Source organism: Erwinia billingiae Eb661 (assembly GCF_000196615.1).
In the GTDB taxonomy this organism is placed as follows: Bacteria; Pseudomonadota; Gammaproteobacteria; order Enterobacterales; family Enterobacteriaceae; genus Erwinia; species Erwinia billingiae.
Window position 1 is genome coordinate 1,660,578 of the sequence record NC_014306.1, and the last position, 115,343, is coordinate 1,775,920.

100 protein-coding genes, 2 tRNA genes and 1 pseudogene (2 of these 103 cut by a window edge) are annotated in these 115,343 nt (G+C 54.1%); 49 read left to right on the forward strand and 54 right to left on the reverse strand.

Features of this window, described 5'->3' with window-relative positions; translation table 11 throughout:
- From EBC_RS09105 to EBC_RS09130, 6 genes are all read right to left on the reverse strand, one after another.
- Window positions 1-98, reverse strand: the 5' portion of a protein-coding gene (locus EBC_RS09105; RefSeq protein ID WP_013201497.1) for a transporter substrate-binding domain-containing protein. Its footprint begins 640 nt before the window's first position; only the first 98 of its 738 coding nucleotides appear in the window; its start codon is at window positions 96-98; its stop codon lies beyond the left edge, outside the window.
- 125 nt (window positions 99-223) lie between these two features.
- Window positions 224-892, reverse strand: coding sequence for an arginine ABC transporter permease ArtM (gene artM, locus EBC_RS09110; RefSeq protein WP_013201498.1), 669 nt, complete (start codon window positions 890-892; stop codon window positions 224-226).
- The gene (gene artQ, locus EBC_RS09115; protein WP_013201499.1) at window positions 892-1,608 is read right to left on the reverse strand and encodes an arginine ABC transporter permease ArtQ; all 717 of its coding nucleotides are present in this window, start codon (window positions 1,606-1,608) and stop codon (window positions 892-894) included. The genes artM and artQ overlap by 1 nt, the downstream gene beginning before the upstream one ends.
- 7 nt (window positions 1,609-1,615) lie before the next feature.
- Window positions 1,616-2,347, reverse strand: coding sequence for an arginine ABC transporter substrate-binding protein (artJ, locus tag EBC_RS09120; protein ID WP_041691955.1), 732 nt, complete (start codon window positions 2,345-2,347; stop codon window positions 1,616-1,618).
- A gap of 14 nt (window positions 2,348-2,361) precedes the next feature.
- Window positions 2,362-3,090: an arginine ABC transporter ATP-binding protein ArtP gene (artP, locus tag EBC_RS09125; RefSeq protein ID WP_013201501.1), complete on the reverse strand. Its 729-nt coding sequence runs from the start codon at window positions 3,088-3,090 to the stop codon at window positions 2,362-2,364.
- A 205-nt stretch (window positions 3,091-3,295) separates the two neighbouring features.
- Window positions 3,296-3,838 carry a lipoprotein gene (locus EBC_RS09130; protein WP_013201502.1) on the reverse strand — a complete coding sequence of 181 codons (543 nt, stop codon included), beginning with the start codon at window positions 3,836-3,838 and terminating at the stop codon, window positions 3,296-3,298.
- Window positions 3,839-3,945: 107 nt separating this feature from the next.
- On the opposite strand from EBC_RS09130, the gene EBC_RS09135 reads away from it, so the two are divergent.
- Window positions 3,946-4,773 carry an N-acetylmuramoyl-L-alanine amidase gene (locus EBC_RS09135; RefSeq protein WP_013201503.1) on the forward strand — a complete coding sequence of 276 codons (828 nt, stop codon included), beginning with the start codon at window positions 3,946-3,948 and terminating at the stop codon, window positions 4,771-4,773.
- Between the two features lie 54 nt (window positions 4,774-4,827).
- On the opposite strand, the gene ltaE is transcribed toward EBC_RS09135, so the two are convergent.
- The 4 genes from ltaE to cspD all read right to left on the reverse strand — a co-directional run bounded on the left by ltaE (window position 4,828) and on the right by cspD (window position 9,188).
- On the reverse strand, window positions 4,828-5,829 hold the full coding sequence (ltaE, locus tag EBC_RS09140; RefSeq protein WP_013201504.1) for a low-specificity L-threonine aldolase: 1,002 nt from the start codon (window positions 5,827-5,829) through the stop codon (window positions 4,828-4,830).
- 61 nt (window positions 5,830-5,890) lie between these two features.
- A complete protein-coding gene (poxB, locus tag EBC_RS09145) occupies window positions 5,891-7,612 on the reverse strand; it encodes a ubiquinone-dependent pyruvate dehydrogenase (RefSeq protein WP_013201505.1) in 1,722 nt (573 codons plus the stop codon).
- Window positions 7,613-7,735: 123 nt separating this feature from the next.
- Complete coding sequence (locus EBC_RS09150) at window positions 7,736-8,635, reverse strand: lysine exporter LysO family protein (protein ID WP_013201506.1); 900 nt, start codon at window positions 8,633-8,635, stop codon at window positions 7,736-7,738.
- Window positions 8,636-8,960: 325 nt separating this feature from the next.
- A complete protein-coding gene (gene cspD / locus EBC_RS09155) occupies window positions 8,961-9,188 on the reverse strand; it encodes a cold shock-like protein CspD (protein ID WP_013201507.1) in 228 nt (75 codons plus the stop codon).
- A gap of 318 nt (window positions 9,189-9,506) precedes the next feature.
- On the opposite strand from cspD, the gene clpS reads away from it, so the two are divergent.
- Both clpS and clpA read left to right on the forward strand, forming a co-directional pair.
- Window positions 9,507-9,827 carry an ATP-dependent Clp protease adapter ClpS gene (gene clpS / locus EBC_RS09160; RefSeq protein WP_013201508.1) on the forward strand — a complete coding sequence of 107 codons (321 nt, stop codon included), beginning with the start codon at window positions 9,507-9,509 and terminating at the stop codon, window positions 9,825-9,827.
- Between the two features lie 29 nt (window positions 9,828-9,856).
- Window positions 9,857-12,133, forward strand: a complete 2,277-nt coding sequence (gene clpA / locus EBC_RS09165) for an ATP-dependent Clp protease ATP-binding subunit ClpA (protein WP_013201509.1) — start codon at window positions 9,857-9,859, stop codon at window positions 12,131-12,133.
- A 92-nt stretch (window positions 12,134-12,225) separates the two neighbouring features.
- Here the strand turns inward: clpA and infA are convergent, their stop codons facing one another.
- From infA to trxB, 5 genes are all read right to left on the reverse strand, one after another.
- Entirely contained in the window at window positions 12,226-12,444 is a 219-nt protein-coding gene (infA, locus tag EBC_RS09170; RefSeq protein ID WP_002211347.1) for a translation initiation factor IF-1, read from the reverse strand.
- Between the two features lie 363 nt (window positions 12,445-12,807).
- Window positions 12,808-13,500 (reverse strand): leucyl/phenylalanyl-tRNA--protein transferase, encoded by a 693-nt coding sequence (aat, locus tag EBC_RS09175; RefSeq protein WP_013201510.1) that lies wholly within the window; start codon window positions 13,498-13,500, stop codon window positions 12,808-12,810.
- 32 nt (window positions 13,501-13,532) lie between these two features.
- Complete coding sequence (gene cydC, locus EBC_RS09180) at window positions 13,533-15,260, reverse strand: heme ABC transporter ATP-binding protein/permease CydC (RefSeq protein ID WP_013201511.1); 1,728 nt, start codon at window positions 15,258-15,260, stop codon at window positions 13,533-13,535.
- A complete protein-coding gene (cydD, locus tag EBC_RS09185) occupies window positions 15,257-17,026 on the reverse strand; it encodes a heme ABC transporter permease/ATP-binding protein CydD (protein WP_013201512.1) in 1,770 nt (589 codons plus the stop codon). The genes cydC and cydD overlap by 4 nt, the downstream gene beginning before the upstream one ends.
- 145 nt (window positions 17,027-17,171) lie before the next feature.
- Window positions 17,172-18,140 carry a thioredoxin-disulfide reductase gene (gene trxB / locus EBC_RS09190; RefSeq protein ID WP_013201513.1) on the reverse strand — a complete coding sequence of 323 codons (969 nt, stop codon included), beginning with the start codon at window positions 18,138-18,140 and terminating at the stop codon, window positions 17,172-17,174.
- Between the two features lie 528 nt (window positions 18,141-18,668).
- On the opposite strand from trxB, the gene lrp reads away from it, so the two are divergent.
- From lrp to EBC_RS09220, 6 genes are all read left to right on the forward strand, one after another.
- Window positions 18,669-19,163, forward strand: a complete 495-nt coding sequence (gene lrp / locus EBC_RS09195) for a leucine-responsive transcriptional regulator Lrp (RefSeq protein WP_013201514.1) — start codon at window positions 18,669-18,671, stop codon at window positions 19,161-19,163.
- Between the two features lie 119 nt (window positions 19,164-19,282).
- Entirely contained in the window at window positions 19,283-22,837 is a 3,555-nt protein-coding gene (locus tag EBC_RS09200) for a DNA translocase FtsK 4TM domain-containing protein (RefSeq protein WP_013201515.1), read from the forward strand.
- Between the two features lie 201 nt (window positions 22,838-23,038).
- Window positions 23,039-23,650 (forward strand): outer membrane lipoprotein chaperone LolA, encoded by a 612-nt coding sequence (gene lolA / locus EBC_RS09205; protein WP_013201516.1) that lies wholly within the window; start codon window positions 23,039-23,041, stop codon window positions 23,648-23,650.
- Window positions 23,651-23,657: 7 nt separating this feature from the next.
- Entirely contained in the window at window positions 23,658-25,001 is a 1,344-nt protein-coding gene (locus tag EBC_RS09210) for a replication-associated recombination protein A (RefSeq protein WP_013201517.1), read from the forward strand.
- 93 nt (window positions 25,002-25,094) lie between these two features.
- Complete coding sequence (gene serS / locus EBC_RS09215; RefSeq protein ID WP_013201518.1) at window positions 25,095-26,387, forward strand: serine--tRNA ligase; 1,293 nt, start codon at window positions 25,095-25,097, stop codon at window positions 26,385-26,387.
- Between the two features lie 358 nt (window positions 26,388-26,745).
- Complete coding sequence (locus EBC_RS09220; protein ID WP_013201519.1) at window positions 26,746-27,897, forward strand: MFS transporter; 1,152 nt, start codon at window positions 26,746-26,748, stop codon at window positions 27,895-27,897.
- A gap of 63 nt (window positions 27,898-27,960) precedes the next feature.
- On the opposite strand, the gene pflA is transcribed toward EBC_RS09220, so the two are convergent.
- The 4 genes from pflA to ycaO all read right to left on the reverse strand — a co-directional run bounded on the left by pflA (window position 27,961) and on the right by ycaO (window position 34,188).
- Window positions 27,961-28,701 (reverse strand): pyruvate formate lyase 1-activating protein, encoded by a 741-nt coding sequence (gene pflA, locus EBC_RS09225; RefSeq protein WP_013201520.1) that lies wholly within the window; start codon window positions 28,699-28,701, stop codon window positions 27,961-27,963.
- A 157-nt stretch (window positions 28,702-28,858) separates the two neighbouring features.
- The gene (gene pflB, locus EBC_RS09230; RefSeq protein ID WP_013201521.1) at window positions 28,859-31,141 is read right to left on the reverse strand and encodes a formate C-acetyltransferase; all 2,283 of its coding nucleotides are present in this window, start codon (window positions 31,139-31,141) and stop codon (window positions 28,859-28,861) included.
- 84 nt (window positions 31,142-31,225) lie between these two features.
- A complete protein-coding gene (focA, locus tag EBC_RS09235; protein ID WP_013201522.1) occupies window positions 31,226-32,083 on the reverse strand; it encodes a formate transporter FocA in 858 nt (285 codons plus the stop codon).
- Window positions 32,084-32,430: 347 nt separating this feature from the next.
- On the reverse strand, window positions 32,431-34,188 hold the full coding sequence (ycaO, locus tag EBC_RS09240; protein ID WP_013201523.1) for a 30S ribosomal protein S12 methylthiotransferase accessory factor YcaO: 1,758 nt from the start codon (window positions 34,186-34,188) through the stop codon (window positions 32,431-32,433).
- Between the two features lie 211 nt (window positions 34,189-34,399).
- Here ycaO and serC point away from each other — a divergent pair, with 211 nt between their 5' ends.
- The 12 genes from serC (at window position 34,400) to EBC_RS09300 (ending at window position 48,407) form a co-directional block, all read left to right on the forward strand.
- Window positions 34,400-35,485 carry a 3-phosphoserine/phosphohydroxythreonine transaminase gene (gene serC, locus EBC_RS09245; RefSeq protein ID WP_013201524.1) on the forward strand — a complete coding sequence of 362 codons (1,086 nt, stop codon included), beginning with the start codon at window positions 34,400-34,402 and terminating at the stop codon, window positions 35,483-35,485.
- A gap of 85 nt (window positions 35,486-35,570) precedes the next feature.
- Window positions 35,571-36,854 carry a 3-phosphoshikimate 1-carboxyvinyltransferase gene (gene aroA, locus EBC_RS09250; RefSeq protein ID WP_151038745.1) on the forward strand — a complete coding sequence of 428 codons (1,284 nt, stop codon included), beginning with the start codon at window positions 35,571-35,573 and terminating at the stop codon, window positions 36,852-36,854.
- Window positions 36,855-37,059: 205 nt separating this feature from the next.
- Entirely contained in the window at window positions 37,060-37,746 is a 687-nt protein-coding gene (gene cmk, locus EBC_RS09255) for a (d)CMP kinase (RefSeq protein WP_013201526.1), read from the forward strand.
- A gap of 128 nt (window positions 37,747-37,874) precedes the next feature.
- Window positions 37,875-39,548: a 30S ribosomal protein S1 gene (gene rpsA, locus EBC_RS09260; RefSeq protein WP_013201527.1), complete on the forward strand. Its 1,674-nt coding sequence runs from the start codon at window positions 37,875-37,877 to the stop codon at window positions 39,546-39,548.
- Window positions 39,549-39,633: 85 nt separating this feature from the next.
- Window positions 39,634-39,918: an integration host factor subunit beta gene (gene ihfB / locus EBC_RS09265; protein ID WP_013201528.1), complete on the forward strand. Its 285-nt coding sequence runs from the start codon at window positions 39,634-39,636 to the stop codon at window positions 39,916-39,918.
- A gap of 209 nt (window positions 39,919-40,127) precedes the next feature.
- Window positions 40,128-42,392, forward strand: a complete 2,265-nt coding sequence (locus EBC_RS09270; RefSeq protein WP_013201529.1) for a ComEC family protein — start codon at window positions 40,128-40,130, stop codon at window positions 42,390-42,392.
- 36 nt (window positions 42,393-42,428) lie between these two features.
- The gene (gene msbA / locus EBC_RS09275; RefSeq protein WP_013201530.1) at window positions 42,429-44,177 is read left to right on the forward strand and encodes a lipid A ABC transporter ATP-binding protein/permease MsbA; all 1,749 of its coding nucleotides are present in this window, start codon (window positions 42,429-42,431) and stop codon (window positions 44,175-44,177) included.
- On the forward strand, window positions 44,174-45,157 hold the full coding sequence (gene lpxK / locus EBC_RS09280) for a tetraacyldisaccharide 4'-kinase (protein WP_013201531.1): 984 nt from the start codon (window positions 44,174-44,176) through the stop codon (window positions 45,155-45,157). Before msbA ends, lpxK begins: the two co-directional genes overlap by 4 nt.
- A gap of 83 nt (window positions 45,158-45,240) precedes the next feature.
- Window positions 45,241-46,449, forward strand: coding sequence for a winged helix-turn-helix domain-containing protein (locus EBC_RS09285; protein WP_013201532.1), 1,209 nt, complete (start codon window positions 45,241-45,243; stop codon window positions 46,447-46,449).
- Between the two features lie 85 nt (window positions 46,450-46,534).
- On the forward strand, window positions 46,535-46,717 hold the full coding sequence (locus EBC_RS09290) for a Trm112 family protein (RefSeq protein WP_013201533.1): 183 nt from the start codon (window positions 46,535-46,537) through the stop codon (window positions 46,715-46,717).
- Window positions 46,714-47,460, forward strand: a complete 747-nt coding sequence (gene kdsB / locus EBC_RS09295; protein ID WP_013201534.1) for a 3-deoxy-manno-octulosonate cytidylyltransferase — start codon at window positions 46,714-46,716, stop codon at window positions 47,458-47,460. Before EBC_RS09290 ends, kdsB begins: the two co-directional genes overlap by 4 nt.
- Before the next feature lie 53 nt (window positions 47,461-47,513).
- Window positions 47,514-48,407, forward strand: a complete 894-nt coding sequence (locus EBC_RS09300) for a YcbJ family phosphotransferase (protein ID WP_013201535.1) — start codon at window positions 47,514-47,516, stop codon at window positions 48,405-48,407.
- Here the strand turns inward: EBC_RS09300 and elyC are convergent.
- Complete coding sequence (elyC, locus tag EBC_RS09305) at window positions 48,384-49,172, reverse strand: envelope biogenesis factor ElyC (protein ID WP_013201536.1); 789 nt, start codon at window positions 49,170-49,172, stop codon at window positions 48,384-48,386. The genes EBC_RS09300 and elyC overlap by 24 nt on opposite strands.
- Window positions 49,173-49,298: 126 nt before the next feature.
- Here elyC and cmoM point away from each other — a divergent pair, with 126 nt between their 5' ends.
- The 7 genes and pseudogenes from cmoM (at window position 49,299) to EBC_RS09340 (ending at window position 59,995) form a co-directional block, all read left to right on the forward strand.
- Window positions 49,299-50,087 carry a tRNA uridine 5-oxyacetic acid(34) methyltransferase CmoM gene (gene cmoM, locus EBC_RS09310; protein ID WP_013201537.1) on the forward strand — a complete coding sequence of 263 codons (789 nt, stop codon included), beginning with the start codon at window positions 49,299-49,301 and terminating at the stop codon, window positions 50,085-50,087.
- The gene (gene mukF / locus EBC_RS09315) at window positions 50,080-51,402 is read left to right on the forward strand and encodes a chromosome partition protein MukF (protein ID WP_013201538.1); all 1,323 of its coding nucleotides are present in this window, start codon (window positions 50,080-50,082) and stop codon (window positions 51,400-51,402) included. Before cmoM ends, mukF begins: the two co-directional genes overlap by 8 nt.
- Window positions 51,383-52,105, forward strand: coding sequence for a chromosome partition protein MukE (mukE, locus tag EBC_RS09320; protein WP_041691956.1), 723 nt, complete (start codon window positions 51,383-51,385; stop codon window positions 52,103-52,105). The genes mukF and mukE overlap by 20 nt, the downstream gene beginning before the upstream one ends.
- Entirely contained in the window at window positions 52,106-56,569 is a 4,464-nt protein-coding gene (gene mukB, locus EBC_RS09325) for a chromosome partition protein MukB (protein WP_013201540.1), read from the forward strand.
- A gap of 310 nt (window positions 56,570-56,879) precedes the next feature.
- Window positions 56,880-58,586, forward strand: a pseudogene (ldtD, locus tag EBC_RS09330) (L,D-transpeptidase); the annotation flags it as partial.
- A 186-nt stretch (window positions 58,587-58,772) separates the two neighbouring features.
- Window positions 58,773-59,321 (forward strand): YcbK family protein, encoded by a 549-nt coding sequence (locus tag EBC_RS09335; protein ID WP_013201542.1) that lies wholly within the window; start codon window positions 58,773-58,775, stop codon window positions 59,319-59,321.
- Window positions 59,322-59,365: 44 nt separating this feature from the next.
- A complete protein-coding gene (locus EBC_RS09340; protein WP_013201543.1) occupies window positions 59,366-59,995 on the forward strand; it encodes an MBL fold metallo-hydrolase in 630 nt (209 codons plus the stop codon).
- A 68-nt stretch (window positions 59,996-60,063) separates the two neighbouring features.
- Here the strand turns inward: EBC_RS09340 and EBC_RS09345 are convergent, their stop codons facing one another.
- The 4 genes from EBC_RS09345 to pncB all read right to left on the reverse strand — a co-directional run bounded on the left by EBC_RS09345 (window position 60,064) and on the right by pncB (window position 65,659).
- On the reverse strand, window positions 60,064-61,254 hold the full coding sequence (locus EBC_RS09345) for an amino acid aminotransferase (RefSeq protein ID WP_013201544.1): 1,191 nt from the start codon (window positions 61,252-61,254) through the stop codon (window positions 60,064-60,066).
- Between the two features lie 214 nt (window positions 61,255-61,468).
- Window positions 61,469-62,575, reverse strand: coding sequence for a porin OmpF (gene ompF / locus EBC_RS09350; protein WP_013201545.1), 1,107 nt, complete (start codon window positions 62,573-62,575; stop codon window positions 61,469-61,471).
- A gap of 301 nt (window positions 62,576-62,876) precedes the next feature.
- Entirely contained in the window at window positions 62,877-64,277 is a 1,401-nt protein-coding gene (gene asnS / locus EBC_RS09355) for an asparagine--tRNA ligase (RefSeq protein WP_013201546.1), read from the reverse strand.
- A 176-nt stretch (window positions 64,278-64,453) separates the two neighbouring features.
- Window positions 64,454-65,659 carry a nicotinate phosphoribosyltransferase gene (gene pncB / locus EBC_RS09360; protein ID WP_013201547.1) on the reverse strand — a complete coding sequence of 402 codons (1,206 nt, stop codon included), beginning with the start codon at window positions 65,657-65,659 and terminating at the stop codon, window positions 64,454-64,456.
- Between the two features lie 264 nt (window positions 65,660-65,923).
- On the opposite strand from pncB, the gene pepN reads away from it, so the two are divergent.
- Window positions 65,924-68,539 carry an aminopeptidase N gene (pepN, locus tag EBC_RS09365; RefSeq protein ID WP_013201548.1) on the forward strand — a complete coding sequence of 872 codons (2,616 nt, stop codon included), beginning with the start codon at window positions 65,924-65,926 and terminating at the stop codon, window positions 68,537-68,539.
- Between the two features lie 44 nt (window positions 68,540-68,583).
- Here the strand turns inward: pepN and ssuB are convergent, their stop codons facing one another.
- Genes ssuB through ssuE form a run of 5 tightly spaced genes read right to left on the reverse strand, consistent with a single transcriptional unit; the run spans window position 68,584 to window position 72,847 of the window.
- Window positions 68,584-69,372 carry an aliphatic sulfonates ABC transporter ATP-binding protein gene (gene ssuB, locus EBC_RS09370; RefSeq protein ID WP_013201549.1) on the reverse strand — a complete coding sequence of 263 codons (789 nt, stop codon included), beginning with the start codon at window positions 69,370-69,372 and terminating at the stop codon, window positions 68,584-68,586.
- Window positions 69,369-70,160, reverse strand: coding sequence for an aliphatic sulfonate ABC transporter permease SsuC (ssuC, locus tag EBC_RS09375; RefSeq protein WP_013201550.1), 792 nt, complete (start codon window positions 70,158-70,160; stop codon window positions 69,369-69,371). Before ssuC ends, ssuB begins: the two co-directional genes overlap by 4 nt.
- An 8-nt stretch (window positions 70,161-70,168) precedes the next feature.
- Window positions 70,169-71,314, reverse strand: a complete 1,146-nt coding sequence (gene ssuD / locus EBC_RS09380; RefSeq protein ID WP_013201551.1) for an FMNH2-dependent alkanesulfonate monooxygenase — start codon at window positions 71,312-71,314, stop codon at window positions 70,169-70,171.
- Window positions 71,315-71,328: 14 nt separating this feature from the next.
- The gene (locus EBC_RS09385) at window positions 71,329-72,285 is read right to left on the reverse strand and encodes a sulfonate ABC transporter substrate-binding protein (RefSeq protein ID WP_013201552.1); all 957 of its coding nucleotides are present in this window, start codon (window positions 72,283-72,285) and stop codon (window positions 71,329-71,331) included.
- A gap of 10 nt (window positions 72,286-72,295) precedes the next feature.
- The gene (ssuE, locus tag EBC_RS09390) at window positions 72,296-72,847 is read right to left on the reverse strand and encodes an NADPH-dependent FMN reductase (RefSeq protein WP_013201553.1); all 552 of its coding nucleotides are present in this window, start codon (window positions 72,845-72,847) and stop codon (window positions 72,296-72,298) included.
- A gap of 375 nt (window positions 72,848-73,222) precedes the next feature.
- On the opposite strand from ssuE, the gene pyrD reads away from it, so the two are divergent.
- Complete coding sequence (gene pyrD / locus EBC_RS09395) at window positions 73,223-74,233, forward strand: quinone-dependent dihydroorotate dehydrogenase (RefSeq protein ID WP_013201554.1); 1,011 nt, start codon at window positions 73,223-73,225, stop codon at window positions 74,231-74,233.
- A gap of 174 nt (window positions 74,234-74,407) precedes the next feature.
- Window positions 74,408-74,950 carry a cell division protein ZapC gene (locus tag EBC_RS09400; protein ID WP_013201555.1) on the forward strand — a complete coding sequence of 181 codons (543 nt, stop codon included), beginning with the start codon at window positions 74,408-74,410 and terminating at the stop codon, window positions 74,948-74,950.
- 2 nt (window positions 74,951-74,952) lie between these two features.
- Here the strand turns inward: EBC_RS09400 and EBC_RS09405 are convergent, their stop codons facing one another.
- Entirely contained in the window at window positions 74,953-76,065 is a 1,113-nt protein-coding gene (locus tag EBC_RS09405; protein WP_013201556.1) for a YcbX family protein, read from the reverse strand.
- Window positions 76,066-76,211: 146 nt separating this feature from the next.
- Between EBC_RS09405 and rlmKL the strand changes: the two genes are divergently transcribed.
- From rlmKL to rmf, 6 genes are all read left to right on the forward strand, one after another.
- Window positions 76,212-78,329, forward strand: coding sequence for a bifunctional 23S rRNA (guanine(2069)-N(7))-methyltransferase RlmK/23S rRNA (guanine(2445)-N(2))-methyltransferase RlmL (gene rlmKL, locus EBC_RS09410; protein WP_013201557.1), 2,118 nt, complete (start codon window positions 76,212-76,214; stop codon window positions 78,327-78,329).
- A 6-nt stretch (window positions 78,330-78,335) separates the two neighbouring features.
- Complete coding sequence (locus EBC_RS09415) at window positions 78,336-80,243, forward strand: ABC transporter ATP-binding protein (protein WP_013201558.1); 1,908 nt, start codon at window positions 78,336-78,338, stop codon at window positions 80,241-80,243.
- Between the two features lie 21 nt (window positions 80,244-80,264).
- Complete coding sequence (pqiA, locus tag EBC_RS09420; RefSeq protein ID WP_013201559.1) at window positions 80,265-81,539, forward strand: membrane integrity-associated transporter subunit PqiA; 1,275 nt, start codon at window positions 80,265-80,267, stop codon at window positions 81,537-81,539.
- Entirely contained in the window at window positions 81,526-83,166 is a 1,641-nt protein-coding gene (gene pqiB / locus EBC_RS09425; RefSeq protein ID WP_041691957.1) for an intermembrane transport protein PqiB, read from the forward strand. Before pqiA ends, pqiB begins: the two co-directional genes overlap by 14 nt.
- On the forward strand, window positions 83,166-83,732 hold the full coding sequence (gene pqiC, locus EBC_RS09430) for a membrane integrity-associated transporter subunit PqiC (RefSeq protein WP_013201561.1): 567 nt from the start codon (window positions 83,166-83,168) through the stop codon (window positions 83,730-83,732). The genes pqiB and pqiC overlap by 1 nt, the downstream gene beginning before the upstream one ends.
- A gap of 281 nt (window positions 83,733-84,013) precedes the next feature.
- On the forward strand, window positions 84,014-84,181 hold the full coding sequence (gene rmf / locus EBC_RS25075) for a ribosome modulation factor (protein ID WP_071822140.1): 168 nt from the start codon (window positions 84,014-84,016) through the stop codon (window positions 84,179-84,181).
- A gap of 69 nt (window positions 84,182-84,250) precedes the next feature.
- Here the strand turns inward: rmf and fabA are convergent, their stop codons facing one another.
- Together fabA and EBC_RS09440 are read right to left on the reverse strand one after the other, a co-directional pair.
- On the reverse strand, window positions 84,251-84,769 hold the full coding sequence (fabA, locus tag EBC_RS09435; protein ID WP_013201562.1) for a bifunctional 3-hydroxydecanoyl-ACP dehydratase/trans-2-decenoyl-ACP isomerase: 519 nt from the start codon (window positions 84,767-84,769) through the stop codon (window positions 84,251-84,253).
- A gap of 68 nt (window positions 84,770-84,837) precedes the next feature.
- A complete protein-coding gene (locus EBC_RS09440) occupies window positions 84,838-86,592 on the reverse strand; it encodes an AAA family ATPase (RefSeq protein ID WP_013201563.1) in 1,755 nt (584 codons plus the stop codon).
- Between the two features lie 185 nt (window positions 86,593-86,777).
- Between EBC_RS09440 and matP the strand changes: the two genes are divergently transcribed.
- The gene (gene matP / locus EBC_RS09445; RefSeq protein ID WP_013201564.1) at window positions 86,778-87,233 is read left to right on the forward strand and encodes a macrodomain Ter protein MatP; all 456 of its coding nucleotides are present in this window, start codon (window positions 86,778-86,780) and stop codon (window positions 87,231-87,233) included.
- A gap of 93 nt (window positions 87,234-87,326) precedes the next feature.
- On the opposite strand, the gene ompA is transcribed toward matP, so the two are convergent.
- Window positions 87,327-88,400: a porin OmpA gene (gene ompA / locus EBC_RS09450; RefSeq protein ID WP_013201565.1), complete on the reverse strand. Its 1,074-nt coding sequence runs from the start codon at window positions 88,398-88,400 to the stop codon at window positions 87,327-87,329.
- Window positions 88,401-88,747: 347 nt separating this feature from the next.
- Window positions 88,748-89,257 carry an SOS-induced cell division inhibitor SulA gene (gene sulA, locus EBC_RS09455; RefSeq protein WP_013201566.1) on the reverse strand — a complete coding sequence of 170 codons (510 nt, stop codon included), beginning with the start codon at window positions 89,255-89,257 and terminating at the stop codon, window positions 88,748-88,750.
- 211 nt (window positions 89,258-89,468) lie between these two features.
- Here sulA and EBC_RS09460 point away from each other — a divergent pair, with 211 nt between their 5' ends.
- A complete protein-coding gene (locus EBC_RS09460) occupies window positions 89,469-90,098 on the forward strand; it encodes a TfoX/Sxy family DNA transformation protein (protein ID WP_013201567.1) in 630 nt (209 codons plus the stop codon).
- On the opposite strand, the gene yccS is transcribed toward EBC_RS09460, so the two are convergent.
- Window positions 90,095-92,233 carry a YccS family putative transporter gene (yccS, locus tag EBC_RS09465; protein ID WP_013201568.1) on the reverse strand — a complete coding sequence of 713 codons (2,139 nt, stop codon included), beginning with the start codon at window positions 92,231-92,233 and terminating at the stop codon, window positions 90,095-90,097. The genes EBC_RS09460 and yccS overlap by 4 nt on opposite strands.
- A gap of 6 nt (window positions 92,234-92,239) precedes the next feature.
- The gene (locus EBC_RS09470) at window positions 92,240-92,686 is read right to left on the reverse strand and encodes a YccF domain-containing protein (protein ID WP_013201569.1); all 447 of its coding nucleotides are present in this window, start codon (window positions 92,684-92,686) and stop codon (window positions 92,240-92,242) included.
- A 133-nt stretch (window positions 92,687-92,819) separates the two neighbouring features.
- Between EBC_RS09470 and helD the strand changes: the two genes are divergently transcribed.
- Window positions 92,820-94,874, forward strand: a complete 2,055-nt coding sequence (helD, locus tag EBC_RS09475; RefSeq protein ID WP_013201570.1) for a DNA helicase IV — start codon at window positions 92,820-92,822, stop codon at window positions 94,872-94,874.
- A 37-nt stretch (window positions 94,875-94,911) separates the two neighbouring features.
- On the opposite strand, the gene mgsA is transcribed toward helD, so the two are convergent.
- Both mgsA and EBC_RS09485 read right to left on the reverse strand, forming a co-directional pair.
- Window positions 94,912-95,370 (reverse strand): methylglyoxal synthase, encoded by a 459-nt coding sequence (mgsA, locus tag EBC_RS09480; RefSeq protein WP_013201571.1) that lies wholly within the window; start codon window positions 95,368-95,370, stop codon window positions 94,912-94,914.
- An 83-nt stretch (window positions 95,371-95,453) separates the two neighbouring features.
- Window positions 95,454-96,095 carry a YccT family protein gene (locus EBC_RS09485; protein WP_013201572.1) on the reverse strand — a complete coding sequence of 214 codons (642 nt, stop codon included), beginning with the start codon at window positions 96,093-96,095 and terminating at the stop codon, window positions 95,454-95,456.
- A 187-nt stretch (window positions 96,096-96,282) separates the two neighbouring features.
- Between EBC_RS09485 and EBC_RS09490 the strand changes: the two genes are divergently transcribed.
- Window positions 96,283-96,699 (forward strand): CoA-binding protein, encoded by a 417-nt coding sequence (locus EBC_RS09490; protein WP_013201573.1) that lies wholly within the window; start codon window positions 96,283-96,285, stop codon window positions 96,697-96,699.
- A 29-nt stretch (window positions 96,700-96,728) separates the two neighbouring features.
- On the opposite strand, the gene hspQ is transcribed toward EBC_RS09490, so the two are convergent.
- Together hspQ and rlmI are read right to left on the reverse strand one after the other, a co-directional pair.
- Window positions 96,729-97,049: a heat shock protein HspQ gene (gene hspQ, locus EBC_RS09495; RefSeq protein ID WP_013201574.1), complete on the reverse strand. Its 321-nt coding sequence runs from the start codon at window positions 97,047-97,049 to the stop codon at window positions 96,729-96,731.
- A gap of 61 nt (window positions 97,050-97,110) precedes the next feature.
- Entirely contained in the window at window positions 97,111-98,301 is a 1,191-nt protein-coding gene (gene rlmI / locus EBC_RS09500; RefSeq protein ID WP_013201575.1) for a 23S rRNA (cytosine(1962)-C(5))-methyltransferase RlmI, read from the reverse strand.
- 89 nt (window positions 98,302-98,390) lie between these two features.
- Between rlmI and yccX the strand changes: the two genes are divergently transcribed.
- On the forward strand, window positions 98,391-98,669 hold the full coding sequence (gene yccX / locus EBC_RS09505; RefSeq protein WP_013201576.1) for an acylphosphatase: 279 nt from the start codon (window positions 98,391-98,393) through the stop codon (window positions 98,667-98,669).
- A 3-nt stretch (window positions 98,670-98,672) separates the two neighbouring features.
- On the opposite strand, the gene tusE is transcribed toward yccX, so the two are convergent.
- Both tusE and yccA read right to left on the reverse strand, forming a co-directional pair.
- A complete protein-coding gene (gene tusE / locus EBC_RS09510; protein ID WP_013201577.1) occupies window positions 98,673-98,999 on the reverse strand; it encodes a sulfurtransferase TusE in 327 nt (108 codons plus the stop codon).
- A gap of 149 nt (window positions 99,000-99,148) precedes the next feature.
- Window positions 99,149-99,808: an FtsH protease modulator YccA gene (gene yccA / locus EBC_RS09515; RefSeq protein ID WP_013201578.1), complete on the reverse strand. Its 660-nt coding sequence runs from the start codon at window positions 99,806-99,808 to the stop codon at window positions 99,149-99,151.
- A gap of 217 nt (window positions 99,809-100,025) precedes the next feature.
- Between yccA and EBC_RS09520 the strand changes: the two genes are divergently transcribed.
- The 3 genes from EBC_RS09520 to agp all read left to right on the forward strand — a co-directional run bounded on the left by EBC_RS09520 (window position 100,026) and on the right by agp (window position 102,344).
- Window positions 100,026-100,113 (forward strand) — tRNA-Ser (locus EBC_RS09520).
- A 225-nt stretch (window positions 100,114-100,338) separates the two neighbouring features.
- Window positions 100,339-100,426: transfer RNA gene (locus EBC_RS09525), tRNA-Ser, on the forward strand.
- A gap of 304 nt (window positions 100,427-100,730) precedes the next feature.
- Entirely contained in the window at window positions 100,731-102,344 is a 1,614-nt protein-coding gene (gene agp, locus EBC_RS09530) for a bifunctional glucose-1-phosphatase/inositol phosphatase (protein ID WP_013201579.1), read from the forward strand.
- A 73-nt stretch (window positions 102,345-102,417) separates the two neighbouring features.
- Here the strand turns inward: agp and EBC_RS09535 are convergent, their stop codons facing one another.
- The 3 genes from EBC_RS09535 to wrbA form a co-directional block, all read right to left on the reverse strand.
- Window positions 102,418-103,791 carry an NAD-dependent succinate-semialdehyde dehydrogenase gene (locus EBC_RS09535; protein ID WP_013201580.1) on the reverse strand — a complete coding sequence of 458 codons (1,374 nt, stop codon included), beginning with the start codon at window positions 103,789-103,791 and terminating at the stop codon, window positions 102,418-102,420.
- A 172-nt stretch (window positions 103,792-103,963) separates the two neighbouring features.
- On the reverse strand, window positions 103,964-104,194 hold the full coding sequence (locus EBC_RS09540; protein ID WP_013201581.1) for a YccJ family protein: 231 nt from the start codon (window positions 104,192-104,194) through the stop codon (window positions 103,964-103,966).
- A 19-nt stretch (window positions 104,195-104,213) separates the two neighbouring features.
- On the reverse strand, window positions 104,214-104,813 hold the full coding sequence (gene wrbA / locus EBC_RS09545; protein WP_013201582.1) for an NAD(P)H:quinone oxidoreductase: 600 nt from the start codon (window positions 104,811-104,813) through the stop codon (window positions 104,214-104,216).
- Between the two features lie 363 nt (window positions 104,814-105,176).
- Between wrbA and EBC_RS09550 the strand changes: the two genes are divergently transcribed.
- Both EBC_RS09550 and EBC_RS09555 read left to right on the forward strand, forming a co-directional pair.
- Window positions 105,177-105,365, forward strand: a complete 189-nt coding sequence (locus tag EBC_RS09550; RefSeq protein ID WP_071822109.1) for a con-10 family general stress protein — start codon at window positions 105,177-105,179, stop codon at window positions 105,363-105,365.
- A 103-nt stretch (window positions 105,366-105,468) separates the two neighbouring features.
- On the forward strand, window positions 105,469-106,395 hold the full coding sequence (locus EBC_RS09555) for a DMT family transporter (protein WP_013201583.1): 927 nt from the start codon (window positions 105,469-105,471) through the stop codon (window positions 106,393-106,395).
- Here the strand turns inward: EBC_RS09555 and rutG are convergent.
- Genes rutG through rutA form a run of 7 tightly spaced genes read right to left on the reverse strand, consistent with a single transcriptional unit; the run spans window position 106,392 to window position 111,961 of the window.
- Window positions 106,392-107,720 (reverse strand): pyrimidine utilization transport protein G, encoded by a 1,329-nt coding sequence (gene rutG / locus EBC_RS09560; RefSeq protein WP_013201584.1) that lies wholly within the window; start codon window positions 107,718-107,720, stop codon window positions 106,392-106,394. The two genes, EBC_RS09555 and rutG, sit on opposite strands and share 4 nt — an antisense overlap.
- A gap of 47 nt (window positions 107,721-107,767) precedes the next feature.
- Complete coding sequence (gene rutF, locus EBC_RS09565; RefSeq protein ID WP_013201585.1) at window positions 107,768-108,292, reverse strand: NADH-dependent FMN reductase RutF; 525 nt, start codon at window positions 108,290-108,292, stop codon at window positions 107,768-107,770.
- 10 nt (window positions 108,293-108,302) lie between these two features.
- Complete coding sequence (locus tag EBC_RS09570; RefSeq protein WP_013201586.1) at window positions 108,303-108,893, reverse strand: malonic semialdehyde reductase; 591 nt, start codon at window positions 108,891-108,893, stop codon at window positions 108,303-108,305.
- Window positions 108,878-109,699 (reverse strand): pyrimidine utilization protein D, encoded by an 822-nt coding sequence (gene rutD, locus EBC_RS09575; RefSeq protein WP_013201587.1) that lies wholly within the window; start codon window positions 109,697-109,699, stop codon window positions 108,878-108,880. The genes EBC_RS09570 and rutD overlap by 16 nt, the downstream gene beginning before the upstream one ends.
- An 11-nt stretch (window positions 109,700-109,710) precedes the next feature.
- Window positions 109,711-110,097 carry a pyrimidine utilization protein C gene (gene rutC / locus EBC_RS09580; protein WP_013201588.1) on the reverse strand — a complete coding sequence of 129 codons (387 nt, stop codon included), beginning with the start codon at window positions 110,095-110,097 and terminating at the stop codon, window positions 109,711-109,713.
- A 26-nt stretch (window positions 110,098-110,123) separates the two neighbouring features.
- Window positions 110,124-110,870 carry a pyrimidine utilization protein B gene (gene rutB, locus EBC_RS09585; protein WP_013201589.1) on the reverse strand — a complete coding sequence of 249 codons (747 nt, stop codon included), beginning with the start codon at window positions 110,868-110,870 and terminating at the stop codon, window positions 110,124-110,126.
- On the reverse strand, window positions 110,870-111,961 hold the full coding sequence (rutA, locus tag EBC_RS09590) for a pyrimidine utilization protein A (protein ID WP_013201590.1): 1,092 nt from the start codon (window positions 111,959-111,961) through the stop codon (window positions 110,870-110,872). Before rutA ends, rutB begins: the two co-directional genes overlap by 1 nt.
- Before the next feature lie 279 nt (window positions 111,962-112,240).
- Here rutA and rutR point away from each other — a divergent pair, with 279 nt between their 5' ends.
- Window positions 112,241-112,906, forward strand: coding sequence for an HTH-type transcriptional regulator RutR (gene rutR / locus EBC_RS09595; RefSeq protein ID WP_013201591.1), 666 nt, complete (start codon window positions 112,241-112,243; stop codon window positions 112,904-112,906).
- 35 nt (window positions 112,907-112,941) lie between these two features.
- Here the strand turns inward: rutR and cycA are convergent, their stop codons facing one another.
- Entirely contained in the window at window positions 112,942-114,336 is a 1,395-nt protein-coding gene (cycA, locus tag EBC_RS09600) for a D-serine/D-alanine/glycine transporter (protein WP_013201592.1), read from the reverse strand.
- A gap of 206 nt (window positions 114,337-114,542) precedes the next feature.
- On the opposite strand from cycA, the gene EBC_RS09605 reads away from it, so the two are divergent.
- Window positions 114,543-115,241 (forward strand): extensin-like domain-containing protein, encoded by a 699-nt coding sequence (locus EBC_RS09605; protein ID WP_013201593.1) that lies wholly within the window; start codon window positions 114,543-114,545, stop codon window positions 115,239-115,241.
- Here the strand turns inward: EBC_RS09605 and EBC_RS09610 are convergent.
- Window positions 115,238-115,343: the final stretch of a DUF4396 domain-containing protein gene (locus EBC_RS09610; protein ID WP_231853682.1), read on the reverse strand. 461 nt of this gene lie beyond the right edge of the window; the window shows 106 of its 567 coding nt (coding positions 462-567); its start codon lies off the right edge, out of view; its stop codon occupies window positions 115,238-115,240. The two genes, EBC_RS09605 and EBC_RS09610, sit on opposite strands and share 4 nt — an antisense overlap.

A 115,343-nucleotide genomic window follows, 5' to 3' on the forward strand; every position in this document is an offset into this window, starting at 1 on the left:
GGAGGATTGTTAGCGTTAGAAGCAAAACGCAGCGGTTCCGCTGCCTGAGCACAGGCACATATCGAGGTCAGTAGAAGGGTAAAAACAAACTTAAGCATCACGTACCGTCCTTGCGGTCACTTTACCTGACCATTATGCCGTGGGTGATGCCTGGGCTATCCGCGGATTAACCGCTAAAGAAGGGCTGTTTCTGACGGATACCGGTGACCTGCACCGGCATCGATCAGTTTCTGCGTTCAAAGGCCAGCGCGCGACGTTCAATTATCCGCATCATTAAGGTGAGTAAGCCGTTTACGCACAGGTAAATCAGGCCCGCTGCCGCAAATACCGTGACGTCATAAGTGCGGCCATACAGCAATTGACCGTGCCCCATCACTTCCATCAGCGTGATGGTGTAGGCCAGCGAGGTACTTTTGAACACCAGCACCACCTCATTGGAGTAAGAGGAGAGGGCGCGCTTAAAGGCATAGGGCAGCAGGATGCGCAGCGTTTCTTTGCGGTTCATACCCAGTGCGGCACAGGATTCCCACTGACCGGCAGGGATCGCCCGCATCGCGCCATAGAAAAGCTGCGTGGTGTAGGCGGCGCTGTTTAGCGACAATGCCAGCAGCGCGCAGAGCCAGGGCTGCGAGAGTAAATGCCATAACCAGGGAATGGCCTGAATTGACGGAAACTGTCCTGGCCCATAATAGATCAGGAAGATTTGCACCAGCAGCGGTGTCCCGGTAAACAGGGTGATATAGCCCCGGACTACCAGCCGCAGTACCGGCACTTTCAGCGATAAAATTACCGTGAAAATCAGCGCAAACACCAGCGCGAGGATCAGCGATGCCACGGTCAGCGTCAGACTGGTATGCAGCCCTTTCAGCAGTTCGGGTAAATAGCTCAACATCAGGTATTCCCCTGCTCAAAACGGGTCGCACGGGCATCAATACGCTTCAGCACCTGCTGGCTCAATAAGGTGATCACCAGATAGATGGCCGCGGCCATCAGATACCAGGTAAACGGCTCCTGCGTGCGGGCCGCGATGCTTTTGGTTTGCAACATAATATCGTTCACGCTGATCAGCGAGACCAGCGCCGTGTCTTTCAGCAGGACCAGCCACTGATTACCCAAGCCTGGCAGGGCATGACGCCACATCTGCGGCAGGATCAGGCGGAAGAAAATGGCCGGGGTTTTCATGCCCAGCGCCTGTCCCGATTCCCACTGCCCCACAGGGACCGCTTTCAGCGCGCCGCGAAGGGTCTGAGAAGCGTAGGAGGCGTAGAGGATCGACAGGGCGATCACCCCGCAAAGAAACGGGCTGACGTCGAAGTTCTGAATATTCACCTGCACCGGGAAGCTGAACAGCCCCAGATTGACGGTGAAACCATCGGACAGGGTCAGCAGCAGTTGCGAGGCACCAAAATAGACGAACAGCACCACCAGGATCTCCGGCAGGCCACGGAATAGCGTGACCAGACCGGTTCCCAGCCAGGCGACCGGACGCCAGCGGGCCGATTCCCAGGCGGCGAAAATCATCGCCAGAATCAGCCCAACGACCAGTGCAGAAACGGCAAGACCGACGGTCATGCCGGCGGCGCTTGCTAAAGGAGTGAGTTCATTCATTCAGAAATTACTGCTGGAACCATTTGCTGTAGATGGTTTTGTAGGTGCCGTCAGCCTTCACTTTGTCCAGTGCGGTGTTGAACTGGCCCTGCAACTCGGCGTTACCCTGACGAACCGCGATGCCCAAACCGGTGCCGAAGTAAGCCTTATCCGTCACTTTCTCGCCCACTGGTGCCAGGTTTGCGTTCTGCTTCAGCCATTCGTTCACCACTGCGGTGTCACCGAATACCGCATCGATACGGCCATTTTTCAGGTCGAGGATCGCATTCTGATAGCTGTCGTAAGGAACGGCATTCACGCCGGTCATTTTTTCGGTCAGGTATTTCTGATGCGTGGTGCCGTTCTGTACGCCAACACGTTTGCCTTTCAACGCATCAACCGAAGCCACTTTGCCTTTCTGCGCAATAAACAGAGCAGAGTTGTCATAGTAAGCTTTGGAGAACAGAACCTGTTTCTCACGCTCAGGCGTGATGTCCATGCCGGCCATTACCGCGTCAAAACGACGGAATTTCAGGCTTGGGATCAGGCTGTCGAACGCCTGGTTAGTGAAGGTACAGGTTGCGTTCATTTCACGGCACAGCGCGTTAGCCAGATCGACATCAAAGCCCTGAATTTTGTTATCGGAATCGACAAATTCAAACGGAGGATAAGAGGCTTCGGTAGCAAAACGAATGGTCTGCGCGGCGCTCGCGCTCAGGCTTAAACCCGCTAACAGTGCGGCAAGTACGACTTTTTTCATCATTATACCCTGCATTAGTGCGATAGATAATTGGCAAACGCGTCGGTTTGCGGCTGTGTAAAGCGGCTGGCATCACCCTGTTCGACCACGTAACCGTTCTCCATGTACACCACGCGGCTGGCGGTTTTACGCGCCACTTCCACTTCGTGCGTCACGATGACCTGGGTGATGTTGGTCTGCGCCAGTTCCTGAATGATCGACACGATCTGGGCCGTAATTTCCGGATCAAGCGCGGCGGTGGGCTCATCGAACAGCAACACCGCCGGCTCCATCATTAACGCTCTGGCTATCGCCACGCGTTGCTGTTGGCCGCCGGAAAGGTGCAAAGGATAGCGGTCGGCGAATGTGGTCAGGCGCAGGCGATCCAGTAGTTTTCCGGCGCGGGCATGGGCCTGATCTTTGCTCAGCCCCAGCACGCGGCAGGGCGCTTCGATCAGGTTCTGCATCACCGTCAGGTGCGGCCAGAGATTATATTGCTGGAAGACCATACCCACGTTTTGACGCAGCTCGCGGATGGCCGCGTCTGACGGGGTTTTACTGAAGTCGATTTGATGTCCCGCAATGCTCAACGTGCCGGAACGCGGCATCTCAAGCAAATTGAGAACGCGCAGCAGAGAGCTCTTACCGGCACCGCTTGGACCCAGCAGAACCAGCGTTTCGCCCTCAGGGCACGCCAGTTGAATGTCGAACAGTGCCTGATGGGCACCATAAAAGCAGTTAATACCGTTTAGTTGAATACTCATGCGCAAAAAGTGAATAGCAATTGATGCTGCGAATCTTAACGTTGACGGCATACTTATGCAATCATCGTGCGTGAAAATACCTTTATGCCTGCTGTAAACTAAAAGGCTAGCACAAGATCGCGTGCTTTAAGCGGATTTGCCCGGGAAGATGCAAGAACTGCGAGAGCGATCGTGCCATCGGGCGATGGCACGACACTGGGAGACACTACTTCAGCAGCAACTGGCTGAGCGAGCCGCCCTGAAGATGCGGGTTCGGGCTGTTGTAGCGCACGTCGTCAACTGCCCAGCAGGTGCCTTCGCGCACCATCAGCACTTCATCCTGCCACTCTACCGGCTTGCTGCCATCCCGAGTGAGCGTCACGCGCAGCGGAATGTTGCGTGCATCGGTATTCGGAATGGTCGACGCATCCGCCACGCTGGCTGAGGTTGGGCCAACCGATAAACTTGAGAAGATATCACCCTGATTTAACTCAGGTGCGCGAGTGGTGTCGCTGTTGGCTTTCAGCAAGGTGGCATACAGTTTATCGCTGAGATAAGGGCGGTATTTGGCCAGCTGTTGCGCCGTCGGCATTCCCTGAGTCGGCTCTTTCAGGCGCAGATCATAGAACTGCTGCGCGACTGAATCCGGGCCGCCATCGACGCAAGGCCCCATACGCGTACCAATGTCCTTATACGCGGGTTGTACCGTGGTACAGGCACTGAGAAGCAGCGCCATTGGAGCCAGTGCAGCAATCGCTTGGTATTTCATCTTGATTTCCTTATTGTTTCTGGATGACGGTTTTTAGCATAGAGTATAGCCGCTCTGCTTAACCAGAAGGGCTACACTGGGAAAGAACAACAAAAGGAGAGCATTCAATGATGCGTCTGTTGATATTGGCAGTTTTTTCGCTGCTGCTGAGCGCCTGTGGTTCATCAGGCTTCGAGTCGCATTCCGGCTACACCGTTGATACCCGCCATCCCGCGTATGGCGCCCGTCCCCGTATTAAGGTGCTGGTGATCCACTACACCGCGGAAGATTTCCCCAGCTCGCTGGCTACGCTCACCGATCGTGACGTAAGCGCACACTACCTGATTCCGGCGAAACCGGTGGAGAAAGCACATCAGCCGGTGGTGTTTCGTCTGGTACCGGAATCACAGCTTGCCTGGCATGCGGGCCCCAGCTTCTGGCGGGGAGCCTCCCGATTAAATGACACCTCGATCGGCATCGAGCTGGAGAATCAGGGCTACAGGCGAACGTCTGCTGGCCAAATCTGGTACCCGTTTGCGCCGTCACAGATTGCGGCGCTGGCCCCGCTGGCCAGAGATATCGTACAGCGTTACAACATCCTGCCGCAGGATGTTGTTGGGCACAGCGATATCGCCCCGCAGCGTAAGCAGGATCCTGGCCCACTATTCCCCTGGCAATGGCTGGCAGAGCAGGGGATAGGCGCCTGGCCGGATGCCGGACGGGTCAGTTTTTATCTGGCAGGCAGGCCGCCGGAGCAACCGGTCGATCACGCCCATTTGCTGACGCTGCTTTCGCTTTATGGTTATCAGGCCAGTCCGGAGATGACGGCAGACGAACAGCGTAAGGTGATCGCGGCTTTCCAGATGCATTTCCGCCCCGCAAATTATTTAGGGCTGCCGGATGCGGAAACGGAAGCGACGGTGAGAGCGTTGCTGGAAAAGTACGGCGAAGGTTAGGGTGATGGGAAAGTAAAAAGCCCATTCCCCATGGTGGGAGTGGGCTGTGCAGGGTTACGCGGCGAGGAACGCCTTCCACTGCGCCACCAGCGTTTCCAGCGCGTGGCGGTCGATATCCAGATGGGTTACCAGACGCGTGACCGCACCGGTGCTGATCAGGATATTCTGCTGCTTCATCCACGCTTTCAACGGTTCAATCTGCGCGTCTGGCAACCTTACAAACACCATATTGGTGTCCTGACGGGACACATCCACGCCAATCGCTTTTAACTGCTCCGCCAGCCAGGCGGCATTGTCATGGTCGTCTTGCAGACGGGCGACGTTATGTTCAAGGGCATACAGGCCTGCAGCCGCCAGAATGCCCGACTGACGCATCGCGCCGCCGGTCATTTTACGCCAGCGGCGGCCGCGCTGAATGTATTCGGCGCTGCCACACAGCAGTGAACCTACCGGGGTGCCGAGCCCTTTTGACAGACAGATGGTCAGGGTGTCGCAGTAGCGCGTCAGGGCTTCCAGCTCAACCCCGAGTGCCACGCTGGCGTTAAAAATACGCGCACCGTCTACATGCAGCGTTAGCTTGTGCTGACGGGTGAATTCCCAGGCGTCTTTCAGATAGGCAATCGGCAGGACTTTACCGTTATGGGTGTTCTCAAGGCTGAGCAGTTTGGTCATCGCGAAGTGGAAATCATCAGGCTTGATAAACTGCGCCACGACATCCAGCGGAAGCGTGCCGTCAGCGGCCGCCAGAATCGGCTGTGGCTGAATGCTGCCTAACACCGCGGCGCCGCCAGCCTCGTACTTATAGTTATGCGCCAGCTGGCCGACAATGTACTCCTCTCCACGCTGACAATGGCACAGCAGCGCGATCAGGTTAGCCTGGGTGCCCGTGGGTAAAAACAGGGCGGCTTCTTTGCCGGTTAACTGTGCGGCCCTGGCTTCAAGTGCATTGACCGTTGGGTCATCGCCGTAAACATCATCCCCGGTTTCTGCGGCCATCATCGCGGAAAGCATCGCCTGGCTGGGGCGGGTTACCGTATCACTGCGTAAATCAATCACACCTGAGCTCCTCTAATGAAAACGGACGCCGTAGCGTCCGTAAAAAAGACCTGCAAATGTTTTACCGCAGCCAGTTGGTTTTTGCCAGTTCAACCACTTCGTCACCACGGCCATTGATCACCGCCCGCAGCATATACAGGCTGAAGCCTTTCGCCTGCTCCAGCTTGATTTGCGGCGGCATGGCCAGCTCATCTTTGGCGGTCACCACATCAACCAGCACCGGACCATCGTGATTCAGCGCTTCCTGCAGGGCTGCATCAAGGTCTGACGCGCGCTCCACGCGGATCCCTTTCACCCCACAGGCGGTGGCAATCTCCGCAAAATTCGGATTTTCCAGGTCGGTACCGTCAGTCAGATAACCGCCGGCCTTCATCTCCATCGCCACAAAGCCGAGGACGCTGTTGTTGAACACCACCAGTTTTACCGGCAGTTTGAGCTGAGCAACCGAGAGGAAATCGCCCATCAGCATACTGAAACCGCCATCGCCACACATCGCTATCACCTGACGCTGCTTGTCCAGCGACTGCGCCCCCAGCGCCTGCGGCATGGCGTTAGCCATCGAGCCATGGTTAAAGGAGCCAATCAGCCGGCGTTTACCGTTCATCTTCAGATAGCGTGCGGCCCAGACGGTCGGCGTTCCCACGTCACAGGTAAATATGGCGTCGTCGTCGGCAAAGCGACTCAACTGCTGGGCCACATATTGTGGATGAATCGCCTGTTTATCATTGGCGGTTGCCAGATTATCCAGCTCTTTACGCGCATCGACATAATGCTCAAGCGCCTTATCAAGGAAATCGCGATCCTGTTTAACCTCCAGCTGCGGTAACAGCGCGGCGAGCGTGGTTTTGATATCGCCAATTAACGCCATATCGACGTGACTGTGCGATCCAATGCTGCCCGGATTGATATCGATCTGAATGATTTTCGCATCGGCAGGATAGAACGCCCGATAAGGGAACTGCGTACCCAACAATACCAAGGTGTCCGCGTTCATCATCGCATGGAAGCCAGACGAGAAGCCGATCAGCCCGGTCATGCCAACGTCATAAGGATTATCGTATTCCACATGCTCTTTGCCGCGCAGCGCGTGAACGATCGGCGCTTTCAGCGTCTCGGCCAGCTTGACGACTTCCGCATGCGCGCCGGCACAGCCGCTGCCGCACATCAGGGTGATGTTATGTGACTCATTCAGCAGTTCGGCCAGCTTGGCCATCTCAGTGGCTTGCGGTTGCACCACCGGCAACAGAGGCGGATACCAGTTAGCCGTCGCACCTTCCGGCGCCAGCTTCAGCGCGACATCACCTGGCAGCACCACCACGGACACACCGCGATTAAGAATGGCTTTGCGCATGGCGATGCCCAGTACCTGCGGAAGCTGCTCCGGGTTGGAGACCAGCTCGCAGTAGTGGCTGCATTCGCGGAACAGTTCCTGCGGATGGGTTTCCTGGAAATAGCCGCTGCCAATTTCGCTGGATGGAATATGCGCGGCAATCGCCAGTACCGGAACGCGGTTGCGGTGACAGTCAAACAAGCCGTTGATCAGGTGCAGGTTGCCGGGGCCACAGGAACCGGCACACACTGCCAGTTCGCCGCTGATTTGTGCCTCGGCACCGGCGGCAAAGGCGGCCACTTCTTCATGGCGGGTCGGCATCCATTCGATGGTGCCCATTTTGTTCAGGCTGTCGCTCAGCCCGTTCAGGGAATCTCCGGTGACTCCCCAAATGCGTTTTACCCCGGCGCTTTCTAACGTTTTCGCCACAAGGGCGGCTACGGTCTGTTTCATGCCTTTCTCCGTTTGGCTTATCTCAAATTAGTCAGAGTAAAGCATAGACGAAGGCGGGGCGTTGTCAGGGCGAGGGCGGTAGTCAAACGTGCGGTTTACGGCAGCCCGCAGGCTGCCAGAGACTCAGGAGGAGAACAGCGCGATCAGAATGGGCGCAAACAGGCTCAGCACAAAGCCGTGAACAATGGCCGCCGGTACGATCTCCGTTCCGCCGCTGCGTTGCAGCACGGGAAGGGTGAAATCCATGGAGGTTGCGCCACACAGCCCAAGCGCGCTTGAGCGGTGACGTGAGATAAGCGCCGGGATCAGCATTATCGCCAGCAGTTCGCGCATCAGGTCATTAAAGAACGCCGCGCTGCCAATCACCGGCCCGAAGGATTCAGTCATCAGAATGCCCGACAGCGAATACCAGCCGAAGCCTGACGCCATCGCCATGCCGGTTTTTAGCGGCAGGCCAAGCACTAAGGCGGTCAGCACGCCACCGACCATCGCGCTGAGGAACACCACCATCGCCACCATCAGGCCACGACGGTTGAGGATGATCTGGCGCAGCGTCATGCCACTGCCGCGCAGCTGTAATCCGACCAGGAACAGTAAAAACAGCAGCGCGTATTCGCTAGCCAGCGAGGCAAACTTCAGCGGCGCCCAGTGGCTCAGGCCCAGCACAAATCCAATCACCACCACACCGCACAGCTTTAATGAATCCAGCGCCATATGCAGCCGCGAAGGAAGGGCTTCCTGCCGGTGTTTATGTGTCCACGGACGGCGCGATTCCAACAACCGCAGCGCCAGCAAATTACAGATCAAGATGCAGACCGCACTGACCGCGCAGTAATGGAAAATAGACAGCAGATTGCTGCTCAGATCGTCGAGAAAGGCCAGGCTGATGCCCATAAAAAACAGGATAACGTACACCATCCAGCTGAGAAGCTTATTTACCAGTCGCAGCAAAGAGGGGTTTTTAGTCGGCAGAATGTAGCCGAGGATCAAAGGAATAAGAATGATCAGCAATCCTGAATACATGGGGCAGGTCGTCCGTGGGGAGAATTTATGGCGTCAAGCTAGCGAAAATTCTTAGCGGAGTAAAGCAATGTTCCCGTCTTCACCGTGCCGCGTCGGGTTACCCGTACTGGATATGGAGCATTTCCTGCATAAGCTCGGATTTTCAGAGGGTTATGATAACACTGCTTCGTTGCCGGCCAGCGTAACGATGAATTCTGAATTTGCTCCCTTGAAAAGAGGCGTAGCAGCCCAATCTTAAAGGTATTGCCGGATGTCAGTCATAAAAATGCCAGCGTGCATGGCTGGCATTTTACTGTAGGGTTGTTCAGAATGAGGTAAGGAAAGGTCAGGCACTGACTGCCATCGCCATTTCCACAGGGACAATGAGGCTGGCATGATTGCCCTTCGGTCCCTCATGCACATCAAACTGGACTTGTTGCCCGGCTTTCAGCGTTCTGTATCCATCCATCTTGATGGTCGAGTAGTGCGCGAAGATATCCTCGCCGCCACTGACTGGACAGATAAAGCCGAAGCCTTTGGCATTATTGAACCATTTAACAGTACCCGTCTCCATGCTTCTACTTCCCTCGCAAGACATTCGAATGAGTGAGGTGGCGAGGCTTAAAGCCTCTAAGCTGGTTAAAACGCATTCAGCTTATGCCTGTACTGTAGAGATTTAGCATTGAGCGTCAAGCAAATGGGGCGTTCAAACGGGGACGAAATCATCAAAATTTGAAGCAGTTAACGCTATTGCGAATTTTGTGATGGAGGTCGCGTAGCGGCAGTTTGCAGCAAAAAATCACCGGCGTGGGCCAACATTCTGGGCGTGTTAAACTTACCCTTAATAATGTTAGTCTGACCTGAGTAAGTAACGTGTTGAGATTGGGTACGTATGGCAAACACTAACGATTGGCTTAACTTTGAACACCTTGCAGATGACAAGCTCCGTGAAGGGCTTAAGCCACCTTCGATGTATAAAGTTATTCTGAACAATGACGATTATACACCTATGGAATTTGTTATTGACGTACTGCAAAAGTTCTTTTCTTATGATACTGAACGTGCAACGCAACTGATGCTTGCGGTCCACTACCAGGGAAAGGCGATCTGTGGTGTCTATACTGCTGAAGTGGCAGAGACCAAAGTCGCTCATGTAAATAAGTACGCCAGGGAGAACGAGCATCCGTTGCTGTGTACGCTGGAAAAAGCCTGAATAAGGCGATCTATTTGGGGGAGGTGCCTATGCTCAATCAAGAACTGGAACTCAGTTTAAATATGGCTTTCGCCAGAGCGCGCGAGCACCGTCATGAGTTTATGACTGTCGAGCATTTGTTACTGGCATTGCTCAGTAACCCGTCGGCCCGCGAGGCGTTAGAAGCCTGCACGGTCGATATCGTGGCTCTCCGGCAGGAGCTCGAAGCCTTCATCGAACAAACCACCCCGGTCTTGCCGGTCAGCGAAGAAGAGCGCGACACTCAGCCGACGCTCAGTTTCCAACGCGTATTACAACGCGCCGTATTCCACGTGCAGTCATCCGGTCGTAGCGAAGTTGCGGGTGCTAACGTCCTGGTCGCGATTTTCAGCGAGCAGGAGTCGCAAGCCGCTTATCTGCTGCGTAAGCACGAAGTCAGCCGTCTTGATGTGGTTAACTTCATTTCCCACGGGACGCGTAAAGATGAACCGGGTCCGGCGTCAGGTGCGGAAAATCCGGTCAACGAAGAGCAAGCAGGCGGGGAGGATCGTATGGAAAACTTCACCACCAATCTTAATCAGCTTGCTCGCGTAGGTGGGATTGACCCACTGATCGGGCGCGATAAAGAACTGGAGCGTACTGTTCAGGTACTTTGCCGTCGTCGTAAAAATAACCCGTTACTGGTGGGTGAGTCTGGCGTCGGTAAAACCGCCATTGCGGAAGGCCTGGCCTGGCGCATTGTGCAGGGTGACGTGCCGGAAGTGATGAAAGATGCCACGATTTATTCGCTGGATATCGGTTCACTGTTGGCGGGCACCAAATACCGTGGTGATTTTGAAAAACGTTTCAAAGCGCTGTTAAAACAGCTTGAGCAGGATACCAGCAGCATTCTGTTTATCGATGAGATCCACACCATCATCGGTGCCGGTGCTGCATCAGGTGGCCAGGTTGACGCCGCTAATCTGATCAAGCCGCTGCTCTCCAGCGGGAAAATTCGCGTGATGGGTTCCACAACCTATCAGGAATTCAGCAACATCTTTGAAAAAGACCGTGCGCTGGCTCGCCGTTTCCAGAAGATCGACATTACCGAACCTTCTGTCGACGAAACCGTGCAAATCATCAATGGTCTGAAGCCAAAATACGAAGCTCACCACGATGTGCGCTACACCGCGAAAGCGGTCAGAGCCGCCGTGGAGCTGGCGGTGAAATACATCAACGACCGTCATCTGCCTGATAAGGCGATTGACGTGATTGATGAGGCGGGCGCTCGCGCACGTCTGATGCCGGTCAGCAAGCGTAAGAAAACGGTTAACGTGTCGGATATCGAATCTGTGGTGGCCCGCATTGCGCGTATTCCAGAGAAGAGTGTTTCTGCTACCGACCGTGACACGCTGAAAACCCTGAGCGATCGTCTGAAAATGCTGGTATTTGGCCAGGATGATGCGATTGAGGCCTTAACCGAAGCGATCAAAATGAGTCGCGCCGGATTGGGTCAGGATCGAAAACCTGTCGGTTCCTTCCTGTTTGCTGGCCCTACGGGCGTCGGTAAAACTGAAGTGACCGTTCAGCTGGCGAAAGCGCTGGGCATTGAGCTGCTGCGTTTCGATATGTCGGAATACATGGAGCGTCACACCGTCAGCCGTTTGATTGGTGCGCCTCCAGGCTATGTTGGTTTCGATCAGGGCGGCCTGCTGACGGATGCGGTGATTAAGCATCCACACGCGGTAGTACTGCTTGATGAAATCGAGAAGGCACACCCGGATGTCTTTAACCTGCTGTTGCAGGTAATGGACAACGGTATGCTGACCGATAACAACGGCCGTAAAGCCGATTTCCGTAACGTGGTGGTGGTGATGACCACGAACGCTGGCGTGCGGGAAACTGAACGTAAGTCGATCGGCCTGATCCACCAGGATAACAGCACCGATGCGATGGAAGAGATCAAAAAGATCTTTACGCCAGAGTTCCGTAACCGTCTGGACAATATTATTTGGTTCAAACACCTCGATACCGAGGTTATCCATCAGGTTGTCGACAAGTTTATTGTCGAACTGCAGGCGCAGCTGGATGCGAAAGGCGTGTCGCTGGAAGTCAGCGATGATGCCCGGGACTGGCTGGCAGCGAAAGGGTACGATAAAGCGATGGGCGCACGTCCAATGGCACGTACCGTGCAGGAATGCCTGAAGAAACCGCTGGCAAACGAACTGCTGTTTGGTTCGCTGGTGGATGGCGGCTCCGTGTCGGTGGCTCTCGATAAAGAGAAAAACCAGCTGACCTATGACTTCGTTAGCGCTGAGAAGCGTAAAACGGTAGGGTCAGAACACTAAGCTGTTCGATAGATAGAAAAAAGGCCGGATATGATATCCGGCCTTTTTTTATGGGTGCTGCGGCTACGGGCGGCAGCACGGCTGAATGCTAATTAGCGACTACGGAAGACAATGCGGCCTTTGCTCAGGTCGTACGGGGTCAGCTCAACAGTGACTTTGTCGCCCGTCAGGATGCGGATATAGTTTTTACGCATTTTACCGGAGATGTGAGCGGTAACCACGTGTCCATTTTCTAACTCAACGCGGAACATGGTGTTAGGTAACGTATCCAATACGGTACCCTGCATTTCAATATTGTCTTCTTTGGCCATCGAATCCTCTAGGTGTTACAACCTTAGTTTTGAACCGGCAAGATAATGCCGAATTTCAAGTATTATGTAAAGAATTGTTGGTGATTTCACCAGCATCAACCCCTCTGTTACGCGTTTCGCGCAGAGGAGCTCACGATTAAAAATGTGCAGTGTACGACGTCAGCGTGGGGGAAATGCGGGCTAAAAATGGGTCTCGCATTCGCTCCTGTGCGCAATGCAAACCGAAAGACAAAGTGCGTTAATATTCCCAGCCAGGCCAATCCCGGCTCGCCAGTGACAGGAGGCGATGGGCGGACGACATACCAAACGCGCATATTATATCACTGTTATCCACTCTTGCGTGGAAAACATCGTTTAATCCCACTAAAAAAGGGTCTGCGGCTGCCAACAGTTCGCTGAAAGCGGCTGATCTGCCAGCGAGTTGACCTGATGCAGGTAATCCGCACGGCCTATCTCCTCAGCGCCAAGCGAAGCGGTATGCGGGTTCAGCACCTGGCAGTCGATCACTTTTCCGCCTTGCTGCTGAAAATAGCGGCTGAATACCAACAATGCGGTTTTTGAGGCATTTTCTCGCCGGCTGAACATCGATTCGCCACAAAAAATCTGTCCCAGCGCCAGACCGTATATCCCGCCGACCAGTTCATTCTCATGCCAGACCTCAATCGACTGCGCATGTCCTGCCTCAAACAGCTTCAGCCAGGCGCGGCGAACTTCATTGGTTATCCATGTCCCTTCTTCACGATTGCTGGCACAGCCTTCGATAACATCATAAAAGCTCTGATTAAGCGTCACGCGGTAAGGTGACTGCTGATGAAAGCGCTTCATGCTGCGGCTGAGGTGGAAGCTTTCTGGATAAAGCACCGCGCGCGGATCGGGCGACCACCACAGAATTGGATCCCCCGGTGAGAACCAGGGGAAAATGCCACGGTGATAGGCGCTCAGCAGGCGGGCAGGGCTGAGATCGCCCCCCATCGCCAACAGGCCATTAGGTTCACGCAGCGCCATTTCCGGCGGCGGAAAGTTGAGTGACTCCCTTGAGAGTTGGATCAGGCGCATGTTAACAGCCTCTGCGGCACGAGAGGCTATGACTATAGCGCAAACCGCTGGTGGAAATACCAGTAGCGACCGCGTTTTGAGATTAATTCGACATGATTTCCCTGCTCAATGATCCTGCCGCTGTCCATAATGCAAATTTTGTCGAACTGCTGCAGGCCTTGCAGGCGGTGAGTCACCATAATCATCGTTTTGTCTTTGGCGACCTCGTGAAGTAACGCCAGAATTTGCTGCTCTGTTTCAGCATCAAGGCCTTCGGTCGGTTCATCCAGCAGCAATAAATCACCGTTATGCAGTAGTGCACGCGCAAGACCCAGCCTTCTTAACTCGCCACCGGAGAGCTGACGTCCACCTTCTCCCAGCCAGGCATTCAGCCCCAAATCATCCTCCAGCAACCCGCCAAGGCCCACCTGGTTAAGGACTTCAACCAGTTGCGCGTCGCTGCTTTGCGCTGAGGCCAGCAGCAGATTTTCCCGCAGCGTGTTACTGAAAAGATGAACACGTTGCGTGACCACGCTGGTGGCCGCACGCAGAGAAGCTTCATCCCACTGCTGCAGTGGCTGCCCGTTGAGGAGCAGGCTGCCATGCTGTGGATCCCAGGCGCGGGTAAGAAGCTGGAGGAGTGTCGATTTCCCGCAGCCCGTTCTGCCCAACAGCGCGACATGTTCCCCTTGGGCAACCTCCAGAGAGAGGCAGTCCAGCGCAGGATGATGATCGCCATAGCTGAAGCTCAGATCCTTGATGCTCAGGGAAATGCCTTCGCGTGATGGAAGGGGAGTGTGGGCAAAATGCACCGCAGGTTGCTGGTTAATCACTTCAGAAACCCGCGTCGCTGACGCCATCACCTGACCCAGGTGCAGAAACGCGCCCCCAACCGGCGCCAGCGCTTCAAAGGCCGCCAGAGCACAAAACACAAACAGGGCAATAAAGGCGCCAGGCTCCGTCAGATGACCGATACCGCCCGCGCTTAGCCATAAAATCAGCACCACGGTAAAGCCGGTAATCAACGTCAGTAACCCCTGAGAGAGTCCCATCAGGCTGGCCTGACGTTGCTGCGCAGCCATCCAGCGTGTTTCAGTCTCGTCAAGATTCTGGCGGAAGAGTTTAGCCGCTCCGTAAAGTGCCAGCTCTGCCTGAGCCTGCAGCCAGTCGGCCAGCTGAGTGCGGTATTGACCGCGTAATGCGGTCAGAGCGATACCTGCCGGCCTGCCAGCGCGATAAAACAGCGGAGGAAGCAGTAGCAGCGTCAGTAACATCAGGCCGCCCAATATCACCGCCAGATGCCAGTCCAGCCAGCTCAAGCCAACGGTTACAGTAAGAATCACCACAAAAGCGCCAAACAATGGTGAGATGACGCGCAGATAAAGATGGTCAAGCGTATCGACATCAGCAACCAGTCTGTTCAGCAAGTCGCCTTTACGATAGCCACTTAATCCCGCAGGGGAGAGCGGCAGCAGTTTGCTAAAGGTAAACAGCCGCAGATGCTGAAGGACTCTGAATGTGCCATCGTGGCTGACCAGGCGCTCGAAATAGCGTGCTACAGTGCGGGTGATCGCCGCACCCCTGACACCAGCGGCTGGCAGCATGTAGTTGAAGCTGTATAAGCCGGCAAAGCCTGCCACTGAGGAAGCGGCCAGGAACCAGCCGGAAAGTGTTAACAGACCGATGCTGGCCAGCAGGGTAATAATGGCCAGCACAATTCCCAATGACAGCCGCCAGATATGACGGCGATAAAGGGCCAGAAACGGCATTAACGTTTTCATTCTACGGTCTCCTGACGCCTGGCAGCCAGTTCGGCAAATGCACCGGGCGAGCGCATAAGCTCAGCGTGGTCACCTTGCTGCAGGATTTTGCCGTTGCGCATCAGCCAGATTTCATCCCAGCGGCCCAGTTGATCCAACTGGTGGGTGATCATTAAGGTGGTCTGGCTGAAGGACGCGGCCAGTAAGGCTTCATTAACCCGCTGTTCACTGCGACTGTCGAGGCTTGAACCGGGCTCATCAAGTAACAGGAAATGGCAGGACTTATACAGCGCCCTGGCCACTGCAATACGTTGCGCCTGACCGACTGACAGAGAAGAGGCCTGCTCACCGATTTCACTTTCCAGCCCATTCGGCAGCTGTGAAAGAAACTCTTTTACGCCGGCCTGCTGGCAAACGTTGTCAAGCTTGATCGGGTCAACCCGGCCGGCCAGCACAATATTCTGCCGCAACGTTGCAGCAGGGAGGTGAGGGTTCTGTCCAACCCAGGCAAGTTGCTGTTGCCAGAACTCCGGCGAGATTTCCCGCAGTTCAGTCCCATTGACCCGCAGCGATCCCTGGTAGGGCAGAAAACCCAGCAGTACGTTAAGCAGGGAGGTCTTACCCGCACCGCTTTGCCCGACCAGCGCCACGCGCATGCCAGGAAGCAAGGTGAAATTCAACGGTCCTGCCAGGACCTTGCCATCCGGGGAAAGGATCTGCAGTTCCTGTGCCTCGAAAGTCAGGCCATGCTGCGTATCAATCACCTTTTCGCCTTGTAAAGAGGTCAGGGTTTCGCTCTGATTCAGGAAGGTTTCCAGTGCATCAGCGGCGCCGACGGCCTGCGCTTTGGCATGATAAAACGCGCCGAGATCGCGGAGTGGCTGGAAGAACTCCGGCGCGAGGATCAACGCAAGGAATCCGGCAAACAGCGTAACGCCGGAGCCATAATGGCCAAAATTGAGTTCGCCGAGGTATGAGAAGCCGAAATAGACCGCCACAACGGCGATCGACAGTGAGGCGAAGAACTCAAGCACGGCGGAGGAGAGGAAAGCCAGGCGCAGGACTTCCATGGTTCGTTGCCGGAAATCTTCCGAAGACTGGCGAATGCTCTCGGTTTCCGCTTCTGCACGATGGAACAGGCGTAAGGTTTCAAGCCCACGTAGACGATCGAGGAAGTGGCCACTGAGCCTGGCCAGCGCTTGAAAGTTACGGCGATTGGCATCCGCCGCACCCATACCGACCAGCGCCATAAACAGCGGTATCAGCGGCGCGGTACACAGCAAAATGAGCGCAGCGGCCCAGTTTACAGGGAACAGGGCAATCAGAATAAAGCAGGGGATAAAAACGGACAGCAGCATTTGCGGCAGATAGCGGGAATAGTAATCCTGCATATCTTCGATTTGTTCCAGCAGCAGCGTGGCCCAACTGCCCGCAGGTTTACCCTGAATCCAGGCCGGCCCCAATGCGCTGAGCTGATTGAGGACCGTACGTCGGAGCGTGGTTCGGATAGCTCTGCCGCATTCGAATCCCACTTTTTCGCGTAGCCAGGCCAACACACCGCGCAGAACGAAACAGCCGAACAGCAGCACGAACGGGGTGACTAAGGCTTCTCGTGGCGTGTGATCAACAATCAACGCCTGTAGCAGTGAGGCCAGCAGCCACGCCTGACAGACAATCAGCAGGGCGCTTAACATGCCAAGCATCAGAGAGAGCCGTAACCAGCGCTTACCCAGCCCGGTCTGGCTTTTTAACCAACGGAGTAACTGTTGCTGCCGTGTTTTGTTCATGCTTTTCCAGCTGAGCGTTAGACGAAAGAGGAGAAAACATCCCTGCTAAAAACAGGGGGATTGGCTGGCAATGTTACAATGCGGAAAGCAAAAAGACGACCAGTTGAGGTCGCCTTTGGCAAGATTGATGCAGAGTGTTAACAACTCACTGAGAGTTTTTAACTAATCCATCGAGGAAGCGTTCTGCATCCAAAGCCGCCATACAACCGGTGCCGGCTGAGGTGATCGCCTGACGGTAGATATGATCCATCACATCACCCGCGGCGAACACGCCTGGAATACTGGTCTGAGTCGCATTGCCCTGCAGACCCGACTGGACTTTGATGTACCCATTTTCCAGCTCAAGCTGATCTTTGAAGATGCCGGTGTTCGGGCTATGCCCGATGGCGACAAACAGACCGGCTACATTCAGCTCTTCAGTCTGCTGATCGTCCAGCGCAGAGCGCAGGCGCAGCGAGCTGACACCCATTTGATCGCCGATCACTTCATCCAGCGTCTGGTTAGTGTGCAGCACGATATTGCCGTTGCGCACTTTTTCCATCAGACGGTCGATAAGGATTTTTTCCGCGCGGAAGCTGTCGCGGCGGTGAATCAAATGCACTTCTGCAGCGATGTTCGCCAGATAAAGCGCTTCTTCAACGGCGGTATTCCCCCCGCCGATCACCGCAACTTTCTGGTTACGGTAGAAGAAACCATCGCAGGTTGCACAGGCTGAAACGCCGCGTCCTTTAAACGCTTCTTCAGACGGCAAGCCCAGATAGCGGGCAGAGGCACCGGTAGCGATGATCAAAGCATCAGCAGTATATTCCGCGCTGTCGCCAGTTAATCTGAACGGGCGCGTCTGCAGATCGACCGTATGAATGTGGTCGAAAATGATCTCGGTGTTGAATTTCTCCGCATGCTCCTGCATACGTTCCATCAACGCCGGACCGGTCAGATCGTTCGGGTCACCCGGCCAGTTTTCAACTTCGGTGGTGGTGGTCAACTGACCGCCTTTTTCCAGGCCGGTGATTAACACCGGATTCAAATTGGCGCGCGCTGCATAAACGGCAGCGGTATAGCCAGCCGGGCCTGAGCCCAGGATAAGTAATTTACTGTGTTTGGCCGTGCTCATGAGACCCTCATTATTTGTCTGGCAAACATTTTTCGATTGTAGGGAATTTAACGCGGCAACAAAAGCATTCTGCGATTTTGTTAACGATGACTGCGAAAGGTTTGACCAATGGACCCTTTCACCTTGCGGGCGAGTTGTGCGCTATTTTGGGGCAAACGCTGACACCTGACAGTGCAATGCCCTGAAAATATCCATTTAAAAACAGTCACGCAGCGATACTTCTGGCATGTTGTACTGGTTTTAGTTGTTTTGCTTTGACAATCGGCTGCGCTTTTGCGAAAACAGTGTAGGAAGCAGAGGGGATTTAGGCTGGCAAAACAGATTTTCATTCCATGTTTTGGCACGCTGGCCGAATAAACTCAGTCTGTCATTGGTCATGACGCATGGTGTGGACAGACAACATGCGTCATACGGATGGGCGTTTTGCAAGAAGCGCAACAGGCTCCTGACTTCACTTAGAACAACCCTGCACATCGAATGCGCCAGGGTATGGCAAGTAAAGGGAAGGCATTAAGAGAGACAATAATAATGGTAGACAATAAAAAACGACCTGGTAAAGATCTGGACAGGATCGACCGCAACATCCTTAACGAACTGCAAAAGAATGGTCGAATTTCTAACGTCGATCTTTCCAAGAGTGTGGGTTTATCCCCGACACCCTGCCTTGAACGTGTCCGTCGCCTCGAGCGCCAGGGATTCATCCTGGGTTATACCGCGCAGCTGAATCCACACTATCTGGACGCGTCACTGCTGGTATTCGTTGAGATTACTCTGAATCGTGGTGCACCGGATGTGTTTGAGCAATTTAACGCCGCCGTGCAAAAACTTGAGGAAACTCAAGAGTGTCATCTTGTTTCAGGCGATTTTGACTATCTGCTGAAAACCCGTGTTCCTGATATGTCGGCTTACCGTAAATTGCTGGGCGAGACCCTGCTACGTCTGCCGGGCGTGAACGATACGCGGACCTATGTCGTCATGGAAGAAGTGAAACAAAGTAACCGCTTAGTCATTAAAACGCGGTAACACAGGGCAGGTGCAAAACCTGATAGTTTTCGGTACACTCCTGTGAATTCATACAGGTTCAGCGTCGGGCTCGCCCGGCGCTGTTGCCTCCATAGTTTACAGGCCCCTGGAGAGTACTCTTGAGCCAGGAATACACAGAAGATAAAGAAGTATCCTTACAACCGCTTAGCAGTGGGCGTCGTCTGCTCGAAGCGTTGTTGATTGTTGTGGCTCTTTTTGCCGTTTATCTGATGGCAGCGTTGGTGAGCTTCAATCCTTCCGATCCCAGCTGGTCCCAGACCGCCTGGCATGAACCTATCCACAATGTGGGCGGCGGCATTGGCGCCTGGCTTGCGGATACCCTGTTCTTCATTTTTGGTGTGATGGCCTATGCCATTCCTCCGGTCATTTTAGGCCTTTGCTGGATCACTTTCCGTCAGCGCCACTCTCAGGAATTCATTGATTACTTCGCAGTCGCCCTGCGCCTGATTGGCGTGCTGGCTCTGGTGATCACTTCATGCGGCCTTGCGGCGCTGAATGCCGATGACATTTGGTACTTCGCTTCGGGTGGCGTGATTGGCAGCCTGCTGAGTAATGCCATGGCGCCATGGTTCAGCAGCGCCGGTGGCACCTTGACGCTGCTGTGCATCTGGGCTGCGGGATTAACGCTCTATACCGGCTGGTCATGGCTCACTATCGCTGAGAAAATCGGTGGTGTCGTGATGGGCGTGCTGACTTTTGCCAGTAATCGTTCGCGTAACGATGAGCGCTGGCATGATGATGAGTATGAAGACGAGCAGGGCGAAGCGGCTCCGGCCGCACCTGTTCTGAAGCAAAGCGCCCGCAGCGAAGAAGATGATGTGCTGCTGTCTGCGCCGAAGAAAATACTGCAGGACGATGAGCATGAAGCAGAGGACAACGATCCGCTTCTGAGCAAATCGGCTGTGGCTGCAACTGCTGCACCATTGGCTGCGGCTCCGCAAGCTGAAGAGGCTCCTGCTGCCCCGGTTTCTCCGGTCGCCAGCGTTCAGCCTGCGCATGTTCCCGCTGAGCCTGCTTATGCTCCCGCTCAGGCGGCGACTCCCGTGACTGCCCAGCCTGTTGCGGCTGCGCCAGTAGCACAAACGCCTGAACTTTACCGCTTTGAAATGCCGGCTGAGACCACACCTGCACCTTCAGTGCAGGTGGATGACGAAGATGAAGGGCCACGGATGGGGAACTGGCGAGACAGTTCTTCGCCATTCGACTTCTCTGCTCCGCAGTCCACTCAGCCAACCGATATGGCTGCTGGCACTCAGGGTGTCGTGGCTGCGGCTAAAGTCGCGGCAGCGTCCGCGCCGTTTATGCCGGGATTCAGTGCGACCAGTGAGGCGCCGGTTAACCCTCAGGTTAAGCAAGGCATCGGCCCGGCATTGCCGCGTCCTAACCCGGTTAAATTGCCAACGCGTCGTGAACTGGCTTCTTATGGCATCAAATTGCCTTCTCAGCGTATGGCTGAAGAGAAGGCGAAAGAAGAGCAGGAACTGATGGGATCCACCTCCGCCACTCTGCCCGCTGCGGATGAAGATGCGATGGAGCTGGAAGAGGCCCATCTGCGCGAGGCCTTTATGGCTCAGCAGCAGACGCGCTATGGCGAAGAGTTCGCTGAAGATGATGAAGCCGCTCTGCAACAGGCTGCATTGGCTCGTCAGTTTGCTGAACAACAGCAGCAACGGTATGGCGAGGAGGAGCAGCAGCAGGCTCCGTCCTTCAAACTGGATACCGCTGGAGCGTTCGATTTCTCTCCAATGGATGATTTGGTGGATGACGGCCCAAGCGAGCCGCTGTTTACCTTGCCAGCAGAGACCGATAAGGCCGCAGAGCAGTGGCAACAGCACAGTTCTACGCCTGAACATGCGCCGGTACAGCAACCCGTCACGCCATCATGGCAGACGCCTCCGGCTCAACCGGTCGCGCAGCAGCCACCGGCTCCGGTTGCCCCATCGTGGCATACGCCTCCGGCTCAACCGGTAGCACAGCAGCCACAGGCTCCGGTTGCCCCATCATGGCAGGCTCCTCCGGCTCAACCGGTAGCACAGCAGCCACAGGCACCCGTTGCTCCATCATGGCAGGCTCCTCAGGAAGCAGCGCCTGAGCCAGAACCGGCGAAACCGGCTGAAGATAGCTTGTTCCACCCGTTCCTCGTGCGTCATGAGCAACGTCTGGAACGCCCGACCACCCCGTTGCCTTCGCTGGATTTGTTGACCGAACCGCCGATTGAAGCTGAACCAGTCGATATGTTTGCCCTGGAGCAAATGGCCCGACTGGTTGAGGCCCGTCTGGCTGATTACCGCGTGAAAGCAGAAGTGGTAGGCATCTCACCAGGTCCGGTCATTACGCGTTTCGAACTGGATTTAGCACCGGGCGTGAAAGCAGCCCGTATTTCTAACCTGTCTCGTGACCTTGCCCGCTCGCTTTCAGCCGTTGCTGTTCGCGTGGTGGAAGTGATCCCTGGCAAGCCGTATGTTGGTCTGGAGCTGCCTAATAAGCATCGCCAGACGGTCTATATGCGTGAAGTGTTGGAGTGCGCTAAATTCCGCGATAACCCCTCACCGCTTGCCGTGGTATTGGGCAAAGATATTTCGGGGCAGCCGGTGATCGCGGATTTGGCCAAGATGCCTCACCTGCTGGTGGCCGGTACCACCGGTTCTGGTAAGTCGGTCGGCGTTAACGCCATGATTATCAGCATGCTGTATAAGGCCTCGCCGGAAGACGTGCGCTTTATCATGATCGACCCGAAAATGCTGGAACTGTCGGTCTATGAAGGCATTCCTCATCTGCTGACCGAAGTCGTTACCGACATGAAAGACGCCGCCAATGCGCTGCGCTGGAGTGTCGGTGAGATGGAACGTCGTTATAAGCTGATGTCGGCGCTGGGTGTGCGTAATCTGGCAGGCTACAACGAGAAGGTGGCTCAGGCTGAAGCGATGGGGCGTCCAATTCCGGATCCATTCTGGAAACCGGGCGAAAGCATGGATGCCACGCCGCCGGTGCTGGAAAAACTGCCGTATATCGTGGTGCTGGTCGATGAGTTCGCCGACCTGATGATGGCGGTGGGCAAGAAAGTTGAAGAGCTGATTGCCCGCCTGGCACAGAAAGCGCGTGCCGCAGGGATCCACCTGGTTCTGGCGACACAGCGTCCGTCGGTCGATGTGATTACCGGTCTGATCAAGGCTAACATTCCAACGCGTATTGCGTTCACCGTTTCAAGCAAGATCGACTCCCGTACCATTCTCGATCAGGCAGGCGCTGAATCGCTGCTGGGAATGGGTGACATGCTTTATATGCCACCGAACTCCTCGATGCCTGTGCGTGTTCATGGTGCCTTTGTGCGCGATGAGGAAGTGCACGCCGTTGTGCAGGACTGGAAGGCGCGCGGTCGTCCGCAATACATCGAAAGCATCACCGCTGGCGAAGAGAGCGAAGGCGGTCTGACGCTGGATGGTGATGAAGAGCTGGATCCGCTGTTCGATCAGGCCGTTGGCTTTGTGGTGGAGAAACGTCGTGCGTCTATTTCTGGTGTGCAGCGTCAATTCCGCATCGGCTACAACCGTGCGGCGCGTATTATCGAACAGATGGAAGCACAGGGGATTGTCTCTTCACCGGGCCATAACGGTAACCGTGAAGTGCTTTCCCCTCCGCCACATGAGATGTAAGTCGGCTGTCAGGTCAGTTTTGCCTTAAAATACGGGCCGGGGAGACCCGGCCCGTTGAGTTTCTGGGGCTTATCCCCATATCAGACAGTATTGCCAGTTTCATTCAGGGGATCCCCTGTTGATTTCGCTAGTGCCTGGCTACAGTTATCCTCCCAGGCTTCCCCGCTTATCGGGATAAAAAGTTTTAATAAGGATGCCCTAATGAAAAAATTATTGATCTCCTGCTGTCTGCTGACCGCCTTTGCCTCTGCCAGTGTACTGGCCGATGCGTCTTCAGACCTGCAGCAGCGTCTGGACAAAGTGAAGAGCTTCCACGCCAGCTTCACGCAGAAAGTCACTGACGGTAGCGGACAGTCCGTTCAGGATGGGGAAGGTGAACTGTGGGTTAAACGCCCGAACCTGTTCAACTGGCATATGACCGCACCGGACGAAAGCGTGCTGATTTCTGATGGCAAAACGCTGTGGTTCTATAACCCGTTTGTTGAGCAGGTCAGTGCAACCTGGCTGAAAGATGCCACCAGTAACACGCCGTTTATGCTGATCGCGCGTAATCAGGGCAGTGACTGGAAGCAGTACAACATTAAGCAGCAGGGCGACAACTTCGACCTGACCCCTAAATCTACCGATGGCAACCTGAAGCAGTTCACCATCAATGTTTCCACTAACGGCACCATAAACCAGTTCAGCGCCGTGGAGCAGGATGGACAGCGCAGCAGCTATGCACTGAAGAGCCAGCAAAATGGGGCTGTTGAAGCCAGTAAGTTCCAGTTCACACCGCCAAAAGGCGTGACGCTGGACGATCAGCGTCAGTGAGGTTAGCGTGAATACTCTGTCTCTGGATTTCTCCCACAATGAATTTCAGCCTCTGGCCGCCCGTATGCGGCCAGCGATGCTGGCAGAATATATTGGGCAGCAGCACCTGCTGGCTGCCGGTAAGCCTCTGCCACGCGCCATCGAGGCTGGGCATCTGCATTCGATGATCCTGTGGGGGCCGCCAGGGACAGGAAAAACCACGCTGGCCGAAATTATCGGCCGTTACGGCCAGGCTGATGTGGAACGCATCTCCGCAGTGACGTCGGGCGTAAAAGAGATCCGCGAAGCCATCGAGCGCGCGAGGCAAAACCGCGATGCCGGGCGTCGCACCATCCTGTTTGTCGATGAAGTTCACCGTTTTAACAAAAGTCAGCAGGATGCGTTTCTGCCACATATTGAAGATGGCACCATCACCTTTATCGGTGCCACAACGGAAAACCCGTCGTTTGAGCTAAATTCAGCACTGCTTTCCCGTGCCCGCGTCTATCTGCTGAAATCGCTAACCAGTGAAGACATCGAAATCGTGCTCGATCAGGCCATGAAAGACAGCGATCGCGGTTATGGCAAAGAGAATATCGTTCTGCCTGAGGGTACGCGCAGGATGATTGCCGAACTGGTTAACGGCGATGCTCGCCGTGCGCTAAACACGCTGGAGATGATGGCCGATATGGCCGAGGTCAACAGCAAAGGCAAGCGGGAGCTGACGGCTCAACTGCTGAACGAAGTGTCAGGCGAACGCAGCGCCAGGTTCGATAATAAAGGCGATCGCTTTTACGATCTGATTTCGGCACTGCATAAATCGGTACGTGGCTCAGCACCTGATGCCGCCCTGTACTGGTATGCCCGTATTATTACCGCGGGTGGCGATCCGCTGTACGTTGCCCGTCGCTTGCTGGCAATCGCCTCGGAGGATGTGGGGAATGCCGATCCCCGGGGAATGCAGGTCGCTATTTCCGCCTGGGACTGTTTTACTCGCGTTGGGCCAGCGGAAGGGGAACGCGCGATTGCCCAGGCTATCGTCTATCTGGCTTGTGCACCGAAGAGCAACGCGGTTTATACAGCGTTTAAAGCCGCGATGCGCGACGCAAAAGATAATCCAGATTTCGATGTGCCTGAACATCTGCGAAACGCGCCGACCAAGCTGATGAAAGAAATGGGGCTGGGTGCGGAATACCGATATGCCCACGACGAGCCGAACGCCTATGCGGCTGGTGAGGACTACTTCCCCTCTGAAATGGCACAAACGCGGTACTACCGACCGACTTCCAGAGGTCTTGAAGGGAAGATCGGTGAAAAGCTAGCCTGGCTGGCTGAGCAGGATCAAAATAGCCCGACAAAACGCTACCGTTGACACTGACGTTGCGGTAAGGTTAGCAAGGAATTCAACGCATTCGCACGCCGGATGCGCCCCTCATTTACTCACTCGAATAATCACAGGACAAGCATGCTCGATCCCAATCTGCTGCGTAATGAGCCAGACGCAGTCGCTGAAAAACTGGCACGCCGGGGCTATAAGCTTGACGTTGACACGCTGCGTTCGCAGGAAGAGCGCCGTAAAGTTCTGCAGGTCGAAACCGAAACACTGCAGGCAGAACGTAACTCCCGATCCAAATCTATCGGGCAGGCCAAGGCGCGTGGGGAAGACATCGAGCCATTACGTCAGGAAGTGAACGCGCTGGGCGAAAGCCTGGATGCGGCCAAAGCGGAACTGGACGAACTGCTGAACGCCATTCGTGAAATGGCTTCTGCTATCCCGAATATCCCGGTTGATGAAGTACCACTGGGTAAAGACGACAGTGAAAACCTCGAAGTCAGCCGCTGGGGAACCCCGCGTGAATTTGATTTCGCCGTTCGCGATCACGTCGAACTGGGTGAAATGGCGTCCGGTCTGGATTTCGCCATGGGCGCCAAACTGACAGGTTCACGCTTTGTGGTGATGCAGGGTCAAATTGCGCTGATGCACCGTGCGCTGAGCCAGTTTATGCTGGATCTGCACACCGAGCAGCACGGCTATCTGGAAACTTATGTTCCTTACCTGGTGAACCATGCGTCTTTGCACGGCACCGGCCAGCTACCTAAGTTCGGTGAAGACCTGTTCCACACTCGTCCGCTGGAAGAAGAAGCGTCCAGCAGCGATTATGCGCTGATCCCGACTTCAGAAGTACCGCTGACCAATATGGTTCGCGATGAAATTCTGGAAGAAGAGTCTCTGCCGCTGAAGTTCACCGCGCATACACCTTGCTTCCGTTCAGAAGCCGGTGCCTATGGTCGTGATACCCGTGGCCTGATCCGTATGCACCAGTTCGATAAAGTTGAAATGGTGCACATTACCCGTCCGGAAGATTCCATGGATGCTCTGGAAGAACTGGTCGGACACGCGGAGAAGGTGCTTCAGCTGCTGGAACTGCCATACCGTAAAGTTTTGCTTTGCACCGGTGATATGGGCTTTGGCTCATGCAAAACTTACGATCTGGAAGTGTGGCTGCCAGCGCAGGACACCTACCGCGAAATCTCTTCCTGTTCGAATATGGGCGATTTCCAGGCGCGTCGCATGCAGGCTCGTTGCAGACCGAAAACCGAGAAGAAAACCCGCCTCGTTCATACCCTTAACGGGTCTGGTCTGGCAGTGGGTCGTACGCTGGTGGCGGTGCTGGAAAACTACCAGCAGGCTGACGGTCGCATCGCGGTGCCTGAGGTTCTGAAGCCATATATGAAAGGTCTTGAGTTCGTCGGTTAATTTCTGACGTGCTCCTGCTAAAAAGCCTGCTGGTTACGCCCGCAGGCTTTTTTTTGTTTAAGGCCCGGCGTATAGCAAAAATCGTCTGCATCGCTACGGCAATATTTTTTAATCAAAGTAATCAATGGGACAGGAAATTTATCTGATTATGAGACTCGGGTGTAAATAAAAGCGTCATAATTTCAATCGGTTAATCGTGCCCTGTAAATCAGTCTGTTTCTGCCTTCTTTGGCATGATAAGTAATTTAAATCATCGCTAATCCCTTTGGGCTTCAGCCTTTTTTTGCCAGATTGACTTTTATTCCGTCAGTGGCATTATGCGCGCAAAATCATCTCTTCTTTTGGTAGTTCCGCCACTATGTCCACCTGGTCTCGCCCTGTTATTGTGCTGCTTTGCGGCCTTCTGCTGCTGACGATTTCGATCGCCGTGCTGAATACGCTGGTGCCGCTTTGGCTCACGCACGATTTCCTGCCAACGTGGCAGGTTGGGGTGGTCAGTTCTTCTTACTACACCGGTAATCTGGCAGGCACTCTGGTTGCAGGTTGGGCAATCAAACGACTGGGCTTTAACCGCAGCTATTACATCGCTTCAGTGCTCTTTGCGCTGGCTACCGCCGCGTTAGGGCTGGAAAGCGGTTTCTGGGTTTGGGCTATGTGGCGTTTTGTTGCCGGAATTGGCTGCGCACTGATTTGGGTTATCGTTGAAAGCGCCTTGCTGTGCAGTGGAACGCTACGTAATCGTGGTCAGCTGCTGGCTGCCTATATGATTGTCTACTATATCGGTACCGTTGCCGGTCAGCTGTTGGTGAGCAAGGTTTCCACAGAACTGCTGCATGTTCTGCCGTGGGTAACCGGTATAATCGTGGCGGCTATCCTGCCGCTGGTCTTCACCAAAGTGACGGCCAAGGGGGACGACACGGAAGCCGCACCAGGACGTATGTGGCCAATGCTGCGCCGTCGTAGCGCGCGTTTGGGTATCAACGGCTGCATCATCTCCGGCATCCTTCTTGGTTCGTTATATGGTCTTATGCCGCTGTATCTTTCCCATCAGGGGATGAATGATGCCACGGTGGGATACTGGATGGCTTTGATGGTCAGCGCCGGAATTGTCGGGCAATGGCCTGTGGGTCGCCTGGCCGATCGCTATGGCCGCCTGCTGGTGCTGCGCGTACAGGTGTTTGTGGTTATCCTCGGCGCCTTTGCGATGTTGGGTAATGCGGCAATGGCACCTGCGCTGTTTGTGTTGGGTTGTGCCGGCTTTACGTTGTATCCGGTTGCCATGTCCTGGGCCTGTGAAACGGTCGCTCATCATGAGCTGGTCGCAATGAATCAGGCTCTGTTACTGAGCTATACCGTTGGCAGTCTGCTTGGCCCGGCGATGACCTCAATGCTGATGCAGAACTATTCTGACCCTGTGCTGTTTATGATGATTGCCGCTGTGGCCTTTGTCTATTTGGTGATGCTGCTGCGTAAATCTGATAAGCAAGCCACGCCATTCGCGCAAGCCTGATACTGCGTACGCAATAAAAATGGCGCCATTGGGCGCCATTTTTATTTGTGCTGTTTGAGAGGATCAGTACATCACCTTGTGGCCGTAACCTTCAAGAATGGATTTAACCCGGTCCATCGTTTCCGCCTTCGGTGGATGCACGCCGTCCAGTTTGTACTCCTCGCCCATCGCGACCCATTTATGCTTGCCTAATTCGTGATAAGGCAGCAGCTCGATTTTTTCCACGTTGCCCATATCCCGGGTGAATTCACCCAGACGGTGTGCGGAATCATCATCATCAGAATAACCAGGCACCACAACATAACGGATCCAGGTGCGGATTTTCTTCTTAGCCAGGTAGCGGGCGAAATCCAGCGTGCGGTGGTTAGAAACCCCCACCAGGACCTGGTGAACATCATCATTGATCTGCTTCAGATCCAGCATTACCAGATCGGTCACTTCCAGCAGTTCATCAATGACCGGGTCATAGCGACGGACAAAACCGTTGGTATCGAGGCAGGTATTGATGCCTTCAGCGTGGCAGGCTCGGAACCAGTCCCGCACAAACTCCGCCTGTAAAATTGCTTCTCCGCCTGAAGCCGTCACGCCGCCGCCGGACGCATTCATAAAGTGACGATAAGACACCACGTCCTTCATCAATTCCTCAACGGTAATCTCTTTACCGCCATGGGTATCCCAGGTATCACGGTTGTGGCAGTAGAGGCAGCGCATCAGGCAGCCCTGGAAGAAGGTGATAAAGCGGATGCCGGGACCGTCTACAGTCCCGCAAGATTCGAATGAGTGGATACGGCCGGTGACTGACATTGCGATGAGTTCTCCACGGTAGACCTGCCTTTAGCAGGTACGCAGTCTTTAGCTGCGTTAAGTCTGTTTTGCCAGCGGTCTGGTTGGACGGTCAGGCTGCTGGCAAACAAGGCTTTTGAAAAGGCTCCACCGAAGTGGAGCCTTACTGCTTCGCTAATTACATACTCTTAGTGAAGGTACGGGTGATCACATCCTGCTGCTGCTCTTTAGTTAATGAGTTAAAGCGAACGGCATAACCCGAAACGCGAATGGTCAGCTGCGGATATTTTTCCGGATCTTCCATCGCTTCTAACAGCATCTCGCGGTTCATCACGTTGACGTTGAGGTGCTGACCGCCTTCGATATTGGCTTCATGGTGGAAGTAACCATCCATCAGACCAGCCAGGTTCGCTTTACGCACATCATCATCTTTGCCTAACGCATTCGGCACGATGGAGAAGGTGTAAGAGATCCCGTCTTTCGCGTAGGCAAACGGCAGTTTAGCGACCGATGTCAGTGAAGCGACTGCACCTTTCTGATCGCGACCGTGCATTGGGTTAGCACCTGGTCCAAATGGTGCGCCAGCGCGACGGCCATCAGGTGTGTTACCGGTTTTCTTACCATACACCACGTTAGAGGTGATGGTGAGCACAGACTGAGTAGGAACGGCGTTACGGTAAGTTTGCAGTTTCTGAATTTTCTTCATGAAACGTTCAACCAGGTCGCAGGCAATGTCATCTACACGGGAGTCGTTGTTACCAAACTGTGGATATTCGCCTTCAATTTTGAAGTCAACAGCCAGACCATCTTCATCACGAATGGTGGAGACTTTCGCGTATTTGATAGCCGACAGGGAGTCAGCCGCAACGGACAGACCAGCGATACCACACGCCATAGTGCGATAAACATCACGGTCATGCAGCGCCATCAGTGAGGCTTCATAGCTGTATTTGTCATGCATATAGTGAATGACGTTCAGCGCAGTCACATACTGTTTGGCCAGCCAGTCCATAAAGTGATCCATACGATCCATCACTTTATTGTATTCCAGCACCTCGTCCATCATTGGCGCTTCTTTCGGGCCCACCTGCATTTTCATTTTTTCATCCACGCCGCCGTTGATGGCATACAGCATGGTTTTAGCAAGGTTGGCACGCGCACCGAAGAACTGCATTTGTTTGCCGACAATCATCGGGCTTACACAACAGGCGATGGCATAGTCATCGTTGTTGAAGTCAGGACGCATCAAATCGTCGTTTTCATACTGGACAGAAGAGGTATCGATCGAGACTTTCGCCGCAAATTTCTTAAAGTTCTGCGGCAGCTTTTCAGACCACAGAATGGTCATGTTCGGTTCCGGTGAAGGCCCCATAGTGTAAAGGGTATTCAGGAAACGGAAGCTGCTTTTGCTCACCAGCGTACGGCCATCAACGCCCATACCCGCCAGGGATTCTGTTGCCCAGATTGGGTCACCCGAGAACAGTTCATCGTATTCCGGCGTACGCAGGAAGCGAACCATACGCAGTTTCATCACCAGGTGGTCAATCAGTTCCTGAGCGTCGGTCTCAGTAATTTTACCTGCCTGCAGATCCCGTTCGATATAGATATCCAGGAAGGTAGAAACACGGCCGAACGACATTGCTGCACCGTTCTGAGATTTCACTGCGGCCAGATAACCGAAGTAAGTCCACTGAACCGCTTCCTGCGCCGTTTTCGCCGGGCCAGAAATGTCACAACCGTATTTTGCTGCCATCTCTTTGATCTGCTGCAGCGCATGATGCTGATCGGCAATCTCTTCACGCAGACGGATAGTGGCTTCAAGGTTTACGCCATTTTCCATATCTGCCTGCAGCGAGGTGAACTGCGCAAATTTATCTTTCATCAGCATGTCGATGCCGTACAGGGCAACACGACGGTAGTCACCGATGATGCGACCGCGACCATACGCATCTGGCAGACCGGTCAGCACGCCAGATTTACGGCAGCGCAGGATGTCCGGTGTGTAGACGTCGAACACGCCCTGATTGTGGGTTTTACGGTATTCGCTGAAGATTTTTTTCAGGCCCGGATCCAGTTCACGACCGTAAACTTTACAGGAGCCTTCCACCATTTTGATGCCGCCGTAAGGGATCAGGCCGCGTTTTAATGGCGCTTCAGTCTGCAAACCCACGATGGTTTCCAGTTTTTTATTGATGTAGCCCGCATCATGAGAGGTGATGGTCGAAGCCAGGTCGGTATCAAAATCTACTGGCGCATGGGTACGGTTTTCCTGTTTGATGCCTTCCATCACCTTGTCCCACAGGGACGTGGTGGCTGCGGTGGCACCGCTCAGGAAGGATTCATCACCTTCATACGGGGTATAGTTTTTCTGAATGAAGTCACGCACGTCAATGCTGTTCTGCCATTCGCCTTGTGCAAAGCTTTCCCAGGCCGCGACCTGTTTTTCGTTGTGCTCGCTCATTTGATACCTACCTTAATTACGTGGAGTTCTGGTGTTCCTGCTGCCAGCCGTCAGCAACAGGCGCTAAATCAGTTTGTGGCGCAATCAGTCATGACCGCTGTCGCGCAGATAAATCACCCAATAAGTCAATCCAACCAGGAAACCGCCGCCGATAATGTTGCCTATCGTCACCGGGATCAGATTATCGGTAATAAAGTCGCTGACGGTCAGGTGTGAGAACTGGGCAGCGGTTGTCCCTGTTGCCTGCCAAAATTCGGGGCCAGAGAAGTCCCGGATAACGATGGCCAGTGGGACAAGAAACATATTGGCAATGCTGTGCTCAAAGCCGCTGGCCACGAACATCGCGACCGGAAGCAGCATCGCTAACATTTTGTCTGTCAGGGTCCGGCCGGAATAGCTCATCCATACCGCCATACAGACCATCAGATTCGCCAGGATCCCCAGGCAGACCGCTTCAAGGAAAGTATGGTGCATTTTATGGTCAGCGGTTTGCAGGACATTGAGCCCCCAGGCACCGTTGGCCGCCATTGCCTGTCCAGCGAACCAAATCAGAGCCACGAAGAACATCGCACCGAAGAAGTTGCCGACGTACACGATGATCCAGTTGCGGGCCAGCTGTAACCAACTGATGCGTCCGCTGGCTTTCGCGACGATGGTCAGTACGGTTGAGGTGAACAGGTCAGCCCCACAGACGACGACCAGCATCAGACCGAGAGAGAAGCACAGACCCCCCACCAGTTTGCTCATGCCCCAGGGGGACGTACCAGAACCCGTAGTGGCAGTGATATAGAAGACAAACGCGATGGAGATGAAGACACCGGCGGTGATCGCCAGAAAAAATGTGGTGAAGGGTTTTTTTGTCGCTTTATAAACGCCGGCTTCTTCGGCCACTTTGGCCATTTCAGACGGTAAGAGTAAGTCGAACGGGTTGCCAGCTTTCACACTAACTACTCCCTAAATTAGTCAACGACGAAATACTAACAAAGGAGTATAGGTTAGAAATTGATGTGGATCATGTTGGCCTGGAGTACCTGCGCTTAATGGCCTTTTTTAAGTAGGGTTAATGATTTAATTAATTGAAAAGTATGAATTAAATACTTTTTAATTTTCTAAAAAAAAGTTGAATTAAGCACGAATTGCGCTTTGTTTAAACGAGGTTATTCAATGAAATGTAGCTGGAAGGTTAAAGTATTCGTTTTATGACAATTAGACGTTACTTTAAAATAACATTAGAAGATTAAGAGAGTGTGGAAAGGGCAATCGAGACCGGTCCCGATTGCCCTGAAGTCTTATTTCCAGTTCAGGCGTTTTGCCTGTTGCAGCTTCTCGTAAGCGGCAAGCAAGGACTGATGAGCCGGGAAGGCCATAAGGTCTTCATCAACTGACTGCAGACCATAGAAAGGGGCTTCGCCACTGATTGCAGCCGAAGCGGCTTCAACCGCATCCAGTCCGTACATCCGCACAAATGCAGTATGATACTGCACCGGATCGCGTCCTTCTTCCTGGCTCAACAGCAGCAGCGTTTGCAGGCAACGATAGTAGTTAGCGCGCGCTGGAGTGAAGATAGAGTTGTTGAACTCCATGGTCCATTCCGTCCAGATCAGCGCCTGATCCAGATCGCCACCGGCCAGCGCCAGCATCGCTTTCAGCTCACCAATACGCAGCGTGTACCAACCATTGTCTTTACCCGTTGCCAGGCCAAGCAACTCGCGCACACGGGTGAAGTCATCGTGACCATCTTCATCCAGACGCTCAATCAGTGACAGATAGTCCTCTTTTTCCCACTGAGTTTCTGGCAACGACAGCAGCGTTTCGCGCAGATACGCGCCCATGCTGTTGTTGGCCAACAGCAGATCTTCCGCAGGATAAATATCAGACATCCCCGGGACGATGATACGACAAGCGTAGACGTCCAGATGCTGGTAATCAGCGATGTAGACTTCCTGATCTTCAGCTTTGAAGATTGCCATCAGCGTCGCGAACTCTTCTTCCGTTGACCCGTCGAAACGCCAGTCAACAAACGGATAATCGGCATCGTCTTTGAACATGTCCCAGGAGATCAGGCCGCTTGAATCAATGAAGTGCGTCTCGAGGTTGGCATGTTCAGCGACTTCTTCATCATCGAAGGTTGGCGGCGTGAACACATCCAAATCTTTCAGGCTACGGCCCTGCAGCAGTTCGGTAACGGTACGTTCCAGCGCCACGCCAAAGTCAGGGTGCGCGCCAAAGGAAGCGAAACAGGTGCCATTTTCTGGGTTGAAAAGGACCACGCAGATAACCGGGTACTTGCCACCGAGCGAAGCATCGTAAGAGAAAATCGGGAACCCTTCGGCTTCCAGCTTATTGATCGACTCCACCACGCCCGGATAACGATCCAGCACGGCTTGTGGGATCAACGGCAGGCTGATGGATTCGGCAATAATACGATTTTTGATGTAGCGTTCGAACACTTCAGACAGGCCCTGTACACGCGCTTCATTCGGCGTGTTGCCGGCAGACATGCCGTTGGAGACATACAGGTTACCGATGATGTTCATCGGGATATAAACCGTCTGCTGATCGGATTGGCGCGTAAATGGCAGGGCGCAAATACCACGATCGCTATTGCCTGACTGCAGATCAATCAGATCGCTGGCGCTGACTTCCTGCTCTGGATCATAAAAGGCGGTCAGACGTTCGTCCAGAATACCGGCTGGCAGGCTGTCGTCTTCTGGCAGCGGGAACCATTTTTCATTTGGGTAATGAACGAAGTCACCGTTGGCCACCTTGTTGCCCAACCAGAAGTCGGCGAAAAAGTAGTTAGTCGACAGACGTTCGAAGTATTCGCCCAGCGCCGAGGCCAGGGCAGCTTTCTTGCTGGCGCCTTTACCGTTGGTAAAACACAGCGGGCAGTCGCGGTCTCTGATATGAACGGACCAGACGTGGGGAACCGGGTTCAGCCAGGAAGCTTCTTCAATATTGAAGCCCAGATCCTGCAATTTTTGCTGAAAGCGTGCGATGGAATCTTCCAGCGCGGCGTCTTTGCCTGGAATATACGTTTGCGTCATAGTGCCCACTCGTTTTGGGTTGTGCCGAAAGTGCGCAATGATACGGGGTTTCTGTCCGATCCGCTACGCGAGGGGGGAAATTACTGTAGCCACCGGCCGGCATCATTCCGGAACTGGTCGGCTGACCCGATTAATCATTGCAGCGGCGGATGGGCAATGATAAAACCGATAGCAGAATAGCAATCGATTGATCTGAAAGTGGTGAGGGGAAATGAGTCAGGTTTTCAATTTTAGCTCCGGCCCAGCGATGCTGCCGGCGGAAGTTCTGCGTCGTGCCGAACAAGAACTGCGTAACTGGCAGGGATTAGGGACGTCCGTGATGGAAATTAGCCATCGCAGTAAAGAATTTATTCAGGTTGCCGAAGAGGCTGAGAAAGATTTTCGTGACCTGTTAAAGATCCCTTCAAACTACAAAGTCTTGTTCTGTCACGGTGGGGCGCGTGCACAGTTTGCGGCGATCCCAATGAACCTGTTAGGCAATAAGACCACCGCCGATTATGTTGATGGTGGCTATTGGGCACACAGCGCAATCAAAGAAGCGCTGAAATACTGCACACCTAACGTCATCGACGCGCAAACCAAGGTAGATGGCCTGCGGGCAATCACCCCGATGAGCAGTTGGGCATTGTCTGATGACGCTGCTTACGTTCACTACTGCCCGAATGAAACCATTGATGGCGTTGCTATTAATGAAGAGCCAGATTTTGGTGATAAAGTGGTGGTGGCCGATCTCTCCTCAACCATCCTTTCGTCCCCACTGGATATCAATCGTTACGGCGTTATCTATGCTGGCGCGCAGAAGAACATTGGACCGGCTGGCTTAACCCTGGTCATCGTTCGTGAAGACCTGTTAGGCAAAGCCAAGAAAGAGCTGCCTTCGATTCTGGATTACAAGGTGCTCAGCGAAAACGAATCGATGTTCAATACGCCACCAACCTTTGCCTGGTACCTTTCTGGCCTGGTATTCAAATGGCTGAAAGAGCAGGGCGGCGTGGCCGAACTCGATAAGCGCAATCAGGCTAAAGCCGACCTGTTGTACAGCACCATTGATAACAGTGGTTTCTACCGTAACGAAGTGGCGACCGCCAACCGTTCTCGCATGAACGTGCCTTTCCTGCTGGCCGACTCTTCGCTGGATAACCTGTTCCTCGATGAATCTGTCGCAGCTGGCCTGCATGCGCTAAAAGGCCACCGCGTAGTTGGCGGCATGCGTGCCTCAATTTACAATGCGATGCCGTTAGAAGGTGTGAAAGCACTGACTGATTTCATGATCGATTTCGAGCGTCGTCACGGCTAAGTCAGCCTGATTGCTCGTAGCCAGTTGGAACCCCGCAAGGCTGCGGGGTTTTATTGTTTTTAATTTGGAGAATATGTTTCGCATGTTGGAATCCCTGACCCTACAACCTGTCGCGCTGGTCGATGGCACCGTAAACTTACCTGGCTCCAAAAGCGTATCAAACCGCGCATTGTTGCTGGCGGCGCTGGCTAAAGGCACCACTCGTCTGACCAACTTGCTGGACAGTGATGATGTGCGCCATATGCTGACGGCATTGAAAGCGCTGAACGTCAGTTATTCGCTTTCCGACGATCGTACTGTCTGTGAAGTCACTGGTCAGGGTGGTCCACTGCATGCGGAAGGCCCGGTAGAACTCTTTTTAGGTAACGCCGGCACCGCAATGCGCCCGCTGGCTGCAGCACTCTGCCTGGGAAGTAATGACATTGTCTTAACCGGTGAGCCACGGATGAAAGAGCGTCCGATTGGGCACCTGGTGGATGCGTTGCGTCAGGGTGGGGCTGAAGTCAGCTACCTGGAGCAAACAGATTATCCGCCGCTGCACCTGAAAGGCGGCTTTAGCGGTGGCGAAGTGTCGGTGGATGGTAGCGTTTCAAGCCAGTTTCTTACCGCTCTGTTAATGACGGCACCGCTGGCACCGAACGACACTAAAATTGTGATCAAAGGCGATCTGGTTTCTAAGCCTTATATCGACATCACTCTGAACCTGATGCGTACGTTCGGCGTAGAAGTGAAGAATGATAACTACCGTGAATTCCACATTGCCGGAAATCAGCAGTATGTTTCACCTGGCGAATACCTGGTAGAAGGTGATGCTTCTTCGGCTTCCTATTTCCTGGCCGCTGCGGCCATTAAAGGCGGAACCGTTAAGGTGACCGGTATTGGCCGTAACAGCATGCAGGGCGATATCCGCTTTGCCGATGTGCTGGAGCAAATGGGCGCGGTGATTGAGTGGGGAGATGACTATATTTCCTGTACCCGTGGCGATCTTAACGCTATCGATCTGGATATGAACCACATTCCTGATGCGGCGATGACAATCGCAACTGCGGCGCTGTTTGCCAAGGGCACCACGGTGATGCGTAACATCTACAACTGGCGCGTTAAGGAAACCGATCGTCTGGCTGCAATGGCAACAGAATTGCGTAAAGTCGGCGCTGAAGTGGAAGAGGGCCACGATTACATTCGCGTGACGCCACCACAAACGCTGAAGTTTGCTGAGATTGGCACGTATAATGATCACCGTATGGCGATGTGTTTCTCGCTGGTGGCGTTATCCTCAACGCCGGTCACTATTCTTGATCCAGGCTGTACCGCGAAAACCTTCCCCGACTATTTTGAGCAGCTGGCGCGTATCAGTCAGTTGGCATAATTCTGCAAATCCGCTGCATTCAGGTGCAGCGGATTGCGAGCCAACTCACGTCCTGCAAGGTTGTTCCCCTCATCATCAGCATTAATCTGACAAATAATTTAATCTCGACCAGGCTTAGGGGTAACGATCCTTGCGTAAGCTGCGTATAATGCCCGTCGATATTTGCCTGGGCAGCTAACAGGCATTCCACCGACAGGAGAATGAGATGACGGCTATAGCCCCGGTGATCACGATTGATGGCCCAAGCGGTGCTGGTAAAGGGACCCTGTGTAAAGCGATGGCTGAAGCCTTGCAATGGCATCTGCTGGATTCGGGCGCAATCTACCGCGTACTGGCATTGGCTGCTTTGCATCATCAGGTGGATATTACTTCTGAAGAAGCACTGGTGCCGATTGCAGCCCATCTCGACGTGCGTTTTGTCTCGACCAACGGTGAGATGGAAGTGATCCTGGAAGGGGAAGATGTTTCTGGCGAAATCCGCACTCAGGATGTCAGCAACACCGCGTCAAAAGTGGCTGCATTCCCTCGCGTGCGTGAAGCATTGCTGCGTCGTCAGCGCGGATTCAGGGATTTGCCAGGTTTGATTGCTGATGGTCGCGATATGGGCACCGTGGTTTTCCCTGATGCACCGGTGAAAATCTTCCTGGATGCCAGCTCGGAAGAGCGTGCGCACCGTCGTATGCTACAGTTGCAGGATAAAGGCTTTAGTGTTAACTTTGAGCGCCTTTTATCCGAGATAAAAGAACGTGATGACCGCGATCGTAATCGCGCCATTGCACCACTGATACCGGCAGACGATGCGCTGGTGCTGGATTCAACCAGCATGTCGATTGAGCAAGTTATTGAAACTGCACTCAATTATGCGCGTGAAAAGTTGTCCTTGCCGCAGTGAATCACGGGCCAAACTGCCCGTAAGAATCCCCTAACCCTGTGATATGGACGTCATGGGGCATGTGAAACAACCCCACCCGTCAGGATGTCAGGTGGACGTTAAATTGAAGAATCCATAAGATTATCAATATGACTGAATCTTTTGCTCAACTCTTTGAAGAGTCCCTGAAAGAAATCGAAACCCGTCCGGGTTCCATCGTTCGTGGTGTTGTTGTCTCTATCGACAAAGACATCGTCCTGGTTGATGCGGGCCTGAAATCTGAATCTGCAATTCCTGTAGAACAGTTTAAGAACGCAGCCGGCGAACTGGAAATCCAGGTTGGCGACGAAGTTGACGTAGCTCTGGACGCTGTAGAAGACGGCTTCGGTGAAACTCTGCTGTCCCGTGAGAAAGCTAAGCGTCACGAAGCCTGGATCACGCTGGAAAAAGCATACGAAGAAGCTGAAACCGTTACCGGTGTTATCAACGGCAAGGTCAAGGGCGGCTTCACTGTTGAGCTGAACGGCATTCGTGCGTTCCTGCCAGGTTCCCTGGTTGATGTGCGTCCAGTGCGTGATACTCTGCACCTGGAAGGCAAAGAGCTTGAATTCAAAGTAATCAAGCTGGATCAGAAACGTAACAACGTGGTTGTTTCACGTCGTGCGGTTATCGAATCCGAAAACAGCGCAGAGCGCGATCAGCTGCTGGAAAACCTGCAGGAAGGCATGGAAGTTAAAGGTATCGTTAAGAACCTGACTGACTACGGTGCATTCGTTGATCTGGGCGGCGTTGATGGCCTGTTGCACATCACTGACATGGCATGGAAACGCGTTAAGCATCCAAGCGAAATTGTCAACGTGGGCGACGAAATCACTGTTAAAGTGCTGAAGTTCGACCGCGAGCGTACCCGTGTGTCTCTGGGTCTGAAACAGCTGGGCGAAGATCCTTGGGTCGCTATCGCTAAGCGTTACCCAGAAGGGACTCGTCTGACTGGCCGTGTAACTAACCTGACCGACTACGGCTGCTTCGTTGAAATCGAAGAAGGCGTTGAAGGCCTGGTACACGTTTCAGAAATGGATTGGACCAACAAAAACATTCATCCGTCCAAAGTTGTTAACGTTGGCGATGTTGTTGAAGTTATGGTTCTGGATATCGACGAAGAACGTCGTCGTATCTCCCTGGGTCTGAAGCAGTGTAAAAACAACCCATGGCAGCAGTTTGCAGAAACCCACAACAAGGGCGACCGTGTTGAAGGTAAAATCAAGTCAATCACTGACTTCGGTATCTTCATCGGCCTGGACGGCGGCATCGACGGCCTGGTTCACCTGTCTGACATCTCCTGGAACGCTACCGGAGAAGAAGCAGTTCGTGAATACAAGAAAGGCGACGAAATCGCTGCTGTTGTACTGCAAGTTGACGCAGAGCGCGAGCGCATCTCCCTGGGCGTTAAGCAGCTGGCAGAAGATCCGTTCAACAACTACATCTCTCTGAATAAGAAAGGTGCAATTGTTAACGGTAAAGTGACTGCTGTTGATGCTAAAGGTGCTACAGTTGAACTGGCAGACGGCGTTGAAGGTTACCTGCGCGCTTCTGAAGCTTCAGTTGACCGCGTAGAAGACGCAACTCTGGTTCTGAATGTTGGCGACGATGTTGAAGCCAAATTCACCGGTGTTGACCGTAAAAACCGCGTTGTTAGCCTGTCTGTTCGTGCGAAAGACCAGGCTGACGAGAAAGAAGCCATTGCGACTGTTAACACCAAACAGGAAGAAGGCAACTTCTCTAACGCTATGGCTGAAGCTTTCAAAGCAGCTAAAGGCGAGTAATTGCTTTTGCAACAGGGCGGCGTAAGTCGCCCTGAAATAGCCGTTACTGTCAGAGCTTTTCCAACAGGAATTTACCGGAGGATTTATGACCAAGTCAGAACTTATTGAAAGACTTGCTGGCCAGCACTCTCATATTCCGGCGAAAGTCGTTGAGGATGCGGTAAAAGAGATGCTTGAGCACATGGCGACCACTTTGGCGCAGGGCGAACGCATTGAAATCCGGGGTTTCGGCAGTTTTTCTTTGCATTACCGCGCGCCTCGTACCGGCCGTAACCCGAAAACGGGTGACAAAGTGGAGTTGGAAGGTAAATACGTTCCACACTTCAAGCCAGGTAAAGAGTTGCGTGATCGTGCAAATATCTACGGCTAACGCTTAGCACTACGCGATAAAACGACACTTCGGTGTCGTTTTTTTTTGCCTGAAATTTGGCTCAGTGGTGCGGGCAGTGCCGCAATAAAAATCAGGACCCTGCAAGACCGACCTAAAGATTGCGCGCCGCATTTCAGCGGAGCGTCACTGCGGCTGCATCCTCTCTTCGCGGAGGATAAAGTCTGCTGACGGAATAATGGAGAACCGTCATGCCTTACAGCCTCAGCCGCCTTGCTATGTGGGTCCTTATCGCGATGTTACCTCTGACGTTCCTTCCACGACTGCCTGCCGCCCGTTATGACCTGTGGCTGATCCTTCCCTCCCTGTACTTGCTGATGCAGCGCCAACGCTGGCTGAAAGATATCGCGTTATGCGTATTGCTCTTTCTGTGGCTGGTTATGTCGGCAAGAACGATGTCCGAACAAATTGAATTGTTGTCCGCAAGGACGATAACGGCCACGACGCAGATAGAAGCCGTACTGGTTAATTCTGAGCGGCTAAAAATGCGGATTGTCAGCGTTGATGGGCGAAGAATTTTTCCACCGGTGTCTACCCTGGTCAGCAGCAAGGAGATTGACCAGTCATTTTGTAGCGGTCAGCGTTGGCAAATGACGCTGAAACTGCGGCCAGTTCATGCCCGATTGAATGAAGGGGGTTTTGATGCACAACGATTTGCACTGGCCAACAGTACGCCGCTAAGCGGAAGAATAATGTTGCTGACGCCAATCGATAGCACCTGCAGCTGGCGTGAACGAATTATCCAACGCAGCCGCAGTTACTATGCTGAGTTTCCCTGGCAGGCGATTCTCTCTGCGCTGGCGTTTGGCGAACGGGGAGACGTCAGCCAGCAGATGACACAGCTGCTAAGAGAGACGGGAACGGCACATCTGATGGCCATTTCAGGTATGCATATCAGTCTGGCGGCCAGTGTAGGCTGGTTATTTGCCAGGGGCTTACAGTTGGCTTTCAGCGCAGCGTGGATTGGCTATCGTTTCCCCTTGATGTGTGGGCTGCTTGTCGCAGCAGTCTATTGCTGGCTTGCGGGTGCCAACCCACCATCACTCAGAGCCGTATTAGCGGTCAGTTTGTGGGGGGCTTTACGGCTATCAGGTGTCCGCTGCAGTAACTGGCAGGTCTGGGGCATCTGCATCGCGACCATTATTTTCTTTGACCCCTTGAGCCTGCTCTCTGACAGCTTATGGCTGTCGGCGGTGGCCGTAGCGGGGTTGTTGTTCTGGTTTCACTGGTTCCCATTACCACCGAAATACGCCGGCAAGAAACGCTGGTTACCTTTGCAGTTACTCCACCTTCAGCTGGGCATATTTTTTATTATGATGCCGATACAACTGCTGATTTTTCACGGTATCAGTATCAGCGCCTTGCTGGCGAATATCTGGGCAGTTCCGGTTGTCACCTTCATCTCAGTGCCGCTGATCCTTGCGGCTTTAGCATTTCTACCTTTAGCGCCACTTAGTCAGGCTTTCTGGTGGTTTGCCGATCGCTCGCTGGAAGCGGTCTTCGTTCCTCTGGCTTTGTTGCCGTCGGGTTGGCTCGATATGAACAGACAGGCGCTGCCGATAAGTGCAGCGATTTGGCTGACGGTGATTGCCTGTCGTTTCTGCTGGTGGCGCTCCTCACCGATGACGGTTCTGAGCTTAGGTTTGGCATTAGCCTGCTGGCGACTGAATAACGAGGAACCCAAGTGGCGGCTGGATATGTTGGATATCGGGCATGGTCTTGCCGTAGTGATTTCAGCCAACGGCGAGGCGTTAGTCTACGATACTGGCAATAGCTGGCCGGGTGGCGATGCAGCCAAATCCCAGATCATTCCCTGGTTAGGATGGCAGGGGCTTAAGGTTAAACAGATTGTGTTGAGCCACGGTCATCTGGACCACATCGGTGGACTGGGAAGTCTGCAAACGGCTTTTCCTGAAGCGGTAATACATAGCGGGCTGGGAACACCCGGACATTTACCGTGTGGGCAGGGCGTGAGCTGGCGCTGGCAAAACCTGTCTTTTCAGGCAATTTGGCCACCGACAGGACAAACTGAGGCCGGAAATAATCAATCCTGCGTAATCAGGGTAAGTGATGGAAAATGGCGCGTGCTGTTAACGGGGGATATTGAGGCGCAGGCTGAGTATGATTTAGTTCGATATCATCGGGCGTCAATTGGTGCCGATATTTTACAGGTGCCTCACCACGGTAGCAGTACGTCCTCAGTACCTCCTTTTCTCAGAGCCGTTGGCGGAAAGGTCGCTCTGGCCTCTGCGGCGCGCTACAGCGCATGGAAATTACCGGCGGAAAAAGTAATTAAACGCTACCAAAACTATCACTATATCTGGCATGACACGGCGCTTGAGGGGCAGCTGAGCGTGCATTTTTTTGATAAAAACTGGCACCTTAGCAGTCTGAGAGCGCAAATAATGAGCCGTTGGTATCATCAGTGGTTTGGCGTACCACGTTATTCCAGGTAGAATGAGCGGCTATTTTCAATAAAAGCTGGTTAAATAATGCATCAGGAAAAAGATCTCTCCACCTGGCAGACATTCCGTCGCCTCTGGCCGATGATCAAACCGTTTAAACCCGGATTGATTGTGGCTGCGGTAGCACTGGTACTGAACGCGGCGGGAGATACATTAATGCTGTCACTGCTGAAACCATTACTGGATGACGGTTTTGGTAAGGCTGACTCTTCCGTCCTGATTTGGATGCCTCTGGCGGTGATTGGCTTAATGTTAATCCGCGGCGTCACCAGTTATATCTCGAGTTACTGCATCTCCTGGGTCTCCGGCAACGTTGTGATGAGTATGCGCCGTCGCCTGTTCAGCCACATGATGGGAATGCCGGTAGCCTTCTTCGATCAGCAGTCCACCGGGACGCTGCTCTCGCGCATCACCTACGACTCCGAGCAGGTTGCTTCCTCATCTTCCAGTGCGCTGGTCACCGTCGTGCGTGAAGGGGCCTCGATTATTGGCCTGTTCATCATGATGTTCTACTACAGCTGGCAGCTGTCGCTGATCCTGATTTTACTGGCACCTATCGTTTCTTTTGCTATTCGTACCGTTTCAAAACGCTTCAGAAACATCAGCAAAACCATGCAGAACACTATGGGGCATGTGACCACCAGTGCTGAGCAGATGCTGAAAGGGCATAAAGAAGTGCTGATTTTTGGCGGCCAGGAAGTGGAAAGCCAACGCTTCGCACGCGTCAGTAACCATATGCGCCAGCAGGGGATGAAACTGGTTTCTGCCTCTTCTATCTCCGATCCAATTATTCAGCTGATTGCTTCTCTGGCGCTGGCTTTCGTACTGTACGCGGCAAGCTTCCCAAGCGTGATGGCAACTTTGACCGCCGGTACAATCACCGTAGTCTTCTCTTCGATGATTGCCCTGATGCGTCCGCTGAAGTCGCTGACTAACGTCAATGCGCAGTTCCAGCGGGGAATGGCTGCCTGCCAGACGCTGTTCTCAATCCTTGATACCGAGCAGGAAGAGGACACCGGTAAGCGTGTAATTGAACGCGCTAAAGGTGACGTTGAATTCCGCAACGTCACCTTCACCTATCCGGGACGTGAAACGCCTGCGCTGCACAATATCAACCTGGCGATCCCCGCGGGGAAAACTGTTGCCCTGGTTGGGCGTTCAGGATCGGGTAAATCCACCATTGCCAGCCTGATGACGCGTTTCTACGATATTCAGCAGGGCGAAATCCTGATGGATGGCCACGATTTGCGCGAGTACACCCTTAGCTCGCTGCGTAATCAGGTCGCACTGGTTTCACAGAATGTGCATCTGTTTAACGATACGGTGGCGAATAACATTGCCTATGCCCGTACCGAGAAGTACAGCCGCGAAGATATTGAGAAGGCCGCTACCATGGCTCATGCCATGGACTTCATCAACAAGATGGATAAAGGGCTTGATACTATCATCGGTGAAAACGGCGTGCTGCTTTCCGGTGGACAGCGTCAGCGTATTGCCATTGCCCGCGCATTGCTGCGTGACAGCCCAATCCTGATCCTGGATGAAGCGACGTCTGCACTGGATACCGAATCTGAACGTGCCATTCAGTCTGCGCTGGATGAACTGCAGAAAAACCGTACTTCATTGGTTATCGCTCACCGTCTTTCCACTATTGAAAAGGCCGATGAGATTGTGGTGGTGGAAGACGGTTACATTGTTGAGCGCGGAAGCCATGCCGATCTGTTGGAACATCGTGGCGTGTATGCCCAGCTCCATAAGATGCAGTTTGGTCAATGATTGAACGCATCTGGAGCGGACGCTCCGCGCTTTATCTGCCGCTGGTTCCGTTAAGCTGGCTGTATGGCCTGATTAGCAACCTGATCCGCCTCAGCTATGTCTGGGGCCTGCGCAAAGCGTGGCGCGCTACCGTTCCGGTGGTGGTGGTGGGCAACCTGACAGCCGGAGGCAACGGCAAAACGCCGGTTGTCATCTGGCTGGTACAGGCTTTGCAGCAGCGTGGTCTGCGTGTCGGCGTCGTTTCAAGAGGCTACGGCGGTAAGGCCGATCGCTATCCGCTGGTGCTGGATAACCGCACCACAACCGTGCAAGCGGGTGATGAGCCTGTGCTTATTTATCAGCGCACAGGGGCTGCGGTAGCGGTCTCGCCTGTCAGAAAAGAGGCCGTTCAGGCGCTCACTGAGCAGGCGAACATCGACATCATCATTACCGACGATGGCCTGCAACATTACGCCTTAGCGAGAGACTTCGAGATTGTGGTCATCGACGGCAAGCGTCGTTTTGGCAATGGCTGGTGGCTTCCCGCCGGCCCGATGCGTGAGCGTGCTTCCCGTTTGAGAACCGTTGATGCGATCGTTACCAATGGCGGTGAGGCGCAGGCTGGCGAGCTGGCGATGCAGCTGAACCCCGGTGATGCCGTTAACATCCGCAGTGGTGAAACCTGCCCGGCCATGATGCTGACAAACGTGGTGGCGATGGCCGGCATTGGTCATCCTCCTCGCTTTTTTGCCACTCTTCATCAGCAGGGTGTTATGCCAGTTAAGGAAGTGCCTTTTGCCGATCATCAGTCTTATCAACCGGCCCAGTTAGCAGCATTGCTTGCGCCAGGCGAAACGCTGTTGATGACGGAAAAAGACGCGGTGAAAGTCCGGTCTTTCGCTGAAGACAACTGGTGGTACCTGCCGGTGGATGCCGAGCTGCCACAGGCGGCTTCCGGTGCCTTACTGGACAGGCTTTGCGCACTGACCGCCAAACGCTAACAAGCTGAATAAGCGCACAATCTCCGTGCCGGAATCTCCGGAAAAGAACTAAACTCACTGCATCTTTGTCACGAAGGTGCATCATGTCCGCTCTCCAACTTTCGCTTTCTCAGGCCCGCCAGTTACACCTCGCCGCTCAGGGGCTGCTTCGCCCACCGGGACGTACAGCCAGGGCTGAAGATATCCTCAGCGCCATCCGCCAGATGTCATTACTGCAGATTGATACCATCCACGTCGTTGCCCGCAGCCCTTATCTGGTGCTATTCAGCCGTGTAGGCGACTATCCCGAAAGCTGGCTCGGTGAGGCGCTAAGCCGCGGTAACCTCTATGAATACTGGGCGCATGAAGCCTGCTTTATCCCAATCGAAGACTATCGCCTGCTGCGCCATCGCATGCTGAATCCTCACCATATGGGATGGAAATATAACAGCGAGTGGATGGAGAACTGGCAGCAGGAAGTCGGCGATCTGTTAACGCATATTGAACAAAATGGGCCGGTCAGATCGGCCGATTTTGCCGCACCTCCCGGTCAGAAGCCTGGCTGGTGGTCGTGGAAACCGCATAAACGCCATCTTGAAAATCTGTTCACGGCCGGCGATCTGATGGTGATCGAGCGACGCAATTTTCAGCGCGTCTACGATCTGCGGCAGCGCGTGATGCCGGACTGGGATGACCAGCTGCATGGGATTGAAGAGTCAGAGGCGGTCCGCCAGATGTTGCGTAACAGTGCCAGAAGTTTGGGGCTGTTTCGTGCCGCCTGGCTACCCGATTATTACCGTCTGAAGCGCGCGCCAGTAAAGGCGGTTTTGGCTGACTGGCTGGCGCAGGGAGACGTGATACCGGTGGAAGTGGAATCGCTGGGCGCCTGTTACCTGGATGCCGCTTTGTTGCCCCTTCTCGAACAGGGAACCCGGGCAACCTACACCACCTTGCTGTCTCCTTTTGATCCGGTGGTCTGGGACCGCAAACGGGCGCTGGAGTTGTTTAACTTCGATTACCGACTGGAATGTTATACGCCAGAAGCGAAGCGGCAATATGGCTATTTTGTTCTGCCAATTCTGCACCGGGGAGAACTGAAAGGGCGGCTGGATGCGAAAATGCAGCGTAAGGAAAAAGTATTGCAGATCAAACAGCTGTGGCTGGAGCAGGGCGTCAAAATCAGTCAGGGCACGATCAACGATCTGCATCAGGCCATCTCACGCTTTGCGCGCTGGCAAGGGGCCGAGGCGGTGGTGCTGGATAAGCTGCCCGAAACGCTGGCAGTTGCCTGGCAAAAAGGGTGGGCGCTGTAACATCCTGCACGCGGGGAAGTAACCGATGCCGCGCCAGCTATGATATTCTAAGGACCTGTCTGACCGGGATCACCAGGGAGAAACCATGGATCACCGTTTACTCGAAATCGTTGCTTGTCCTGTTTGCCACGGCAAACTGTATTACATCAAAGACCAGCAGGAGCTTATCTGCAAACCTGATGGCCTCGCTTATCCTGTGCGCGACGGCATTCCAGTCCTGCTGGAGACAGAAGCGCGTTCACTCACCATGGAAGAGATCCACCCATGAGTTTTGTCGCTATTATCCCGGCGCGTTTTGCTTCAACGCGCCTGCCGGGTAAACCGCTGGTCGATATCCAGGGTAAACCGATGGTAGTGCATGTGATGGAGCGAGCGCTGGAATCAGGTGCCGATCGGGTCATTGTCGCTACCGATAATGAACAGGTGGCGCGTGCTGTTGAAGCGGCCGGCGGTGAGGTGTGTATGACCCGCGCCGATCACCACTCCGGCACGGAACGGTTGGCTGAAGTGATCGATCGCTATCAGTTTGCCGATGACACCATCATCGTGAACGTGCAGGGCGATGAGCCGATGATCCCACCGGTTATCATCCGTCAGGTGGCAGAAAACCTGGCCAAAAGCGAAGCCGGCATGGCGACGTTAGCCGTGCCGATTGAGACCGCAGAGGAAGCCTTCAATCCGAATGCGGTCAAAGTCGTGATGGATGCGAAAGGTTACGCGCTCTATTTTTCCCGGGCTACCATTCCCTGGGATCGTGAGCGTTTTGCCGCCTCCCGCGAAGAAATCGGCGATACCTTCCTGCGTCACATTGGCATCTACGGCTACCGTGCGGGCTTTATTCGCCGCTATGTCAGCTGGGAGCCGAGTCCGCTGGAGCACATTGAGCTGCTTGAGCAGCTACGCGTGCTCTGGTATGGCGAAAAAATCCACGTTGCCGTCGCCAAAGCGATCCCAAGCGTTGGTGTCGATACACCGGAAGATTTGGCCCGCGTGCGCGCGGCTATGCAGTAATCCTGTTGGGGCCTTCGCTGGCCCCTTCTCCACTTTTTTTAAAGGAGGAGGAAATGGAACAACTCCGCTCGGAGCTTTCTCTGGTATTGGGCGAAACCCTCAGCCGCCTGGAATGTATCAGTGAACAACCCTGGTCCAGCCTGTATTCGCTCTATGACCAGCAAGGCCACTCGCTGCCAATGGTGGCAAAATACTTCAATGTCAAAGGCATTGCGGCACAGGAAGCCTATAAGCTTTCGATGCTGGCCAAGGACAGCACCATCCGTTTGCCGACGGTCTACGGCCTGATCGTCAGCCAGCAACCGCCACAGCATGATGTCTTGCTGATCGAGCGCATGGGCGGCGTGTCGGTTGAAGCGCCAACGCGCACGCCGGTCCGCTGGCTGCAGTTGCAGGATCAGATTGTTGCCGCCTTATTGGCATGGCATCGGCTCGACAGCCACGGTCTGGTCGGCAGCGTCGACAGCACGCAGGAAAATAACTGGGTTTCCTGGTATGCCCAGCGCGTTGAGGTGATCTGGTCCACGCTCGGGTTTATGCGGCCTGACGCGCTGTCGATGGAACACCGGCGCGTGCTCTACCGCAGCCGGGAAAACCTCGGCAATCTGCTGGCGGATTTCAACGATCCTTGCGTGCTGGTTCACGGCAATCTGTCACTGAGCAGTATGTTGAAAGAGGCGTGGAGCGACCAGTTATTGTCGATGATCAATCCCGGGATGATGCTGTGGGCACCACGGGAATATGAGTTGTTCCGGCTGTGCGAAGAGGGGCTGGCAGAATCGCTGCTCTTCCATTACCTGAAGCAGGCTCCGGTGGCGGAAGGGTTTGTTGCCCGGCGCTGGCTGTACACGCTGTGGGACGAGACTGACCGGCTGATTCATACCGGCCAGTTCGATGCACGCCGTTTTCAACGCGCGGCGGACTCACTGCTCCCCTGGCTCAGTTGAGGCCCCATCCCCGGAGGTCAGCCGTTGCCAGCCTCTTCCCAACCACTCATAAATCGCCCGATCGCTGTGACCCAGCCACAATGGCGACGGAATTGCGCGTTCCCAGACATTCAACGGTGAGTCAATAGCCAGCTGATTGGCTGGCGCCGGTAGAGGATCCAGTCCCTGCTGTTGGAAAAAGATCATCGCTCGCGGCAGGTGTGAGGCGGATGTCACCAGCAGGAAGGGTGTTTTTCCCACCACCTTAGCCACTTCAGCCGCTTCCTGTCGGGTATCCCTCGGTTTATCAAGCGTCACGATCGCACTCAGTGGCACGCCTAGTGACTGGGCGACGCGGGACGTGACTTCGGCAGAGCTGACCGGATTGTTCTGCGCCGCCGCACCGGTAAAGATCAATTTGGCTCCCGGATTCTCCCGCCATAAGCGGATCCCTTCAACCAGCCGCGGCAAACTGTTGTTGATCATATTGGAGCCAGGCGCCCAGTCAGGATTCCAGGTGTATCCACCGCCCAGCACCACCACATAGCCGACTTTTTGCTGATTCTGCCAGGTGGGATAGCGGTTTTCGGTCGGCGCAAGCAGGTTGTCCGCCACCGGTTGCAGGCTTAACAGCGCCAACAGCAGGCAGGCAGCAGAGAGGATAATTTTGCCGGTTTTCTGCCAGCGGCTGAACCAGAGCAACAAAAGCGCAATTGCCATCAACACAATCAGCAAAGGCAAGGGCAGCAACAGCCCACCGACGAGTTTTTTTAACGCAAAAAGCATGAAAACGGACTCCTTTTGTCCGAAAAAACACCACCCGAGAGCCTGGCGATGACTGAAAGGTTCATTCCTGGTCAGTGTATGTCAAAATAGCCGCCAGTTTCACCCACTCAGCCGCCGGGAACCCGAATGCAGGATCGCAACTTTGATGATATAGCCGAAAAATTTTCGAAGAATATCTACGGTACCACCAAAGGGCGGATCCGCCAGGCGATTGTCTGGCAGGCGCTGGAAGAGATCCTCGCCAGCCTGCCGGAAGGGCCACTCAACGTGCTGGATGCCGGCGGTGGAGAAGGGCAGATGAGCTGTGGCCTGGCAGCCCGAGGTCATCAGGTCTTACTCTGCGATCTCTCCGCTGAGATGTTGCAACGCGCAGAGGCTCATGCCGAAGAAAAAGGTGTGAGCGGGAACATGCAATTCAAACAAATTAGCGCGCAACAGGTCGGTCAACATTTGGATAAGCCGGCCGATCTGGTATTGTTTCACGCGGTGCTTGAATGGGTCGCCGAGCCTGAAGCCATCTTAAAAGCACTGTATGATGTGCTGGCCCCGGGCGGCGTGCTGTCGCTGATGTTTTATAACGTCAATGGCCTGATAATGCAGACGCTGGTGCTGGGCAACTTCGGTTATATGCAGGCTGACCTGAAGAAACGCAAACGAAAAACGCTGTCGCCTGACTTCCCACGTGAACCTGAGCAGGTTTATCGCTGGTTAGAAGCAGCAGGCTTTACAGTGGAAACCAAGACCGGGATCCGCGTTTTTCATGACTATATGCGTGACAAGAACAAGCAATCTGAACGTTTTGAGGAAGTTCTGCAGCAGGAATTACGCTTCTGCCGCCAGGAGCCATTTTTAAGTTTGGGCCGTTATATCCACGTGACCGCGCGGAAACCCATAAACAGGACGAACCATGAGTGAATTTTCCCAGACTGTACCGGAACTGGTCGCCTGGGCGCGAAAAAATGACTTTTCCGTCACGTTGCCTACCGAACGTCTGACGTTTTTGCTGGCGATTGCCACCCTGAACGGGGAGCGCATGGATGGCGAAATGAGCGAAGGCGAATTGACCGATGCCTTCCGTCACGTCAGTGAAGGGTTTGAACAGACCAGCGAAACCGTTGGTGTGCGAGCCAATAACGCCATCAACGATATGGTGCGTCAGCGCCTGCTTAACCGCTTTGTCAGTGAACAGGCCGATGGCAACGCCATCTATCGCCTGACGCCGCTGGCCATCGGCATTACGGATTACTACATCCGCCAGCGTGAGTTCTCAACGCTGCGGCTGTCGATGCAGCTGTCGATTGTTGCCGGCGAGCTGAAGCGCGCTGCCGATGCGGCCGATGAAGACGGTGACGAATTCCACTGGCATCGCAACGTTTTCGCCCCGCTGAAATACTCGGTGGCAGAAATCTTCGACAGCATCGATATCACCCAGCGAACCATGGATGAACAGCAGCAGGCGGTGAAAGACGATATCGCCCAGCTGTTGAACAAAGACTGGCGCGCGGCCATTTCCAGCTGTGAAATGCTGCTGAATGAAACCTCCGGCACGCTGCGCGAATTGCAGGACACGCTGGAGGCGGCAGGCGATAAGCTGCAGGCCAATCTGTTACGCATTCAGGATGCCACGCTGAGCAGCCCGGACCTCGGCTTTATCGATAAGCTGGTGTACGACCTGCAAAACAAGCTGGACCGCATTATCAGCTGGGGACAGCAGGCGATTGACCTGTGGATCGGCTATGACCGTCACGTGCACAAATTCATCCGTACCGCCATCGATATGGATAAAAACCGCGTCTTCGCTCAACGCTTGCGCAAGTCTGTGCAAACCTATTTCGATCATCCCTGGGCATTGACCTATGCCAATGCTGAACGCCTGTATGACATGCGTGATGAAGAACTGGCGTTGCGCAGTGAGGAAGTGACCGGTGAACTGCCTTCCGAACTTGAATACGAAGAGTTTAACGAAATTCGTGAACAGCTGGCCGCGATGATTGAAGAAGCGCTGGCCATCTATAAAGCCCAACAGAAACCGCTCAATCTGGGCACAGTGATGCGTGATTACCTGGTGCAGTATCCCCGGGCACGACACTTCGACGTGGCGCGTATTGTCGTCGATCAGGCCGTCCGCTTAGGCGTGGCCGAAGCAGATTTCTCCGGCTTGTCAGCAGAATGGCAGGTCATTAATGATTACGGAGCCAAGGTGCAGGCGCATGTCATCGACAAATATTGAACAAGTGATGCCGGTTAAACTGGCACAGGCGCTGGCCAATTCTCTTTTCCCGGCGCTGGACAGCCAGTTACGTTCCGGTCGCCATATTGGCATTGAAGAGCTGGATCAACATGCTTTCCTGATGGATTATCAGGAGTATCTGGAAGAGTTTTACGCGCGTTACAACGTTGAGTTGATCCGTGCCCCGGAAGGCTTCTTCTATCTGCGTCCCCGCTCCACCACGCTGATCCCGCGTTCGGTCCTTTCCGAGCTGGATATGATGGTGGGCAAAATCCTGTGTTATCTCTACCTGAGCCCGGAACGTCTGGCGAATGAAGGCATCTTCACCCAGCAGGAGCTTTATGATGAGCTGCTGTCGCTGGCTGATGAAAGCAAGCTGATGAAGTTCGTTAACCAGCGCTCAACCGGTTCCGATCTCGATCGGCAAAAGTTGCAGGAAAAAATGCGCGCTTCCCTTAACCGTCTGCGCCGCCTTGGCATGGTGTGGTTTATGGGTAATGACAGCAGCAAATTCCGCATTATTGAGTCGGTATTCCGCTTTGGTGCGGATGTGCGGAGCGGCGACGATGCCCGCGAAGCGCAGCTGAGAATGATCCGGGATGGCGAAGCGATGCCGATTGAAGGTGGCCTGGCGCTGAATGATGAAAGCGAAGAGGATGATGAGGCGCAGAGCCCGTCGTCGGACAACGCGGAGAACGAGTAAATGATTGAACGCGGAAAATTTCGCTCGCTGACCCTGGTTAACTGGAACGGTTTTTTTGCCCGCACCTTTGACCTGGATGAGCTGGTTACCACGCTTTCCGGCGGTAACGGCGCCGGTAAGTCTACCACCATGGCGGCCTTTATCACGGCGCTGATCCCCGATCTGACCCTGCTGCACTTCCGTAACACCACCGAAGCGGGAGCCACCTCCGGCTCGCGTGACAAAGGTTTACACGGAAAGCTGCGTCCTGGCGTCTGTTACGCCGCGCTGGACGTGGTGAATTCCCTGCATCAGCGCGTGATTGTCGGTGTGCGTCTGCAGCAGGTTGCCGGTCGCGATCGTAAAGTCGATATCAAGCCTTTCAGCATTCACGGCCTGCCGATGTCGATCAACCCGACGGAAATCCTGACGGAAACGGTCAATGCCCGTCAGGCCCGCGTTCTGCCGCTGAGCGAACTGAAAGACAAGTTCGAAGCGATGGAAAGCGTGCAGTTTAAGCAGTTTAACTCGATCACTGATTACCACTCGCTGATGTTCGATCTGGGCATTGTGGCGCGTCGTCTGCGCTCAGCCGCCGATCGCAGCAAATACTATCGCCTGATCGAAGCCTCGCTGTATGGCGGTATCTCCAGCGCCATTACCCGATCGCTGCGTGATTACCTGCTGCCGGAAAACAGCGGCGTGCGTAAGGCCTTCCAGGATATGGAAGCCGCGCTGCGCGAGAACCGCATGACGCTGGAAGCGATTCGCGTCACCCAGTCCGACCGCGATCTGTTTAAGCACCTGATCTCCGAAGCAACCAGCTATGTTGCTGCGGACTATATGCGTCATGCTAACGAACGCCGCATCCACCTTGACGGCGCGTTATTGAACCGTAATGAGCTGTTCACCAGCCGCAAGCAGTTAAAAGCGGAGCAGTATCGCCATGTTGAAATGGCTCGCGAACTGGCTGAGCACAACGGAGCAGAAAGCGATCTCGAAACCGATTACCAGAGCGCCAGCGACCACCTTAACCTGGTGCAGACGGCAATGCGTCAGCAGGAAAAAATCGAGCGCTATGAAGGCGATATCGATGAGCTGACCTACCGTCTTGAAGAGCAGAATGAAGTTGTCGCTGAAGCCCGTGAAGTGCAGGAAGAGAATGAAGCCCGCAGCGAAGCCGCTGAACTGGAAGTCGATGAGCTGAAAAGTCAGCTGGCCGATTACCAGCAGGCGCTGGACGTGCAGCAAACCCGCGCTATCCAGTATCAGCAAGCGTTGCAGGCGCTGCAGCGCGCGCAGGAAATCTGCCGGGTTGCCGAACTGACCGTCGACAATGCCGAAGAGTGGCAGGAAACCTTCCGTGCGAAAGAGCAGGAAGCGACCGACAAGTTATTGCAGCTTGAACAGAAAATGAGCGTGGCGCAGGCTGCTCACAGTCAGTTCGAGCAGGCTTTTGAGCTGGTGGGCCGCATTGCCGGACCGGTCAGTCGTTCCGACGCGTATCACACCGGCCGCGAATTGCTTCGCGATGCCAGCAATCAGCGTTATCACGCCGAGCAGTTGCAGTCCTTACGTTCCCGCGTGGCCGAGATGGAACAGCGACTGCGTGAACAGCAGGATGCAGAACGGTTACTGAATGAGTTCTGTAAGCGTCACGGGCAACAGTTTGAGCCGCAGGATCTGGAAGGCTATCAGTACGAGCTTGAAGCCCGTATTGAACAGCTGTCCGAAAGCGTGTCTGAAGCGGGCGAACGTCGCATGGAAATGCGTCAGGAGCTTGAACAGGTGCGTGAACGCATTGCCCGTCTGACCAAACAGGCTCCTCAGTGGCATGCCGCGCAGGATATTCTTAGCCAGCTGAACGAGCAAACCGGTCAGGAGCTGGAGAGCGGTCAGCAGGTGACCGAGTACATGCAGCAGCTGCTGGAGCGCGAGCGCGAAACCACCGTTGAACGCGACGAAGTTTCGGCCCGTAAACGCGAAGTTGAAAAACAGGTCGAGCGTCTGAGCCAGCCTGGCGGCGCTGAAGATGGCCGTATGACCCATCTGGCCGAGCGTTTTGGCGGCGTGCTGCTGTCAGAAATTTATGACGACGTCACCATCGACGATGCGCCGTACTTCTCCGCGCTGTATGGCCCGGCCCGTCACGGTATCGTGGTGCCCGATCTGTCACTGGTGCAGGATCTGCTGGACGGTCTGGAAGACTGCCCGGAAGACCTTTATCTGATCGAAGGGGACCCGCAGTCGTTCGATGACAGCGTATTTAACGTTGAAGAGCTGCAAAAAGCGGTAGTGGTGAAGTCAGGCGATCGCCAGTGGCGTTACTCGCGCTTCCCTAAAGTGCCGTTGTTTGGTCGTGCTGCCCGTGAAAATCAGCTGGATCTGTTACATGCCGAACGCGAAACGCTGGCAGAACGCTATGCCACGCTGTCGTTTGACGTGCAGAAAACGCAGCGTCTGCACCAGTCGTTCAGCCGTTTTATCGGTAGCCATTTAGCCGTCGCCTTTGAGTCGGATCCGGAAGCCGAGCTGCGTTTACTGAACCTGCGTCGCGGTGAACTCGAACGTGGCCAGGCCGCGCATGAAACGGAAAACCAGCAGCAGCGTCAGCAGTTTGATCAGGCGAAAGAGGGCGTCGCCCAGCTTAACCGCCTGATGCCACGCGTCAGCCTGCTGCAGGATGAAACCCTGCAGGATCGTTATGACGAACTGCTTGAGCGTCTGGATGAAGCACAGGAAGCCGCGCGTTTCCTGCAGCAGCATGGTGCGCAACTGGCGAAACTGGAACCGCTGATCTCAGTGCTGCAGAGCGATCCGGAACAGCACGAACAGTTGAAGCTGGATTATCAGCAGGCGCAGCAGGTTCAGCGCGATGCCCGCCAGCAAGCCTTTGCCATGACCGAAGTGGTGCAGCGTCGCGCGCACTTTGGCTATGTCGATTCCGCCGGCATGCTCGACGGTAACAGCGACCTGAATGAGAAGCTGCGTAAGCGTCTTGAGCAGGCCGAATCCGATCGTACCCGTGCCCGCGAGCAGCTGCGCGGTCATCAGGCGCAGTTTACCCAGTATTCTCAGGTGCTGGCGTCACTGAAAAGTTCTTACGATGCCAAGCGCGACATGCTGAAAGAACTTCAGCAAGAGATGCAGGATATCGGTGTGCAGGCAGATGCCAGCGCGGAAGAGCGCGCGCGTCTGCGCCGTGATGAACTCTATGCTGCGCTAAGCAATAACCGCGCCCGTCGCAATCAGTTGGAAAAGCAGATCACCTTCTGCGAAGCCGAAATGGACGCGCTGCAGAAAAAACTGAAGCGTGTCGAGCGCGATTACCATCAGGGCCGCGAGCAGGTTGTTCATGCCAAGGCGGGTTGGGTCGCGGTGTTACGCCTGGTGAAAGACAATGGCGTTGAGCGCCGTCTCCATCGTCGTGAACTCTCTTACCTCGGCGGTGATGAGCTGCGTTCAATGTCGGATAAGGCGTTAGGTGCGCTGCGTCTGGCAGTGGCCGATAACGAACATCTGCGCGACGTGCTGCGTTTGTCCGAAGATCCAAAACGGCCAGAGCGTAAGATTCAGTTCTTCATCGCTGTTTATCAGCATCTGCGTGAACGCATCCGTCAGGACATCATCCGTACCGACGATCCGGTCGAAGCGATTGAGCAGATGGAGATTGAACTTGGCCGTCTGACCGAAGAGTTAACCGCGCGCGAACAGATGCTGGCTATCAGCTCCCGCAGCGTGTCTAACATTATTCGTAAGACCATTCAGCGTGAGCAAAACCGTATTCGCCAGCTGAACCAGGGCCTGCAGGCCGTGAGCTTCGGCCAGGTGAAGAGCGTCCGTCTGAACGTTAACGTCCGCGAGGCGCATTCCACGCTGCTGGACGTATTGTCTGAACAGCATGAAGCGCATCAGGATCTGTTTAACAGCAATCGCCTGACCTTCTCAGAAGCGCTGGCTAAGCTGTATCAGCGCCTGAATCCACAGATTGATATGGGCCAGCGTACGCCGCAAACCATTGGTGAAGAGCTGCTGGATTACCGTAACTACCTGGAAATGGAGGTTGAGGTAAACCGAGGATCTGATGGCTGGTTGCGTGCGGAAAGTGGTGCGTTGTCAACCGGTGAAGCGATCGGGACCGGGATGTCGATTCTGGTGATGGTCGTGCAGAGCTGGGAAGAAGAGTCTCGCCGCCTGCGCGGAAAAGATATCTCACCGTGCCGCCTACTGTTCCTCGATGAAGCTGCGCGACTGGATGCCAAGTCGATCGCCACGCTGTTTGAGCTGTGCGATCGTCTGGAAATGCAGCTGATTATCGCCGCGCCAGAGAATATCAGTCCTGAGAAGGGCACGACGTATAAACTGGTGCGTAAAGTGGTCAATAACATTGAACACGTTCACGTCGTCGGCCTGCGCGGCTTTGCCGCCGAGCCAACCGCCGCGAATTCCTCCACACCTGAGGAAGATCAACAGGCTTCTTCATAAGAAAATCTCAACCGGCAGATATAGTAAAAAGTCGGGCAGCGGTTTATTCTACCCAACGGCATTGGCTGTATTTACAGCGAATGCCGTTTTCTTTTTCTATACTGATAACAATGACTAATAAACAGGTGATCGCCATCTGTTTTGGCACTTAACCAGGGAGCAAGGGATGTTGCTGATGAAAACGAATTCTGCAAGGTTGGCACTGTTTAGTGCTTGCCTGGTGCTTGCCGGTCAGATGCAACCCGCATTGGCAGGTATTCCGCCTGTATCCGCGCCTGTAACGGCAACCTATACCCCATCGCAGGCCCAGCGACATCTGCTGGCCACGCTTCCTGCTGGTTATAAACCGTTTTATCTGACGACCCTGGCTTCGCTGTATGCGACCCAGGGCATGCAGCCACTGTGGCAGGATCGGCAGGCTGTGCAGCAGTTCCAGCAGCAACTGGCTGAAGTGGCCATTTCTGGCGTGCAGCCGCAGTTTAATCTGTGGGTTAAACTGCTGACCGATCCTTCTATTACGGGAATGGCGCGTGATGTCGTGCTGTCTGATGCGATGCTGGGCTATCTGCAGTTTGTCTCCACGGTGCCCGCCAAAGGGGAAACCTGGCTGTACAGCAACGTGCCCTATAAGCTGGAAGTGCCCACGCTGTCGGTGATTAATCAGTGGCAGAGAGCGGTTGAACACGGTGGAACCAATGCCTTTGTCACCTCGCTTGCGCCGCAGCACCCGCAATATGTTCTGATGCATCAGGCGCTGAAAACGCTGCTGGCAGATAATCATCCCTGGCCGCAGCTGGCCGCGAAACAGACCCTGAAGCCGGGACAACTGAGTGATGATGTTCCTGCACTGAGGGCAATTCTTGCGCGCACCGGAATGATGACCGCCAGCGCCGAAGGACCGAAGCCGACCGATGAACCCGTCCCGACCACCAGCGTACCGGCGTCTTTCGTGGATGAAGAGATAGCCTCGACACCTGCACCTAAGCCGGTTGATGAGCAGGCGACCGTCAGTCCTTCCGCCACGCCGCTGCCGGAAAATCCCAATGCCGCCAACACGCCTGAGCTGGCCGGTCAGGTGCAGGGAAATGCCGTGCCCGCCGACCCAACGCATATTTATTCTGCTGAGCTGGTCGAAGCAGTAAAACGCTTCCAACGCTGGCAGGGGCTTGAGCCGGATGGTGCGATTGGCCCACGGACCCGTGAATGGCTGAACGTTTCGCCGCAGCTTCGTGCTTCTCTGCTTGCGCTGAATATTCAGCGTTTGCGTCTGTTGCCTGATGATATGCATAACGGGATTATGGTGAATATCCCGAACTACTCGCTGATCTATTATCTCAACGGCAGTCAGATCCTGGCGTCGAGGGTTATTGTGGGCCGACCAGACCGCAAAACGCCTCTGATGCGCAGCGCACTGAATAACGTGGTGCTTAACCCGCCATGGAATGTGCCGACTACGCTGGTCCGTCAGGATATTGTGCCGAAAGTGAAGCAGGACCCGGCTTATCTCTATAAACATAACTACACCTTGCTCTCTGGCTGGAGCAATGATGCGGAAGTCATCGATCCGTCGATGATCGACTGGCGGATGGTTTCAGCGGCGTCATTCCCTTACCGCATACGTCAGGCGCCGGGTGCAACGAATTCGCTGGGAAGGTATAAGTTCAATATGCCTAGCTCAGATGCCATCTATCTGCACGATACGCCGAACCATAACCTGTTCCAGAAAGACATCAGGGCGCTGAGTTCAGGCTGTGTCCGTGTCAATAAAGCGTCTGATTTGGCCAACCTGCTGTTACAGGATGCGGGATGGAATGACACGCGCATTTCCAGCACGCTGAAAGAAGGTGACACCCGCTACGTGCCGATTCGTCATCGCATTCCTGTCAATCTTTACTACCTGACGGCATGGGTGGCGGATGACGGTAAGGCGCAATATCGTACAGATATTTACAATTATGATATGACGGCGCGTTCTGGCGTGCAGAGTATGGCTGCTGCTGGTCAATTAATGCTCTAATGGTTGATTCTTCAGGTGTTCCGGCTCAGGGAAAACTGGGCCGGTCACCTCGGCTTCCAGACAGGTGTTGATATTTGCCGAAGCTGTCACATTTCCCCGGTTGACTCAGCTATTCTCCCCGGTTATGGTTCCAAACGGTAACCATTTTGCACCATTTCAGAACATTTAGCCGGGTAATACAGATTAATGAATAATTTTGACTCTCATCGCCGTAAGTGGCTGACATTAGGAGGCGCTGCATTAGGTTGTGCATTGCTTCCCCGACAGGCTTTCGCCTCGCTCTCCACCTCGCGTCCTCGTGTATTAACACTGAATAACCTGAATACCGGTGAAACGCTCAAAACTGAGTTTTTTAACGGGAAAAGTTACGACAAGGATGAGTTGTCACGTTTGAATCATTTCTTCCGTGATTATCGGGCCAACAAGGTCAAGAACATCGATCCGCATCTGTTCGATCAGCTTTATCGTTTGCAGGCGTTGCTCGATACCCGCAAACCGGTGACGTTGATATCGGGGTATCGTTCGCTGGCGACCAACAATTCCCTGCGGGCCCACACGAAAGGCGTAGCGAAACACAGTTACCACACGCTGGGTCAGGCGATGGATTTACATATTGACGGGATTGCATTGAGCAATGTTCGCAAAGCGGCGCTTTCCATGGGCGCTGGTGGTGTAGGATACTACCCAAGCAGTAACTTTGTGCATATTGATACCGGGCCGGCACGGCACTGGTAAGATGAAATTCCGGTAGGGCCATGGCTCGCCGGTAACGGAGTGTTATGGACTATCAAATTATCCCGGTGACGGCATTCGCCCAGAATTGCTCGCTAATCTGGTGCGCGGAAACCCTGCAGGCAGCGGTGGTTGACCCCGGCGGCGATGCCGAAACCATCCAGGCGCATGTGGCAGAAAAGGGCGTTACCGTAACGCAAATTCTGCTGACCCACGGACACCTTGATCATGTTGGCGCCGCTGCCGAGCTGGCGGCTTTTTATGGCGTGCCGGTTGTTGGTCCCCATAAGGCGGATGCTTTCTGGCTGGAAGGTTTACCTGCTCAGAGCCAGATGTTCGGCTTCCCCTATTGCGCGCCTCTGACGCCAGATCGCTGGCTGGAAGAGGGGGAAACCGTGCAGCTCGGCAACATCACCCTCGAGATCCTGTTATGCCCTGGCCATACGCCCGGTCACATCGTGTTCTTTGACCGTGCTTCTCGCCTGCTGGTCTCCGGTGACGTGATCTTTAACGGTGGCGTAGGGCGTTCTGATTTTCCTCAGGGCAGCCATGCGGACCTGATCGCATCCATTAAGACCAAGCTTTTACCGCTGGGTGACGACGTGACCTTTTTTCCGGGACATGGGCCGATGTCCACACTGGGCCGTGAAAGAATTTCGAACCCGTTCCTGCAGTAACGCGCTCGGGGAAAAAAGACACAAAAAAGCCTGCATTAAGCAGGCTTTTTTTATGCTCAGTCGCCGGTTTACAGCACGGCGACAATCGCTTCACACAGCGGAGCCATATTATCTGGCGTCATGCCGGCCACGTTCACACGACCTGAATTCACCGCATACACGCCGAACTCTTCGCGCAGGCGAACCACCTGGTCTTTCGTCAAACCGCTGAATGAGAACATGCCATTCTGCTTGATGATAAAGCTGAAATCCCCTTTAGCGCCTTTCTCCTGCAGGGTGTTCACAAACAGCTGACGCATACGGTGGATGCGTTGACGCATGTCTGCCAGTTCCTGCTCCCAGATAGCACGTAGAGCCGCGTTACCGAGGATGGTGGCCACTACCGCCGCACCGTGCGCCGGTGGGTTAGAGTAGTTAGCACGGATGGTGGCTTTCACCTGGCTGAATGCGGTATCCGCTACCGATGCTTCGCTGGCAACCAGCGTCAGTGCGCCAACGCGTTCGTTATACAGACCGAAGTTTTTCGAGTAAGAGCTGGCGACGATCAGTTCCTGATGGCTGGCCGCAAAAATACGCAGGCCTTCAGCATCTTCTTCCAGACCCCGGGCAAAGCCCTGATAGGCGAAGTCGAACAGCGGCAGCCAGCCACCGGCCAGTGACAGCTCGGAAAGTTGTGCCCACTGTTCAGCCGTCGGATCAATACCGGTCGGGTTATGGCAGCAGCCATGGAACAGCACCACGTCACCGGCTGCAACCTCACGCAGGGCGTTAACCATGCCGTCAAAGTCGAGGGAGTGATTGGCCGCGTCGTAATACTGGTACTCGCAGACTTCAAGACCCGCGGATTCAAACACATTTTTATGGTTCGGCCAGCTTGGGTTGCTTACCCAGATGCGCTTCGCGCTGGTCTGAGTGGCAATAAAGTCAGCCGCAACGCGCAATGCACCGGTTCCACCTGGGGTCTGCGCTGTGCGGGCACGCTTGGTGCTCACAATGGCGTTGTCTTTCCCAAACAACAGTTCCTGAGTGCACTTACCGAAGTCGGCCAGTCCATCGATGCTGAGGTAATTTTTGGTGGTTTCATTCTCTAACAGATACTGCTCAGCTTTCTTCACGCTGGTGAGTACCGGTGTTTTGCCGGTTTCGTCTTTATAGACACCAATGCCCAGATTGATCGTATTTGGGCGATCGTCGGCACGGAAGAGATCGGCTAAACCAAGAATAGGGTCGGCGGGTGCAGCTGCAATGCGTTCAAACATAGTCGAAGTCCGTTAGCTTAATCTAAAGCGAAGTGAGGACTCAGGTTACGCCACAGCGCACAAATTGCCAACCGTTTGCGTTAAAAATCACAGGGAACAGAGTGAGGGTAATTAATCAGAGGGAGAAAGCGGGGCGGAGGAAACAAAAACGGGGCCGAAGCCCCGTTTTGACGTTGCGCGGTGGTGACGCGAATCACCCCGGCAGTGCAGCTTATTAGAACTGGTAAACCAGACCCAATGCTACGGTATCGCCTGAACCTATGCCCAGTTTGTTGTCGTCATCAATCTGGTTGATGATGTAGTCAACATAGGTAGACATGTTTTTGTTGAAGTAGTAAGTCGCGCCCACTTCGAAGTATTTAACCAGGTCAACATCGCCAACGCCTTCGATGTCTTTGCCTTTAGTCTGAACGTAGGCAATGGACGGACGCAGACCGAAGTCGAACTGGTACTGTGCAACTAACTCGATGTCCTGAGTTTTGTTAGCGAAGCCAGAAACAGCGTTAGATGCACCATTGACGTCGATGATGTTACCAGAGATGCGGGTAGCGTTACGGCCTTCAGCATAAGATGCGGCCAGGTAAACGTTGTTTGCATCATATTTCAGAGCAGTGCCCCAGAATTCAGCACGGTCACCCTGACCCAGCACGCCAGCAGCGTTCTGAGAGTTAGTACGGTCCTGAGAGCTATAAGCACCTACGATGCCAACACCGATTGGTGAGGTGTAGGAAGTCGACACACCGTAGCCGTCGCCGTTAGAGCGCTGCAGGTCATCACGATCGTTTTTGCCCTGGTACTGAGCTGCGAAGTCCCAGCCATCAACCAGACCAAAGAAATTGGTGTTACGGTAAGTCGCCACGCCGCCGGTACGGCTGGTCATGGTATCAGACTGGCCGAAGTCGCCACCGAATTCTGGCAGCATATCTGTCCAGGCCAGTGCGTCATAAGCGATGCCGTAGTTACGACCGTAATCTACAGAACCGTACTCAGCGAATTTCAGACCAGCAAAGCCCAGACGGGTTTTGTTACCGTCTTGTGCATCGTCGCCGCCTTCAGAGTTGTTCGCCTGAATGTTGTATTCCCACTGGCCGTAACCGGTCAGCATGTCGTTGATCTGGGTTTCACCTTTGAAACCAAAACGCACATAAGACTGGTCGCCGTCACCAGCATAACCGTCGTTGTCAGAGAAGTAATGCAGACCAACAGCTTTACCATAGAGGTCCAGCTTGTTGCCGTCTTTGTTATAGATTTCTGCTGCATTGGCTGCACCAGCTGCTAACAGGGCTGGGATAACCAGTGCCAGAATGTTGCGCTTCATCATTTTTTATTACCCTCATTGGAGTTATTTGGACACCTGCCACTGCCGTCAACAATTCTTTACAGAACCCCGAAGAGAGTTTGGTGTCTTCCTGTGTCTGCACGCATCTTTCCATTCGCTGAGCGGATTATCTAGCCCGAAAATGCTACTAATCTCCTATTCTAGTAACAAGAGGAAAATATGTATTACAAAATGTAATAATCACGGAACTTTGTGAACTATCTCTAAATTTACAAAAATAAAAAAAGGCCAGCGAGGCTGACCTTGAATATATATATGAATTTCTTATATTTAATGCTGAAAATCAGAAGGTGGCGTTACGCGGCGTCCTTGGGAAGGCGATAACATCTCTTACATTTTGCACACCGGTGACATAGGCGATTAATCTTTCGAAACCTAATCCGAAACCTGAATGAGGAACGGTGCCGTAGCGGCGCAGGTCACGATACCACCAGTAATCTTCTTTATTCAGACCCATTTCAGCCAGACGTGCATCCAGTACATCCAGACGCTCTTCACGCTGCGAACCGCCGATGATTTCCCCGATACCTGGGGCCAAAACGTCCATTGCCGCCACGGTTTTACCGTCGTCGTTCAGGCGCATATAGAACGCTTTGATATCTTTCGGATAGTTTTTAACCACTACCGGTGCTTTGAAGTGTTTTTCTGCCAGATAACGCTCGTGTTCTGAGGAGAGATCGATACCCCAGGAGACGGCATTTTCAAACTTCTCACCACAGGCGATCAGAATTTCTACCGCTTCGGTGTAATCCACCTGAGCAAAATCTGTGGTTACAAAACGCTCAAGGCGCGCGATGGCATCTTTGTCTACGCGCTCGGCAAAGAACTCCATATCATCACGACGCTCTTCCAGTACCGCTTTGAAGACGTATTTCAGCATGGCTTCGGCCAGTGCGGCGTTGTCTTCCAGGTCAGCAAAGGCGATTTCCGGCTCCAGCATCCAGAACTCAGCCAGGTGGCGGCTGGTATTGGAGTTTTCTGCACGGAAGGTTGGGCCAAAGGTATAGATTTTGGAGATGGCGCTGGCGTAGGTCTCGCCATTCAGCTGGCCGGATACGGTCAGGAAGGCTTCTTTGCCGAAGAAATCTTCGTCAAAGTTCACTTTGCCTTCGGGCGTGCGCGGCAGGTTTTCCATATCCAGCGTGGAAACGCGGAACATTTCTCCCGCCCCTTCGGTATCCGACGCGGTGATCAGCGGAGTAGAAACCCAGAAGAAGCCCTGCTCATCAAAGAAACGATGCAGCGCTTGCGCCAGCGTATGACGAACACGCGCCACGGCACCGATCAGGTTAGTACGCGGGCGCAGGTGAGCCACTTCACGCAGGTATTCGATGCTGTGACGTTTAGCAGCCATAGGATAGGTATCAGGATCATCCACCCAGCCGACCACTTCTACTGCAGTGGCCTGGATTTCAAAGCTCTGGCCTTCGCCCGGTGATTCCACCACTTTGCCGGTAATGATCACCGAACAACCGGTGGTCAGTCGCAGTACTTCGTCCTGATAATTATTCAGAGAATTATTGACGACAGCCTGGACGGGATTAAAGCAGGAGCCGTCATATACGGCGATGAAGGAAATACCAGCTTTTGAATCTCTTCGTGTACGTACCCAGCCACGTACGGTGACTTCACTGTCAACCGCGACCCGGCCTTGCAGTACATCCGCTACAGGCACAACGCTCATAAAAGTCTCTCACTATTAATCAGGATTAAAAAAAATACCCCGGATTTGGGGTAGTGCTATGTTACTTGCCGACTGGCGAGACACAAGAAGAATTCGTTGTTCTGCGGGAGATTTATCAGAGAAATTGCAGGAAGGAAAAGAGAAGAGGCTGAAGCTCTTCTCTTTTTATTGCGGCACTAACTGGCTTTTTTCACCAGTGGCAGATCGAAGGCTTTGCGTAAGGCGCGAACAAAGGCTTTATCCTGGCAAATCGTTTTGCCTGGGCTGTCCGAGAGTTTAGCGACCGGTTTGCCGTTACATTCAACCAGCTTGATGACGATATTCAGCGGCGTGACCTGAGGAATATCGCAGGTCAGCTTGGTACCAATGCCAAAAATCACATCCACGCGCTGGCCAAACTGGCGGTAAAGCGCCACGGCTTTTTCCAGATCCAGGTTGTCAGAAAACACCAGCGTTTTGCTGCGAGGATCGATGCCGAGGTGTTCGTAATGAGCAATGGCTTTTTCGCCCCACTCAAACGGATCGCCGGAGTCGTGACGCAGGCCCTGATAACGGGTAGCAAAGTTCTCACCGAAGTCGCGCAGGAAAGCATCCATGGTAATACAATCGGTCAGGGCAATGCCCAAACGGTCCGGATACTCCTCCAGCCATGCCTGCAATGCCGCACGCTGGCTGTTTGCCAGAACCGGGCTGATCTGCTGATGCGCCTGGAACCATTCATGGGCCTGAGTGCCCACCGGTGCGATATTCAACTGGCGCGCCACGTCATAATTGCTGGAACCGACCAACCATGGAAATTCCTGCTGCAGCGTACCGACGATAGCCAGCTGCACATCGCGGGAGAAGCGGCGACGCGTACCGAAATCCATCAACTTAAAGCGGGACATATCCAGGTCAGCGGTCAACGCTTTAAACCCGGCCAGCTTGCTTTGCAGATGGGTGACTGCCATTTCCGGGGTGACCAGCGGCGAGCGGTGGCGATGAACCACTTCACTGATCAACGCCAGCAGCGGCACTTCCCACATGATGACGTCCAGCCATGAACCGCTGATGCGAATATCCAGCTTGCCCTGGTGATTGCGGACCACCACCGTCGACGGGTCATAACGGTATTCGCGCAGCCAGGCCAGATAGTCCGCCTTAAAGAAGGGCAGGCCGGCAAGGTAGTCAGCTTCTTCGTCAGTCAGCGCCAGCGACTGCATGGTCGCTATCTGCCGGACAATTTCATCTGCATAAATGCCCAGCAGATCGTCACCACGGCAGCGAAACTCAGCCACCACGGAAACGTTCCGGTAACGATGGAACACCGCTTGCTGCATATGCAGCTTATAGGCATCCGTGTCCAACAAGGTGGTCAGGATCGGGGTAGCATGTCGAGTCATGGTGCGTTTCAGCATCCTCTGGCGAAGAGCGTTATCCCTGGTTCAATAAGTGGAAAAGACGCTGGAGTATAACTTGAATACTCGTTTAGTGAAGCGGATCACAACACATTACCGCGGATAAGGTCGAGGGCAATCTGTGCGCTTGTTAATGAAATGTAGCTTTTTAAGCCAAAGACCCCGTGGCATCGCGATTCAACGTGGCAACATCGGGCTAACAGGAATAGACTTGAAAAGGTTAACTAATTATCGACGTGAGAAGGACTTATGACGCAACTGCCACAAGCCAAAAATCGCCATGATTATCGTGCTCCGGATTACACCATCACGGATATCGACCTGACTTTTATTCTCGATGCCAGCACCACCCAGGTCACCGCTATCAGCCAGGTAAAACGGTTGGGGGCAGCAGGCGCAGAACTGCGTCTGGACGGTGAAGACCTGACGCTGGTTTCTCTGGACATTAACGACCAGGCCTGGACGCACTACCGTCTGGAAGACGGCGCGCTGATCCTTGAGCAACTGCCAGAAACCTTTACGCTGAAAATCGTCAACGAAATCCACCCGGATAAAAACACCGCGCTGGAAGGCCTGTATAAATCGGGTGAAGCGCTTTGTACCCAGTGTGAAGCGGAAGGCTTCCGCCACATTACCTGGTATCTTGACCGTCCTGACGTGCTGGCGCGCTTTACCACCACCATTGTGGCAGATAAGGCCCTCTATCCTTATTTACTGTCAAACGGCAACCGTGTTGATGCCGGACAGATGGAAGATGGCCGCCACTGGATGAAATGGGAAGATCCGTTCCCAAAACCTTGCTACCTGTTTGCCGTGGTCGCCGGTGACTTCGATGTACTGCGTGACAGCTTCAGAACCCGTACCGGGCGCGATGTGGCGCTGGAAATCTTTGTCGATCGTGGCAACCTCGATCGCGCTGACTGGGCAATGACCTCACTGAAAAACAGCATGAAGTGGGATGAAGAGCGCTTCGGTCTGGAGTACGACCTGGACATCTTTATGATTGTCGCGGTGGACTTCTTCAACATGGGCGCGATGGAGAATAAAGGCCTTAACGTCTTTAACTCGAAATATGTGCTGGCCAGGGCGGAAACCGCCACCGACAAAGATTACCTCGGTATTGAAGCGGTTATCGGTCACGAATATTTCCATAACTGGACCGGTAACCGTGTGACCTGTCGCGACTGGTTCCAGCTCAGCCTGAAAGAAGGGCTGACCGTGTTCCGCGATCAGGAGTTCAGTTCCGACCTCGGATCCCGTGCCGTTAACCGTATTGATAATGTCCGTATCATGCGTGGTGCGCAGTTTGCCGAAGATGCCAGCCCAATGGCGCATCCGATCCGCCCTGAGCAGGTGATCGAAATGAACAACTTCTATACGCTGACGGTGTATGAGAAGGGGTCAGAAGTGATCCGTATGATGCATACCTTACTGGGTGAAGAAAACTTCCAGAAAGGCATGCAGGTCTACTTCGAACGTCACGATGGCAGCGCTGCAACCTGCGACGATTTTGTGCAGGCGATGGAAGATGCGTCCAACGTCGATTTATCGCAGTTCCGCCGCTGGTACAGCCAGTCGGGTACGCCGATCCTCTCAATTCGGGATGACTACAACCCGGAACTGGAACAGTACACGCTGCACGTCACGCAGAGAACGCCAGCAACCGCCGATCAAAAAGAGAAGCTGCCGCTGCATATCCCGCTGGATATCGAACTGTATGATGGCGAAGGCAAGGTGATCCCACTGCAGCATAACGGCCATCCGGTGCACAACGTGCTGAATGTGGTCGAAGAGTTCCAGAGCTTCGTCTTTGATAACGTCTATTTCCAGCCGGTTCCTTCACTGCTGCGTGAATTCTCTGCCCCGGTGAAACTGGACTACAACTGGAGCGATGCGCAGTTAACCTTCCTGATGCGCCATGCGCGCAATGACTTTGCCCGTTGGGATGCCGCTCAAAGCCTGATGGCGACCTACATCAAACTAAACGTGGCACGTCAGCAGCAAGGGCAACCGCTCTCTCTTCCGCTGCATGTGGCTGATGCTTTCCGCGCGGTGCTGCTGGAAGAAAACAGCGATCCTGCGCTGATGGCGTTGATCCTGACGCTGCCGAGTGAAAATGAAATTGCCGAGCTGTTTGAAACTATCGACCCGCAGGCAATTTCTGACGTGCGTGAATCGCTGGTGCGCCTGCTGGCAACCGAATTGGCAGATGAGTGGCTGGCGGTTTATAACGCCAATCAAAGCGACGAATACCGCATTGAACATGCCGAAATTGGCAAACGCTCGCTGAAAAATGTCTGCCTGGGGTATCTGGCCTTTGGCGACGTCGAGCTGGCTGACAAGCTGGTTAACGCACAGTTTAGCCACGCCAATAACATGACCGACTCGCTGGCGGCGATGGCGGCCTCGGTGGCGGCTCAGTTGCCGTGTCGCGAAGCGCTGCTGGTGGCGTTTGACGAGCGCTGGCATCAGGATGGTCTGGTGATGGATAAATGGTTTGCCTTGCAGGCCACCAGTCCGGCACCGGATGTGTTAAACCGCGTGCGTGCGTTGTTAAACCACCGCTCATTTACCCTGAGCAATCCAAACCGTATCCGTTCGTTGATTGGCGCCTTTGCCTCGGCAAATCCAGCGGCGTTCCACGCGGCAAACGGCAGCGGCTATCAGTTCCTGACGGAAATCCTCACCGATCTGAACACGCGTAACCCACAGGTTGCCGCGCGGATGATCGAGCCATTGATTCGCCTTAAGCGTTACGATGCCGGTCGTCAGGCGTTGATGCGTAACGCGCTGGAGCAGTTGAAAGGGCTGGATAAACTTTCAGGTGACCTTTACGAGAAAATCAGTAAAGCCCTGAGCGCCTGAGCAGGCTCAAGAGAAAGCTAAGGGGCGAAGTTCGCCCCTTTTTTTTAACGTTGTGCGTAGCGCTTTTCGCTTTCGACCGGCGTGCGTTTCATCACCCGATCCAGCACTTCCGCTTCCAGCTCGGCCAGGCGCACTGAGCCTTTACGTCTCGGGCGCGGCAAATCAACCTGCAGATCCAGTCCGATATTTCCCTCTTCTATCAGCAGTACCCGATCGGCCATCGCCACGGCTTCGCTAACGTCATGCGTGACCAGCAGCACGGTAAAGTTGTGCTTCTGCCACAGTGATTCAATCAGATCCTGCATTTCGATGCGGGTTAACGCATCCAGCGCACCCAGCGGTTCATCCAGCAGCAGTAAACCCGGACGATGGATCAGTGCGCGAGCCAGGGCGACGCGCTGCTTCTGGCCTCCGGAGAGGGCAGCAGGCCACTCTTTTGCCCTATCGGCCAGACCTACGGCTTCCAACGCTTCCAGCGCGGCCGCTTTCCAGCTTTTCCCTTTCAGCCCCAATCCGACATTATCAATCACGCTTTTCCACGGCAGCAGGCGAGCATCCTGAAACATCAAACGGGTGTCGTCGCTGGCTTCACTGAGCGGCGCATTACCGGCCAGCAGCGCGCCTGACGAGGTTTTCTCCAGACCGGCAAGCAGACGCAGCAGCGTACTTTTACCGCAACCGCTGCGTCCGACCACCGCGACAAACTGACCGGAAGGGATATGCAGATCGATATTGTTTAATACCGTCCGGCCTTTGTACTGCTTGCTGACACCGTTGATGACCAGCGGTGTACCGGCATTCAGGCGAGCCGGAGACGCGGTTAATTCGCTCATGCGTTATCCTCTTTCAGTTGATAAGCCGGATGCCAGCGCAACCAGACGCGTTCCAGTAACTGCGCGCTGACATCGGCCAGTTTACCGAGCAGGGCATAAAGAATGATCGCTACCACGACCACATCGGTTTGTAAAAACTCTCGGGCATTCATCGCCAGGTAACCGATGCCCGAACTGGCGGAAATGGTTTCGGCCACAATCAGCGTCAGCCACATCAGGCCCAGCGCAAAACGCACCCCAACCATGATTGAGGGCAGGGCGCCAGGCAACACCACCTGAATAAACAGACTCCAGCCGGACAGGCCATAACTGCGGGCCATCTCGACCAGTCCACGGTCGATATTGCGGATGCCGTGATAGGTGTTCAGGTAAATCGGGAACATGGTGCCCAGCGCCACCAGGAAGATTTTGGCCGACTCATCAATACCGAACCACAGGATCACCAGCGGGATCAGCGCCAGATGCGGAACGTTACGCAACATCTGTACGGAAGTATCCAGCAGTCTTTCTCCAAGGCGAGACATACCGGTGATCAGACCCAGCACCAGGCCAATCGAGCCGCCGATGCCAAAACCGATAGCGGCACGCCAGCTGCTGATCGCCAGGTTTTGCAGCAGTTCGCCGCTAACCGAAAGCTTCCAGAAGGTGACGACAATCGCTTCGGGCGACGGCAGAATGCGGGTTGAAAGCCAGCCGGTCTGGGAAGCAATCTGCCAGACAACGATTAACAGAGCGGGAAGGGCCCAGGGAACCAGGCTATTTCCAATGCGCGAAAGCGGCTTTTTCATCTTCACCTCTAGCTCTGTGACACTTTCTGTGGGGCAAAATCGTGGGCAACGGCTTCACCGTGTGCCGCGACTGCAGCCGGTTTCGGGATTTCCGGTACCGCCAGATCCAGATGAGGGAACAGCAACTCGCCGACGCGGTAGGCTTCCTCAAGATGCGGATAGCCGGAAAGAATAAAGGTTTCAATGCCCAGGTCGGCATATTCCTGCATTCTGGCCGCCACGGTTTCGCCGTCGCCAACCAGTGCTGTCCCCGCACCGCCACGAACCAGGCCGACGCCAGCCCAGAGATTAGGGCTAATTTCCAGCTTATCGCGGCTGCCGCTGTGTAACGCGCGCATCCGCTGCTGGCCGACCGAATCGGTTTTGGCCAGCGCCGCCTGCGCTTTTGCAATGGTGGCGTCATCGAGGTGGGAGATCAGACGATCGGCCGCCTGCCAGGCTTCTTCATTGGTTTCACGCACAATCACATGCAGACGAATACCAAACTTCACTTTGCGACCCTGTGCGGCGGCTTTCGCCTGCACCTGAGCGATTTTCTCTTTGACCTGCGCCGGCGGTTCGCCCCACGTCAGATAGACATCCACCTGTTCTGCCGCCAAATCCTGTGCAGGCTCTGAGGAGCCGCCAAACCATAAAGGCGGACGCGGCTGCTGTACCGGTTTAAACATCAAACGCGCGCCACGGACGTGAACGTGCTTGCCTTCGTAATCGACGGTTTCGCCCTCCAGCACCCGGCGCCAGACGCGGGTGAATTCGGCGGATTCTTCGTAGCGTTCTTTATGGTCGAGGAATACACCGTCACCGGCTAACTCTTCAGCATCACCACCGGTGACCAGGTTGAACAGGGCGCGGCCATTTGACAGCCGATCTAAGGTCGCAGCCTGACGGGCCGCCTGAGTCGGGGAGATCACCCCAGGACGCAGCGCCACCAGGAAGCGTAAACGCTGGGTCACCGGGATCAGGGATGCGGCAACCAGCCAGGCATCCTCACAGGAACGACCGGTCGGGATCAGCACACCACCGAAACCCAGACGATCCGCTGCCTGAGCGATCTGCTGCAGGTAACCATGATCAACCGGGCGCGCACCTTCTGAAGTACCTAAATAGTGACCATCACCGTGGGTCGGTAAAAACCAGAAAACGGAAAGGCTCATGTTGGGATTCCTTATTAATTAGCGCTGCTCGCGTGCCAGATACGGTCGGCAATCTCGACTTTTACCGGCATTAAATGGCTGGCATAGAACAGGTCGGCAGTTTGTTGCTGGGCGTTGGCCGTTTTGTCACTGACCGGGCCGATAGAGGTTGGCGGACGGTGATCCAGATAGCTGGCAATCACCGGCTTAGGCAGACCCATCGCCTGCGCCAGCAGATCGATGCTTTGCTCACGATCGCTGAGGGTCAGCGCATCGGCCTGGCTGAAGGTCGCCAGCACTTGGGTAATAAAGGCCCCGTTTGCCTGGGTGAAGGGACGCGTTGCCAGATAGAACGACCCGGTTTGATTCAGTTGGCTGCCATCGGTCAGCACTCTGACGCCGCCCTGCAGCAAGGCCGCAGAATAGTACGGGTCCCAAATCGCCCACGCATCCACATCACCCTGCTGGAACGCCGCGCGGGCATCGGCTGGGGTCAGATAAGCGGGCTGGATATCGCTGAACTTCAATCCGGCTTTTTCCAGTGCGCGCAGCAACAGGTTGTGCGAGCTGGATCCTTTCTGGAAAGCGACCTTATGGCTCTTCAGATCGGCAACGGTTTTATAGGGGCTGTTTTTCGCCACCAGAATCACTTCTGCTTTCGGTTTCGGCGGTTCTGCGCCGACATACAGCAAGTCTGCGCCGGCTGCCTGAGCAAAAATCGGTGGGATATCGCCGGTGCTGCCCAAATCAATGCTGTTAACGTTTAACGCTTCAAGCATTTGCGGACCGGCCGGGAACTCGACCCATTTGATTTTGGTGTTGGGAAAACGCTCTTCAAGCAGGTGATGAGATTTGGCTAACACCATGCTCACCGATCCTTTCTGATAGCCTATGCGAAAGGTTTTCGGCGCCTCTGTTTCTGCCGCGAAAGCAGTACTGGCCAGCACGCTGGTTAAGGTCAGTGCGGAGAGGATCCTTGCAAATAATGTCATCAGCGGCTCCTTAAACGGCGACGGCCAGCGGTCGGTGGCGACGAGCCAGCGCAGACCAGAAGGTGTCGATGGATTCGTTGATGCGGTCGCGCAGCACCGGCGAGAGTTCCGGCTGACGATCGTAATGGGTAATTTGCGAATCATCCGCGAACACGCCATGCAGCACTTCCTGCGCTTTCAGCGCATTCAGCACGGGCTTGAGGGCGTAATCCACCGCCAGCATATGCGCAACGGTGCCGCCAGTGGCCAGCGGCAGCACGACTTTGTGCTCAAGCGCGCGCTCAGGCAGCAGGTCGAGCAGCGTTTTCAGGGCACCCGAAAACGACGCTTTATAAACAGGTGTGGCAACAATCACCCCATCGGCCTGCTCCAGGTCTTCCTTTAAGGCCAACAGCGCGGGTGAATCAAAGCGGGCATAAAGCAGGTCTTCAGGCACGAAGTTATGCAAATTCCACGGAATAACCTCTACGCCGCGCTGTTCAAGCAGGCGCTGGCAAACGGTTAATAGGGCGGTGGAACGAGATGGATAGCGAGGACTTCCCGCCAGAGTAATAACGCGCATAACCTCTCCTTATAACTGAAAGTTATTGAACTGACTTATTCTGGAACCGATGGAACTATCCTGACAGACGGGCAGGAGAGGCTTAAATGATTTATCTGGCATAGATAAGTTGATTAGCGGATATAAAAGCGGAATGAGCGGTTTAGCTGGCACTATCGTTTTACTTTCCTGACAAAGAACCTTACCATTTTGCCCCGCACCTGCAGCGTCACTGCGCCCACTGGCTGTTATCACCTCTCTCATCGGATCCACAGTATAAAAAGGAGAGAAGCCGCAACCGTGACGGTTAAACGCAGTATTTCGGGTTAGTATCGCCAGACGATATCAACTGTTTGTCCTATCCAGCTCGAGAGTCTCGGGCATTCAGGAGCGACCATGTATTATCCCTTTGTCCGCAAGGCCCTTTTCCAGCTTGATGCCGAGCGTGCCCATGAACTGACACTCCGACAGCTGCAGCGGGTCACCGGAACACCTTTACTGCACCTGGTTCGCCAGTCGCTGCCTTTCAAGCCGGTTAACTGCATGGGGCTGACCTTTAAGAATCCTTTGGGCCTTGCCGCAGGACTGGATAAAAACGGTGAGTGTATCGATGCCTTTGGTGCATTGGGCTTTGGATCGATCGAAATCGGCACCGTGACGCCAAGAGCGCAGGACGGCAACGACAAGCCAAGAATGTTCCGCGTATTGGAAGCCGAAGGGATTATCAACCGCATGGGCTTCAATAATCACGGCGTGGATAACCTGGTGGAGAACGTCAAAAAGTCGCATTTCGATGGCGTGCTCGGGATCAATATTGGTAAGAATAAAGATACGTCGGTCGAGAACGGCAAAGACGATTATTTAATCTGCATGGATAAGATCTATCCTTATGCGGGTTACATCACGGTAAATATCTCCTCGCCAAACACCCCAGGATTACGCACGCTGCAATACGGTGAAGCGCTGGACGATCTTTTGATCGCGGTGAAACAGAAACAGAAAGATCTAGAAATGATTCATCACAAATATGTTCCTGTGGCGGTGAAGATCGCGCCGGATCTTTCTGAAGAAGAGTTGATCCAAATTGCCGACAGTCTGATCCGTCATAATATTGATGGCGTGATTGCCACGAATACCACCCTCGATCGTTCACTGGTCGCTGGCCTGAAGCACGCGGGGGAAGCGGGTGGATTAAGCGGACGTCCGGTGCAATTACGCAGTACAGAAATTATTCGCCGGCTGTCGCAGGAACTGCAGGGCAAACTGCCTATTATTGGCGTGGGCGGGATTGATTCGCTGGTTTCAGCGCGCGAAAAAATGGCGGCGGGTGCTTCGCTGATCCAAATATATTCCGGCTTTATTTACAAAGGCCCACCGCTGATAAAAGAAATTGTGACCCACATCTAAGCTAATTCTTAGCTAAACCGGCCAGGGGCTTTATTTTCGCCGCTGGCTCGTTTATATTTTATCCTGTTTAAACATTATTCAGACTATTTTGGCTCGCGGCTGGATTGACATATCTTTTCAAATCCACCGTTCGTCCAGTAAATAGCGGCCAATTTTATGACTACAGGACCCATCATGAGAATTAAACCTGACGACAGCTGGCGCTGGTTTTTCGATGCAGAACACGATCGCATGATGCTGGATCTGGCTGACGGAATGCTGTTCCGTTCGCGCTTCCCTCGTAAGATGCTGACGCCGGATGCTTTTGATACTTCTGGGTTTTGTGTCGATGATGCTGCGCTGTTCTTCAGCTTTGAAGAGAACTGTCGCCGCTGCGAATTGAATGTGGACCAGCGTGCAGAGCTGGTGCTGAATGCGCTGGTCGCCAGCCGTTTCCTTAAGCCGTTAATGCCGAAAAGCTGGCACTTTGAGACCCATCGCCACAGTGGCTGGGTTCCAGAAGAAGGTGAGTTGGTGAGCGTTCAACTGTGTGAAAACGGTGAACAGGCACATTTGCTGGTGGTAGAAAGCGGAGAAAATGCGGCACTCTGTCTGCTGGCTCAACCGCAACTGACACTGGCCGGGCGCGGAATGGTATTGGGTGATGCGATTAAGGTGATGAACGATCGTCTTCAGCCCCGGCAGTCTGAGTCTCTTACTTTCGCCAGGGCTGTTTAAGATTATTGCGTCAGGACCAGGTCGCTGGCGGGAATGCAGCTGCAGCTGAGGATCCTGCCGTTATCACGCACGGCCCCTTTTTTCATCTGGCTGACTTCTCCTGATACCAGATTCAAATGGCAACTGCCACAAATCCCGGCCCGGCACGAGTAGGGAATGCGGAATCCCTGCATTTCCAACTGTTCCAGCAGCACCTGCTGATTGTTTCCCTGAAAGGTTTCCCCCTGCCAGCTGATGGTCACGCTTTGGGCGTTGCCACTGACCACCTCCAGCGATTCCACGACCTGGCCTGCGCCGTAAGGTCGCGGTGGCTTGCTGGCGACGACCTGAAGCTCGTCACCGACCCGCATAATGCCGCTGTTTCTGGCAATCAGGTTAAGGCCAAAATCGATGTCTCCACTGCCGTCAGTGGCGGTGCGGAACTTTTGCAGCGTGGCTAAAGGTTCACCGCTGGGGTGTTTACGGCCTTTCTCAGGGCTAACCGTGGTCAGTACGCAGCGGCTGCAAGGTTTCGGCACATCGAACAGTACCTCACCAATCCGCACCGTTGACCAGCTGTCTTCTGCCCAGGCACTGGCACCGGTGATCACCAGGTTTGGTCGAAACTGCTCCAGTTTGATCCCTGCCGGACAGCGCTGACGCAAATCCTGCAAAGACGCTTCATTTATTAGCAGGAACGGAAAACCGTCGGCAAAGCCTAATGGCACCTGCTCAAAGCGTTTAACCCGGCGGGACATCTGCGGACCCACCCAGCGTAATTGCACCGGGCGGGGGAAGAAGCTGCTGAGCCACTGGTTAATGGCGGCTGGCGCGGTGAGTGAGGTGAAAACATTGCCCCAGACTTCGGTCGGTGCAAGTTCACTGGAGAAGTCAGCGAGCCGAACCGTGGCGCTGGTACCATCAGGCGCAGAAAGAAAGAGACCTTCAGGGATCAACGCGGGGGTGAAAAGCACCATCTCCGGATACTGGCGGGCAGTAATAAAGGTGCCATCCTCGTCCGTGATCATAAAGACACGGTCAAAGGCCAGCCCACTCTCCAGTGCCTGTGCATGAGAAACCTGGGTCCCTCGCAATGACTTCACCGGATGAATGAACAGACGAGACAGGCTAATCATGGTGCCCTCCAGGCAAATAAAGCGGAAAAAAGCGTCTTCAGGCAAGAAAAGCGGCGGGGTACCTGAGGAAAAGAAGCTAACTTTATGACATGTGCCTGCGATTAGCTATAATGCGCAGCAATTTTCTGACGACGATAAGTGACACTATGAATTCTCTGTTTGCCAGTACGGCGCGTGGGCTCGAAGAGCTATTAAAAAGTGAACTGGAAGCGATGGGGGCTGAGGCCTGCCAGATCGTCCAGGGCGGCGTACATTATCAGGGTGACGATCGTCTGATGTACCAAAGTTTGATGTGGAGCCGTCTGGCGTCGCGCATCCTGCTGCCGCTGACCGAATGCGGCGTTTACAGTGACCTCGACCTTTATCTGGGTGTGCAGGCTATCGACTGGCCGGCGATGTTCGGCAGTGATAAAACCTTTGCGGTGCATTTCAGCGGTCTGAACGAGGTTATCCGTAACAGCCAGTATGGCGCGCTGAAAGTTAAAGATGCGATTGTCGACAGCTTTACCCGTAAAGGGTTTGCCCGTCCGGACGTCGATCGCGAGCAGCCCGATATCCGCGTTAACGTCTGGCTGAATAAAGATACTGCCAGCATTGCGCTGGATCTGAGTGGTGAAGGCCTGCATCAGCGCGGCTATCGCCAGCAGACCGGTCAGGCTCCGTTAAAAGAGAACCTGGCCGCGGCGATCGTGCTGCGCTCCGGCTGGGAGGTGGGAACACCGCTGATCGATCCGATGTGTGGATCGGGAACCCTGTTGATTGAAGCGGCAATGATCGCCAGCGATCGCGCACCGGGACTACATCGTCCACATTGGGGCTTCAGCGGCTGGTCTAAATTCAATGATGCGTTGTGGCAGGAAGTGACCACCGAGGCACAGGTTCGTGCTAAACGTGGCGTGCAGCAAACCACCTCGCGTTTTTATGGCTATGACAATGATTCTCGCGTGGTTGAACGGGCGATTGCCAATGCCCGTCGCGCAGGGATGGCTGACATCATCAGCTTTACCGTGCAGGAAGTGTTGAAACTGACCAATCCGCTGCCTGAAGGGCCAACCGGAACCGTGGTGAGCAACCCGCCTTACGGTGAGCGTATGGATAGCGAACCCGCGCTGATCGCCCTGCACAGCCAGTTGGGGCGCCTGATGAAAAGCCACTTCGGCGGCTGGAATCTGTCGTTGTTCAGCGCTTCTCCGGAACTGCTGAGCTGCCTGCAACTGCGTGCCGACCGTCAGTTCAAAGCGAAAAACGGTCCACTGGACTGCGTACAGAAAAACTATCAGCTGGCGGTCAACCCTTCCGCTGCGGCCGGTGGTCAGGTTGCTGAAGATTATGCCAACCGTCTGCGCAAGAACATTAAGAAGCTGGAGAAGTGGGCACGTCAGGAAGGAATTGAATGCTACCGCATTTACGATGCCGATCTGCCGGATTACAACGTGGCCGTCGATCGTTACGGCGACTGGGTGGTGGTACAGGAATATGCGGCACCAAAAACCGTGGAGCCTGCCAAAGCCCGCCAGCGTCTGTTCGATGTTATTTCGGCCACGCTGCACGTACTGGAACTGCCTTCTGATAAGCTGGTGCTGAAAACCCGCGAGCGGCAGAAAGGCAAAAGTCAGTACCAGAAGATGGACGAGAAGGGCGATTTCTTCGAAGTCAGCGAATTCAATGCCAAAATGTGGGTCAATCTGACCGACTATCTGGATACCGGACTGTTCCTCGATCACCGTATTGCCCGCAAAATGCTCGGCAAAATGAGTAAGGATAAAGACTTCCTGAACCTGTTTGCCTACACCGGTACGGCCAGTGTGCATGCCGGTCTGGGCGGCGCGCGCAGCACCACCACCGTAGATATGTCGCGTACCTATCTGGAGTGGGCAGAGCGTAACCTGCGACTGAATGGCTTAACCGGCCGCCAGCACCGTCTGATGCAGGCTGACTGCCTGGGCTGGCTGAGCGAGTCGAGCGAGCAGTTCGACCTGATCTTTATCGATCCGCCAACGTTCTCTAACTCGAAGCGGATGGAAGAGAGCTTTGAGATCCAGCGCGATCATCTGACGCTGATGAAAGATTTGAAAAGGCTGCTGCGCAAAGGCGGCACCATTATGTTCTCTAACAATAAACGCGGTTTCAAAATGGACCACGACGGTCTGGCAGAGCTGAATCTTGTTGCACAGGATATCACCGCCAAAACCCAGTCGCAGGATTTTGCCCGCAATCGTCAAATACATAACTGCTGGCTGATCACTCACGCCGGTAAGGAATAAGCTTTTATGTCATTAATCAGTATTCATGGTGCGTATCTCTCTTTCAGTGATGCCCCGTTGTTGGATAACACCGAACTGCACATTGAAGAGAATGAGCGGGTCTGTCTGGTAGGTCGTAACGGTGCGGGTAAATCCACACTGATGAAGATTATTAACCGCGAGCAGGCGCTGGATGATGGTCGCATCATCTATGAACAGGACCTGGTCGTGTCACGTCTGCAGCAGGATCCGCCGCGTAATGTGGAAGGATCGGTTTATGACTTCGTGGCCGAAGGCGTCAACGAGCAGGCGGAATACCTGAAGGCGTATCACGCGATTTCTCATCTGGTGATGACCGATCCGAGCGATAAAAACCTTAATGAAATGGGACGTCTGCAAACTATTCTGGATCACCAGAATCTGTGGCAGCTGGAAACCCGTATTCACGATGTGTTGAAGCAGATTGGCCTGGATGCCGATGTGCCACTGTCCTCGTTGTCGGGCGGCTGGCTGCGTAAAGCCGCGCTGGGACGTGCACTGGTCAGCAATCCACGGGTGTTGATGCTCGATGAGCCCACCAACCACCTGGATATCGAAACCATCGACTGGCTGGAAGGGTTCCTGAAAACCTTCCAGGGCAGCATTATCTTTATTTCCCACGACCGTTCCTTTATCCGCAATATGGCCACCCGCATTGTCGATCTGGATCGCGGCAAGTTAGTTTCCTGGCCTGGCGATTACGACCTGTATCTGACCAGCAAAGAAGAAGCGCTGCGTGTGGAAGAGATGCAGAACGCTGAATTCGACCGCAAACTGGCTCAGGAAGAAGTGTGGATCCGTCAGGGCATTAAAGCGCGCCGTACGCGTAACGAAGGCCGTGTTCGTGCATTAAAAGCATTGCGTAACGAGCGTTCAGAACGTCGTGAAGTGATGGGCAAAGCCAATATGCAGGTGGAAGAAGCGTCGCGCTCAGGCAAAATTGTCTTCGAGATGGAAAATCTTCACTACAGCGTTGACGGCAAACAGCTGGTGCGTGACTTCAGCGCCCAGGTTCAGCGTGGCGATAAAATTGCCCTGATTGGCTCCAACGGTTGTGGTAAAACCACGCTGTTGCGACTGATGCTGGATGAGCTGAAAGCCAGCAGTGGTCGCGTGCATATCGGGACGAAATTAGAAGTGGCCTATTTTGACCAGCACCGTGCCGATCTCGATCCTGACCGCACGGTAATGGACAACCTGGCGGAAGGTAAGCAGGAAGTGATGGTGAACGGTAAGCCGCGCCATGTGTTGGGTTACCTGCAGGAGTTCCTGTTCCACCCTAAACGTGCGATGACGCCGGTGCGTGCCTTGTCAGGCGGTGAGCGTAACCGTCTGTTGCTGGCTCGTCTGTTCCTCAAGCCAAGCAACCTGCTGATCCTCGATGAACCGACTAACGACCTCGATGTGGAAACGCTGGAGCTGTTGGAAGAGCTGGTGGATGGGTATCAGGGCACCGTATTGCTGGTCAGCCACGATCGTCAGTTTGTCGATAATACCGTGACCGAGTGCTGGATCTTTGAAGGTAACGGTGAGATTGGCGCCTTTGTCGGTGGCTATCATGACGCTCAGCGCCAGCGTGCGGCCTATAAGCAGACGCGTTCGTTGAGCAAACCCGCGCCTGCTGCGCGCCAGGAAAATGCGAAAGCAGAGCCAGAAAAACGTGCTGCGAATAAGCTAAGCTATAACTTGCAGCGTGAACTTGAACAGCTGCCACAAAAGATGGAAACGCTTGAAAGCCAACTGGAAACATTGCAGGCCAAAGTGGCCGACGGTGATTTCTTCAGTCAGCCTCATGATGTGACTCAGCCCGTGCTGGATGCGCTTGCCGTAGCCGAACAGGAACTGGAAGTGGCGTTCGAACGCTGGGAATATCTGGAGTCGTTGAAAAACGGCTGATGCTTAAGCAAGAGGTCGTTTATGTGTTCATCGCACCACGCTGATCAATGGATGCTCTGCCCGCAGTGTGACCTGATGACACAACTGCCGGAACTGAAACCGGGTAGTAAAGCCAGCTGCCCGCGTTGCGAAACCACGCTGACGGCCAACTGGATAGAGCCGCAAAAGCGGCCTACCGGTTATGCGCTGGCGGCACTGTTTATGCTGGTTCTGGCTAACCTGTTCCCGTTCGTCAATATGCACGTAGCGGGACTGAGCAGCGAAATAACCCTGTTGCGTATTCCTCAGGTGATGGTATCTGAGGATTACAACAGCCTGGCTACGCTGTTTATGGTGTTTGTACAGGCGGTCCCTGCCGTTTGTATGGTGATTATTCTGCTTCTGGTCAACCCAGTCCGTTTGTCGCTGCCGCTGAAGAAAGGCATGTCTCGCATGCTGTTTCAGATCAAGACCTGGGGCATGTCAGAGATTTTTCTGGCAGGCGTATTGGTCAGCTTCGTTAAGTTGATGGCCTATGGCAATATCGGCGTCGGAGCCAGTTTTATTCCCTGGTGCCTGTTTTGTGTGTTACAGCTCAGGGCGTTTCAATGTGTCGATCGCCGCTGGTTATGGAACCGCATTGAGCCGATGCCAGAAATTCCCGCCAAACCGATCCCTGCAATCAGCGGCATTCATCAGGGGCTACGTTCCTGCCGTTGCTGCACCGCTATTCTCCCGGTCGATCAGTATACCTGCACCCGTTGTGGGACAGGCGGGTACGCCCGTCGTAAGAACAGTCTGCAATGGACAATGGCGTTGCTGGTGACCTCAATGTTGCTCTATATCCCGGCTAATTTGATGCCAATTATGATCACCCAGGCGCTGGGCACCAAAATCACCTCGACCATTATGGCCGGTGTGGTGTTGCTGTGGAGCGAAGGGTCGTTCCCGGTAGCGATGGTGATCTTTATTGCCAGCATCATGGTGCCTTCGCTGAAAATGATCGCCATCGGTTGGCTGTGCTGGGATGCCAACAGTAAAGGTGCAACCCACCATGACAGTGAGCGGATGCACAAGATTTATGAAGTGGTTGAGTTTGTCGGACGCTGGTCGATGATTGACGTGTTTGTGATTGCTGTTCTCTCAGCGCTGGTGCGAATGGGGCAGTTGATGAGTATTTATCCCGCGACGGGGGCCTTGCTGTTTGCCATGGTTGTTATTCTGACCATGTTTGCAGCCATGACCTTTGACCCTCGCCTGACCTGGGATCGTGTACGAGAAAAAAATCTTGAGGAGCCAAGCATTGAAGGAAAATAATCACGGCGTGGCGACGGTTGATCAAATCAAACGCTGGTCACCGGTATGGATCATTCCCATTGTCACCGTATTAATTGGTGCATGGATCCTGTTTTACCACTTCAGCCACCAGGGCCCTCTGGTCACCCTGATCACCACCAATGCCGAGGGCATTGAAGGCGGCAAAACGGCGATCAAAAGTCGCAGCGTGGATGTCGGCGTGGTGGAGAGTGCCGTCTTAACTGACGACCTTCACCATGTGGAAATTACTGCCCGTCTGAATTCCGGCATGGAAAAACTGTTAAAAAACGACAGTGCTTTCTGGGTGGTTAAGCCGGCAATTGGTCGTGAGGGCGTTACCGGGCTGGGCACCTTGCTTTCCGGGGCCTATATCGAATTACAGCCGGGCGTGAAGGGCGATAAAAAAGAGCGCTATGACCTGCTGGATTCTCCGCCGCTTGCTCCGCCAGATGCCAAAGGCATTCGTATCACCCTCGACAGTGCCAAAGCCGGGCAGCTCAATCCAGGCGATCCGGTGCTATTCCGTGGCTACCGGGTTGGCTCAGTTGAAACCAGCCACTTTGATGCCGATAAACGCATGATGACCTATCAGCTGTTTATCGCCGCGCCGTACGACCGTCTGATCACCACCAACGTGCGCTTCTGGAAAGACAGTGGCATAGCGGTGGATATGTCAGCATCGGGTATGCGTGTGGAAATGGGGTCACTGACTACCCTGTTTAGCGGGGGTGTCAGCTTCGACGTGCCGGACGGCTGGGAACTGGGACAGGTCGCACAGAATCAGTCGGAATATAAACTGTTCGACGATCAGCGCAGTATTCAGGATTCCCTGTATACCGCCCACAAAGATTTCCTGATGTTCTTCACCGATTCGATCCGTGGCCTGCAACCTGGCGCGCCAATTGAGTTCCGTGGCATTCGTCTGGGTACGGTGGCAGAAGTGCCATTTAAATCCACGGTGCTTGCACAACAGCTGGATACCGATTACCGCATCCCGGTCTTGATCCGCATCGAGCCGGACCGTTTCCAGAGTATGTTGGGTAAAGACTTCAATATCGAACAGCATCTGAAAGACGGTATCAACAATGGACTGCGCGCCTCGCTGAAATCGGCGAACCTGTTAACGGGTTCACTGTATATCGACCTCGATTTCTACAAGAATGCCAAGCCATTCACCGGTCCACGGACCCTGTCTGGCTATGAGCTGATCCCAACCGTGAGTGGTGGACTGGCGCAAATCCAGCAGAAACTGATGGATGCGCTGGATAAGGTTAACAATCTGCCGCTGAATCCGCTGCTGAATCAGGCCACCAGTACCCTGAAACAGAGTCAGAAAACCATTCAGGAACTGCAGAAGACGCTGGATAACATTAACCAGATTACCTCAAGCCAGTCGATGAAGGATCTGCCGGCCGATATGCAGAAAACGCTGCGTGAACTGAACACCAGCATGAAAGGCTTCCAGCCAGGATCGCCGGCTTATACCCGCATGGTGGGAGATATGCAGCGACTGGATCAGGTGATGCGTGAGCTGCAACCGGTATTGAAGACCTTGAACAGTAAGAGTAACGCCCTGGTGTTTGAAGCTAAACCTGGCCAGGACCCGCAGCCTAAGAGGGCGAAATAATGATGAAATGGATCCCCGTAGCCCTGGCTCTGATGCTGTCTGCCTGTAGCAGCACGCCAGAAACCACCTACTATCAGCTGCCTGCGGGCGGTAAAGCGACCTCGACAACCCGTCCAGCGGATGCCACACGTCCGGCGGTATTTGTTCAGCATGTTTCTGTGCCAGATTATCTGGCCGGAAACGGCCTGGTCTATCAGAGCAGCGATGTGAAATATGTCATTGCCGCGAACAATCTGTGGGCCAGTCCGCTGGACCAACAGCTGCAACAGACGCTGGTGGTTAATCTGGGCGAAGCACTGCCAGGCTGGCTGGTTTCTTCCAGCCAGTTAGGGCAACAGCAGGATACGCTTAACGTCAACGTCACGGGCTTCCAGGGCCGCTACGATGGCCATGCGGTGATTAGCGGTGACTGGGTTCTTGAGCATCAGGGCCAGATCATTAAGCGTTCATTTGCCCTGACGCTGCCGCAAACGGAAGATGGTTACGATGCGTTAGTAAGAACGCTGGCTAAAGGATGGCAGCAGGAAGCGGGCGAAATCGCAAATGCGATCCGTGGCATTAATTAACAAAATTTAATCTTTAAAGCTAAGCCCTTGATTGTCGAAAATTAAGATTTTCCGCAGTCAGGGGCTTTTTTTTTGGATTACAGCGGCTTATTAGCAATTCGTGCGCTGATTCGGGGCCAGGAATGGCCCTGGTTTGTCTCAAAATGATGACATTGGCGTGAAATTTGCGCATTGATCTTTGGACCAGTTGGCGGTAGAACTTATGAGTGGTTACGCAGAAAGCGACCACTGTTTTCTTTCCACCAGATTCCACCTGACCTGAAGAGGGGATTACAGGCATGATGAAGAGACAGAAACGAGATCGGCTAGAACGGGCACATTCACGAGGTTATCAGGCCGGTATTACCGGACGCTCGAAAGAGATGTGTCCCTATCAATTGATAGATGCGAAATCTCACTGGTTGGGAGGTTGGCGACAAGCCATGGAGGACAGGACGGTTACTGCGTAATCTGACTGTTCAATGTAGTAAGGAAAAGAACCTCCGCCGAAGCGGAGGTTTCCGTTTTAGTACTCTGGATTAAAAAGCAGTCGTGTCTTTAAACAGACCCACTTTCAAATCTGTCGCGGTGTAAATCACGTTACCGTCGACAAGCACTTCACCGTCTGCCACACCCATCACCAGCTTGCGATTGATAACACGCTTGAAGTGAATGCGGTAAGAAACTTTTTTCGCGGTTGGCAGTACCTGGCCAGTGAATTTAACTTCACCCACACCCAGAGCACGACCTTTACCTTCGGCGCCTAACCAGCCGAGGTAGAAACCAACCAGCTGCCACATGGCATCCAGACCGAGACAACCAGGCATTACCGGGTCGCCAATAAAGTGACAGCCAAAGAACCACAGGTCCGGATTGATATCCAGCTCGGCTTCAACGAAACCTTTCCCGTAGTTACCGCCATCCTCAGTCATTTTGACCACGCGGTCCATCATCAACATATTGCCAGACGGTAACGGTGGGCCTTCAGCGCCGAACAGCTCACCACGACCAGAGGCAATCAGGTCTTCTTTTGTATAGGAGTCGCGTTTATCTACCATGTTCTCAATATGCCTTATTTTAATGAGTCACGAAGTCTAGCTTACAGCTGTAAGCTGAACAAGTCCGATCAGCTGTGGTTGAACCAGTTTAACCAGCGCAACGGCCACGGACGATGACGTCCATCCTGATGATTGATCTGAGCGATACGCTCCTGAATCAACCTGAGCAGGCATGGACCTTCTTCTTTATCCCACTCTGCACCGGTCAAAATCGGCAACGCTTCTTCCACACTGCTGACCGCCCAGATATGGAATTTGCCTTCCCGAACCGCATCAACAACTTCCTGCTGTAATGACAGGTGGCGAACGTTTGCCAGAGGCATAATAATCCCCTGAGTGCCGTTCAGCGTACGTTGATTACAGATGTGGAAAAACCCTTCGATTTTTTCGTTCAGTCCGCCGACAGGCTGCACCCGACCGAATTGATCGACCGAACCGGTCACGGCAATTTGTTGGGTCAGTGGCTGACCGGAGAGGGCGCTGATCAGCGCGCAAAGCTCCGCCAGAGAGGCGCTGTCGCCGTCCACTTCTGAATAGGATTGTTCAAATACGATCGAGGCAGAGAAAGGCAGCTGCTGCTCAAGCTCCAGCTCAGAGATCAGCCAGGCCTGCATAATCATCATGCCTTTCGCATGAATATTGCCGCCTAATTCAGCCTTACGTTCAACGTCGGTGAATTCACCGTCACCGACATGCACGACACAGCTGATGCGTGAAGGTTCGCCAAAAGCACGGGGATGCCCAGGGAACTCGATCACTGACAGGGCGTTGATCTGACCGACCATCGTGCCTTCGGTTTCAATCAGGATTTGATCGAGCAGGATCTCATCGCGCACGCGTTCGGCAAGGAAGCCCTCACGCCACGAACGCGTTTCCAGTGCGGTTTGCAACTGCTCGCCATTGACCGATTGATCCGGGCTGTACATCGCCGCTTCCAGCAGTTGTCGGGCGATCCACGAGGGATCCAACGGCAACGTATCCTGATCGCCCGTGTAGCGGACGGCTTCGCGGATCAGCACCGGCCAGAAGTCTTCCGCAATCGGGCCATAGCCTTCAGTCGTGGCAACGTTCAACACCCATTTCACCCACAGGCTGAACTCTTCGCCATCTACAATCTGGATATTCTCTTCGAATTCCGCATAGAGGCAGAGGGCCGCCATCTCCGGTTCCATCTCCTGGAAATCTGCCAGCACGTCACGGTCGCCGGTCAGGACCAGGCGAAACTGCAAAGGCATGGAGGGGATAGCGACCGGTAAGGGGCGCGTCTCGTCAGGAGAGTGCCAGTCAAAGCGCTGTGTGGTGAGAATTTGTCGAATGCGAAGCCACAGCAGAGGCTGTGCAATTAACGTCCGCAGAGACAAAATAAGTGTGCCACCGTTGGCCCGGTGAACCAGTCCCGGTTCAAGCGTCAGCTGGTTGTTATACCAGCGTACACAGCCCAGAAGCTGTTCTGCCTCAATCCAGTCCGCACGATGAATGCCACCGGTGCTGGCAAAGTTATCCTGCTCCGTTTCCGCAGCACGCCAGGTGACCGACATACCGTCAATCTGGTAATGGCCTCCCTGTAACGTCGCCTCATCATCTTCGCTGAGGCCAGAAAGGACATCTTGCAGTAAAGCCTGATATTCGACGTTTTCAGCTGTTTTAATCAGCATCAGCGGCAATTTTGCCGGCGTTTGCAGCAGCAGACTCAGGCCATTAAACAGGCGTGATTGCACGGCATCAAAGCAGCTGGCGTCGTCTTCAGGTGCCTGCAGGAAGAGGGGCTGAACGCTTTCTGTATCGGGCTGTAGGGCACGCCATTCAAGTCTGTTGTTGGTCAAAGTTATCGTATTTTTCTGAAATGAGTAAAAGCGGCATTATACAAGATTTCAGCCTGTTAAGCACCGTAGAGTGACACTTCAAACGATGTTCAGCAGCAGATTGCGATAACAAGCCCGTTTTCTTTACGGCATGCTTAAAAAAAGCTGTTATTCTAAACTCGTCACGAAATCAGCATGAGATTCCGATGAAATATCAGCAACTGGAAAATCTTGAAAGCGGTTGGAAATGGAAATACCTGGTGAAAAAACACCGGGAGGGTGAAGCGATCACCCGATATCTGGAATACAGTGCGGCTCAGGCGGTGGTGGACGAACTGTTGGCGATGGAGAATCGCCCAGTTGATGTCTTAACCTGGATTGCTCAACATATTAATCCGGCGCTCGAAAACCGGATGAAACAAACCATTCGCGCCCGTCGCAAGCGTCACTTTAATGCTGAACATCAGCACACACGCAAAAAATCTATCGACCTGGAGTATCTGGTCTGGCAGCGTCTGGCCGGTCTGGCTCAACGTCGTAACAGCACGCTTTCCGAAACGATTGTGCAGCTGATAGAAGATGCTGAACGTAAAGAAAAATACGCCACGCAGATGTCTTCTTTGAAACAAGATCTGCAGGCCATTCTCGGTAAGCCGGATTAATTTCTTCCGTAAAGCGCCTTCCGCCGGTTCCGGCAGACAAAATAAAGACCAAAAAAAACCCCGCCGGAGCGGGGTTTTTTCATCAAAGAGAACTTAGCCCTGTGGCTGAGTTACAACATCTTTGATGCCTTTAACTTCGATTTCTACACGACGATCCGGTGCCAGGCAATCGATCAGGGCATTACGGCCTTTCACGCTGTCACAGGTGTTGCCGGTAACTGGGTTAGATTCACCCATACCGCGTGCAGAGATCTTGTTAGAAGGGATGCCTTTAGAAACGAGGTAGTCAACTACTGACTGAGCACGTTTCTCGGACAGTTTCTGGTTGTACTGGTCAGAACCGATACGGTCGGTATAGCCCAGAACAACAACAGAACCATCTTTAGGATCCAGTGAGCTCAGCTGGGTGTACAGCTGATCCAGAGCCTGCTGACCTTCTGGCTTCAGGGAAGCTTTGTTGAAGGTGAACAGAACGTCTGATTTCAGAGTGAAACGCTTGGTTTCAACAACTGGCGCTGGAGCAGGCGCTGGAGCTGGTGCTGGAGCAGCAGCTTCGTCCTGACCGAAACGGTAAGAAACACCCAGTGCTAACATGCCGTTGTCTGGACGAGCACCAACGGTCTGTGCATCACCGATGTTGTTAACCCACTGGTAATCCAGACGGGTTGCCCAGTTCTGAGTCAGTGCGTATTCAACACCAACGGCAGCCAGTGGAGAAACACCGGTGTCGTGGTCGCTCTGGCGGTTGCCAGTAATGGTGTTCTGCTGAGTAGAGTCTGCACGCCATACCATGCCGCCCAGACGCGTGTACACGTCCAGATCGTCAGTGATTGGGTAGCTCAGTTTAGCAGCCAGCTGAACGCCCTGTGCTTTGAATGCGCCGTTAGTTACGTTACCTTTGTTAGGCATACGTCCCAGCCAGTCATAACCCAGTTCGAAGCCCAGGTATTGGTTAGCCTGGTAGCCACCGAAAGCACCTGCACCAAGCTGGCTTTCGTGAGTTGGGCCGTCATTGTTTGCATAACCGTTACCGTAGTAACCAGTGTCATGGTACTGAGACCAACCCAGTTTTGCACCAGTATACCAGGTGTTATCTTTAGGAGCGGCCTGCGCTACGGTAGCGAAGCCAGCCAGTGCCACTGCAATTGCGATAGCTGTCTTTTTCATTATTGCGCCTCGTTATCATCCAAATAGGCAATGAGCTTTAATTAGCTCTTTGATTAATCCTTCGCCGGGTTATAAAGCTCGATTGTGACTCATCCAAAAACTGGAGATTATTGAGCACCCTGGCGACGTAAAGTCTACAACGTACCAGCAAACTTACAAGTATGATGTGACGACGGTCAGCAAAAAAATAGGCTTTCGTACACAAATTTACACATCTGCAGACAGGTTATACAGGTAAAACCTGAGGGGAAAATGGCGCTAAACCATTGTCCCGCAGGCTCATAGCATAATCAGGGGCTTAACGAGCCAGCTGCAGAATTTTCTCGTGAGAAATTTCTTATTTTTACTTAATGATACAAAGTAGAGTGAATTTTTAAGCCATTAAACGGTCTGGAGGAGGCAGAATTGATCCGATCGGGTCGCATAATCAACCCCAAAGCCTTGCCAGCAAATGCCGCTTTTTGCAGCCGCTGACGATCTTCTAAGGTGATATCGCCCGTCAACCAACCTAAAACCACACTGTAATTTCCCGTCTGTAATGCTTTGATCATCGCCTCTACGGTAGTAATAGCACCGGAATGATGAATCTGCATCACTTTATCCAGCGGTAACCCTGACTCAATCAACCAGCTACGGCTCAATTTTTGATGAGGCGTCAACCACAACTGCCAGCGTGACTGAGTCCCTAACTGTTGCAGTAAGGGCAGCAGCAACATTTGCGTCATAGCAGGCTGATTCTCGCTGTAAATCAGCTCACTGATTAAGCCCGCCGCAGCTGCAGGCTGGGCTTTCGCACAGTCTGGAGCAGTCCGCACACCAGTTTTAACAGAAGAAGATTTCAGGGAATGAGTTTGCATATTGGCTTCGCTCGCAGGGTTACTGTATGGATGTACAGTATAGCGAGGGTGTCCAAAGATCAACCTTATTTTTTTGAAAACGCCTCGCAAAAACACAAATCGATAGGGTGCAAAGCAAATCATTGATTGAACTTGTAACGGCGATTGCCTATTTTTTTTCTGCAGGAAAGGAGAAACACCAGGATGTCTTACAACGTTAAGGATGCGGAATATGAAGGACTCAAAAAGCAATATTATCAGGGCAAAACGTCAGCTTTCTTCGCTGGGCGAGATAAATAGCCGTAGCCAGTTTGGTGGCTACAGTTTATCAGTGGAAAGCGTGGTCTTTGCGCTTGTCAGTGAGGGCGATCTCTATCTTCGGGCCTGTGAAGAAGTGAGGCCGTATATCATTGAACGTAAGATGAAACCGTTGATGTTTAACAAAAGGGGGATCCCTGTCGCGCTGGAATACTACCGCGTGGACAACCCGCTGTGGGCCGAGCCTGAACAGTTGATTGCGCTCTGTCAATTGTGTCTGAAAGGGGCGATGCAGGATAAAAAACTGCATCAAAACTCGGGGCGGCTGAAGGATTTGCCTAATCTCAGTATGAAACTGGAAGTGCAGCTCAGGCGGGTGGGTATCGCTAACGCAGAGATGTTAAAGCAGCTGGGTGCAAAGCGCAGTTGGTTAAAATTGCACGAGAAAAATAAAAGTCTTGGGGTGAATATTCTTTTTGCGTTGCAAGGCGCGATCGAGGGGCTGCATTGTGAAGCACTGCCGGTGGCGATCAAAGAGGAGCTCAGGGGCTGGCACCGCGAAACCTTGCTGTACCAGACGCTGAGCGAACTGAGAAGACGTTAAGTTTCCAGGACCTGTTTTTTTAACTGAGCGATTTCTGGCAGTAATGCGATCAACAGACCCACCTGCTGAAGCACCAGCGGCTCTTTGGTTTCCGGGTCGGCTTCCGTTGCTGCCAGTCGCTCAGAGAGGCTCGACAACAATCTTTGGGTTTTTTGTTCATCGATAAGATCAATATGCAGCACGTCATCGACGTAGCAGACGGCATCATCCATCAATTGCAGCATGGCTGGCCGGGTGAACTTTTCCCGGTGCGCGCCCAGCGCCGAGATATAGCTGAGGAAGGAGTGGTTGAGGCACAGCAGACGAAACGCCGCTTCCCGCAACGAGGCGGAAGCATTCTTTTCTGCGGAGATGTTAGACACCACTGAAGCCAGCTCAGCATCACCGTTGTGGGCGTCACGGCGGGCAATACGGTAGTCCAGCCGGTTGTCTTTTCCCTGATGATACTGAACCAGAATGGCATCCAGATAGCGGCAGTTAGCGGTCAGCGTGCGTTCTGCAACCGAAGACAGCCGACGAAAACGCCAATCAGGCCAGAGGAAAGCCACCGCCAGCCAGGCAATGCCGCAGCCTAACAACGTATCAAAGATGCGGGGCAGGGCAATCTCAAACCCTTCACCCAGCAGATTGAAACAGAACAGTACCAGCAAGGTGATAAACATTGTGGCATGAGCATATTGCGACTGACGGAAGGCGAAGAACAGCACGCCGGTGACCACGATCAGTATCAGCTGCCCCTCGAAAGAAGGCACCAGCCACAGTAAAGGCAACCCAAGTATGATACCCGCCACGGTTCCCACAATACGCAATGCTAATCTGCGTTTGGTGGCATTGTAGTTCGGCTGGCAGACAAACAGACTGGTCAGCAGGATCCAATAGCCGTGCTCAAGGCCAGTCAGCTGAACAAACCCATAGCCGGCACACAACAGCAGCGACATCCGCACCGCATGGCGGAAAAGCGGGGATTCTGGCGATAAATGGCGGCTGATACGTAAACGAATATCGGCCCAACCGGTTAATCCTTCGCTGGAGAGCGTTTGATCATGATTCTCATGATGGCTTTCCAGAATTTGCTCTGATTCAATTGTCGCCAGTTGGGCGTCTATGGCTTTGAGGTTATTTAACAAATAGTGCATGGCTTTGACGTCACTGCTCCCTGGACGGGCAGCAGCAAGACGATCCAGCGCGGCGTTGAGGTGAATGAAGGTTCGCTCAAAGCGGCTGTTATGCTGATAGGTTTCGCGCAGCAGAATGCAGTTTGCCAACTGTTGGCAGGCCTTTGCCTGCAGCGTCAGCAGGCGTTGAAAGCGAAACAGAATATCGCTATAACGGTATTCCTGCCGCAGCGCGTGGTATTGCGCATGGGAAGAGCTGGCACGCTCATGAATGTCCTGAGCGACAAAGTAATAATGCAGCGTTCTGCGCGTGCTGCGTTGTCCCCGGTCCCCACGTAAGCGGGACTGAATCGAAATTTTTGCCTGGTTGAGTGTCGCCACCAACTGACTGTTGGCCATGGCCACGTCGATCAACGACGCATTTTCATTCTCTTCGATATCCGGATCGAACAACCCCGCTTTTGCCTCCAGATACACTGCCAGCCCTTCAAAGCTGCGGGCGATGTTTTCCTGTAACGGACGGACGGGAAAAATAACGTGTCCGGTGAGCGTCAGCAGGTTGTACCAGATAGCGCCGACCAGCAGCAGGGAAGGTTGCAGATACCACTGAGGGAACAGCCCAAGGCCGAGCAGGGTATAGATAGCGATCAGCAGCGCGCCAAAGGCAATCGTGGCATAGCGCTGCCCCAACGCGCCAAGCAAAATGAAACCCCAGGTCGACACGGCAAGACCGAGGATAAATAGCCAGGGATACGGAGAAAGAAGTTCAACAGAGACGGACGCAATGCAGAAGCAGACCAGGGTGATGACCAGATTTCGCAGCCGGCCACTGAGGCGATCGTCAAGGTCTGCCAGAGCCGCAGCCACCACGCCTAACGTTAGCGGAATGGTCCAGGTGATTTGATTCAACCACCAGGGCACACCTGCGGTACCCACAAGGGCGATAAAGATACGCAGGTTGTACAGCAGCGCAGTGTTATAGGCGTAGCGCCGCAGCCTGGAGCTTAACGATAAGCGCATCAGAAACTAGTTGAACCGGCTGCGGGCGTTAGCTTCACGCGCGGCTTGTGCCACTTCGACGCTGACGACGCGGCGGCCTACCGGCCACAATGCGATGGCGGCGATTTTGAAATTCGCTATCCCAACCGGAATGCCGATGATAGTGATGCACTGGGCGATACCGGTCATGATATGCATCACGCACAGCCACCAGCCAAAGAAGACCAGCCAGATGATATTCAGCAGCGTGCCGCCCGAATTCATCAGCGCATTTTTGCGGCCAGGTTCCAGCTCATCTACATGCACGGCTTCATTACCGTAAGGCAGTAACGAAAGCTTGGTGATTTCCCAGCAGGAACGGGTGAGCGGTAAGGTAAAAATAAAAATGATGCTGACAACGGTCGCAAACAGCCACGAAAGCGTGGTCAGAAAACCGCCCAGAATAAAATTCAGAATGTTTAAAACAGTACGCATTGGTCGTTTCCCTAACAGAGCGCGGAGCTCAAAAATACAATGCGTTGATTGTAGCGCGTTTTAACTCTGGAGCGGTACACTCCTGCCAGCTAAACTACAGCCCATTAAAAGCAACCACAGCCAGAGGCAGGTCATGGAACTGAAAGCAACGTCGCTGGGCAAACATCTGGCGCAGCATCCCTACAATCGGGTACGAATGTTGGCCGCAGGCGTTGAGGTGAGTGGTGAAAAACATGAATACCTTATTCCGTTTAACCAGCTGTTAGCCATCAAATGTAAACGCGGGATGGTTTGGGGCGAACTCGAATTTGCCCTGCCTGAAGATAAAGTCGTGCGCCTGCATGGCACCGAATGGCAGGAAACCCAACGTTTCTATCATTACCTCAACCAGGCCTGGCAGCAATGGAGTGAGGAGATGAGCCTGGTCTCCTCTGAAGTCCTGCAGCAACTGGTGACCCGCTTACAGGAGGGTGAACAGCAGGATAAATGGTTGAAGCGCAGCGATATGGCCGGCTGGCGTACCGCCATTCAGGAGGCGTTCTGCTCATTGCCACTGCCGGTAGAGCGTCTGGATGAGTTTGATAACTGCCGCGAAAACTATCAGTTCTGCCTCGCCTGGCTGAATAACAGCGATGCACAACGGCAGAAGCGTAACGGTCAGTGGTCAGAAAAAATGCTGGCGCAGTACGCCGATTTCTTCAATACCGTCGAGACGTCCCCTCTCAACAGTTCCCAGGCAAAAGCGGTGGTGAACGGTGAGGATGCGCTGCTGGTGCTGGCGGGTGCGGGGAGTGGCAAAACATCCGTGCTGGTCGCCCGAGCAGGATGGTTACTGATGCGCAAACAAGCCAGCGCAGAACAGATCCTGCTGCTGGCCTTTGGTCGTCAGGCCGCTGAAGAGATGAACGAGCGCATCAAAGCCCGGCTGAATACCGACGGTATTCAGGCCCGCACGTTTCACTCACTGGCTTTGAACATCATCCAGCAGGGCAGCAGTAAATCCCCTTCCATCAGCAAGCTCGAAACCGATACGACGCTGCGCCATAAGCTGTTAATTGACGTCTGGCGCCAGCAGTGTGGGGAAAAGAAAGCCCATGCCAATGGCTGGCGGCAATGGTTGCAGGACGAGCTGGAGTGGGAAATCGGCGAAGGTGATTACTGGAAAGAAGAGCGGCTTGCCAAACGTCTGGCCAGCAGGCTTGAGCGATGGCTTGGATTGATGCGAATGCATGGCGGCGCGCAGGCGGCAATGATTGAATCAGCTCCTGAAGAGGTGCGCGATCTCTTTTCCAAACGCGTAAAGCTGATGGCGCCTTTGATGAAGGCCTGGAAAAGCGCCCTGAAAGAAGAAGGGGCGGTAGATTTCTCCGGCTTGATCCATCAGGCGGTCAACATCCTTGATAAAGGCCGGTTTATCAGCCCGTGGAAGCATATCCTGGTCGATGAATTCCAGGATATCTCGCCTCAGCGTGCGGCGCTGCTCGCCGCCCTCAGAAGACAGAACAAGCAGACGGCGCTGTTTGCCGTTGGCGATGACTGGCAGGCGATCTATCGCTTCAGCGGGGCTGAGATGACCCTGACCACCGCGTTTCATCATCACTTTGGTGAGGGCGACCGCTGCGTGCTGGATACCACCTACCGCTTTAACGATCGAATTGGTGAAATTGCCAATAAGTTTGTGCAGAGCAACCCGCATCAATTGAAAAAACCGCTGAACAGCCTGACCAAAGGCAATAAAAAGTCGATTTCCCTCCTGCCGGAAGATCAGCTGGAGGCATTGCTGAATAAAATTAGCGGCTATGCCACCGCGGATGAGCGGATTTTGATCCTTGCCCGTTATCACCATATCCGCCCGGCAGTATTGGAAAAAGCCAAAACCCGCTGGCCAAAATTGCGGATTGATTTCACCACCATCCATGCCAGTAAAGGGCAGCAGGCGGATTATGTGATATTGCTGGGTTTGCAAAACGGCAAGGATGGCTTCCCCGCAGCGGCCAGAGAGTCCGTCATGGAGCAGGCGTTGTTACCCCAGCCGGAAGACTTCCCCGATGCAGAAGAGCGCAGGTTAGCGTATGTCGCCATAACGCGTGCGAAGCAGCAGGTGTGGCTGCTGTTTAAAAAAGAGAACCCATCGGGATTTGTCGACGAGATTAAGCGGCTGGGTGTTCCGGTGCTGCGTAAACCTTAAATTGGCAGGATGAGCGTGCCGTTGCACGCTCATCAGTTTACTTCAGACGTTCCTGCAAATAGCGCTGATAATCTGGAATGATGATATCTACGGCCTGCGCGAATAACGGTGAGCGGATAATAAAGTCGGCGGTTGCGCGGTTGGTCGCCACTGGAATATTCCATACTGTTGCAAGGCGCAATAACGCCTTAACGTCTGGATCGTGTGGCACGGCGTTTAGCGGATCCCAGAAAAAGAACAGCACATCAATTTTCCCTTCGGAAATCAAGGCACCCACCTGCTGGTCGCCGCCCATCGGGCCACTCAACATTGCCGTCACCGGCAGGCCAGTTGCACGCTGGACAAGGTTGCCCGTGGTGCCTGTCGCATAAAGGGTATGAGCCTGTAACACGTCTTTGTGTATATCGACCCACTCCATCAACGATGTTTTGCAATGGTCATGCGCAACCAGCGCAATGTGTTTCTTTTCCTGAATTTTACGGGTGGTCTGATCCATTCCGGCTTCCTGGTTTCACGTCAATCAGATGAGGGGAACTGCCTGATAAAGCGTATCGAGTGTAGGCGGAAGGCGTGCAGACATCAACTGGTACGCAGGGCACGCATCAGCATCACAAAACGTTGGCGGGTGGCGGAATCAACCTGTTGATACCACAGCTGCAATACCCGGCTGCCGGCATGGTTGCCGTTGGCAAAGTCCTGGGAATCATTACTGATTGGGGTAGTGGAGGTTTGTCCCTGGGCAAAGCGAGGTACTGAGGCGACGTTGCCTTTCAGGTTATACACCACCATGGCCTGCTCATAGTTATTGTCAGCTTTGACCAGCAAATGGTCTTGCTGACTCTCAACCACCGCACCATGCTCGTTAAGCAGCTGGAAAGTGGGATGTTTATCAAACATTTTTCCCTGCGCGGTGGTGGTTAGCGGCGGCAACGTGATGGTGACTGATTTTGCCTGAGAGGTGAACGTGACGATCAATGGGGTAGAGACCCATGGCGTGGCCATTTGAGCATCTTTTTTCAGGCTTTTCTCAACGCGAAACAATACCTGATGCTGTCCCTGCTCGAGTTCGAGCCCTTCAGCACCTTTTAATAACGAACCAGAAATTTTTCGGCCGTCCAGCACCAACAGGTCAATATCAGGGGCGAGTTTGAGCGTGGTGGCATGGACCGTAGTCGCAACCAGCAAAGCTAAAACGCCTGTAATGACCAAACGCAGCTTCATTTATTCTCCAGAGGCGAGGGCAGGCAAACACGTCGAGTGTATCAAAGTCTTTCAGTATGGCAGCATATTAACATTTTAACATATTTATTCGTGCTATATATTCAGGAATTTGCATCTTCTGCCTGAGCTGTTTTCCCAACAGCCACACTGCGCATAAACTGTTAATCAGTCTGATAAGGAGAGCTGCATGCAAGATAAAATAATTGCCGACATTTTGACCTCCACTAAACATATCGCGCTGGTTGGAGCGAGTGATAAACCCGCCAGGGCCAGTTATGGCGTGATGGCTTATCTGCTGTCGCAGGGATACAAAGTGACGCCGGTCAGCCCAAAGCTGGCAGGCCAGACGCTGCAGGGACAAAAAGTTTACGAAAAGCTGGAAGACATTCCTGAACCGATCGACATGGTGGATGTGTTCCGTAATGCCGAAGCGGCCTGGGGTGTCGCCCAGGAAGCGATCGCGGTGGGGGCGAAATCTTTGTGGCTTCAGCTTGGGGTGATTAACGAGCAGGCTGCGGTGCTGGCGGGAGAAGCGGGATTAAAGGTGGTGATGGATCGCTGCCCTAAAATCGAGATCCCGCGCTTAGGGCTGGAAAAAGGCTAAAAAAAACCCCGCCAGGCGGGGATTTTGCATTAGTTCCTGAGGCGTGGCGCCTGCAACTGTTCGCGAATTGACGCGGCCAGTTCATCCATGGAAGGTTGTTCCGGATGGTCGCCCGGCAGCTCCCACGAAAGCTGGGCTTCTGCCAGATAAGTATGAACGGTCTCGCCGTCTTCATTCTCCATCACGACATGATACCAGGGCGCTTCACGCAGCGATTCGCTGGTGGCAACCTCATCCTCTTCGGGATCATCGTCCAGTGAATATTCCGCATCCACATCTACCACTACACCGAGGAAACCGTGCAGCTTATGCCGCACCTGTTGTCCGAGTCCAAATTTGCTGGCAATCATCGTGACCTCCTGAGAAACAGTGCCCTGCTACCAAGATGGGGACAGGGACAGCTTTTTCAAGTCACAGGACGCGGCAGGCAAATCCTTTCAGGTACATGCCTTCCGGATAGCTGGCGATCACCGGATGATCGGCCGCCTGCCGGAACTGCTCTATAAATTGTACATCACGTTGAGCATCGAGCGCGGCATCGGCAATGATTTTCTGGAAGAGATCGGTTGGCATCAGCCCTGAGCAGGAGAACGTCAGCAGCATGCCGTCCGGGTTCAACAGCTGCATCGCCAGCATATTGATGTCTTTATAGCCACGGCAAGCACCGGCCAGCTGATTTTTGTTTTCGACAAATTTCGGCGGGTCCATCACGATCAGATCGAATTTCTCACCGCTATCACGGTAGCGGCGCAGCAGCTTAAACACGTCATCGCGCAGGAACTCGGCTTTCGACAGATCCAGCCCGTTCAGCTCAACATTCTGGCGGGCAATGTCCAGCGCGCCTTGTGACGTATCGACGCTGATAACCTGTTTGCAGTCGCCCATCAGCGCGGAAACTGCAAAACCACCGGTGTAAGAGAAGCAGTTCAATACCCGGCGATCTTTCGCATAGCGGCGAGTCGCCATACGGCTGTCACGCTGATCGAGGTAGTAACCGGTCTTGTGGCCGCCCTGGATATCGACCAGTAACTTCATGCCATGCTCAACAATCGGTAACTGCTCTGGCGGCGTGTCGCCCAGGACGTTGCCCTGAGTCAGTTCAAGACCTTCTTTTTTACGCACTGCAACGTCCGAGCGATCGTAAATCGCACAGTCCGGGTAGCAGCTCTGCAGCGCGGAGATCAGCGCAGCACGTTGATATTCTGCGCCAGCCGACAGCAATTGCAGGACCAGGAACTTGCCGTAGCGGTCAATGGTCACGCCAGGCAGACCGTCAGATTCACCGGCAATCAGGCGATAGCTGTCGAGGTTATCGCGTGCTGCCAGCCAGTCGCGCAGAGACTGCGCAGCCTTAAGACGGCGGATAAAGAAGTCGGTATCAATCGCCTCGTCCTGTTCCCAGCTCCAGACACGGGCAGAGATCTGCGACACGGGTGACCAGGCAGCATGAGCCAGCCAGTTGCCCTGGCTGTCACAGACGTCAATAGTTTCACCCGACTCGGCTTTTCCCTCAAGACGAGCAACAGCACCAGAAAAGATCCACGGATGGCGGCGAAGTAAGGATTTTTCACGTCCTTTGGCAAGAATCAAACGAACAGTCATATTTGCTATGCTTATACAGTAAAGAATCAGCGGTTATTGTCCGGTGCCAACCGTTAAAATGCAATCTGCGTCGTGAAAGGAGAAGAAATATGACTACTGTCTGCGTAAAAGCCTGGGTTCACGGTGTGGTTCAGGGCGTGGGATTCCGCTACAGCACGCAACATCAGGCCAAAGCGCTGGGGCTCAAGGGGTATGCGAAGAACCTGAATGACGGCAGCGTTGAAGTGCTGGCCTGTGGTGAAGAGGGTGACGTGCAGACGTTACTTACCTGGCTTAAAGACGGCGGCCCCAGAAGTGCCCGCGTAGAAAGGGTGCTCGAGGAACCTCATCAACCGCGCGACTTGCCAAACGGCTTCACTACCGGTTAGTGCTTAAAGGCATTTGGCCGGTTTAGGCAAGCCGGCAATTTTAGTTGCCTGTTTTGCCGGGCCTTTTGGGAACAGACGGAATAAATAGCGGCTGTTGCCTTTTTCTTCACCGTATTTTTGCGCCATGGCTTTAACCAGCATTCTCACCGCCGGGGAGGTATTGAACTCCAGATAGAAGGCACGGACGAAATGCACCACTTCCCAGTGGGCGTCAGTCAGCTCAATGGCCTCTTCTTCTGCCAGTAACGGAGCCAGATCTTCACTCCAGTCCATCGTGGACTTCAGATAACCTTGCGCGTCACGTTCAATTTCTTTGCCCTGGAATAACACCGTCTTGCCTCTGTCTGATTTGCTAAGCCGCCCAGTTTAGCAAACTGCGGCCAGCTGTGGGTAGTCTGTCTCTTACTGGCAGCTTTAATCCGGCACATAAAAAAAGCCCCGCAGGGCGGGGCTCTTACTGTTGCATCAACTGCGGGCTATTAATTACTGCGCGATGACATGCCCAGAATGCTCAGCAGGCTGACGAAGATGTTATAGATCGACACGTACAGGCTAACGGTCGCGCGAATATAGTTGGTTTCGCCGCCGTGAATGATGTTACTGGTTTCCCACAGGATGGCACCTGAAGAGAACAGGATAAACAACACGCTGATTGCCATATGCAATGCCGGAATGTTGAGGAAGATGTTTGCCACGACGGCAACCAGCAATACCACAAACCCGGCCATCATCATGCCACCCAGGAAGGACATATCCTTACGGGTGGTTAGCACGTAGGCAGAACAGCTGAAGAACACCAGTGCGGTGCCGCCTAATGCCAGACCAATCACATCCCCCATCCCTGCAGACAGCAGTGAGTTGAGGATTGGGCCCAGGCAGTAGCCGAGGAAACCGGTAAAGGCGAACGCCGCCAGAATGCCGGTAGGGCTGTCCGCCAGGCGGTAAGTCAGGAACATCAGCCCGTAAAAGCCGACCAGCATCAGAATGAAGCCTGGCGCGGGCAGGGCGAAAACGGTGCTCAAGGTAGCGGTAACGGCAGAAAAGGCCAGCGTCAGCCCCAGCAGGAAATAGGTATTGCGCAGCACCTTGTGGGTGGTAATTAAGGAGCTGCCACGGGTACTCGAAACAATGCGATCCATAAAAGAGCCTCTTTGGGTCACCAATTTACCTGTGAGAATAGGGAGCAGGGCGAAGCGGGGAAAGGCGTTTTACCCTTCTTTACGCGATAGTCGGCTGTTTAAGTAAGCAGAGTGGCGATATTGCCAGCAAATAAACGCCGATCGACTGTTTTTCAGGCGATTGAACCGCAACACACTTTACATCGACCGGGAGGGTGTTTATAGTTCGCCTCATTGTGGAGGGGTGGCCGAGTGGCTGAAGGCACCGGTCTTGAAAACCGGCGACGGGAAACCGTTCCAGAGTTCGAATCTCTGCCTCTCCACCATCTAATTTAACGGGTCAGCGAAAGCTGGCCCGTTTTGCTATGGGCGCAATAAAACCGCCAATTGACCGTTTGTTGAACAGATGAAAAAAAATTGCATAAAAGCGCAATAATTCAACAAACTAGCCAAAATTATGCTTGGCAAAGCGATCGGCATCCCCTATACTGCGCCCCATCAGTTGCTCAGGGAGTTTAGCCACTCTTTGAAACGGTGACTGGTACTAGTGTGGAGGGGTGGCCGAGTGGCTGAAGGCACCGGTCTTGAAAACCGGCGACGGGAAACCGTTCCAGAGTTCGAATCTCTGCCTCTCCACCATCAAATTCAACGGGTTAGCTTAGGCTGGCCCGTTTTGCTTTCTGCCTTCCCCGCTTGTTTCTTCGCTAACACGTTCGTTTATTAGAGCATTCCGAAAAACATCCCGTTTCTTTTCAATCTCCTGATGCGACTCAACGGCAAAGGCGATACTCTGCTATATTCTCAACACCAATGAAGAATGCCCACCCCTGGCCTGAATTTCCAGGAACGCCGAGCGAGCCTCATTTGCGTTGTTGCGAATTTTTAACCAACCGCATCGCCATATTACGGCCGGGTGATTTACCTTGAATCAATGGAAAAACACATGATTAAAAAGTTTAGTCTTTGCGCATTAGCAGTCTGCTCGGCACTCACCGGCATTTCAGCTTATGCTGCTGACGACGATTACCAGCTTGAGCAAGTGTTAATGATGAGCCGCCATAACCTCCGTGCGCCGCTGGCTGATAATGGCAGCGTGCTGGCTCAGTCCACTAAAAAGGCCTGGCCCAAGTGGGATGTGCCGGGGGGACAGTTGACGACCAAGGGCGGCGTGCTTGAAGTTTACATGGGCCGTTACACCCGTGAGTGGCTTGCGCAGCAGGGGCTGATCGGCGACGGTGAGTGTCCTGGCTCTGACGATGTTTACGCCTATGCCAACAGCCTCCAGCGTACGGTCGCCACCGCGCAGTTCTTTATCACCGGTGCGTTCCCGGGGTGTGACATTCAGGTGTCTCATCAGGATGAAATGGGCGCGATGGATCCGGTGTTCAACCCGGTGATTACCGACAGCAGCGAAGGCTTCAACAAGCAGGCGTTGACCGGGATGAACAGCGCGGGTGAAAAACTGGCACTGAAACCGGCCTTCCAGCGCCTGGAAAAAATCATCGATTACAAATCCTCTGCTGCCTGTGATGGCAAAAAGCAGTGCGATCTCTCCAGTGATAATCAGAACAAATTCACCGCTGAAAATGGTAAAGAGCCGAACGTTTCGGGTCCATTAAAAGTCGGGAATTCGCTGGTGGATGCCTTCACCCTGCAATATTACGAAGGGATGCCGCTGGATCAGGTCGCCTGGGGCCAGATCAAGACACCTGAGCAGTGGAAAGAGCTGTCCGCCATCAAAAATGGCTATCAGGACACATTGTTTACTACGCCAGAAGTGGCGCGTGACGTCGCAGCACCACTGGTCGATTATATCCGCAGTATGTTAGTGGATGAAGATAAAGCCTCCGCGCCGAAAGTGACGCTGATGGTCGGCCATGATTCGAATATCGCCTCCCTGCTGACGGCGTTGGATTTCAAAGCTTACACGCTGCCAGAGCAAAACGAGCGCACGCCTATTGGTGGGATGATTCAGTTCCAGCGCTGGCACGACAAGAAAAACAATCGTGAGTTGGTGAAGGTTGAGTACGTTTACCAGTCTACCGATCAGCTGCGTAATGCAACGCCACTGTCGCTGGATACGCCTCCTAAGCGTGTCACGCTGCAAATGAACGGTTGCCAGACCGATGCCAATGGCTTCTGCCCATGGGATCAGTTTACTCAGGTGCTGAATAAAGCCATTGAGGGAACGCCGATGGCGGCAAGCGCGCCGCAACCTGTACCAGCAGCTCCGGCAGCTGAAGCACCAGCCGCACCAACGGCCGCGAAAGATCCGGCTGCTGATAAAGTGGCAGCGGCTAAAGCAGCGGCCGATCAGGCTGCGGCAGATAAAGCCGCTCAGGCTAAAGCGTCTGCAGAAAAGGCGGCAGCTGATAAAGCCGCAGCCGAGCAGGCAGCCAAAGACAAGGCGGCTGCTGACAAAGCCGCGGCTGAGCAGGCTGCGAAAGATAAAGCGGCGAAGGATAAGGCTGATAAAGCCGATAAAGCCAAGGCGGAAAAAGCTAACGCCGATGAGCCTGCCACTCCTGCGCAGCCAGAGACTGAAAAGTCTTCCTGAGTCTGATTCGCACGCAATAAAAAGGCCGACATTCACTGTCGGCCTTTTCTTTTTGGGCAGATGCCGTTAGCAATCAGTCACTGCTGACCACGACCAGTTTCTGGTTAACGAACTCTTTGATACCCAAATCAGACAGTTCACGACCATAGCCTGAACGTTTCACGCCGCCAAATGGCAACTCGGCCGACGTATCGCTGGCGGAATTGATATACACCATGCCGGTTTCGATTCGTGAAGCCAGTTTCCTGGCACGGGCAATATCTTTACTAAATACCGCACCACCCAGACCATAGTGAGAATCGTTGGCGAGTTTAACCACTTCCTCGTCATCCTTCACCACGTAAACCTGCGCGACCGGGCCAAAGAACTCTTCAAAATAGGCCGGATTATCACGGGTGATACCGGAGAGGATAGTGGGCTCGTAGAAGCAGCCTTCACCGGCAACGACTTTACCGCCGATATGCAGTTTGGCGCCTTTCGACACCGCCTGCTCAACTTGTTTCACCAGCGTATCGCGTGCCGTGGAGGAAGATAGCGGGCCCAGCGTGGTGCTTTCATCCAGCGGATCGCCAATCTTCACGTCACGGAAAGCCTGGGTGAATTTTTCGAAGAAGGCATCTGCCACTTTTTCATGCACGATAAAACGTTTAGCTGCGGTACACACCTGACCACAGTTGCTGAGACGGGCACCGACGCCGGCCTTCACGGCCTTATCAAGGTCGCAATCATCCAGCACCACAAAGACGTCATTACCGCCGAGTTCCAGCGTGGTTTTTTTCAGGTATTTACCGGCTTGTTGTGCCACGGCACTCCCGGCACGTTCAGATCCGGTCAGCGCAGCACCCTGAACACGATCGTCAGCAATCAGTGAGGCAACCTGATCGTTGCTGATAAACAGGTTAGTCCAGGCACCTTTTGGCGCACCGGCCTCGGTCACCAGCTCTTCGAACAGCGTGGCGCAATGAGGGACATTGGCGGCATGTTTTGCCAGCACCGGGTTACCGGCGGCCAGATTCGGCGCCAGTACGCGCATTAGCTGATAGAACGGGAAGTTCCAGGGCTCAACGGCAACCAGCACCCCAATAGGGTGATTTTCCACCCAGGCTTCGCCCAGCTCGCTTGGATAACGGGTAGGGGCAAGGAAGCGTTCAGCATTTTCTGCGTAATAACGGGCAATCTGCGCGCAAAGCTGCACTTCGCCGCGACTCTGATTGATCAGTTTCCCCATTTCAACACTGGCCGTTTTTGCCAGTTCTTCAACGCGAGCGTCAATCAGGTCAGCCATTTTTTTCAGCACCTGCAGACGCGGTTGGATATCGCCTTTGGACCAGCTGGAATGATAAAGGTCATCCGCGGTCTTTAACGCCTGTTCAACCTGCTGGTCATTGTGATCGGTCCAGGTTTTGACAAGCTTATTACTGGCGGGATTAATTGTCTGATAAGACATACTGCACTCCTTTTCGAGTAATCGGCCTGGCGGTCAGGCTAATGAATATGGCATTAAGCCTGGTAGAAAAACGATGGTTTCACAACGTGAGTAGTTAGTGGTTTCGGACGTTTCTGAGGGCGTAAAACAATAAAAAGGGCGGATAAATCCGCCCCGAATACCGATTTTGGTGCTAAACGTTTTTTCGCTCGACGACTTTGTTATCCCAGGTCAGCACGTCCTGATCGGTTTTCTCAAAGGCCCTGAGCAGCACTTCGTCACTGCCTTGCTGCTCCCAGATGCCTTCGGCAAGTTTCTCATCGTAGTTAGCCACTTCAAAAATGGCCTCCGCAATTTCCGGAGAGGTGCTGCGCAGGCTTGCCCACTCGCCTACATGATGAGCTTTCGATTGTTGCGTTGCCATAATAGTCTCCTGATTGAGGTTATCCGTTCAGTTTTACTGCCAGGCCGGCGACATATTCACCCTGATAACGGGCAATATTCAGCTCTTCTTCGCTGGGTTGTCGCGAACCGTCACCGCCGGCAATGGTTGTGGCGCCATAAGGCGTACCGCCACGCACCTGCGATATATCAAAGAGTTCTTTGGTGCCATAACCAATCGGCACGATCACCATGCCGTGGTGGGCGAGGGTGGTCCAGGTCGAAGTGATGGTCTGTTCCTGTCCGCCACCGGTACCCGTTGAGGCAAAGACGCTGGCCAGCTTGCCGTACAGCGCCCCTGATGCCCAAAGGCCACCCGTGCGGTCAAGGAAGGTACGCATCTGACCGGCCATATTACCGAAGCGGGTTGGGGTGCCGAGCAATATGGCATCATATTGCGGCAGTTCTTCCGGGGTCGCTTCCGCTGCCGACTGCTGCGTTTTACCGCCCACCTGGGCGAAGCGTTCTGCGTCCATGGTTTCAGGTACGCGCTTGATTGTCACTTCCGCTCCGCTAACCCGACCTGCGCCTTCTGCAACCGCATTGGCCATGGTTTCGATATGTCCGTACATGGAGTAATAGAGCACCAGAATCTTTGCCATTTGTTCCCTCGTCGACTGGTTGTTGGATGATTGGGGTCAAAATCAGGCCCTGAAGGCAATCAGGAAAGTATAGAAGAGCCTGACGGGTCATGCAGAAGGAAGCGGTCCTTTTGCTTAAAACGCGCGCAATGCGGGTGGCGGGATGGACATAAAGATTAGCGTCAATAATGCAATAATTCAGGCTGTTTAAAGGAATTTGCCGTTTTGTGAGCCGTGCTCAGGCGTTTTTTTCACCACTTCAGGCTTGATAATCTATGCTTAGTAACGCGGCCGGGAGTGTTCTCTCCCCGATTGCCGTCACGGAAGGCCTGAAGGCTAATCGTGATAAAGCAGTATGATGGCTTAACTATTCGGAGGTAAGAAATGGCAGAACATCGTGGTGGATCTGGAAATTTCGCTGAAGACCGTAAAAGAGCATCAGAAGCAGGTCGCAAAGGCGGCAAAGTCAGCGGAGGGAATTTTAAAAATGACCCTCAACGTGCTTCACAGGCTGGCGAAAAGGGGGGACGCAATAGCCGTGGCAGTCGGACTAAAACCGATTCCGAAGCTTAGCCTCGCCTGAAACCGTCGGGTCTTTCCCCGGCGGTTACGTCACAGAGTTGACCACTGCGTTCCCTCCCGGCACACTAGCGCCAAATTCTCAACCGAGCCTGCTATGTCTGCCTTACTTTCCCGCTATAAACTGTCGTTTACCCCACAAGAGATTGTGCTGGTCCTGATTACCATGATCTGGGGCGGAACTTTTCTGGCAGTCCATCATGCGATGACCGTAAGCGGGCCATTTTTCTTTGTCGGCACCCGATTTGCCACTGCCGCGCTGGTGCTGGGCGCGATTTCATGGCGTTCGTTGCGCGGCATCACCTGGGCTGAAATCAAAGCCGGGACATTAATCGGCATCGCCATTGGCTGTGGGTATGGCTTACAGACCTATGGCATGCAAACCATCAGTAGCAGTAAATCCGCCTTTATTACCGCAATGTATGTGCCGCTGGTGCCGCTACTGCAATGGCTTTTCCTGGGACGCTTGCCCGGCCTGATGTCGTGGATCGGCGTGGCGCTGGCATTCACCGGTCTGATGTTGTTGGCGGGGCCGGACGGAGATTCGCTGGCATTTGGCGCCGGTGAAATTGCCACCTTAATGAGCACGCTGGCAATTGCCGCTGAAATCATTTTGATCAGCGCCAGTGCCGGCAAAGTGGATGTCAAACGCGTCACGATCATCCAGCTGGCGGGCGCTTCACTGCTGGCGTTCGCGCTGATGGTCCCCAATGGTGAATCGGCACCGCCGTTTTCGCCCTATCTGCTGTTCAGCGCCATTGGTCTGGGGCTGGCCAGTGCGTTAATACAGGTGACGATGAACTGGGCGCAGCGCAGCGTGTCGCCAACGCGTGCCACGGTGATTTATGCCGGTGAGCCGGTGTGGGCGGGGATCGTTGGTCGGGTTGCCGGTGAGCGTTTGCCTGGCGCGGCACTGATTGGCGGCGCACTGATCGTCGTCGGCGTGCTGGTCAGTGAGTTGAAGCTGAAGCGCAAAAAAAAGGCGAAGGTTGACCCTTCGCCTGATAAAGCGGAAGTGAATTAATTGTCCTGATGCACGACGTCGTTGCTGTTAAGCACGGCAGCTTTACGACGCGTCAGGATAGCGTTGAGGATAATCGCGCCAAAGGTCGCCGTCCCGATCCCGCCCATGGTGAAGTTACCGATCTTCAGGGCAAAGTCTCCGGCACCCAGTACCAGCGTGACCGCCACCATAATCAGGTTGTTGTTCTGCCCAAGATCGACGTTGTTCTGCACCCAAATCCTCGCACCCGCCACGGCAATCAAACCAAATACCACGATGGATGCACCGCCGATCACCGGGCCTGGGATGGTGTGAATTAACGCGCCGAACTTCGGCGAGAATCCTAACAGGATGGCAATCACCGCTGCCGCAACAAACACCAGGGTGGAATACACCTTGGTTACCGCCATCACGCCAATATTCTCAGCATAGGTGGTGACACCGCTGCCGCCCACGCCACCGGAAAGCATGGTGGCCAGGCCATCACCGACAAAGGCTCTGCCCATATACGGATCGAGGTTTTTGCCCGTCATCCCCGCCACCGCTTTGATATGCCCGAGGTTTTCTGCCACCAGGATCACCGCCACCGGCGCAATCAGGAACATCGCATGACTGTCGAAAATGGGTGAGGTGGTGGTCGGGAAGCCCAGCCACGGCACGGCAGCCATCAGGCTAAAATCGATCGGTTTACCCAGCCCGAGCCCGTTGGTCAGCACGGCATAGATGGCACAGGCGACAATCAGGCCGACGAGGATCAGCAGCCGTTGCACCATGCCGCGGGTAAATACCGCCACAATACCGATACAGAGCACGGTCATCACTGCCATCCAGCTATCGAACATCGATGAGGAGACGCTGCGTACCGCAATCGGCGCGAGGTTCAGCCCAATTGCCATCACTACGGCGCCGGTCACCACCGGCGGCATCAGCTTCTCAATCCAGCGGGTGCCCACTTTCATCACCACAAAACCAATCAGCGTATAGACCAGGCCGCAGGCAATAATGCCGCCCAGCGCCACGCCAAGGTTAGGGTTGATGCCCTGACCATTGAACCCCGTCACCGCAATCACCACGCCCACGAACGCGGCGCTCGACCCAAGATAACTGGGCACGCGTCCGCCCGTGATCAGGAAGAACAGCAGCGTGCCGACGCCGGACATCAGGATCGACAGATTGGGATCTAATCCCATCAGCAATGGCATCAGAACCGTGGCACCAAACATCGCGACCGCGTGCTGAAGCCCCATAATTACCGTTTGTCCCAGCGGCAGGGTTTCATCCGGTGCCACTAACCCTTGCGCTGATGCGGACTGCTTACGCCATACAGGAAACCAGGAACTCGCCATCGTCTTCTCCAGAGAAGTGAATAAAGCATTGCCCGCCGTCGGCGGGATCAGGCTTCCTGCCGCAGTAAATGGTGATAGCCGCGATCGAAATAGATCAGGCCGTGTGTTTCATCGTTACAGACTAATGCCTGGGCTTCGCAGACCAGCACATCATGGGTACCGACACTCATCACCTGGGTGATTTTGCAATCAAACGACGCCACCGCGCCGGCCAGAATCGGCGAGCCGGTCACCAGCGTCGACCATTCAGCCGCGATAAAGCGTTCGGCCATCGGCGTTTTACCGCCAAACAGGTTGGATAACGATTCATGTCCCGCAGCCAGCGTATTAACGCAGAGCTGCTGATTGGTTTTGAACACCTCATACACGGACGCCGAGCGATTCAGACACACCAGCAGGGTTGGCGGCGTATCGGTCACACTGCACACGGCAGAGGCGGTAAAACCTGCGCGACCGGCGGGGCCGTCGGTGGTGATAATATTGACGGCCGCACCCAGGCGCGCCATCGCATTGCGAAAATCTTGTTTTTCTACGCCCGACGTTACCGCGGGCGACAGGGTCGCCAGAGACATGATCATTTCCTTACTCGAGGGTGCAGGCTTCTGCAAATGAGAGACGTGGCAGGCGCGCATACACTTTGCTGGCATCGCCATAGCCGATGTTGATAAGCAGATTGCTTTTCCAGCCGCTTTCCGCAAAGAACGCCGCATCAACCGCCGCACGATCGAAGCCAGACATCGGACCGGTGTCTAAGCCCATCGCGCGACAGGCGGTGATCAGGTAGGCCGCCTGCAGCGAGCTGTTGCGAAATGCGGTCTCTTCCGCCAGCGCCGGGCTGCTGGTGAACCAGGATTTTGCATCGGCATGTGGGAAGAGCTGTGGCAGCTGGTCAAAGAACGCCGGATCCCAGGCGACGATTGCCGTCACCGGCGCGCTCAGGGTTTTTTCCAGATTGCCGCTGGAGAGCGTTGGCTTCAGCCTGGCTTTGCCTTCCTCACTGCGGACAAAACAGAAGCGCGCAGGGCTGCAGTTCGCCGAGGTTGGGCCCCTCTTTAACAAGTCATACAGCTGGTGGATTTGCGCATCGGTAACCGGACGATCCTGCCAGCCATTGTGCGTCCGTGCTGCGGTAAACAACGTCTCTAACGCGAGAGAATTCAGGGCTTCTGCCATATCAGCTCCAGTTCAGCAGGGGATGAGGCCGGGGTATCGCTCAGCCAGTTCAGTAACAGTGGATTAAAGGTACTGCTGTCGGTGACGCTCATCGCATGACCGCCCCAGGCCATTTTTTCCAGCGTGGCGTTTGGCAACGCCTCCAGCAGGGTTTGTGAGCAGGTCCAGGGCACCAACAGATCGTCCTGTGAACAGATCAACAGCACCGGCTGGGCGATCTGGCCGGCAAGTTCGGTGAAATCGCAGGCCATCAATGCGTTCAGACGGCGCAGCAAGTTTTCTGTCCCCTGAAAATGTGCGGCGTGCAGCGCATCTTCAGCTTCTATACGTGCCTGATTATCTGCCAGCCAGTCGGCAGGATAGAGAAACAGGGGCTGTGCGCGAACATAGGATTCAACGCCGACATTGAGCAGCAACTCCTGTCGAACGGTGAAGCAGCGGCGGGTATGCGCATTCAGCCTGAGCCAGCCATTAACAATCACCAGCCTTCCGACGCGTTGTGGAAAGTCCACCGCCAGCTGCATCGCCACCATACCGCCCAGCGCATGGCCAATGACGTCATAGCTTTCGATCCCCAAAGCCGCCAGCTCGTGAGCCAGTTCAGCCGCCATATCGCCCATGCTGTAGCCTGCCGGCAGCATGTCGGGACTGCGCCCGGTGCCACGCTGGTCATACACCACCACCCGATAGTGTTCACGCAGTGCGTTTAGCTGCGGCAACCAGAAGTTAGCCAGGCCGCCTAACCCGGCAGAAAGCACCAGCGTTCTGGCCTGAGGATCGGTCGATCCGGAGAGCTCAATATGCATGTCTTCCTCCGCTACTTACCGATATGGGCAACGCTGGCGATCTCGATCAGTGCATCGGGTTTCACCAGACCACACTGAATGCAGAAACGCGCCGGTTTTTCGCCAGGGAAATACTCGGCATACACGCTGTTCACCGCCGCGTAGTTGCTCCAGTCGGTGATGAAAATCGAGTTAAAGGTCACGTCGTCCAGGGTGCCGCCCGCGGTTTCAATCACGCTTTTAATGGTTTCCAGCACATGGCGGGTTTGCGCGGCGGCATCGCCGACGTGCACCACGTTATTGTCTTTATCAAAGGGCAATGTGCCCGAGACATACACCACGCCATCGGCCAGCGTGCCGGGGACGAACGGCGCTATCGGCACGCTGGTTCCCGGTGGGGTAATAATGGTTTTCGGCATTGCGCACTCTCCAGTCAGGTCAGGTTTCAGGCCGTTTGTTGTTGCGGCACGGCTTCGGTTTGCAGGGCGGAGCAAAAGGTCGAAACATCAGACACCCAGCCGAAAAACGTCTCAATATTGAAGATGGCGGCCTGCTGGGCGAAGAGCGGACCGGCCTGATAGGTGGCGTCTTCCAGTACAATGCCGAAATACTCCAGGAAGAAACCGTCGCGCAACGTTGATTCAACGCAGACGTTAGTGGCGATGCCGGTAAATACCAGATGGCGAATGCCACGGCTGCGCAACATGCTGTCTAACGCGGTATTGAAGAAGCCGCTGTAGCGTGGCTTCGGCAGCACGATATCGCCGGGTTGCGGGACAAGCTGATCGACCAGATCATAATCCCAGCCGCCTTTCGCCAGCAGCTTGCCTTCCAGTTCAGGATTCTGGCGCATGGTTTTCAGCGCGTTGGATTTGTGCCAGTTAGGCGAGCCTGGGCCACCGGCTTCAACATACCGATCGTCCCAACCGTTCTGGAACCAGATAATTAGAATGCCGGCTTCACGGGCGGCTTTCACCGCCACGTTGATGTTATCGATCACCGGGCGGGTAGCGGACACATCAAATCCCGCCAGATCCAGATAGCCGCCGGTGGTGGCGTAAGCATTCTGCATATCCACCACGATCAAAGCGGTCTGCTCCGGCGGAAAGGCAATCGGCTCCGGCCGCGCGGGCAGGGTAATGCAGTTTTTAGTCGACGCTGTTGTGCACACTACCGGCTCTTTACTGCTCATTACGCAACCTCCTTCGCGGCTTCAATGATATCGGTACGGCACTGCATCAGCGGTTGGATGCGTTGGCCAAATTTCTCAATGCCTTGTAAAAAATCATCAAACGTCAGCAACACGCCCTGGGTTCCCTCAACGGTCGCGACTTCATCAAGCATGCGTGCCACGTTGGCATAAGAACCGACCAGCGTACCCATATTGATATTGACGGCGGACGTCGGGTCGGCCATCTGGCGTACGTTGGTGTCGCTGCCCGACGTTTTATCCTGTTGGCTTTGTGTGGTCAGCCACGAAAGCGCGTCTTCGTCTGCGCCGGCTTTATAGTGTTCCCACTTCGCCCGGGCGGCTTCGTCGGTTTCATCGGCAATGATCATAAACAAAACGAAAGATCCGACATCACGGCCCACTTCATCGGCGGCTTTTTTCATACGGGTGGCGGTTGGGGCGAAGGCGGTTGGGGTATTCACGCCCTTGCCAAAGCAGAAGTTGTAGTCAGCATGTTTCGCTGAGAACGCCATACCGGCATCGCTTTGGCCGGCACAGATCACCTTGACCGGCTTCTGCGGTTGCGGGCTGAGGCGACAATCGTTCATGGTGAAGAACTCACCTTTCAGATCGGATTTGCCGGTGCCCCACAGATCTTTCAACACCGAGACGTATTCGGTCAGATAGTCATAGCGACGGGCGAAGTATTCATCCCCAGGCCAGATACCCATCTGATCGTATTCCGGTTTCTGCCAGCCGGTCACCAGGTTCACCCCGAAGCGGCCGTTAGAAATGGAATCAACCGTGGAAGCCATGCGCGCCACAATGGCCGGCGGCAGCGTCAGCGTGGCCGCCGTGGCATAGATTTCGATGCGCGAAGTGACGGCAGCGAGGCCAGCCATCAGGGTGAAGGATTCAAGGTTATGATCCCAGAACTCGGTCTTGCCGCCAAAGCCACGCAGTTTGATCATCGACAGCGCAAAGTCGAAGTGATAATGCTCGGCTTTCTGCACAATCGCTTTATTCAGTTCAAAGGTCGGCATGTATTGCGGCGCGTTGGTGGAGATCAGCCAGCCGTTGTTGCCAATTGGGATAAAGACACCGATTTTCATTGGGATACCTCTGGGTGTGCGTTAGGGTAAAGTTGTGCGCTGCAATGCATCCTGCACTCTCCCTGAAGCGGCGCTTGTTGAGATAATTGCAAACGCTGTGCCAGTTTATAAAAGGTGCTAGTAATCAGTGTGTTGAAATATTTGTGTTAAATTTTTCTGGAGTAAATGGTCTAAAACAGACCATTTGGTCAAAATCAGGTGCACAGAAAGCAGGCATCGTGGTCAATTTAAGTGCATTAGGTCCGGGCGAGGGGTTTTGCTATCATCCCGGCACCCCACATGGAGTATGAGGTCTCAGTGAATTCTACAGATAAGACATCGGTGAAGGCGCCCACGCGTCGCTCACGTGCGGTAGCAGCGAAACGCACGGCGATCCTCACTGCGGCACTGGCGCTGTTTTCACAATTTGGCGTGCATGGCACCAGCCTGGATAAAGTGGCCGAAGGGGCTGACGTTTCTAAAACCAACCTGCTGTACTACTTCCCGTCAAAAGAAGCCCTCTATATTGCGGTGCTGAAGGACATTCTTGATGTCTGGCTGGCGCCACTGCGTGCGTTGCGGGAAGACCAGCAACCCTTAGTGGCGATCAAGGACTACATCCGGCTTAAGCTTGAGGTGTCGCGCGATCATCCGCAGGCATCACGCCTGTTCTGCATGGAAATGCTTCAGGGCGCACCGTTGCTGAAAGGGGAGCTGGAAGGCGATCTGAAAGGGCTGGTGGATGAGAAATCGGCGGTGATTGAAGGCTGGATAAATCAGGGAAAACTGGCGGCTGTTGAACCGCATCATCTGATCTTTATGCTGTGGGCCACGACCCAACACTACGCCGATTTTTCAACTCAGATCGAAGCGGTGACCGGGCAGACGTTAAATGATGAAGGCTTTTTCAATCAGACGGTAGAAAACGTGCAGCGGATGGTGATCGAAGGGATTCGGGTTCGCTAAAAAATGGTGGGCCTGAGCGGCCCACCAGCATCACATTACGCCTGTTTTCTCTGACGTAACCACCAGCCAATTCCCAGTAGAATAAACCAGATTGGCGTCACCATCAGCGCCTGACGGGTATCCTCCTGCAGCGTCAGCAGCACCAGCACAAACGCGAAGAACGCGATGCACACCCAGCACATAAACTTACCCATCGGCATTTTATAGCTGGACTCCGCATGCAGTTCAGGGCGCTTTTTGCGGTAGGCCAGGTATGAACAGAGAATAATCGTCCAGACAAACATAAACAGGATCGCTGACACGGTGGTGACCAGCGTGAACACCTGCATCACGTTCGGGATCAGGTAAATCAAGGCAACGCCGCCCAGCAGACACAGGCACGAGAAGAACAGGCCGGTGGTCGGCACCGCCCGGCGGGAAAGCATGCCAAAGCGACGGTGTGCCACACCCTGTTGCGCCAGGCCATACAGCATACGGCTGGTGGAGAAGATGCCGCTGTTAGCGGACGACGCCGCCGAGGTCAGCACCACAAAGTTAACGATGCTGGCCGCAGCGGGTAAGCCAATCAGCATAAACATCTCAACGAACGGGCTGCGGTCAGCAACCACGCTGTTCCATGGCGTCACCGCCATGATCACCAGTAGCGCCAGCACGTAAAACATAATGATGCGCAGCGGAATGGCGTTTATTGCCCGCGGCAGAACCTTCTTCGGATCGTGGGTTTCAGCCGCCGCCGTTCCGACCAGCTCGATACCCACAAAGGCGAAGACGGCGATCTGGAAGCCCGCAAAGAAGCCGCTTAAGCCTTTCGGGAACATGCCGCCATGATCCCAGATATTGCTGATGGCTGCTTTGCCGCCGCCCGGTGAAGGGTAATGCATTGCCACCAGCACAATCCCGGTGGCAATCAGCGCAACGATGGCAACAATCTTGATGATGGCAAACCAAAACTCCATCTCGCCGAACAGTTTCACCGTCGCGATATTCAGCGACAGGAACACCGCGATACAAAGCAGGGCGCTCATCCATATAGAGAAATCGGGGAACCAGAGCTGGAAGTAGGAGCTGATGGCCACCACGTCGGCGATGCCGGTCACCACCCAACAGAACCAGTAGGTCCAGCCGGTGAAATAGCCGGCCCAGGGACCGAGCAGATCGGCGGCGAAATCACTGAACGACTTATACTCAAGGTTTGACAGCAGCAGCTCGCCCATGGCGCGCATGACGAAAAACAGCATAAAGCCGATGATCATATACACAAAAATGATCGACGGACCGGCCAGACTGATGGTTTTACCGGAGCCCATAAACAGGCCGGTGCCGATGGCACCACCGATAGCGATGAGTTGGATATGACGATTGTGCAGGGTGCGCCGGAGCTCGCCCGGGGCTTCTTCATCGAGAAGCGTCTCTTTTGGTTGGTCAACCATAACGTTTTCCTGTCCTTTACGTGATGTTATGTAAGCTCTGAAGGCTTTTACGGCGCAAAGCTTAACGTAAAAGCCCCGGAATGGCAGGTAAAGTTCGGTATAACCCGACCGATTGCACAAAAACGCCGCTACACTATTTAATTCTGATTTCCGGCTGATCAAAGCCTGACGGATCTGGAGCTTAGGGCAGGGGGAAAACCGATAAAATGAAAGGATTGTTGATTGTTGGCGGCATTTTACTGCTCCTGGTGGCGATTACGCCCTGGTTTGCCAAAAATCTGCCTTCAGCCTGGAATCCCTTCACGCCGCTGCAAGTGACGGACTCACCCACATTTATCACCCGCTATAAGCTGCAACGCCTCGCGGGCGATCCGCAGGCGTGCCTCGCCGTGTTAGAACAGGCCCAACAACAGGGCTATCTCAGCTTCAGTCAACCCGCGCCCACTTCGGGCAGCTGTCCGTTACCTGCGCCGATCAGAGTGCAACGTTTTGGCGACGTACGCCTGAGCGCCAGTTTTCTGGCCAGTTGTTCTTTGGCGGTCAGCAGCACGATGTTTGTCACGCAGACCGTCAAACCGCTCGCTGCGGCAGAGTTGGGGTCGCCACTGGTGCGTATCGACCATCTTGGCAGCTATGCCTGTCGGAATATCTATCATCGGGCAGAGGGAAGGTTAAGCGAGCATGCCACGGCCGATGCCCTTGATATGTCTGGCTTCAGGCTGGCGAACGGTCAGCAGATTGGCGTCTTAAAAACATGGCCCCGCCAGGGAAATGACGCGCAGTGGTTGCACCAGATTTTTCAACAGAGCTGCCGATATTATGGCAATTCGATTGGTCCTGACTACAACGCGGCGCACGCAAATCATTTCCACCTTGGGATGCGCGGAAGGGGTTTTTGTCGCTAGATAACGGGCTTAATCCCACGTTGTAGCAGGAACTTATTCGCCGGCCATGCAAAGACAAAACCGATCATTAAGGCAATTTGCAGCATAAACCAGAAGCTCAGC

What these genes read in the sequence shown, in the direction of transcription:
- artM (WP_013201498.1), bottom strand. Translation starts at nt 892, where the DNA reads ATGTTGAGCTATTTACCCGAACTGCTGAAAGGGCTGCATACCAGTCTG.
- artQ (WP_013201499.1), bottom strand. Translation starts at nt 1,608, where the DNA reads ATGAATGAACTCACTCCTTTAGCAAGCGCCGCCGGCATGACCGTCGGT.
- artJ (WP_041691955.1), bottom strand. Translation starts at nt 2,347, where the DNA reads ATGAAAAAAGTCGTACTTGCCGCACTGTTAGCGGGTTTAAGCCTGAGC.
- artP (WP_013201501.1), bottom strand. Translation starts at nt 3,090, where the DNA reads ATGAGTATTCAACTAAACGGTATTAACTGCTTTTATGGTGCCCATCAG.
- EBC_RS09130 (WP_013201502.1), bottom strand. Translation starts at nt 3,838, where the DNA reads ATGAAATACCAAGCGATTGCTGCACTGGCTCCAATGGCGCTGCTTCTC.
- EBC_RS09135 (WP_013201503.1), top strand. Translation starts at nt 3,946, where the DNA reads ATGATGCGTCTGTTGATATTGGCAGTTTTTTCGCTGCTGCTGAGCGCC.
- poxB (WP_013201505.1), bottom strand. Translation starts at nt 7,612, where the DNA reads ATGAAACAGACCGTAGCCGCCCTTGTGGCGAAAACGTTAGAAAGCGCC.
- EBC_RS09150 (WP_013201506.1), bottom strand. Translation starts at nt 8,635, where the DNA reads ATGTATTCAGGATTGCTGATCATTCTTATTCCTTTGATCCTCGGCTAC.
- cspD (WP_013201507.1), bottom strand. Translation starts at nt 9,188, where the DNA reads ATGGAGACGGGTACTGTTAAATGGTTCAATAATGCCAAAGGCTTCGGC.
- clpS (WP_013201508.1), top strand. Translation starts at nt 9,507, where the DNA reads ATGGCAAACACTAACGATTGGCTTAACTTTGAACACCTTGCAGATGAC.
- clpA (WP_013201509.1), top strand. Translation starts at nt 9,857, where the DNA reads ATGCTCAATCAAGAACTGGAACTCAGTTTAAATATGGCTTTCGCCAGA.
- infA (WP_002211347.1), bottom strand. Translation starts at nt 12,444, where the DNA reads ATGGCCAAAGAAGACAATATTGAAATGCAGGGTACCGTATTGGATACG.
- aat (WP_013201510.1), bottom strand. Translation starts at nt 13,500, where the DNA reads ATGCGCCTGATCCAACTCTCAAGGGAGTCACTCAACTTTCCGCCGCCG.
- cydC (WP_013201511.1), bottom strand. Translation starts at nt 15,260, where the DNA reads ATGAAAACGTTAATGCCGTTTCTGGCCCTTTATCGCCGTCATATCTGG.
- cydD (WP_013201512.1), bottom strand. Translation starts at nt 17,026, where the DNA reads ATGAACAAAACACGGCAGCAACAGTTACTCCGTTGGTTAAAAAGCCAG.
- trxB (WP_013201513.1), bottom strand. Translation starts at nt 18,140, where the DNA reads ATGAGCACGGCCAAACACAGTAAATTACTTATCCTGGGCTCAGGCCCG.
- lrp (WP_013201514.1), top strand. Translation starts at nt 18,669, where the DNA reads ATGGTAGACAATAAAAAACGACCTGGTAAAGATCTGGACAGGATCGAC.
- lolA (WP_013201516.1), top strand. Translation starts at nt 23,039, where the DNA reads ATGAAAAAATTATTGATCTCCTGCTGTCTGCTGACCGCCTTTGCCTCT.
- serS (WP_013201518.1), top strand. Translation starts at nt 25,095, where the DNA reads ATGCTCGATCCCAATCTGCTGCGTAATGAGCCAGACGCAGTCGCTGAA.
- EBC_RS09220 (WP_013201519.1), top strand. Translation starts at nt 26,746, where the DNA reads ATGTCCACCTGGTCTCGCCCTGTTATTGTGCTGCTTTGCGGCCTTCTG.
- pflA (WP_013201520.1), bottom strand. Translation starts at nt 28,701, where the DNA reads ATGTCAGTCACCGGCCGTATCCACTCATTCGAATCTTGCGGGACTGTA.
- pflB (WP_013201521.1), bottom strand. Translation starts at nt 31,141, where the DNA reads ATGAGCGAGCACAACGAAAAACAGGTCGCGGCCTGGGAAAGCTTTGCA.
- ycaO (WP_013201523.1), bottom strand. Translation starts at nt 34,188, where the DNA reads ATGACGCAAACGTATATTCCAGGCAAAGACGCCGCGCTGGAAGATTCC.
- serC (WP_013201524.1), top strand. Translation starts at nt 34,400, where the DNA reads ATGAGTCAGGTTTTCAATTTTAGCTCCGGCCCAGCGATGCTGCCGGCG.
- cmk (WP_013201526.1), top strand. Translation starts at nt 37,060, where the DNA reads ATGACGGCTATAGCCCCGGTGATCACGATTGATGGCCCAAGCGGTGCT.
- rpsA (WP_013201527.1), top strand. Translation starts at nt 37,875, where the DNA reads ATGACTGAATCTTTTGCTCAACTCTTTGAAGAGTCCCTGAAAGAAATC.
- ihfB (WP_013201528.1), top strand. Translation starts at nt 39,634, where the DNA reads ATGACCAAGTCAGAACTTATTGAAAGACTTGCTGGCCAGCACTCTCAT.
- EBC_RS09270 (WP_013201529.1), top strand. Translation starts at nt 40,128, where the DNA reads ATGCCTTACAGCCTCAGCCGCCTTGCTATGTGGGTCCTTATCGCGATG.
- msbA (WP_013201530.1), top strand. Translation starts at nt 42,429, where the DNA reads ATGCATCAGGAAAAAGATCTCTCCACCTGGCAGACATTCCGTCGCCTC.
- lpxK (WP_013201531.1), top strand. Translation starts at nt 44,174, where the DNA reads ATGATTGAACGCATCTGGAGCGGACGCTCCGCGCTTTATCTGCCGCTG.
- EBC_RS09285 (WP_013201532.1), top strand. Translation starts at nt 45,241, where the DNA reads ATGTCCGCTCTCCAACTTTCGCTTTCTCAGGCCCGCCAGTTACACCTC.
- EBC_RS09290 (WP_013201533.1), top strand. Translation starts at nt 46,535, where the DNA reads ATGGATCACCGTTTACTCGAAATCGTTGCTTGTCCTGTTTGCCACGGC.
- kdsB (WP_013201534.1), top strand. Translation starts at nt 46,714, where the DNA reads ATGAGTTTTGTCGCTATTATCCCGGCGCGTTTTGCTTCAACGCGCCTG.
- EBC_RS09300 (WP_013201535.1), top strand. Translation starts at nt 47,514, where the DNA reads ATGGAACAACTCCGCTCGGAGCTTTCTCTGGTATTGGGCGAAACCCTC.
- elyC (WP_013201536.1), bottom strand. Translation starts at nt 49,172, where the DNA reads ATGCTTTTTGCGTTAAAAAAACTCGTCGGTGGGCTGTTGCTGCCCTTG.
- cmoM (WP_013201537.1), top strand. Translation starts at nt 49,299, where the DNA reads ATGCAGGATCGCAACTTTGATGATATAGCCGAAAAATTTTCGAAGAAT.
- mukF (WP_013201538.1), top strand. Translation starts at nt 50,080, where the DNA reads ATGAGTGAATTTTCCCAGACTGTACCGGAACTGGTCGCCTGGGCGCGA.
- mukE (WP_041691956.1), top strand. Translation starts at nt 51,383, where the DNA reads ATGTCATCGACAAATATTGAACAAGTGATGCCGGTTAAACTGGCACAG.
- mukB (WP_013201540.1), top strand. Translation starts at nt 52,106, where the DNA reads ATGATTGAACGCGGAAAATTTCGCTCGCTGACCCTGGTTAACTGGAAC.
- EBC_RS09335 (WP_013201542.1), top strand. Translation starts at nt 58,773, where the DNA reads ATGAATAATTTTGACTCTCATCGCCGTAAGTGGCTGACATTAGGAGGC.
- EBC_RS09340 (WP_013201543.1), top strand. Translation starts at nt 59,366, where the DNA reads ATGGACTATCAAATTATCCCGGTGACGGCATTCGCCCAGAATTGCTCG.
- EBC_RS09345 (WP_013201544.1), bottom strand. Translation starts at nt 61,254, where the DNA reads ATGTTTGAACGCATTGCAGCTGCACCCGCCGACCCTATTCTTGGTTTA.
- ompF (WP_013201545.1), bottom strand. Translation starts at nt 62,575, where the DNA reads ATGATGAAGCGCAACATTCTGGCACTGGTTATCCCAGCCCTGTTAGCA.
- asnS (WP_013201546.1), bottom strand. Translation starts at nt 64,277, where the DNA reads ATGAGCGTTGTGCCTGTAGCGGATGTACTGCAAGGCCGGGTCGCGGTT.
- pncB (WP_013201547.1), bottom strand. Translation starts at nt 65,659, where the DNA reads ATGACTCGACATGCTACCCCGATCCTGACCACCTTGTTGGACACGGAT.
- pepN (WP_013201548.1), top strand. Translation starts at nt 65,924, where the DNA reads ATGACGCAACTGCCACAAGCCAAAAATCGCCATGATTATCGTGCTCCG.
- ssuB (WP_013201549.1), bottom strand. Translation starts at nt 69,372, where the DNA reads ATGAGCGAATTAACCGCGTCTCCGGCTCGCCTGAATGCCGGTACACCG.
- ssuC (WP_013201550.1), bottom strand. Translation starts at nt 70,160, where the DNA reads ATGAAAAAGCCGCTTTCGCGCATTGGAAATAGCCTGGTTCCCTGGGCC.
- ssuD (WP_013201551.1), bottom strand. Translation starts at nt 71,314, where the DNA reads ATGAGCCTTTCCGTTTTCTGGTTTTTACCGACCCACGGTGATGGTCAC.
- EBC_RS09385 (WP_013201552.1), bottom strand. Translation starts at nt 72,285, where the DNA reads ATGACATTATTTGCAAGGATCCTCTCCGCACTGACCTTAACCAGCGTG.
- ssuE (WP_013201553.1), bottom strand. Translation starts at nt 72,847, where the DNA reads ATGCGCGTTATTACTCTGGCGGGAAGTCCTCGCTATCCATCTCGTTCC.
- pyrD (WP_013201554.1), top strand. Translation starts at nt 73,223, where the DNA reads ATGTATTATCCCTTTGTCCGCAAGGCCCTTTTCCAGCTTGATGCCGAG.
- EBC_RS09400 (WP_013201555.1), top strand. Translation starts at nt 74,408, where the DNA reads ATGAGAATTAAACCTGACGACAGCTGGCGCTGGTTTTTCGATGCAGAA.
- EBC_RS09405 (WP_013201556.1), bottom strand. Translation starts at nt 76,065, where the DNA reads ATGATTAGCCTGTCTCGTCTGTTCATTCATCCGGTGAAGTCATTGCGA.
- rlmKL (WP_013201557.1), top strand. Translation starts at nt 76,212, where the DNA reads ATGAATTCTCTGTTTGCCAGTACGGCGCGTGGGCTCGAAGAGCTATTA.
- EBC_RS09415 (WP_013201558.1), top strand. Translation starts at nt 78,336, where the DNA reads ATGTCATTAATCAGTATTCATGGTGCGTATCTCTCTTTCAGTGATGCC.
- pqiA (WP_013201559.1), top strand. Translation starts at nt 80,265, where the DNA reads ATGTGTTCATCGCACCACGCTGATCAATGGATGCTCTGCCCGCAGTGT.
- pqiC (WP_013201561.1), top strand. Translation starts at nt 83,166, where the DNA reads ATGATGAAATGGATCCCCGTAGCCCTGGCTCTGATGCTGTCTGCCTGT.
- rmf (WP_071822140.1), top strand. Translation starts at nt 84,014, where the DNA reads ATGAAGAGACAGAAACGAGATCGGCTAGAACGGGCACATTCACGAGGT.
- fabA (WP_013201562.1), bottom strand. Translation starts at nt 84,769, where the DNA reads ATGGTAGATAAACGCGACTCCTATACAAAAGAAGACCTGATTGCCTCT.
- matP (WP_013201564.1), top strand. Translation starts at nt 86,778, where the DNA reads ATGAAATATCAGCAACTGGAAAATCTTGAAAGCGGTTGGAAATGGAAA.
- ompA (WP_013201565.1), bottom strand. Translation starts at nt 88,400, where the DNA reads ATGAAAAAGACAGCTATCGCAATTGCAGTGGCACTGGCTGGCTTCGCT.
- sulA (WP_013201566.1), bottom strand. Translation starts at nt 89,257, where the DNA reads ATGCAAACTCATTCCCTGAAATCTTCTTCTGTTAAAACTGGTGTGCGG.
- EBC_RS09460 (WP_013201567.1), top strand. Translation starts at nt 89,469, where the DNA reads ATGAAGGACTCAAAAAGCAATATTATCAGGGCAAAACGTCAGCTTTCT.
- yccS (WP_013201568.1), bottom strand. Translation starts at nt 92,233, where the DNA reads ATGCGCTTATCGTTAAGCTCCAGGCTGCGGCGCTACGCCTATAACACT.
- EBC_RS09470 (WP_013201569.1), bottom strand. Translation starts at nt 92,686, where the DNA reads ATGCGTACTGTTTTAAACATTCTGAATTTTATTCTGGGCGGTTTTCTG.
- helD (WP_013201570.1), top strand. Translation starts at nt 92,820, where the DNA reads ATGGAACTGAAAGCAACGTCGCTGGGCAAACATCTGGCGCAGCATCCC.
- mgsA (WP_013201571.1), bottom strand. Translation starts at nt 95,370, where the DNA reads ATGGATCAGACCACCCGTAAAATTCAGGAAAAGAAACACATTGCGCTG.
- EBC_RS09485 (WP_013201572.1), bottom strand. Translation starts at nt 96,095, where the DNA reads ATGAAGCTGCGTTTGGTCATTACAGGCGTTTTAGCTTTGCTGGTTGCG.
- EBC_RS09490 (WP_013201573.1), top strand. Translation starts at nt 96,283, where the DNA reads ATGCAAGATAAAATAATTGCCGACATTTTGACCTCCACTAAACATATC.
- hspQ (WP_013201574.1), bottom strand. Translation starts at nt 97,049, where the DNA reads ATGATTGCCAGCAAATTTGGACTCGGACAACAGGTGCGGCATAAGCTG.
- rlmI (WP_013201575.1), bottom strand. Translation starts at nt 98,301, where the DNA reads ATGACTGTTCGTTTGATTCTTGCCAAAGGACGTGAAAAATCCTTACTT.
- yccX (WP_013201576.1), top strand. Translation starts at nt 98,391, where the DNA reads ATGACTACTGTCTGCGTAAAAGCCTGGGTTCACGGTGTGGTTCAGGGC.
- yccA (WP_013201578.1), bottom strand. Translation starts at nt 99,808, where the DNA reads ATGGATCGCATTGTTTCGAGTACCCGTGGCAGCTCCTTAATTACCACC.
- agp (WP_013201579.1), top strand. Translation starts at nt 100,731, where the DNA reads ATGATTAAAAAGTTTAGTCTTTGCGCATTAGCAGTCTGCTCGGCACTC.
- EBC_RS09535 (WP_013201580.1), bottom strand. Translation starts at nt 103,791, where the DNA reads ATGTCTTATCAGACAATTAATCCCGCCAGTAATAAGCTTGTCAAAACC.
- EBC_RS09540 (WP_013201581.1), bottom strand. Translation starts at nt 104,194, where the DNA reads ATGGCAACGCAACAATCGAAAGCTCATCATGTAGGCGAGTGGGCAAGC.
- wrbA (WP_013201582.1), bottom strand. Translation starts at nt 104,813, where the DNA reads ATGGCAAAGATTCTGGTGCTCTATTACTCCATGTACGGACATATCGAA.
- EBC_RS09550 (WP_071822109.1), top strand. Translation starts at nt 105,177, where the DNA reads ATGGCAGAACATCGTGGTGGATCTGGAAATTTCGCTGAAGACCGTAAA.
- EBC_RS09555 (WP_013201583.1), top strand. Translation starts at nt 105,469, where the DNA reads ATGTCTGCCTTACTTTCCCGCTATAAACTGTCGTTTACCCCACAAGAG.
- rutG (WP_013201584.1), bottom strand. Translation starts at nt 107,720, where the DNA reads ATGGCGAGTTCCTGGTTTCCTGTATGGCGTAAGCAGTCCGCATCAGCG.
- rutF (WP_013201585.1), bottom strand. Translation starts at nt 108,292, where the DNA reads ATGTCTCTGGCGACCCTGTCGCCCGCGGTAACGTCGGGCGTAGAAAAA.
- EBC_RS09570 (WP_013201586.1), bottom strand. Translation starts at nt 108,893, where the DNA reads ATGGCAGAAGCCCTGAATTCTCTCGCGTTAGAGACGTTGTTTACCGCA.
- rutD (WP_013201587.1), bottom strand. Translation starts at nt 109,699, where the DNA reads ATGCATATTGAGCTCTCCGGATCGACCGATCCTCAGGCCAGAACGCTG.
- rutC (WP_013201588.1), bottom strand. Translation starts at nt 110,097, where the DNA reads ATGCCGAAAACCATTATTACCCCACCGGGAACCAGCGTGCCGATAGCG.
- rutB (WP_013201589.1), bottom strand. Translation starts at nt 110,870, where the DNA reads ATGAGCAGTAAAGAGCCGGTAGTGTGCACAACAGCGTCGACTAAAAAC.
- rutA (WP_013201590.1), bottom strand. Translation starts at nt 111,961, where the DNA reads ATGAAAATCGGTGTCTTTATCCCAATTGGCAACAACGGCTGGCTGATC.
- rutR (WP_013201591.1), top strand. Translation starts at nt 112,241, where the DNA reads ATGGAGTATGAGGTCTCAGTGAATTCTACAGATAAGACATCGGTGAAG.
- cycA (WP_013201592.1), bottom strand. Translation starts at nt 114,336, where the DNA reads ATGGTTGACCAACCAAAAGAGACGCTTCTCGATGAAGAAGCCCCGGGC.
- EBC_RS09605 (WP_013201593.1), top strand. Translation starts at nt 114,543, where the DNA reads ATGAAAGGATTGTTGATTGTTGGCGGCATTTTACTGCTCCTGGTGGCG.